This is a genomic window from Erythrobacter sp. NE805 (assembly GCF_046452355.1).
Classification (GTDB): Bacteria; Pseudomonadota; Alphaproteobacteria; order Sphingomonadales; family Sphingomonadaceae; genus Erythrobacter.
In genome coordinates this window covers 220,801-328,906 of record NZ_JBKFDI010000004.1, presented here as the reverse complement: position 1 = coordinate 328,906, position 108,106 = coordinate 220,801, and the positions used below count along the sequence as shown (strand labels likewise).

General features: G+C 69.5%; 114 protein-coding genes and 1 other RNA gene (2 of these 115 running past the window's edge). 56 read left to right on the top strand and 59 right to left on the bottom strand.

Features of this window, described 5'->3' with window-relative positions; translation table 11 throughout:
• The 5 genes from ACLBKU_RS15685 to ACLBKU_RS15665 all read right to left on the bottom strand — a co-directional run.
• A protein-coding gene (locus ACLBKU_RS15685; RefSeq protein WP_410180494.1) for an NAD(P)/FAD-dependent oxidoreductase crosses the window boundary here: on the bottom strand, positions 1-7 show its 5' end (the start). Its footprint begins 947 nt before the window's first position; only the first 7 of its 954 coding nucleotides appear in the window; the start codon lies at positions 5-7; the stop codon falls past the left edge of the window.
• A 31-nt stretch (positions 8-38) separates the two neighbouring features.
• Entirely contained in the window at positions 39-1,025 is a 987-nt protein-coding gene (gene egtD, locus ACLBKU_RS15680) for an L-histidine N(alpha)-methyltransferase (protein ID WP_410180493.1), read from the bottom strand.
• 1 nt (position 1,026) lies between these two features.
• Positions 1,027-2,301, bottom strand: coding sequence for an ergothioneine biosynthesis protein EgtB (gene egtB, locus ACLBKU_RS15675; RefSeq protein ID WP_410180492.1), 1,275 nt, complete (start codon positions 2,299-2,301; stop codon positions 1,027-1,029).
• 131 nt (positions 2,302-2,432) lie between these two features.
• Positions 2,433-3,821 (bottom strand): class II 3-deoxy-7-phosphoheptulonate synthase, encoded by a 1,389-nt coding sequence (locus tag ACLBKU_RS15670; protein ID WP_410180491.1) that lies wholly within the window; start codon positions 3,819-3,821, stop codon positions 2,433-2,435.
• Between the two features lie 126 nt (positions 3,822-3,947).
• Positions 3,948-6,977: a M16 family metallopeptidase gene (locus tag ACLBKU_RS15665; RefSeq protein ID WP_410180490.1), complete on the bottom strand. Its 3,030-nt coding sequence runs from the start codon at positions 6,975-6,977 to the stop codon at positions 3,948-3,950.
• 111 nt (positions 6,978-7,088) lie between these two features.
• Between ACLBKU_RS15665 and ACLBKU_RS15660 the strand changes: the two genes are divergently transcribed.
• From ACLBKU_RS15660 to ACLBKU_RS15630, 7 genes are all read left to right on the top strand, one after another.
• Entirely contained in the window at positions 7,089-7,670 is a 582-nt protein-coding gene (locus ACLBKU_RS15660) for a NifU family protein (RefSeq protein WP_410180489.1), read from the top strand.
• A complete protein-coding gene (locus ACLBKU_RS15655; protein ID WP_410180488.1) occupies positions 7,667-8,275 on the top strand; it encodes a malonic semialdehyde reductase in 609 nt (202 codons plus the stop codon). Before ACLBKU_RS15660 ends, ACLBKU_RS15655 begins: the two co-directional genes overlap by 4 nt.
• A 55-nt stretch (positions 8,276-8,330) precedes the next feature.
• The gene (gene tsaB, locus ACLBKU_RS15650; RefSeq protein WP_410180487.1) at positions 8,331-8,948 is read left to right on the top strand and encodes a tRNA (adenosine(37)-N6)-threonylcarbamoyltransferase complex dimerization subunit type 1 TsaB; all 618 of its coding nucleotides are present in this window, start codon (positions 8,331-8,333) and stop codon (positions 8,946-8,948) included.
• A complete protein-coding gene (locus ACLBKU_RS15645; protein ID WP_410180486.1) occupies positions 8,945-9,430 on the top strand; it encodes a GNAT family N-acetyltransferase in 486 nt (161 codons plus the stop codon). Before tsaB ends, ACLBKU_RS15645 begins: the two co-directional genes overlap by 4 nt.
• A 113-nt stretch (positions 9,431-9,543) precedes the next feature.
• Entirely contained in the window at positions 9,544-9,996 is a 453-nt protein-coding gene (locus ACLBKU_RS15640; RefSeq protein ID WP_410180564.1) for a MucR family transcriptional regulator, read from the top strand.
• A gap of 149 nt (positions 9,997-10,145) precedes the next feature.
• Positions 10,146-10,568: a Fur family transcriptional regulator gene (locus tag ACLBKU_RS15635; protein WP_285712989.1), complete on the top strand. Its 423-nt coding sequence runs from the start codon at positions 10,146-10,148 to the stop codon at positions 10,566-10,568.
• Positions 10,569-10,577: 9 nt separating this feature from the next.
• The gene (locus tag ACLBKU_RS15630) at positions 10,578-11,426 is read left to right on the top strand and encodes a lysophospholipid acyltransferase family protein (RefSeq protein WP_410180485.1); all 849 of its coding nucleotides are present in this window, start codon (positions 10,578-10,580) and stop codon (positions 11,424-11,426) included.
• 16 nt (positions 11,427-11,442) lie between these two features.
• Here ACLBKU_RS15630 and ACLBKU_RS15625 read toward each other — a convergent pair whose 3' ends face one another.
• The 5 genes from ACLBKU_RS15625 to ACLBKU_RS15605 form a co-directional block, all read right to left on the bottom strand.
• On the bottom strand, positions 11,443-12,327 hold the full coding sequence (locus ACLBKU_RS15625; RefSeq protein WP_410180484.1) for a LysR substrate-binding domain-containing protein: 885 nt from the start codon (positions 12,325-12,327) through the stop codon (positions 11,443-11,445).
• A 95-nt stretch (positions 12,328-12,422) separates the two neighbouring features.
• On the bottom strand, positions 12,423-13,352 hold the full coding sequence (locus ACLBKU_RS15620) for a hemolysin family protein (RefSeq protein WP_410180483.1): 930 nt from the start codon (positions 13,350-13,352) through the stop codon (positions 12,423-12,425).
• A 26-nt stretch (positions 13,353-13,378) separates the two neighbouring features.
• Positions 13,379-13,861: an rRNA maturation RNase YbeY gene (gene ybeY, locus ACLBKU_RS15615; RefSeq protein WP_410180482.1), complete on the bottom strand. Its 483-nt coding sequence runs from the start codon at positions 13,859-13,861 to the stop codon at positions 13,379-13,381.
• A gap of 42 nt (positions 13,862-13,903) precedes the next feature.
• Positions 13,904-14,926 (bottom strand): hypothetical protein, encoded by a 1,023-nt coding sequence (locus ACLBKU_RS15610; RefSeq protein ID WP_410180481.1) that lies wholly within the window; start codon positions 14,924-14,926, stop codon positions 13,904-13,906.
• Positions 14,927-14,997: 71 nt separating this feature from the next.
• Entirely contained in the window at positions 14,998-16,029 is a 1,032-nt protein-coding gene (locus tag ACLBKU_RS15605) for a PhoH family protein (protein WP_410180480.1), read from the bottom strand.
• A gap of 192 nt (positions 16,030-16,221) precedes the next feature.
• Here ACLBKU_RS15605 and ACLBKU_RS15600 point away from each other — a divergent pair, with 192 nt between their 5' ends.
• Entirely contained in the window at positions 16,222-17,118 is an 897-nt protein-coding gene (locus tag ACLBKU_RS15600) for a hypothetical protein (RefSeq protein ID WP_410180479.1), read from the top strand.
• Here the strand turns inward: ACLBKU_RS15600 and miaB are convergent.
• Positions 17,089-18,426 carry a tRNA (N6-isopentenyl adenosine(37)-C2)-methylthiotransferase MiaB gene (gene miaB / locus ACLBKU_RS15595; RefSeq protein ID WP_410180478.1) on the bottom strand — a complete coding sequence of 446 codons (1,338 nt, stop codon included), beginning with the start codon at positions 18,424-18,426 and terminating at the stop codon, positions 17,089-17,091. The genes ACLBKU_RS15600 and miaB overlap by 30 nt on opposite strands.
• Before the next feature lie 309 nt (positions 18,427-18,735).
• Entirely contained in the window at positions 18,736-19,197 is a 462-nt protein-coding gene (locus ACLBKU_RS15590) for a peptidylprolyl isomerase (protein WP_410180477.1), read from the bottom strand.
• Positions 19,198-19,408: 211 nt separating this feature from the next.
• Between ACLBKU_RS15590 and mgtE the strand changes: the two genes are divergently transcribed.
• Genes mgtE through ACLBKU_RS15565 form a run of 5 tightly spaced genes read left to right on the top strand, consistent with a single transcriptional unit; the run spans position 19,409 to position 23,953 of the window.
• Positions 19,409-20,857, top strand: a complete 1,449-nt coding sequence (gene mgtE / locus ACLBKU_RS15585) for a magnesium transporter (RefSeq protein ID WP_410180476.1) — start codon at positions 19,409-19,411, stop codon at positions 20,855-20,857.
• Between the two features lie 34 nt (positions 20,858-20,891).
• Positions 20,892-21,650 (top strand): glucose 1-dehydrogenase, encoded by a 759-nt coding sequence (locus tag ACLBKU_RS15580; protein WP_410180475.1) that lies wholly within the window; start codon positions 20,892-20,894, stop codon positions 21,648-21,650.
• Positions 21,647-22,159, top strand: a complete 513-nt coding sequence (locus ACLBKU_RS15575; RefSeq protein ID WP_410180474.1) for a nuclear transport factor 2 family protein — start codon at positions 21,647-21,649, stop codon at positions 22,157-22,159. Before ACLBKU_RS15580 ends, ACLBKU_RS15575 begins: the two co-directional genes overlap by 4 nt.
• Positions 22,156-23,529: an aromatic ring-hydroxylating dioxygenase subunit alpha gene (locus tag ACLBKU_RS15570; protein WP_410180473.1), complete on the top strand. Its 1,374-nt coding sequence runs from the start codon at positions 22,156-22,158 to the stop codon at positions 23,527-23,529. The genes ACLBKU_RS15575 and ACLBKU_RS15570 overlap by 4 nt, the downstream gene beginning before the upstream one ends.
• Before the next feature lie 31 nt (positions 23,530-23,560).
• A complete protein-coding gene (locus tag ACLBKU_RS15565) occupies positions 23,561-23,953 on the top strand; it encodes a DUF1489 family protein (RefSeq protein WP_410180472.1) in 393 nt (130 codons plus the stop codon).
• On the opposite strand, the gene ACLBKU_RS15560 is transcribed toward ACLBKU_RS15565, so the two are convergent.
• The 5 genes from ACLBKU_RS15560 to ACLBKU_RS15540 all read right to left on the bottom strand — a co-directional run bounded on the left by ACLBKU_RS15560 (position 23,950) and on the right by ACLBKU_RS15540 (position 28,327).
• Positions 23,950-24,552, bottom strand: a complete 603-nt coding sequence (locus ACLBKU_RS15560) for an HdeD family acid-resistance protein (RefSeq protein ID WP_410180471.1) — start codon at positions 24,550-24,552, stop codon at positions 23,950-23,952. The genes ACLBKU_RS15565 and ACLBKU_RS15560 overlap by 4 nt on opposite strands.
• Before the next feature lie 84 nt (positions 24,553-24,636).
• Positions 24,637-25,158: a hypothetical protein gene (locus tag ACLBKU_RS15555; protein ID WP_410180470.1), complete on the bottom strand. Its 522-nt coding sequence runs from the start codon at positions 25,156-25,158 to the stop codon at positions 24,637-24,639.
• 273 nt (positions 25,159-25,431) lie between these two features.
• Positions 25,432-26,121: a DsbA family oxidoreductase gene (locus tag ACLBKU_RS15550; protein ID WP_410180469.1), complete on the bottom strand. Its 690-nt coding sequence runs from the start codon at positions 26,119-26,121 to the stop codon at positions 25,432-25,434.
• On the bottom strand, positions 26,118-27,008 hold the full coding sequence (gene nudC / locus ACLBKU_RS15545; RefSeq protein ID WP_410180468.1) for an NAD(+) diphosphatase: 891 nt from the start codon (positions 27,006-27,008) through the stop codon (positions 26,118-26,120). Before nudC ends, ACLBKU_RS15550 begins: the two co-directional genes overlap by 4 nt.
• Positions 27,008-28,327 (bottom strand): serine hydrolase domain-containing protein, encoded by a 1,320-nt coding sequence (locus ACLBKU_RS15540; RefSeq protein ID WP_410180467.1) that lies wholly within the window; start codon positions 28,325-28,327, stop codon positions 27,008-27,010. Before ACLBKU_RS15540 ends, nudC begins: the two co-directional genes overlap by 1 nt.
• Before the next feature lie 120 nt (positions 28,328-28,447).
• Here ACLBKU_RS15540 and ACLBKU_RS15535 point away from each other — a divergent pair, with 120 nt between their 5' ends.
• A complete protein-coding gene (locus tag ACLBKU_RS15535; protein WP_410180466.1) occupies positions 28,448-28,669 on the top strand; it encodes a hypothetical protein in 222 nt (73 codons plus the stop codon).
• Here the strand turns inward: ACLBKU_RS15535 and ACLBKU_RS15530 are convergent.
• A complete protein-coding gene (locus ACLBKU_RS15530; RefSeq protein WP_410180465.1) occupies positions 28,666-29,712 on the bottom strand; it encodes an A/G-specific adenine glycosylase in 1,047 nt (348 codons plus the stop codon). The two genes, ACLBKU_RS15535 and ACLBKU_RS15530, sit on opposite strands and share 4 nt — an antisense overlap.
• A 14-nt stretch (positions 29,713-29,726) precedes the next feature.
• On the opposite strand from ACLBKU_RS15530, the gene ACLBKU_RS15525 reads away from it, so the two are divergent.
• From ACLBKU_RS15525 to ACLBKU_RS15500, 6 genes are all read left to right on the top strand, one after another.
• Positions 29,727-30,308 (top strand): DUF721 domain-containing protein, encoded by a 582-nt coding sequence (locus ACLBKU_RS15525; protein WP_410180464.1) that lies wholly within the window; start codon positions 29,727-29,729, stop codon positions 30,306-30,308.
• On the top strand, positions 30,305-31,042 hold the full coding sequence (locus tag ACLBKU_RS15520) for a DsbA family protein (protein ID WP_410180463.1): 738 nt from the start codon (positions 30,305-30,307) through the stop codon (positions 31,040-31,042). Before ACLBKU_RS15525 ends, ACLBKU_RS15520 begins: the two co-directional genes overlap by 4 nt.
• 98 nt (positions 31,043-31,140) lie before the next feature.
• Positions 31,141-31,890: a thioredoxin domain-containing protein gene (locus tag ACLBKU_RS15515; protein ID WP_410180462.1), complete on the top strand. Its 750-nt coding sequence runs from the start codon at positions 31,141-31,143 to the stop codon at positions 31,888-31,890.
• 30 nt (positions 31,891-31,920) lie between these two features.
• Complete coding sequence (gene smc / locus ACLBKU_RS15510) at positions 31,921-35,346, top strand: chromosome segregation protein SMC (protein ID WP_410180461.1); 3,426 nt, start codon at positions 31,921-31,923, stop codon at positions 35,344-35,346.
• Positions 35,347-35,474: 128 nt separating this feature from the next.
• On the top strand, positions 35,475-35,759 hold the full coding sequence (locus tag ACLBKU_RS15505) for a BrnT family toxin (protein WP_410180460.1): 285 nt from the start codon (positions 35,475-35,477) through the stop codon (positions 35,757-35,759).
• Positions 35,719-36,039, top strand: a complete 321-nt coding sequence (locus ACLBKU_RS15500) for a BrnA antitoxin family protein (RefSeq protein ID WP_410180459.1) — start codon at positions 35,719-35,721, stop codon at positions 36,037-36,039. Before ACLBKU_RS15505 ends, ACLBKU_RS15500 begins: the two co-directional genes overlap by 41 nt.
• A 3-nt stretch (positions 36,040-36,042) precedes the next feature.
• Here the strand turns inward: ACLBKU_RS15500 and ACLBKU_RS15495 are convergent, their stop codons facing one another.
• From ACLBKU_RS15495 to rpmF, 5 genes are all read right to left on the bottom strand, one after another.
• A complete protein-coding gene (locus ACLBKU_RS15495; RefSeq protein ID WP_410180458.1) occupies positions 36,043-36,471 on the bottom strand; it encodes a MerR family transcriptional regulator in 429 nt (142 codons plus the stop codon).
• Positions 36,472-36,491: 20 nt separating this feature from the next.
• Positions 36,492-36,791, bottom strand: a complete 300-nt coding sequence (locus ACLBKU_RS15490; RefSeq protein ID WP_410180457.1) for an integration host factor subunit alpha — start codon at positions 36,789-36,791, stop codon at positions 36,492-36,494.
• A gap of 138 nt (positions 36,792-36,929) precedes the next feature.
• Positions 36,930-37,895 (bottom strand): beta-ketoacyl-ACP synthase III, encoded by a 966-nt coding sequence (locus tag ACLBKU_RS15485; RefSeq protein WP_410180456.1) that lies wholly within the window; start codon positions 37,893-37,895, stop codon positions 36,930-36,932.
• The gene (plsX, locus tag ACLBKU_RS15480) at positions 37,892-38,989 is read right to left on the bottom strand and encodes a phosphate acyltransferase PlsX (protein ID WP_410180455.1); all 1,098 of its coding nucleotides are present in this window, start codon (positions 38,987-38,989) and stop codon (positions 37,892-37,894) included. The genes ACLBKU_RS15485 and plsX overlap by 4 nt, the downstream gene beginning before the upstream one ends.
• Before the next feature lie 38 nt (positions 38,990-39,027).
• Positions 39,028-39,204 carry a 50S ribosomal protein L32 gene (rpmF, locus tag ACLBKU_RS15475; RefSeq protein WP_067404794.1) on the bottom strand — a complete coding sequence of 59 codons (177 nt, stop codon included), beginning with the start codon at positions 39,202-39,204 and terminating at the stop codon, positions 39,028-39,030.
• 225 nt (positions 39,205-39,429) lie between these two features.
• On the opposite strand from rpmF, the gene ACLBKU_RS15470 reads away from it, so the two are divergent.
• A complete protein-coding gene (locus ACLBKU_RS15470) occupies positions 39,430-39,825 on the top strand; it encodes an MAPEG family protein (protein ID WP_410180454.1) in 396 nt (131 codons plus the stop codon).
• On the opposite strand, the gene ACLBKU_RS15465 is transcribed toward ACLBKU_RS15470, so the two are convergent.
• The 4 genes from ACLBKU_RS15465 to ACLBKU_RS15450 form a co-directional block, all read right to left on the bottom strand.
• Entirely contained in the window at positions 39,822-40,370 is a 549-nt protein-coding gene (locus tag ACLBKU_RS15465) for an MOSC domain-containing protein (RefSeq protein WP_410180453.1), read from the bottom strand. The two genes, ACLBKU_RS15470 and ACLBKU_RS15465, sit on opposite strands and share 4 nt — an antisense overlap.
• Positions 40,370-41,011 carry an MBL fold metallo-hydrolase gene (locus tag ACLBKU_RS15460; protein WP_410180563.1) on the bottom strand — a complete coding sequence of 214 codons (642 nt, stop codon included), beginning with the start codon at positions 41,009-41,011 and terminating at the stop codon, positions 40,370-40,372. Before ACLBKU_RS15460 ends, ACLBKU_RS15465 begins: the two co-directional genes overlap by 1 nt.
• A gap of 75 nt (positions 41,012-41,086) precedes the next feature.
• Positions 41,087-41,380, bottom strand: a complete 294-nt coding sequence (locus ACLBKU_RS15455; protein ID WP_410180452.1) for a hypothetical protein — start codon at positions 41,378-41,380, stop codon at positions 41,087-41,089.
• Positions 41,381-41,389: 9 nt separating this feature from the next.
• Positions 41,390-42,070: a helix-turn-helix transcriptional regulator gene (locus ACLBKU_RS15450; protein WP_410180451.1), complete on the bottom strand. Its 681-nt coding sequence runs from the start codon at positions 42,068-42,070 to the stop codon at positions 41,390-41,392.
• Between the two features lie 129 nt (positions 42,071-42,199).
• Between ACLBKU_RS15450 and ACLBKU_RS15445 the strand changes: the two genes are divergently transcribed.
• Positions 42,200-42,403: a hypothetical protein gene (locus ACLBKU_RS15445; RefSeq protein ID WP_410180450.1), complete on the top strand. Its 204-nt coding sequence runs from the start codon at positions 42,200-42,202 to the stop codon at positions 42,401-42,403.
• Positions 42,403-42,825 carry a hypothetical protein gene (locus ACLBKU_RS15440; RefSeq protein ID WP_410180449.1) on the top strand — a complete coding sequence of 141 codons (423 nt, stop codon included), beginning with the start codon at positions 42,403-42,405 and terminating at the stop codon, positions 42,823-42,825. The genes ACLBKU_RS15445 and ACLBKU_RS15440 overlap by 1 nt, the downstream gene beginning before the upstream one ends.
• Before the next feature lie 112 nt (positions 42,826-42,937).
• Here ACLBKU_RS15440 and ACLBKU_RS15435 read toward each other — a convergent pair whose 3' ends face one another.
• The 11 genes from ACLBKU_RS15435 to fsa all read right to left on the bottom strand — a co-directional run bounded on the left by ACLBKU_RS15435 (position 42,938) and on the right by fsa (position 54,325).
• A complete protein-coding gene (locus ACLBKU_RS15435) occupies positions 42,938-44,377 on the bottom strand; it encodes an aldehyde dehydrogenase family protein (protein WP_410180448.1) in 1,440 nt (479 codons plus the stop codon).
• Between the two features lie 111 nt (positions 44,378-44,488).
• A complete protein-coding gene (locus ACLBKU_RS15430) occupies positions 44,489-46,171 on the bottom strand; it encodes an acetolactate synthase large subunit (RefSeq protein ID WP_410180447.1) in 1,683 nt (560 codons plus the stop codon).
• Between the two features lie 93 nt (positions 46,172-46,264).
• The gene (locus tag ACLBKU_RS15425; protein ID WP_410180446.1) at positions 46,265-47,203 is read right to left on the bottom strand and encodes a D-2-hydroxyacid dehydrogenase; all 939 of its coding nucleotides are present in this window, start codon (positions 47,201-47,203) and stop codon (positions 46,265-46,267) included.
• Between the two features lie 10 nt (positions 47,204-47,213).
• Positions 47,214-47,570, bottom strand: a complete 357-nt coding sequence (locus tag ACLBKU_RS15420; protein WP_410180445.1) for a hypothetical protein — start codon at positions 47,568-47,570, stop codon at positions 47,214-47,216.
• Positions 47,571-47,730: 160 nt separating this feature from the next.
• A complete protein-coding gene (cysS, locus tag ACLBKU_RS15415; protein WP_410180444.1) occupies positions 47,731-49,215 on the bottom strand; it encodes a cysteine--tRNA ligase in 1,485 nt (494 codons plus the stop codon).
• Positions 49,216-49,259: 44 nt separating this feature from the next.
• Positions 49,260-49,922, bottom strand: coding sequence for a nitroreductase (locus ACLBKU_RS15410; protein WP_410180443.1), 663 nt, complete (start codon positions 49,920-49,922; stop codon positions 49,260-49,262).
• A gap of 148 nt (positions 49,923-50,070) precedes the next feature.
• A complete protein-coding gene (locus ACLBKU_RS15405) occupies positions 50,071-50,568 on the bottom strand; it encodes a hypothetical protein (protein ID WP_410180442.1) in 498 nt (165 codons plus the stop codon).
• Positions 50,565-51,188, bottom strand: coding sequence for a hypothetical protein (locus ACLBKU_RS15400; RefSeq protein WP_410180441.1), 624 nt, complete (start codon positions 51,186-51,188; stop codon positions 50,565-50,567). The genes ACLBKU_RS15405 and ACLBKU_RS15400 overlap by 4 nt, the downstream gene beginning before the upstream one ends.
• A gap of 123 nt (positions 51,189-51,311) precedes the next feature.
• Positions 51,312-51,701, bottom strand: coding sequence for a hypothetical protein (locus ACLBKU_RS15395; protein WP_410180440.1), 390 nt, complete (start codon positions 51,699-51,701; stop codon positions 51,312-51,314).
• Positions 51,702-51,828: 127 nt separating this feature from the next.
• Positions 51,829-53,667, bottom strand: a complete 1,839-nt coding sequence (cobT, locus tag ACLBKU_RS15390) for a cobaltochelatase subunit CobT (RefSeq protein WP_410180439.1) — start codon at positions 53,665-53,667, stop codon at positions 51,829-51,831.
• A gap of 4 nt (positions 53,668-53,671) precedes the next feature.
• Positions 53,672-54,325, bottom strand: coding sequence for a fructose-6-phosphate aldolase (fsa, locus tag ACLBKU_RS15385; RefSeq protein WP_410180438.1), 654 nt, complete (start codon positions 54,323-54,325; stop codon positions 53,672-53,674).
• 59 nt (positions 54,326-54,384) lie between these two features.
• On the opposite strand from fsa, the gene ACLBKU_RS15380 reads away from it, so the two are divergent.
• Positions 54,385-55,041, top strand: coding sequence for a DUF2490 domain-containing protein (locus ACLBKU_RS15380; protein ID WP_410180437.1), 657 nt, complete (start codon positions 54,385-54,387; stop codon positions 55,039-55,041).
• Positions 55,042-55,048: 7 nt separating this feature from the next.
• On the opposite strand, the gene ACLBKU_RS15375 is transcribed toward ACLBKU_RS15380, so the two are convergent.
• Positions 55,049-55,732, bottom strand: a complete 684-nt coding sequence (locus tag ACLBKU_RS15375) for a DUF4197 domain-containing protein (protein WP_410180436.1) — start codon at positions 55,730-55,732, stop codon at positions 55,049-55,051.
• A 55-nt stretch (positions 55,733-55,787) separates the two neighbouring features.
• Here ACLBKU_RS15375 and ACLBKU_RS15370 point away from each other — a divergent pair, with 55 nt between their 5' ends.
• Together ACLBKU_RS15370 and ACLBKU_RS15365 are read left to right on the top strand one after the other, a co-directional pair.
• Entirely contained in the window at positions 55,788-57,956 is a 2,169-nt protein-coding gene (locus ACLBKU_RS15370; RefSeq protein ID WP_410180435.1) for a primosomal protein N', read from the top strand.
• A 34-nt stretch (positions 57,957-57,990) separates the two neighbouring features.
• Entirely contained in the window at positions 57,991-59,553 is a 1,563-nt protein-coding gene (locus ACLBKU_RS15365; protein WP_410180434.1) for a cryptochrome/photolyase family protein, read from the top strand.
• Here ACLBKU_RS15365 and ACLBKU_RS15360 read toward each other — a convergent pair.
• On the bottom strand, positions 59,541-60,437 hold the full coding sequence (locus tag ACLBKU_RS15360) for a CPBP family intramembrane glutamic endopeptidase (protein WP_410180433.1): 897 nt from the start codon (positions 60,435-60,437) through the stop codon (positions 59,541-59,543). The two genes, ACLBKU_RS15365 and ACLBKU_RS15360, sit on opposite strands and share 13 nt — an antisense overlap.
• Before the next feature lie 103 nt (positions 60,438-60,540).
• Between ACLBKU_RS15360 and ACLBKU_RS15355 the strand changes: the two genes are divergently transcribed.
• Positions 60,541-61,176 (top strand): glutathione S-transferase family protein, encoded by a 636-nt coding sequence (locus ACLBKU_RS15355; RefSeq protein ID WP_410180432.1) that lies wholly within the window; start codon positions 60,541-60,543, stop codon positions 61,174-61,176.
• Positions 61,177-61,350: 174 nt separating this feature from the next.
• Here ACLBKU_RS15355 and ACLBKU_RS15350 read toward each other — a convergent pair whose 3' ends face one another.
• The 3 genes from ACLBKU_RS15350 to ACLBKU_RS15340 all read right to left on the bottom strand — a co-directional run bounded on the left by ACLBKU_RS15350 (position 61,351) and on the right by ACLBKU_RS15340 (position 63,439).
• Complete coding sequence (locus tag ACLBKU_RS15350) at positions 61,351-61,764, bottom strand: hypothetical protein (protein ID WP_410180431.1); 414 nt, start codon at positions 61,762-61,764, stop codon at positions 61,351-61,353.
• Between the two features lie 147 nt (positions 61,765-61,911).
• Positions 61,912-62,943: a bifunctional DNA-binding transcriptional regulator/O6-methylguanine-DNA methyltransferase Ada gene (ada, locus tag ACLBKU_RS15345; protein WP_410180562.1), complete on the bottom strand. Its 1,032-nt coding sequence runs from the start codon at positions 62,941-62,943 to the stop codon at positions 61,912-61,914.
• 4 nt (positions 62,944-62,947) lie between these two features.
• Positions 62,948-63,439, bottom strand: a complete 492-nt coding sequence (locus ACLBKU_RS15340; RefSeq protein ID WP_410180430.1) for a DUF1203 domain-containing protein — start codon at positions 63,437-63,439, stop codon at positions 62,948-62,950.
• 120 nt (positions 63,440-63,559) lie between these two features.
• Between ACLBKU_RS15340 and ACLBKU_RS15335 the strand changes: the two genes are divergently transcribed.
• The 10 genes from ACLBKU_RS15335 (at position 63,560) to ACLBKU_RS15290 (ending at position 76,385) form a co-directional block, all read left to right on the top strand.
• Positions 63,560-65,113: a serine protease gene (locus ACLBKU_RS15335; protein WP_410180429.1), complete on the top strand. Its 1,554-nt coding sequence runs from the start codon at positions 63,560-63,562 to the stop codon at positions 65,111-65,113.
• 183 nt (positions 65,114-65,296) lie between these two features.
• Positions 65,297-65,851 carry a F0F1 ATP synthase subunit delta gene (locus ACLBKU_RS15330; protein WP_410180428.1) on the top strand — a complete coding sequence of 185 codons (555 nt, stop codon included), beginning with the start codon at positions 65,297-65,299 and terminating at the stop codon, positions 65,849-65,851.
• A gap of 12 nt (positions 65,852-65,863) precedes the next feature.
• On the top strand, positions 65,864-67,393 hold the full coding sequence (gene atpA, locus ACLBKU_RS15325) for a F0F1 ATP synthase subunit alpha (RefSeq protein ID WP_410180427.1): 1,530 nt from the start codon (positions 65,864-65,866) through the stop codon (positions 67,391-67,393).
• A gap of 12 nt (positions 67,394-67,405) precedes the next feature.
• Positions 67,406-68,275, top strand: a complete 870-nt coding sequence (locus ACLBKU_RS15320; RefSeq protein WP_410180426.1) for a F0F1 ATP synthase subunit gamma — start codon at positions 67,406-67,408, stop codon at positions 68,273-68,275.
• A gap of 367 nt (positions 68,276-68,642) precedes the next feature.
• Positions 68,643-70,100: a F0F1 ATP synthase subunit beta gene (atpD, locus tag ACLBKU_RS15315; RefSeq protein WP_410180425.1), complete on the top strand. Its 1,458-nt coding sequence runs from the start codon at positions 68,643-68,645 to the stop codon at positions 70,098-70,100.
• Positions 70,101-70,235: 135 nt separating this feature from the next.
• Positions 70,236-70,493 (top strand): ATP synthase F1 subunit epsilon, encoded by a 258-nt coding sequence (locus tag ACLBKU_RS15310; RefSeq protein WP_410180424.1) that lies wholly within the window; start codon positions 70,236-70,238, stop codon positions 70,491-70,493.
• Between the two features lie 105 nt (positions 70,494-70,598).
• Complete coding sequence (locus ACLBKU_RS15305) at positions 70,599-72,095, top strand: ArnT family glycosyltransferase (RefSeq protein WP_410180423.1); 1,497 nt, start codon at positions 70,599-70,601, stop codon at positions 72,093-72,095.
• Between the two features lie 73 nt (positions 72,096-72,168).
• Complete coding sequence (locus ACLBKU_RS15300) at positions 72,169-73,662, top strand: ArnT family glycosyltransferase (RefSeq protein WP_410180422.1); 1,494 nt, start codon at positions 72,169-72,171, stop codon at positions 73,660-73,662.
• Between the two features lie 134 nt (positions 73,663-73,796).
• A complete protein-coding gene (locus ACLBKU_RS15295) occupies positions 73,797-75,893 on the top strand; it encodes a prolyl oligopeptidase family serine peptidase (RefSeq protein WP_410180421.1) in 2,097 nt (698 codons plus the stop codon).
• 246 nt (positions 75,894-76,139) lie between these two features.
• Positions 76,140-76,385 (top strand): DUF1153 domain-containing protein, encoded by a 246-nt coding sequence (locus ACLBKU_RS15290; protein ID WP_410180420.1) that lies wholly within the window; start codon positions 76,140-76,142, stop codon positions 76,383-76,385.
• A gap of 10 nt (positions 76,386-76,395) precedes the next feature.
• On the opposite strand, the gene ACLBKU_RS15285 is transcribed toward ACLBKU_RS15290, so the two are convergent.
• The 3 genes from ACLBKU_RS15285 to glmU are packed head-to-tail and all read right to left on the bottom strand — an operon-like array spanning position 76,396 to position 78,283.
• Complete coding sequence (locus tag ACLBKU_RS15285; protein WP_410180419.1) at positions 76,396-76,671, bottom strand: HNH endonuclease; 276 nt, start codon at positions 76,669-76,671, stop codon at positions 76,396-76,398.
• On the bottom strand, positions 76,668-76,913 hold the full coding sequence (locus ACLBKU_RS15280; RefSeq protein WP_410180418.1) for a hypothetical protein: 246 nt from the start codon (positions 76,911-76,913) through the stop codon (positions 76,668-76,670). Before ACLBKU_RS15280 ends, ACLBKU_RS15285 begins: the two co-directional genes overlap by 4 nt.
• Positions 76,910-78,283, bottom strand: coding sequence for a bifunctional UDP-N-acetylglucosamine diphosphorylase/glucosamine-1-phosphate N-acetyltransferase GlmU (gene glmU / locus ACLBKU_RS15275; protein ID WP_410180417.1), 1,374 nt, complete (start codon positions 78,281-78,283; stop codon positions 76,910-76,912). The genes ACLBKU_RS15280 and glmU overlap by 4 nt, the downstream gene beginning before the upstream one ends.
• A gap of 60 nt (positions 78,284-78,343) precedes the next feature.
• Between glmU and ACLBKU_RS15270 the strand changes: the two genes are divergently transcribed.
• From ACLBKU_RS15270 to ACLBKU_RS15260, 3 genes are all read left to right on the top strand, one after another.
• Positions 78,344-79,039 carry an HAD hydrolase-like protein gene (locus ACLBKU_RS15270; protein ID WP_410180416.1) on the top strand — a complete coding sequence of 232 codons (696 nt, stop codon included), beginning with the start codon at positions 78,344-78,346 and terminating at the stop codon, positions 79,037-79,039.
• Positions 79,040-79,165: 126 nt separating this feature from the next.
• Positions 79,166-80,095 carry an SDR family NAD(P)-dependent oxidoreductase gene (locus ACLBKU_RS15265; RefSeq protein WP_410180415.1) on the top strand — a complete coding sequence of 310 codons (930 nt, stop codon included), beginning with the start codon at positions 79,166-79,168 and terminating at the stop codon, positions 80,093-80,095.
• A gap of 344 nt (positions 80,096-80,439) precedes the next feature.
• Positions 80,440-80,748, top strand: a complete 309-nt coding sequence (locus tag ACLBKU_RS15260) for a hypothetical protein (RefSeq protein WP_410180414.1) — start codon at positions 80,440-80,442, stop codon at positions 80,746-80,748.
• A gap of 451 nt (positions 80,749-81,199) precedes the next feature.
• Here ACLBKU_RS15260 and ACLBKU_RS15255 read toward each other — a convergent pair whose 3' ends face one another.
• From ACLBKU_RS15255 to ACLBKU_RS15240, 4 genes are read right to left on the bottom strand one after another with little or no spacing between them, the layout of a single operon-like run.
• Positions 81,200-81,565, bottom strand: a complete 366-nt coding sequence (locus ACLBKU_RS15255; protein ID WP_410180413.1) for a DUF2794 domain-containing protein — start codon at positions 81,563-81,565, stop codon at positions 81,200-81,202.
• 8 nt (positions 81,566-81,573) lie between these two features.
• Positions 81,574-82,353, bottom strand: a complete 780-nt coding sequence (gene epsC, locus ACLBKU_RS15250; protein ID WP_410180412.1) for a serine O-acetyltransferase EpsC — start codon at positions 82,351-82,353, stop codon at positions 81,574-81,576.
• Positions 82,354-82,399: 46 nt separating this feature from the next.
• On the bottom strand, positions 82,400-83,047 hold the full coding sequence (locus tag ACLBKU_RS15245; RefSeq protein ID WP_410180411.1) for an HdaA/DnaA family protein: 648 nt from the start codon (positions 83,045-83,047) through the stop codon (positions 82,400-82,402).
• A gap of 17 nt (positions 83,048-83,064) precedes the next feature.
• The gene (locus tag ACLBKU_RS15240; RefSeq protein WP_410180410.1) at positions 83,065-84,360 is read right to left on the bottom strand and encodes a heavy-metal-associated domain-containing protein; all 1,296 of its coding nucleotides are present in this window, start codon (positions 84,358-84,360) and stop codon (positions 83,065-83,067) included.
• A gap of 70 nt (positions 84,361-84,430) precedes the next feature.
• Here ACLBKU_RS15240 and purM point away from each other — a divergent pair, with 70 nt between their 5' ends.
• The 3 genes from purM to ACLBKU_RS15225 all read left to right on the top strand — a co-directional run bounded on the left by purM (position 84,431) and on the right by ACLBKU_RS15225 (position 87,833).
• On the top strand, positions 84,431-85,552 hold the full coding sequence (purM, locus tag ACLBKU_RS15235) for a phosphoribosylformylglycinamidine cyclo-ligase (RefSeq protein WP_410180409.1): 1,122 nt from the start codon (positions 84,431-84,433) through the stop codon (positions 85,550-85,552).
• A 110-nt stretch (positions 85,553-85,662) separates the two neighbouring features.
• The gene (gene purN / locus ACLBKU_RS15230) at positions 85,663-86,628 is read left to right on the top strand and encodes a phosphoribosylglycinamide formyltransferase (protein WP_410180408.1); all 966 of its coding nucleotides are present in this window, start codon (positions 85,663-85,665) and stop codon (positions 86,626-86,628) included.
• Positions 86,628-87,833 carry a sulfotransferase gene (locus ACLBKU_RS15225; protein ID WP_410180407.1) on the top strand — a complete coding sequence of 402 codons (1,206 nt, stop codon included), beginning with the start codon at positions 86,628-86,630 and terminating at the stop codon, positions 87,831-87,833. Before purN ends, ACLBKU_RS15225 begins: the two co-directional genes overlap by 1 nt.
• A 178-nt stretch (positions 87,834-88,011) precedes the next feature.
• On the opposite strand, the gene ndk is transcribed toward ACLBKU_RS15225, so the two are convergent.
• Positions 88,012-88,434, bottom strand: coding sequence for a nucleoside-diphosphate kinase (gene ndk, locus ACLBKU_RS15220; RefSeq protein ID WP_410180406.1), 423 nt, complete (start codon positions 88,432-88,434; stop codon positions 88,012-88,014).
• Positions 88,435-88,592: 158 nt separating this feature from the next.
• On the opposite strand from ndk, the gene ACLBKU_RS15215 reads away from it, so the two are divergent.
• Positions 88,593-89,237 (top strand): hypothetical protein, encoded by a 645-nt coding sequence (locus ACLBKU_RS15215; RefSeq protein WP_410180405.1) that lies wholly within the window; start codon positions 88,593-88,595, stop codon positions 89,235-89,237.
• 7 nt (positions 89,238-89,244) lie between these two features.
• Here the strand turns inward: ACLBKU_RS15215 and ACLBKU_RS15210 are convergent, their stop codons facing one another.
• The 4 genes from ACLBKU_RS15210 to ACLBKU_RS15195 form a co-directional block, all read right to left on the bottom strand.
• On the bottom strand, positions 89,245-89,718 hold the full coding sequence (locus ACLBKU_RS15210) for a hypothetical protein (RefSeq protein WP_410180404.1): 474 nt from the start codon (positions 89,716-89,718) through the stop codon (positions 89,245-89,247).
• Between the two features lie 65 nt (positions 89,719-89,783).
• Positions 89,784-90,218: a DNA polymerase III subunit chi gene (locus tag ACLBKU_RS15205; RefSeq protein WP_410180403.1), complete on the bottom strand. Its 435-nt coding sequence runs from the start codon at positions 90,216-90,218 to the stop codon at positions 89,784-89,786.
• Entirely contained in the window at positions 90,215-90,367 is a 153-nt protein-coding gene (locus ACLBKU_RS15200) for a DUF2256 domain-containing protein (RefSeq protein WP_410180402.1), read from the bottom strand. Before ACLBKU_RS15200 ends, ACLBKU_RS15205 begins: the two co-directional genes overlap by 4 nt.
• A 41-nt stretch (positions 90,368-90,408) precedes the next feature.
• The gene (locus ACLBKU_RS15195) at positions 90,409-91,875 is read right to left on the bottom strand and encodes a leucyl aminopeptidase (protein ID WP_410180401.1); all 1,467 of its coding nucleotides are present in this window, start codon (positions 91,873-91,875) and stop codon (positions 90,409-90,411) included.
• A gap of 139 nt (positions 91,876-92,014) precedes the next feature.
• On the opposite strand from ACLBKU_RS15195, the gene ACLBKU_RS15190 reads away from it, so the two are divergent.
• From ACLBKU_RS15190 to ACLBKU_RS15170, 5 genes are all read left to right on the top strand, one after another.
• Positions 92,015-94,324 (top strand): LPS-assembly protein LptD, encoded by a 2,310-nt coding sequence (locus tag ACLBKU_RS15190; protein ID WP_410180400.1) that lies wholly within the window; start codon positions 92,015-92,017, stop codon positions 94,322-94,324.
• A 194-nt stretch (positions 94,325-94,518) separates the two neighbouring features.
• Positions 94,519-95,886, top strand: a complete 1,368-nt coding sequence (locus tag ACLBKU_RS15185; protein WP_410180399.1) for a peptidylprolyl isomerase — start codon at positions 94,519-94,521, stop codon at positions 95,884-95,886.
• Positions 95,883-96,902, top strand: coding sequence for a 4-hydroxythreonine-4-phosphate dehydrogenase PdxA (gene pdxA, locus ACLBKU_RS15180; protein WP_410180398.1), 1,020 nt, complete (start codon positions 95,883-95,885; stop codon positions 96,900-96,902). Before ACLBKU_RS15185 ends, pdxA begins: the two co-directional genes overlap by 4 nt.
• Before the next feature lie 86 nt (positions 96,903-96,988).
• On the top strand, positions 96,989-97,810 hold the full coding sequence (gene rsmA, locus ACLBKU_RS15175; protein WP_410180397.1) for a 16S rRNA (adenine(1518)-N(6)/adenine(1519)-N(6))-dimethyltransferase RsmA: 822 nt from the start codon (positions 96,989-96,991) through the stop codon (positions 97,808-97,810).
• 2 nt (positions 97,811-97,812) lie between these two features.
• The gene (locus ACLBKU_RS15170) at positions 97,813-98,310 is read left to right on the top strand and encodes a YdeI/OmpD-associated family protein (protein WP_410180396.1); all 498 of its coding nucleotides are present in this window, start codon (positions 97,813-97,815) and stop codon (positions 98,308-98,310) included.
• Here the strand turns inward: ACLBKU_RS15170 and ACLBKU_RS15165 are convergent.
• Entirely contained in the window at positions 98,307-100,406 is a 2,100-nt protein-coding gene (locus tag ACLBKU_RS15165) for a malate synthase G (protein WP_410180395.1), read from the bottom strand. The two genes, ACLBKU_RS15170 and ACLBKU_RS15165, sit on opposite strands and share 4 nt — an antisense overlap.
• 116 nt (positions 100,407-100,522) lie before the next feature.
• Between ACLBKU_RS15165 and ACLBKU_RS15160 the strand changes: the two genes are divergently transcribed.
• The 4 genes from ACLBKU_RS15160 to ACLBKU_RS15145 all read left to right on the top strand — a co-directional run bounded on the left by ACLBKU_RS15160 (position 100,523) and on the right by ACLBKU_RS15145 (position 104,449).
• Entirely contained in the window at positions 100,523-101,719 is a 1,197-nt protein-coding gene (locus tag ACLBKU_RS15160) for a hydrolase (protein WP_410180394.1), read from the top strand.
• A complete protein-coding gene (locus ACLBKU_RS15155) occupies positions 101,716-102,732 on the top strand; it encodes an arginine N-succinyltransferase (protein ID WP_410180393.1) in 1,017 nt (338 codons plus the stop codon). Before ACLBKU_RS15160 ends, ACLBKU_RS15155 begins: the two co-directional genes overlap by 4 nt.
• Positions 102,733-102,861: 129 nt before the next feature.
• Positions 102,862-104,109: an N-succinylarginine dihydrolase gene (locus ACLBKU_RS15150; RefSeq protein WP_410180392.1), complete on the top strand. Its 1,248-nt coding sequence runs from the start codon at positions 102,862-102,864 to the stop codon at positions 104,107-104,109.
• Between the two features lie 91 nt (positions 104,110-104,200).
• Entirely contained in the window at positions 104,201-104,449 is a 249-nt protein-coding gene (locus ACLBKU_RS15145) for a hypothetical protein (RefSeq protein ID WP_410180391.1), read from the top strand.
• Positions 104,450-104,455: 6 nt separating this feature from the next.
• Here ACLBKU_RS15145 and ACLBKU_RS15140 read toward each other — a convergent pair whose 3' ends face one another.
• The 3 genes from ACLBKU_RS15140 to mscL form a co-directional block, all read right to left on the bottom strand.
• Positions 104,456-104,920, bottom strand: a complete 465-nt coding sequence (locus ACLBKU_RS15140; protein ID WP_410180390.1) for a GNAT family N-acetyltransferase — start codon at positions 104,918-104,920, stop codon at positions 104,456-104,458.
• Between the two features lie 98 nt (positions 104,921-105,018).
• Positions 105,019-105,399: a transfer-messenger RNA gene (gene ssrA, locus ACLBKU_RS15135) on the bottom strand.
• A gap of 153 nt (positions 105,400-105,552) precedes the next feature.
• Complete coding sequence (gene mscL, locus ACLBKU_RS15130; protein WP_410180389.1) at positions 105,553-105,978, bottom strand: large conductance mechanosensitive channel protein MscL; 426 nt, start codon at positions 105,976-105,978, stop codon at positions 105,553-105,555.
• A gap of 176 nt (positions 105,979-106,154) precedes the next feature.
• Between mscL and ACLBKU_RS15125 the strand changes: the two genes are divergently transcribed.
• The 3 genes in view from ACLBKU_RS15125 to ACLBKU_RS15115 are tightly spaced (at most 4 nt apart) and all read left to right on the top strand, a layout consistent with a single transcriptional unit that may run on beyond the window.
• Positions 106,155-106,757 carry a LemA family protein gene (locus tag ACLBKU_RS15125; protein ID WP_410180388.1) on the top strand — a complete coding sequence of 201 codons (603 nt, stop codon included), beginning with the start codon at positions 106,155-106,157 and terminating at the stop codon, positions 106,755-106,757.
• Positions 106,758-106,761: 4 nt separating this feature from the next.
• A complete protein-coding gene (locus tag ACLBKU_RS15120; protein ID WP_410180387.1) occupies positions 106,762-107,313 on the top strand; it encodes a hypothetical protein in 552 nt (183 codons plus the stop codon).
• Positions 107,310-108,106 carry the 5' portion of a TPM domain-containing protein gene (locus ACLBKU_RS15115; protein ID WP_410180386.1) on the top strand. Its footprint extends 58 nt past the window's final position, so the window shows 797 of its 855 coding nt (coding positions 1-797); the start codon lies at positions 107,310-107,312; its stop codon lies off the right edge, out of view. The genes ACLBKU_RS15120 and ACLBKU_RS15115 overlap by 4 nt, the downstream gene beginning before the upstream one ends.

The window sequence follows — 108,106 nt, the reverse complement described above, 5'->3', positions numbered from 1 at the left end:
GGTCCATCCCGCGCCAATGCGCAGGTGGAGCGATGGTTTCAAGGCGCCGAACGCGGGCGCGCGGCCTCGGCAAGCACCAGCGAGAACTGTCGGCCCAAGTCGGTCCAGCGCGCGCGCGGCTCCCACCCGCCGGCGGCGAGGAGGAGCTGGGCCGAGCGCTTGGTGAACTTGTGGCTGTTCTCGGTGTGGATGCTCTCGCCTGCGCGCATCGCGAAGGACCTGCCGCTGACGGTGAAGGCGAAGTCCTCGGCGGCGACGAGGTGCATCTCGATGCGCGCGAAGGTGTCGTTCCAGCGCGCCTCGTGGCGCAGCTTGTCGACCGGGATGTCGCCGCCGAGCTCGCGGTTGACCCGCTCGGCAAGGTTGAGGTTGAAGCGCGCGGTCACGCCTTGCTCATCGTCATAGGCCGCCAGCAACACATCCTCTTCCTTGACGAGGTCCATCCCGATCAGGAGCAGCGCCCCCTCGCCGAGCGTCGCGCGCATCGAGCGCAGGAGGTCGGTGGCGGTGCGGGCAATCATGTTCCCGATCGTCGAGCCCGGAAAGAAGCCGAGCTTGGGAAGGTCCGCGACCTCGGCGGGAAGCTCGACGCGGCGCATGAAATCGGCCTCGACGGGCCAGACCGGGAGCCCTGGGAACTTCTCGGCGAGCGCGGCGGCCGAGGCCCGCAGGAAATCGCCCGCGATGTCGAGCGGGACATAGGCCGAAGGGCGGATCGCCGAGAGCAGCAGCGGGGTCTTGACCGAGGAGCCGGAACCGAACTCGACCACCGCCCGCCCCTCGCCGATCAGCGCGGCGATCTCGCCGGGCCGGTCGGCCAGGATCTCGGTCTCGGCGCGGGTGGGGTAATACTCCGGAAGCCGTGTGATGTCCTCGAACAGCGCCGAGCCGATATCGTCGTAGAACCACCGCGCGGGGATCGCCTTCTGCGGCTCGGCAAGCCCCGCGAGCACGTCTGCGCGGAAGGCGAGGTCGACCCCGCTCGCATCGCGCTCGACCAGCCTCAGGCTCCGGGTCACGGCCATCTCAACAATCCTTGGCAAGCCGCAGGCCGGTGAACTGCCAGCGCTGATGGGGGTAGAAGAAGTTGCGGTAGGAGGGCCGCGAATGGCCGCGCACCGTCGCGCAGCTCGCGCCGCGCAGCACCACCTGGCCGCTCATGAACTTGCCGTTGTACTCGCCGACCGCGCCCGCCGCCGGGCGGAAGCCGGGAAAAGGCAGGTAGGCCGAGCGGGTGAACTGCCAGCAATCCCCGAACAGCCCGGGCGAGCCGACCGGGAGCACCGGCCCGGCGCAATAGAGCTGGTTGCCCGCCGCGGGATCATGCGCAGGGGCCGGCGAGGCGCCGTCCTGCCCGCGCGCGATCGCCTCCCACTCGAACTCGGTCGGCAGGCGCGCGCCCGCCCAGGTGGCGAAGGCATCGGCCTCGTAGAAGGAGATGTGCGTCACCGGCGCGTGAGGGTCCCGCGCCTGCCAGCCCTGATGGGTGAAGTGGGTGCCCTCCGCGCCCCGGTAGAGCGGCGCCGTCACGCCCTCGCGCTGCACCCAGGCCCAGCCGTCGGAGAGCCACAGGCGCGCGTCGCGATAGCCGCCCCCGGCGATGAAGGCGTCCCACTCGGCATTGGTCACCAGCCGGTCGGCGAGCGCGAAGGGCTCGAGCAGCACGCGGTGCGCGGGGCCCTCGTTGTCGAAGGCGAACCCGTCCGACTGGTGCCCGACGCGGGCGATCCCGCCGGGGTGCGCGTGCCAGCCGAGCGGACCCGCAGGCGCGGCCGCCGCCGGCGCCCCGCCCTGCCACATCGCCGGGCCGAGGGGGTTCTGGAAGAAGGCGTGCTTGATGTCGGTGAGCAGCAATTCGGCGTGCTGCTCCTCGTGCGCGACGCCGAGCGCGATCAGGTCCGCGAGCGCGGGGTCGCCGAGCAGCGGCTCCATCGCCGCGGTGACGATGGCACGCCATTCGAGCACCTCGGCAAGCGTCGGGCGCGACAGCAGGCCGCGCGCGGCGCGCGAGATGCGCGCGCCCTCGGCCTCGTAATAGGAGTTGAACAGGAACGGCCAGTCCGCGCGGTGCAGCCGGTAGCCCGGCGCAGACCCACGCAGCAGGAAGGTCTCCCAGAACCACGTCGTGTGCGAGAGGTGCCACTTGGCGGGGCTCGCGTCCTCCATCGACTGGAGGCTCGCATCGGCATCGCTGAGCGGTCCGACCAGCGCCTCGGTCAGCGCGCGGATTGCCCGGAACCGCACGGCGAGCGCGCCTTGCGCGCTGCCGCTCCCGGGATCGATCTGCTCGCTGCGATGCACCCACGCCCTCCGCTTGCGCCCCGGCGGCCATTCGCACGAACGCCGCCTGCCGTTACACAGGAAAGACGCTCGATAGCCGCGAAGCTATCGGAAAATCATCACACCCATCAAGTTTGCCCGCCGAGGACGCCTCAGGCCGCGTGAGCGTGGCCCTCGGCCTCGCGCGCGCCGCCCGCCGCCTCGTTGAGCATCTCGGCGACGAGGAAGGCAAGTTCGAGCGACTGCTCCGCGTTGAGGCGCGGGTCGCAGTGGGTGTGATAGCGGTCGCCGAGGCGCTCCTCGGTGATCGCGACCGCCCCGCCGACGCATTCGGTGACGTCCTGCCCGGTCATCTCGATATGGATGCCGCCCGGGTGCGAGCCCTCGGCGCGGTGGACCGCGAAGAAGCCCTTCACCTCGCGAAGGATGCGGTCGAAGGGCCGGGTCTTGAAGCCGCTGTCGGACTTGACGACGTTGCCGTGCATCGGGTCGCAGGACCACACCACCGGGTGCCCCTCGCGCAGCACCGCGCGCACGAGCTTGGGAAGCCCCTCCTCGACCTTGTCGTGGCCGTAGCGGCTGATGAGCGTGATGCGCCCCGCCTCGCGGCCCGGATTGAGATCGTCGAGCAGGCGCAGCAGCGCGTCGGGCTCGAGGCTCGGCCCGCACTTCATGCCCAGGGGATTGCCGATCCCGCGCGCGAACTCGACATGGGCCGAGCCGGGGAAGCGGGTGCGGTCGCCGATCCACAGCATATGCGCGCTCGTCGCATACCAGTCGCCGGTCAGCGAATCGCGCCGGGTCATGGCCTGCTCGTAGGGGAGCAGCAGCGCCTCGTGGCTGGTGTAGAAGCTCGTGCCCTTCAATTGCGGCACGGTGCCGGGATCGACACCGCAGGCCTCCATGAAATCGAGCGCCTCGCCGATCCGGTCGGCCATCTGGGCGAATTTCTCGGTCCACGGGGTGCGGCCCATGAAGTCGAGCGTCCACTGGTGGACCTGCCGGAGGTTGGCATAGCCCCCGCCCGCGAAGGCGCGCAGCAGGTTGAGGGTGGCGGCGGCCTGCGAATAGGCGCGCACCATCCGGGCCGGATCGTTGCGGCGGCTGACGGGGTCGAACTCGATCCCGTTGATGTTGTCGCCGAGGTAGCTCGGCAGGGTCACGCCGTCGATGGTCTCGGTCGGTGAGGAGCGCGGCTTGGCGAACTGGCCGGCCATCCGCCCGACCTTCACCACCGGGCGCTTGCTGGCGAAGGTCATCACCACCGCCATCTGGAGCAGCACGCGGAAGGTGTCGCGGATGTTGTTGGGGTGGAACTCGGCGAAGCTCTCGGCACAGTCGCCGCCCTGCAACAGGAAGCCGTGGCCGTTCGCGACCTGCGCGAGGTCGGCCTTCAGCGCCCGCGCCTCGCCCGCAAAGACCAGCGGGGGGTAGGAGGAGAGCGTCTTCTCGGCCTCGGCGAGCTCGGCCGCATCCTCGTAATGCGGCAGGTGGCGCGCTTCGTGCGTCTTCCAGCTCTCGGGGGTCCAGGTCTCGGGCACGTCACTCACTCTTTCTGGCTACTCGCGCGGGGGGCGCAGCGGGCTAGGCACCGCGGCACGAATTGTAAAGGCGCAATGCCGCGCGGCACAACATTATTTCCCGGCCACTGTCAGCGGCCGGGCCGATCACCGGCCCGACGGCAGCGCCCGCGCGGGGATGCCGGCGGCCCCGCCCACCGGCGCCTCGGCGAGCGTCTGCCCCTCGGGGATGATCGCCAGCCGGAACTCGGCCGCCGAGAGGTAGCGCTGCGCGAGGATCTGCATCGCCTGCGGGGTGGTGCGCGAATAGTCGTCGAGCAGGGTGCGCAGCAGCGCGGTGCGCTGCGGGTCCTGCGTCGCGCCCTCGAGGTTGTAGAGCCAGAACTGGTTGCCGGTCGAGGCGCGGCTGATCCGCTCGCGCAGCGGCCCGGTCACCCGCGCCAGCTCGTCGACGGTCGGCGGGGTGGTGGCGAGGTCCTTGGCGATCCGGTCGGCCTCGGCGAAGAACACCGGCACCATGCGGGGCTCGAGCTGGGCGAGCGCGGCGATGCGCCCGCCGCTGGCGATGTCGGTCGGCCAGGTCGAGAAGGCCTGCGGCGAATAGCTCGCCCCGGCGCGCTCGCGCAGCGCGTCGAGCAGGCGGTTGCTGAACAGCTGGGTGAGGATCTCGAGCTGGCGGCTCTCCCGCAGCGCGGCCGTGCCGCCGCCGCTCGGCCAGGTGACGACCGCCGCGGCCTGGTTGGCATCGCCGCGGTGGGTGACGACCGTCGGCTTCTCCGAGGGCGCGGCAAAGCCCGGCACCCGCGCGGCGACCTCGGCCGGGATCGGCTCGCGCGGCGCGAGCGCGCCGAAGGTGAGGCGCAGCTGCTCGATCACCTTGGCCTCGTCGTACTGGCCGAACACCAGCACCTCGACCGGTCCCTGCTTCAGCAGCGGCTCCCACACCTGTCGGAAGCCTTCGGGCGTGGCGGCCTTGAGCATCGCGGGATCGGGGGTCTTGAAGCGCGGGTCCTTGCCGGTGACGAGATATTCGTAGTCGCGGCCGAACACGCCGTCGGGGCTCGTCGCATAGGTGCTGTAGGCGAGCTCGGCGGCGGCCTTGGCGCGCAGCACCGGGTCCTTGTCCCAGCGCGGCATCCCGATCTTGGCGGCGAACAGGTAGAGCTGGTCGTTGACGTCCTCGGCGCGGGTCTGCGCGGTGAGGGTGAAGACCGCATCGTCGATGTCGAAGTCGAAGCCGAGCTTGCGGCCGGTCGCGAGCCGGTCGATCTCGTTCTGGCCGAGCTCGCCCAGACCCGAGCCGACCAGCGCCTGCTGGCCGAGCGCGGCGTAGACCGCGCTGTCCTTGTCGAAGGCGCGCCAGCCCGCGCCGAAGCGCACGCGAACGGTGACGCGGCCCGGCTCGGCATCGTTGGCCCAGAGCAGCGCCTTCACGCCGTTGGCGAAGTCGACCTGCTTGATCTCGAGCACCCCGAGCGGGCGCTCGGCGGCGATCATGCCGGGCGCGCCGACGGGGGGGAGGTCGGCGAAGGAAATGGTCTGCGCCGCGAGCCGCGCGGTGGTGTCGACCTTGGCCTCGGCGGCGAGCCCGGCGCGGAAGGCGGCGACGTCGGCCTCGCCCCTGGTCGGCGTGACGTAGACCCCGCGCGTCACCGTGCCCTCGAAGAGCTGCTGGGTGTGCTTCAGCACCCGCTCGGGCGTGAGGCGCGGTTTCATGCCACGGAACACGCTCAGCACCACCTTGGGCGCGGCGACGGTCTCGCGGATGTCGACGGCGTTGACGAGGTTGTCGGCGAGGCTCGAGCCCGACTTGACGCTCTCCTGCTCGACGTCGTTGGCGAAGACCACGTCGAACTGCGCGACCTCGCGGTCGATCTCCTCCTGGGTCGGCGGGTTGACGAGCGCGTCGGCGATCACCGCGCGCACGTCGGCGAGTGCGGCCTGCCAGTCGGCGCTGAGCGGCGCGAAGGTGACGAAGGTCGCGTCCGACGAGCGCGAGACGTCGTCCTGCTGGACCTGCGCGTAGAGGAAGCTGCCGCCGCCGCGCGCACGGCTTTCGAGCCGGCGGTTGATGATCGCCTGGGCGACCGCGTCGGTGAGCAGGCCCTCGTTGTAGACGATGGTGTCGGTCACCTGCCGCCACGGGCGCATGATCGCGTAGGTGAGGCTGCGCGGCAGGTCGGGCTCGACCCCGATGGCGAGCTCGCCGATCGGGGTGGCGGGCCCGGCCGGGTCCTTCGCGGCCGCCGGGGCGACGGGATCGCCGAAAGCGGGCGCGACGCCCGGCTTGCCGGTGCCCTTCCAGTCGCCGAACCACTGCTCGACGAGCCCGGCGAGCAGCATCGGATCGGCATCGCCCGCGACGACGATCGTGGTGTTCTCGGGCCGGTACCAGCGGTCGTAGAAGGCCTTCACCGCCTTGCCGGTCGCGCCGTTGAGCGTCGCGTCGGTGCCGATCGGGTTGCGCACCGCGAGGCGCTGCCCGGCGAAGAAGGTCTGGCGGGTGAGGTCCGCCATGCGCAGCCCCGCTCCGCCCCGCTCGCGCTTCTCGGCGAGCACGATCGGCCGCTCGGCAGCGACGTTGGCGTCGTTCAGCACCGGCTCGCGGATCATCCCCGAGAGCAGCTTGAAGCTTTCCGAGAGCTTGGCCTGGTCGATGTTCGGGATGTCGAGCTTGTAGGCGGTGTGGGTCGGCGTCGTCTCGGCATTGGCGTCGCTGCCGAAGGTCGCCCCGAGGCGCTGCCAGGCGGAGATCGCCTCGGCCTGACCCAGATACTTGCTCTCGCGGAACAGCAGGTGCTCGAGGAGGTGCGCGAAGCCCTGCTCGCTGTCGCCCTCGTAGAGCGAGCCCGCATCGATGCGCACCCGGATCGACATCTGGCGCGGCGGCACCCCGTTGCGGCGCACCGCGTAGCGCAGGCCGTTGGGCATCTGGCCGAACACCCACTGCGTATCGGGCGGAATGTCCGAGCCCTTGTAGAGCCACGCCTGCCCCTCGGACTGCACGTAGCGCGGTGCGGGAACCGCGGGCGCGGCGGTCGGCGCGGTCTGCGCGTGGACGGGGCCGTGGGACTGCGCGGGCTTCGGCTGCGCCTGCTCGGCGAGCAGGGGCTGGAAGGCCACGAGAGGAGCAAGCAGGAGGGCGAGAGCGCGGGCCGCGCGGGAAGACGACGTCATGGGCGAGGCTTATAGGGCGACGAAGTGTGAAGCGATAGTGAATGCTTGGGCTTCCCGTGCCTTGCACGCCCGCACCTTGTCGCGCGGCCCTGCGAGGCCTAGATGGGGCCCATGTTCATCGAGACCGAAACCACCCCCAACCCCGCGGCGCTCAAGTTCCTCCCCGGCCAGCCGGTGATGGCGAGCGGCAGCCGCGAATTCGCCACCCCCGAAGCCGCCGAGGCGAGCCCGCTCGCGCAGGCGATCTTCGACACCGGCGAGGTGGTGAACGTCTTCTTCGGCGCCGACTTCGTCTCGGTCACTGCCGCCCCCGGCGCCGACTGGGGCGCGCTCAAGCCGCAGGTGATCGCGATCCTGCTCGACCACTTCGTCTCCGAGGCCCCGCTCTTCGCAGCCCAAAGCGCGAGCGGCATCGCCGTCCCCCCGCCCGAGGAGGAGATGGCGGTCGAGGAACGTCCCGAGGATGCCGAGGTGATCGCCGCGATCAACGAGCTGCTCGAGACCCGCGTGCGCCCCGCCGTCGCGGGTGACGGCGGCGACATCGCCTATCGCGGTTTCCGCGACGGGGTGGTCTACCTCACGCTCCAGGGCTCGTGCTCGGGCTGCCCGTCGAGCACCGCGACGCTCAAGCACGGCATCGAGGGGCTGCTCAGGCACTACGTCCCCGAAGTCACCGAGGTGCGCGCGGCATGACCGTCCAGTTCCACGACCGGGCCCTGTCGGCCGAGGCGCTCGCCCAGCTCTTCACCGAGGCGAGGAGCTACAACGGCTGGCTCGACAGGCCGGTCAGCGACGCGCAGCTCCACGCGATCTGGGACCTTGTCAAGATGGCGCCGACCTCGGCCAATATGCAGCCCGCGCGGATCGTGTGGGTCAAGTCGCCGGACGCCAAGGCGAAGCTCGCGGCCTGCGTGATGGAGGGCAACAAGGCCAAGGTCCTCACCGCCCCCGTCACCGCGGTGATCGGCTACGACATCGACTTCCACGAGGAGCTCCCCTGGCTCTTCCCCCACACCGACGCGAAGAGCTGGTTCGAGGGCAACGAGGGGGCCCGCGAGGAAGGCGCCTTCCGGAACTCCTCGCTGCAAGGGGCCTACCTGATGCTCGCCGCGCGCGCGCTGGGGCTCGATTGCGGGCCGATGTCGGGCTTCGATCCGGCCGCCGTCAACGCCGCCTTCTTCGCCGATGAACCCCGCCACCGGGTGAACTTCATCTGCTCGGTCGGCTACGGCGACCCTGCCAGCATCTTCGGCCGCAGCCCCCGCCCTGATTTCGCGCGCTTCAACACCATCGTCTGAGCCTCGCACTTTGCCCGCTTGCGCCCCGGCACGCACTGGGGCATCGGCGGGCGCAATGCGGACGCTCGCCATCGAAACCGCCTCCGAGGCGTGCTCGATCGCCCTTTTCGAGGGCGAGGCGGCGATCGCCCGCGACCACCGCGTGATGGGGCGCGGTCATGCCGAGGCGCTGGTGCCGATGATCGGCGCGCTGCCGGACAAGGGGCGTGCCGGGCGCATTCTCGTCGGCCTCGGACCGGGCAGCTTCACCGGGGTGCGGATCGGCCTCGCCACCGCCCGCGCGCTCGGCTTCGCCTGGGAGGCCGAAGTGCTCGGCTACCCGACCCTCGCGCTGGTCGCTGCGGAGGCGGGGACTGACGCGCCGCTCACCGTGTGCATGAACGGCGGGCACGGCGAGTTGTTCGTGCAGGATTTCGCCGCGGGCCTGCCGATGGGGGAGTTGCGTTCGCTGAGCCCCGCCGCAGCCGCCGAGCGGGGTGCGCAGGGGCGCGTCACCGGCAACCGGGCGCGCGAACTCGCCGCTCTGCTGGATGGCGAGCGGGAGGTGATCGAGCGCCTGCCCGATGCGGGTGCGGTGCCGCTGCTGCCGCCTGCCCTGCTCACCGCCGCGCTCGCCCCGATCTACGGGCGCGGGCCCGATGCGACCCCGATGGCCGGGCGCGTGACCGCATGACGAGCCCCGCCACCGCCGACCCGGCGCTCGTCGATCGGATCATGGCGGTGATGGAGGCCGCCTTCGATCCGGCCTATGGCGAGGCCTGGAACCGCCGCCAGGTCGCCGAGGCGCTGGCGCTCGCCAACACCCACGCGCTGGTGGTCGATGCCGAGGGCGCGCCGATCGCCGGGGCCTCGCCCGCGCTGCCCGCCGGCTTCGTGCTCACCCGCCACGTCCTCGACGAGGAGGAGCTGCTGCTCATCGCGGTCGTGCCCGAGGCGCGGCGGCGCGGGGTCGGCACCGCGCTGATCGAGCGGCTCTTCGCCACCGCCCGCACCCGGGGCACGGCACGCATCTTCCTTGAAATGCGGCGCGGCAATCCCGCGATCGCGCTCTACCGCAAGCTCGGATTCGCGCCGATCGGCGAACGCAAAAACTATTACCGCATGGCTAATGGCGAACGCGTCGATGCAATTACTTTCGCAAGGTCAATCGAATAGAATTCGGTTCGTCGCAAAGCGGAGAATACGCAAAGCAACCCGGTTGCCAAGATTGCACGGACAAGGCATGGCGCAGTAACCGACGCAAGTCGAACGCCGTGCGCGAGGAACTCATGCAAGACCTGGAAATCGATATGAAGGAAACGCTTATCACGCTGACCAGCGACATCGTCGCCGCGCATGTCAGCAACAATGACGTGGCGGTGGCCGATCTGCCCTCGCTCATCACCAACGTGTACTCCGCGCTCGCCAATCTTGGCGAGACGCCGGTGGTCGAAGAAGCCAAGCCTCAGCCGGCCGTCGCGGTGCGCAATTCGGTCAAGCCCGAATACATCGTGTGCCTCGAAGACGGCAAGAAGCTGAAGATGCTCAAGCGCTATCTTCGCACCAATTACAACATGAGCCCGGAAGAATACCGCGCGCGCTGGGGCCTGCCGGCCGACTATCCGATGGTCGCGCCGATGTATGCCGAAAAGCGCCGCGATCTCGCCAAGAAGATCGGCCTCGGCCGCAAGCCCGGCACGCCCGCGCCCAAGGCCCGCCGGCCCAAGAAGACCGCCGCCTGACGCGCGGTCGTCGCAGGCCGCCACCGCCTTGTTGAGAGGGCGGCCGGCCCCGCTTGAGCAAGCAGCCCCGTCCCTGTAGGGATGGGGCTGCTGTGCTTTTGGGCACCGCCGTCCGGCAGGGATCGGCGCGCCCGGCGATGGAGCTTTCCTTGACCCACAAGATCGATCTCGAACAATTGTGCGCCGAAAAGGGCCTGCGCATCACCGAACAGCGCCGGGTGATCGCGCGGGTGCTGTCGGAGAGCGACGATCACCCCGATGTCGAGCTGCTCCACAGCCGTGCCGCCGCGATCGATCCGCGCATCTCGATCGCCACGGTCTACCGCACCGTGCGCCTGTTCGAGGAGGCGGGGATCCTCGACCGCCACGATTTCGGCGACGGCCGCTCGCGCTACGAGCCGGTGCCCGAGGCGCATCACGATCACCTCATCGACGTCGAGACCGGCAAGGTCGTCGAATTCGTCGATCCCGAGGTCGAGGCGCTCCAGCGCCAGATCGCCGAGCGGCTCGGCTACCGGCTCGTCGATCACCGCATGGAGCTCTACGGCGTGCGGCTTTCCCGCAATGACTGACCGCGCGCAATGACTGAGGCCGAACTCCGGGCGGCCGCGGCGCGCGGCGAGGCGACGCCGGTGAGCCTCGCAGGCTGGCTGCGCATCGCCGCACGCGCCGCGGGGCTGATCGGGCTGCTGCTGGTGTTCGTGCCGCTCCACTACCTGTTCCGCCTGTTCGCCTATGGCTCGCCCTTCCCGATGCTGTTCCTGCGCTACGCCGCGCGGGTCTGCGGGGCGCGGGTCGAGGTGCGCGGCACCCACCTCAAGCGCGACGTGTTCTTCGTTGCGAACCACGTCTCCTGGCTCGACATCCTCGCGATGGCGGGCGCGAGCGGCACGGCTTTCGTGGCCAAGGCGGAATTGGGCGAGGTGCCGGTGATCGGCTGGCTTTGCAGGCTCAACCGCACGGTCTTCGTCAAGCGCGAGAACCGCCTGGGCGTCGCCGAACAGATCAACGCGCTGAAAGATGCGCTCGTCGACAACTGGTCGGTGACGGTCTTCCCCGAGGGCACCACCACCGACGGGCAGTCGCTCCTCCCCTTCAAGACCTCGATGCTCTCCGTCCTCGAGCCGCCCCCGCCCGGCGTGCTCGTCCAGCCGGTGATCGTCGACTATGGTCCGGTCGCCGAGTGGATCGGCTGGATCGGCGAGGAAGGCGGGCTCAACAACGCCAAGCGGGTGCTGTCGCGCAAGGGCAGCTTCACGGTGCGGCTGCACTACCTCGAGCCGTTCAGCCCTGAGGACTTCAAGGGGAGGAAGGCGATCGGCCAGGAATCCCGCCGCCGCATCGAGGAGGCGCTGATCGAGATCCTCGGGCGCCCCTTGCGCCCCTTCGCCCACGTGGTCGCGCCCGTGCGCTACGAGCCCACTGTTTGAAGGGGCAGACCGCCCGTCACAACCCCGCCCTCACCAGCCAGTCGTGGAAGATCCGCACCGGGCGGCTTTCCAGCGCCACAGGCTTGCAGACGAACCAGTAGGAATAGGGGCTCTCGACCGGCTTGCCGGGCAAGTTGGTCAGCCGGTTGTCGTTGGCGCGGCGCAGGTGGTCGTCGTGCATGATCGCGATGCCGAGGCCCTGCGCGGCCGCCTCGAGCATCAGCGCGCCCGAATCGTAGTGGTCGATCGCGGCGGGGTCCATCTGCTCGAGCCCGTTCGCCTTCTTCCACGCCTGGAAGCTCTCGGGCAGCTCGTTGTGGATGAGGAAGGTCTGCCTGGCCATCGCCTCGGGGGTGATGTCGGGGCCGATGCTGCGCGCGGTGTCCTTCGAGCAAATCGCGTGAACGAGGTTGTGGTCGAGCCGCACCGCGTGCAGGCCCGACGCCGGCCCGCGCGAGAGGATGATCGCGGCATCGAGCGTGTCGCCGACGCGGTCCTCGAGATGCGGCGCGGTGTCGATGTCGATGTGGAGCAGGGGGTGGCGCTTGCGCAGCTCGCCAAGGCGCGGGAACAGGCGCTGGCTGCCGAACATCGGCAGCACGCCGAGGCGCAGGCGCAGCAGCGCGATGTTGTCCGACTGGCTCTCCACGGCGCGAGCGAGCGCCTCCATGTGCGGGTTCACCGCCTCGTAGAAGGCCTGGCCCTCGTCGGTGAGCTGCATCGACTGGCGCGCCCGGGTGAAGAGCTTCTTGCCGACGAATTCCTCGAGATTGCTGATCCGCCGCGACAGCGCCGAGGGGCTGAGGCCGATCTCCTCCGCCGCCGCGCGCGCCGAGCCGAGGCGCACGGTGCGCATGAACGCCTCGAGGGCGCGCAGGGGGGGCAGGCGGCGTGCGGGCATCGGCTCTCTCTCCTTGTTGGAGCAGTTACGCCGCCCATGGCCGCTGGGATGCAAAAAATCGAAGGAAAAATGCGTTTGCGCGCGAAAAGTTGCGCCTACTGCACCTCTTCCTCGGGGACCGGCGGGTGCAGCCGCAGCCGCGTGACGTGGGTCTCATCGCCCGCCGTCACCTCAATGCGCCAGCCGCTCGGATGTTCCAGCACCGTGCCGACCGGCGGCACGGCCTCGGCGAGCACGAAGGCGAGGCCGCCGATCGTGTCGACCGCCTCCTCCACCTCGGCAAGGCGCGGGTCGATTGTCTCGGCGATGTCGTCGAGCTCGGCGCGCGCGTCGATGTCCCACATCCCCTCGCCGATCGGGGTGATCAGCTCCTGTGGGGTCTCGTCGTGCTCGTCCTCGATTTCGCCTACGATTTCCTCGACCAGATCCTCGATGGTGATGAGCCCGTCGGTGCCTGAAAATTCGTCGAGCACGATCGCGAGATGCACCCGGTGCTGGCGCATGTCGGCGAGCACGTCGAGCGCGCCGCGCGCCTGGGGCACGTAGAGCGGCTGGCGCATCAGCGTCGTCCAGTCGGCCGGCGGCGGCGTCCCATTGGCGAGGAACGGGAAGACATCCTTGATGTGGATCATCCCGATGACCTGATCCAATGTCTCGCGGTAGACCGGCATCCGCGAATGGCCGTGCTCGGAGAAGGCGGCGACCAGCTCGTCCCAGCTGATCGCGGCATCGACCGCGATGATCTCGCCGCGCGGCACGGCAACGTCGTCGGCATCGTGCTCGGAGAAGTGCAGCAGGTTGCGCAGCATCTGCCGCTCGACCCGCGACAGGTCCCCCCCGGAGTGCGCGCTGCGGTCGGAGCCGGTCGAGCCGTCCTCGTCCTCGTGCTCGTCGATCGCCTCCTCGAGCTGTTCGCGCAGCGAGCGCGCGCCTTCGAGCCCGAGCATCTTGCGCAAGGCAGGCCACAGCCCGCTGCTACTGTCCGCCTCTCCCGATTGGGACGCGGGCGAATGGGAATCGGCCATGGCCTTGAGAACTGCTCCCGTTGGTGTCAGTCGCCATATGGGTCAGCGATGCCCAGTTTGGCAAGTATGCGGGTCTCAAGCGCCTCCATCGCCTCGGCCTGTTCGTCGCTCTCGACATGGTCGTGGCCGGCGAGATGGAGGAGGCCGTGGACGATCAGGTGGGTGGCGTGCGCCGCGAGGGTGACGCCCTTCTCCGCCGCCTCGCGCGCGCAGGTTTCGTGAGCGAGCGCGATGTCGCCGAGCATCACCGGCGGGCCCTCGCCCGGCGCGAGGTCTTCGAGTTCGTCGCGTTCGAGCATCGGGAAAGAGAGGACATTGGTCGGCTTGTCGCGCTGTCGCCATTCACGGTTGAGCGCGTGGACCTCGGCGTCGGAGGTGAACAGCAGGCTGACCGCGAGGCGCGGGTGGGCGAGCAGCGGCTCGCCCTCGCCCGCCGCCGCAGCGGCGCGTTCGGCGAGCGCCTGCCAGTCGCCCGGGGGCCAGTCTTCGATGTCGATGTCGAGTTCCATCGCCAGCGCCTTAGCGCGTCCAGCGCGGATCGGAAACGCCCGTCAGCCCGCCGCGAGGGTCTCGTGCTCCAGGGCAAGGTCGAGCGTCTGCGCCACCGGCACAGTCAGCCCCGATGCCTCCGCGAGCGCCGCGATCCACGCCTCGACCTCGGCGATCTCCTCGGCGATCACCGGCACCTCGGCGCGCGCCGCCTGCCGGGCGCGCAGCGCGGCATAGTCCTCGCCGGTCTTGGCATCGCGGGCGAACACCGGCCCGGCGAGGATCGCGTCGATCTCGCGGCGGGGAAGCGTCAGCCCGAGATGCGCCGCCGCCCCCGCCAGCGCCGCGGGGCCGCGGGTGGTCAGGCTCTCGCCGTGCAGCACCGCGAGCCGCGGGGCGACGGCGGGGACGTGCACCCGGTCGAACCAGTTCTGCATCAAGAGCCAGCCGAGCGCCGCCACCTGCAAGTCGGTGAACCCGGCGAGCTGGCCGCGCAGGCGCGTGATGTCGCCCGCATAGGTTGCCGCGGTAAGCAGCGCCTGCCGCCCCCACTGCCGCCCGAGCAGCCCCTTGCGCGCCACCGCCTGGAGGAACTCCGCAAGCCCGTTGGTGACGATCACCGCGCGCGCCTCGGGCAGCAGGCGCATGATGAGCGGGATCAGCCGGTTCGGGAAATTGCTCGGCTTGACGATCACCCCGTCGGTCCCCGCGTGCGGGCGCAGCAGCAGCGCGAGGATCGCGGCGACCAGCTCCTCGTCGGGCTCTCCCTCGCGGGCGAGGCTGTTGAGGATCTCGGGCTCGTTCAGCCCCAGCGCCCGCCCCGAGCCGCACAGCGCCTGGAGCAGCAGGGTCGAGCGGCAGAAGCCCGAATGGAAGATGAAGCGCGCTGGGCCCGCCGCCGGGCGCATCGTGCTGACCTCGGCGAAAGGCACCCACGCCTCGGCCTGCCCCTTGAGGTTCGCGAGGAAGTCGCGGTCCTCGAGCTCGGCGCGGGTGAAGCGCACGAACTGCACGCAGCGCCGGCGCGCGTCGATCCGGTTCGGGAGCCATTCGGGACTGGCCGCAATCTGCTCGGACGACGCCATGCTCCGGCGTGTCGGCAGCTTGCCGGGCATAAACAATGACTTGGATTAGGATTTGGCGCGCTGTCCGGCGCTCAGGCGCCCTCGCCCTCGTAAGCCTCGACGATCCGCCCGACGATCGGATGGCGCACCACGTCGGCGGCGGTGAAGCGCACCGTGCCGAAGCCCTCGACGCCCTCGAGCCGCGTCACCGCGTCGTTGAGGCCGCTCATGTTCGGCCCCCCGGGAATGTCGACCTGCCGCGGGTCGCCGCAGATCACCATGCGGCTGTTCTGGCCAAAGCGAGTGAGGAACATCTTCATCTGCTCGCGGGTGGTGTTCTGCGCCTCGTCGAGGATGATGAAGCTGTCGGCGAGCGTGCGCCCGCGCATGAAGGCGATCGGCGCGATTTCGATCTCGCCGTTGGCGAGCCGCCGCTCGACCTGTTCGGGGGGCATGCAGTCGTTGAGCGCGTCGTAGAGCGGGCGCAGGTAGGGATCGACCTTCTCCTTCATGTCGCCCGGGAGGAAGCCGAGCTTCTCCCCCGCCTCGACCGCCGGGCGCGAGAGGATCAGGCGCTGGACCGAGCCGGTGATGAGCTGGCTCACCGCCTGCGCGACGGCGATATAGGTCTTGCCCGTCCCTGCCGGGCCGAGCGCGAAGATGATGTCGTCCTTCGCAAGGCTGCGCATGTACTCGATCTGCGTCGCCGAGCGGGGAACGATGGTCTTCTTCCGGGTGCGGATCATGATCGGCGGGGCGCCCTGGTCGCCCGCGATGATCCCCTCGAGCGTCGGCTCGGCGGACATGGCGATCAGCGATTCGATCGCGCCGCTATCGAGCGCCTCGCCGCGCGCGAGACGGTCGTACATGGTCTTCAGGGTCTCGCGCGCCCGGGCGACGTCGTCCTCCGGCCCCTCGATCACCACCTGGTGCCCGCGGGCGTGGATGAACACCCCGAGCCGGTTCTCGACCTGCACGAGGTTGGCATCGAACTGCCCGAACAGCGGCCCGAGCAGCGCCTGGTTCTCGAAGGTCAGGTCGACGCGGGCGCGCCGCTGGGCCGGGATGCCGCGGGGATCGGGCGAGAGCGCCGGATGCCCGGCACGGGAGGGTCGTCGGCCCATAGGTTCCTTTGCTTGCGGCAGAAGGACGATCCCTCGGCCCTTGAGTCGCGAGGGTAAGCCGCGCGCGCGTCTTGGCAAGCCGGGTGCGGCGAGATGGTGGGGGAAAGTCACGGATGCTTCACAGAGGCGGCCGGCCTGTGCTACTCTTGCCGGATCAAGTTCCTGAAAGGCTACGAGAAAAGGCTGCAAGACATGCGCAGGATTGCAGGTCTCGTCCTGGCTCTGTCGCTCGCCGCGCCTGTGGCCGCACAGGAGGTGCCGCTGCGCACCACGCCCGAGATCATCGTGCGCCCGCCCCCGACCGAGGCCGAGCGGCACCGGGAACTGCGCGAATTCACCCGCACCGTGATCCGCCCGCCGCGGCTGCATCAGCCGGTCGCCAAATTCGCCTTTCCGGTGTGCGTCACCGTGCTCGGCCTTGCACCGCAGGATGCCGCCGTCATCGCCGAGCGCATCCGTGCGAATGCCGAGGCGCTGGGCGTCGGGGCCGACCGCTCGCCGACCTGCGTGCCGACGGTGAGGGTGGCCTTCATGGCCCCGGCGGCGGGCCCGCCGGAAAGCTGGCTGTCCTCGGAATCGCCCCAACTCGCCCACCTCGCCGGCTATCAGAAGGAACGCGTGCTGGGCGAGGCGGGGCCAGTCCGGGCGTGGAACAGGATCGCGGTGCGCGACGCGCTGGGCAATGCCTTCCGGCCGCAGCTTGGCGACCAGCAGAGGTTCCCGACCTACACCGAAATCCAGCCGCTCAGCGCATCGGACCCGATCGTCACCACCGAGATCACCGGCGCCGCGGTGCTGATTTCGCGCGAGGCGGCGCAAGGCTTCACGCTTGGCCAGCTGGCGGACTACGCGACGTTGCGCGTGCTGCTCGGCACAGGAGCGGTGGAGGGCGACGCCCCCGCCCCGACCATGCTCACGCTCTTCACCGCTCCCGCCCCGCCCGCCGAACTGACCGATTTCGACAAGGCGATGGTGCGCGAGCTCTACGATGCCTCGTTCGCTGCGAGCGCGCGCCGGGTCTACAACGACATCGCCCGCGCGGCCGTGGCGTCGGAGCGGTCAGGCGCGGGCGGCAAGCAGGCCCCGTAGCGAGTTCGGACCCGCCTCGGCCAGCGTCACCTCGACGAGATCGCCGATGGCGTGCTCGCCTTCGAAGTGCACGCTCTGGAGCCACGGCGACTTGCCGAGCCATTGGCCGGGATGCCGCCCGGTGCGTTCGACGAGGACCAGGCACCGCGTGCCGACGCTCGCCCGGTTGAAGGCGAGCTGGTGGTGGCCGATGCGCTGCTGGAGACGTTGGAGACGCTCGTCCATGACCTCGGGCGCGATCTGGTTCTCCAACGCCGCCGCCGGTGTGCCGGGCCGCGGGGAATACTTGAAGCTGAAGCACGCAGCGTAGCGGACTTCGTCGACGATGCTGAGCGTGTCCTCGAACTCGGCCTCGGTCTCGCCGGGGAAGCCGACGATGAAATCGCCCGAGAGCGCGATGTCGGGGCGGGCGGCGCGGAAGCGCTCGATGAGCCTCAGGTAGCCCTCCGCCGTGTGCTGGCGGTTCATCGCCTTCAAGATGCGATCATTTCCAGCTTGCACCGGCAAGTGCAGGTAAGGCATCAGTTTTTCGACCTCGCCATGCGCGGCGATGAGGTCGTCGTCCATGTCGTTCGGGTGGCTGGTGGTGTAGCGGATGCGGGCGAGGCCGTCGATCTGCGCGAGCCGCCGGATCAGCCCGCCGAGGCCGATGCGGCGGCCCTTCTCGTCCTCGCCCGCCCAGGCGTTGACGTTCTGGCCGAGGAGCGTGATCTCCCTCGCCCCGGCCTCGACCAGTTTCTCCGCTTCGGCGACGAGGTGACTGAAAGGCCGCGAGATTTCCGCGCCGCGGGTGTAGGGCACCACGCAATAGGTGCAGAACTTGTCGCAGCCCTCCTGCACTGTGAGGAAGGCGCTCGGCCCGCGCTTGTTGCGCGCCGGGAGCGCGTCGAACTTGGCGATCGCGGGCATGTCGGTATCGGTCGCGCGTTCGCCTTTGGTCGCCTTTTCAAGCATTTGAGGCAGGCGGTGATAGGCCTGCGGGCCGACCACGATGCTCACCGCCGGGGCGCGGGCCATGATCTCCTCGCCCTCGGCCTGCGCGACGCAGCCGGCGACCGCGATCAGCGGCTGCTTGCCCGCCTCGCGCCCGGCGGCGACCAGCCGGCCGATGTCGGAATAGACCTTTTCCTGAGCCTTTTCGCGGATGTGGCAGGTGTTGAGGATGACGAGATCGGCCTCCTCCCCCTCGGGCGCGGGGGTGATCCCCTGCTCGGCCAAGAGCTCGCCCATGCGCTCGCCGTCATAGACATTCATCTGGCAGCCGAAGCTCTTGACCCGGTAGGTCTGGGGGGGCGTTTGCGGTTTCATGAAGGTCGCGCCCATAGCGCCATGCCGCCTCGCGTTCAACGCCTGCGGACCTGCTCCATTCGATGCGAAACCGCGTTACGGGAGGGGTGTTGAGCACCGATGGGAGGGTGTGGAGGGGGTGTGGAGGGGGTGTGAAAGGGGTATGGCGGCGGCTGGCGACCGGCTGGCCCGGGTGCCAGATCGCTCGCCAGTTCGCCGCAACAGCCCCCCGACCCTTCGGTCCGGCTTATGGAATGCGCGCCATACATCGAGCGAACAGATGTATGGCGCAACAATCGATCCTACGCCCCGAAAGTTGGACGCGACGGATTATCCTACCGTGGCCTTCACGATCTTCCCCGGGCTGCGCGGCGGCTCGCCCTTGGGGATGGCGTGGACGTGCTCCATGCCGCTCACCACCTGGCCCCACACGGTGTACTGCTTGTCGAGGAAGCGTGCATCGTCGAGGCAGATGAAGAACTGCGAATTGGCGCTGTTGGGGTTCTGCGCGCGGGCCATCGAGCACACGCCCTCGACATGGGGCTCGGCGTTGAACTCGGCCGCAAGGTCGGGCTTGTCGCTGCCGCCCATGCCGGTGCCGGTCGGGTCGCCGCCCTGCGCCATGAAGCCGGCGATCACGCGGTGGAAGATCACCCCGTCGTAGAAGCCTTCCTGCGCGAGCTCGGTGATGCGCGCGACGTGGCCGGGCGCGAGGTCGGGGCGCAGCTTGATGACGACGTCGCCATGCTCGCCCGTGCCGTTGTCGAGGGTGAAGGTGAGGGTTTCGGCCATTTCTGATTCTCCTGACTTCCAACCCGTTCGTGCTGAGCTTGTCGAAGCACTGTCCTTCTTGGGCTCGGGCGCCGAACTGAAGAAAGTGCAGCCCTTCGACAAGCTCAGGGCGAGCGGGTTTGGGGTTACTCGCGAGGGGCCATACGCACCCATTGCAAGCCTGTCACCCTCCCGGCTTGCTTTTGCGCCCTCCCCACGTAAACGCCTTGGCATGGCCGAGGACCGCATCATCGAGAACGACCTCTTCGTCGCCGTTGAGGGCGAGGTGGAAGTGCGTCCCGACGACCGCGTCGATGACGAGCGCCACGACCAGGAGAACCGCCTCAAGGCCGATTACGTCGGCGCGGTCCGCGATGCTCTGGAAGCGGGCGACAAGGGCGCGGTCTACGATCTCGTCGAGCCGCTCCACGCCGCCGACATCGCCGACCTGATCGAACTGCTCGACCGGTCCGAGCGCGCCCAGCTCGCCCGCGCGATCACCGACCTGATGACCAGCGACGTCATCGCCGAGCTCAACGACTATGTCCGCGAGGACCTGATGGAGGCCCTGCCCGCGCAGGCGGTCGCCACCATCGCCGAGCAGCTCGACACCGACGACGCGGTGCAGCTGATCGAGGACCTCGACGAGGACGACCAGCGCGCGGTCATCGCCGAACTCGAGCCCGAGACCCGCGAGGCGGTCGCTAGCGCGCTCGCCTATCCCGAGGAGACCGCCGGCCGGCTGATGAGCCGGCACTTCGTCGCGGTGCCCGAGCACATGAGTGTCGGCAACCTCATCGACTACCTGCGCGACGAGGGCGATCTCGAGCACGATTTCTTCGAGGTCTTCGTGATCGACGAGCGCCACCACCCGGTCGGCACCTGCGCGCTCTCGTGGATCCTGACGACGCCGCGCAATGTCCGCCTCACCGACGTGATGAAGCGCGACCAGACCCTGATCCCGGTGACGATGGACCAGGAAGAGGTCGCGCTGATGTTCCAGAAATACGCGCTGATCTCGGCTGCGGTGGTGGACGAGAGCGGGCGTCTGGTGGGGCAGATGACGGTCGACGACATCGTCCACATCATCTCCGAGGAAGCGGGCGAGGACGCGCTGCTGCTGAGCGGCGCGGGCGACGGGGACATCAACGAGCCGATCGTCGACAGCTACAAGGCGCGGGTGCGCTGGCTGCTGGCGAACCTGCTGACCGCCTCGGTCGCCTCGACGGTGATCGCCCAGTTCGAGGACGTGATCGCGACGATGGTCGCGCTCGCGGTGCTGATGCCGATTGTCGCAGGGATCGGCGGCAATGCGGGCACGCAGACCCTCGCGGTGACGGTGCGCGCGATTGCCACCAACCAGCTCACCGACGCCAACACCGCGCGCGCGATCCGGCGCGAATTGTCGATCGCGGCGCTGAACGGCGCGAGCGTCGCCCTGGTGCTCGGGACCATCGTGGCGCTGCTGTTCGGCCATCCGATGCTCGGCGCGGTGATCGGGGCGGCGATCCTGTGCAACATCATGATCGCCGGGATCGCGGGGGTGTGCGTGCCGCTGCTGCTCCAGAAGCTCAAGGCCGACCCGGCGATCTCCTCCTCGGTGTTCGTCACGATGACGACCGATTCGATGGGCTTCCTCGTCTTCCTCAGTTTGGCAGTGGTCAGCGGCCTGACGCGTTGATAGCCCTCTGCCCGAACACGCAAGGGAGAGAGCGATGGCGGGACGGGTGAGCGGCAAGGTGGTGCTGCTGACGGGCGGCGCGATGGGTCTGGGGCGCGCGGCGGCGAAGCAGCTGCTGGCCGAGGGGGCGAAGGTCACCATCACCGACATCGACGAGGCGGCGGGCCGCGCTACGGCAGCGGAACTCGGCTGCGACTTCATCCATCAGGACGTCACCGACTGGGCGCGCTGGCAGGAGGTGATCGCCGAAGTGGAAGCCAGCCACGGGCGGCTCGACGTGCTGGTGAACAATGCCGCGATTACCGTCTTCGGCTCGATCGCCGACATCTCGCCGGAGGATTTCCGGCGCTGCTACACCGTCGATGTCGATTCGATCTTCATGGGCTGCAAGGCGGCGATCCCGCTGATGGCGCGGGGTGGCGGCGGGTCGATCGTCAACTTCTCCTCCGCGGCGGGCAACAAGCCCTCGCCGGACCTTGCCGCCTACAACTCGGCCAAGGCGGCGGTGGTGACGCTGACCAAGTCGATCGCGCTCTACTGCGCGCGCGAGAAGAACGGGGTGCGGGTCAATTCGGTGCAGCCGGGCACGATTCTCACCCCCAATGTCGAGAGCGTGATCGCCGGGACGCCCGACCCCGAGGCGACCCGTGCGGCCTTCTCGGTGGCGCAACCCATCGGCCGGATGGGCGAGGTCGAGGACATCGCGCACCTCGTCGTCTACCTCGCCAGCGACGAGAGCAAGTTCGCCACCGGCGCGCCGTTCATCGTCGATGGGGGGCTCAGCATCGCATGAGGGGCAGCGCCGAGGACCGCTTCGCGATCGTCGACCTCGCCGCGCTCTACATGCGCGGGCTCGACCGGCTCGACGGCGCGCTGCTCGAGGCGCAGTTCTGGCCCGGGGCGCGGTGCGAATACGGGGTGTTCTCGGGCGGCCCGGCGGAGTTCGCCGGCTTCTGCATGGCGATGCTCAAGGAGCACCGGCGCAACCACCACTTCATCGGCCAGCACCTCGTCGACTTCACCGGCCCGAACGAGGCTTACGGCGAGGTCTATTACCAGGCCTATCACCGGGTCTTCGATGAGAGCGGCGCGGCGCGCGACCTGTTCATCGCGGGGCGCTACGTCGACCGCTACGAGAAGCGGCAGGGGGTCTGGAAGATCGCCTACCGTTCCGAGCTGGTCGATTGGGTGCGCGACGATCCGGCCTCGGACGCGATGGTCGAGACCGCGCCCTTCATCATGGGGCAAAGGAAGCCCGACGATCCGCTCTACGACCGCGCGGCGATGGGGGCGCGGGCGTGAGCCGGCCGGAGCTCACCGCGCCCTCCGATCCGTCGCTCGCACCGGGGGAGGCGCGCTGCCCCGGCCCCTCGATGCAGGACATCCTCGATGCCGACGGGGACGATCCGCCGCCCGCGATGCGCGCGCAGAGCTACAGCTTCCTCGGGGACGAAGACCTGCCCTTCGCCCGCTACACCGACCCCGCCTTCCACGACCTCGAGATGGAGCGCCTCTGGCCGAACGTCTGGCAATGGGCCTGCCGCGAGGAGCACATTCCGGCACCCGGCGACCGCTATGTCTACGATGTCGGCCGCCACTCGGTGCTGGTGGTGCGCGGCGCCGACATGGTCATCCGCGCCTTCGTCAATTCCTGCCCGCACCGGGGGATGAAGTTCGCTGCCGAGGGCTCGCGCGGGGTGCGGCGCGCGAACATCCGCTGCCCCTTCCACGGGATGAGCTGGAACCTCGACGGGACCTTGCGCGAAATCCCCTGCCGCTGGGACTTCCCCCACGTGACCGACGAGACCTTCGCCCTCGACCAAGTCGCCTGCGAGACCTGGGGCGGATTCGTCTTCGTCCACATGGGCGCGGACCCTCCCCCGCTCGCGAGCCAGCTCGAGGTCATCCCCGAGCACTTCGAGCTCTGGCCGATGGACGACCGCTACGTCGCGCTCCACACCGAGAAGGTGCTGCCTGCCAACTGGAAGATGGCGATGGAGGCCTTCCTCGAGGCCTTCCACGTGCTCGAGACCCATGCGCAGGCGGTCACCACCGCCGCCGAAGCGAACGCGCAGTACGACATCTTCGGGCGGCACGTGTCGCGCTTCATCCATGCGGTCGGCGTGCCATCGCCCCACCTTCGGCAGGAGGTGAGCGAGGCGACCTTGTTCGCCAAGCTCGGGCGCGATCCGGCCACGCTGCCAGAGGGCGCGAAGGCCCGCGCGGAGCACGCCCGCCGCTTGCGCGAGGAACTGGGTGCCGCCTTCGGCACCAACCTCAGCGGCGTCTCGACCAGCGAGATGCTCGACTCGATCGAATACTTCCTCTTCCCCAACGCCTTCTTCTTCCCCGGCATCGGCATCCGCCTGTGCTACCGCTTCCGCCCCTTGGGGCCGGACGAATGCCTTCACGAGATCCTCGTCCTCCAGCCCCTCCCCGCCTCCGGAGAGCGCCCGGCGCCCGCCACCCCGATCCGGCTCGGGGTCGAGGACAGCTACACCACCGTCCCCGGCTTCGCGCTGGCGGAGATTCTCGATCAGGATACCGAGAACCTGAAGCTCCAGCGCGACGGGGCCAAGGCATCGCGGAAAGGCGCGCAGACGCTCGGCAATTATCAGGAGGCGCGCATCCGGCGGCTCCACCTGACGCTCGACGAATACCTCTCCGGTTGACTTGCGCAGGCGGGTGCCGGAAAGCCGCACCATGCCGCTTCACCTGACCAAGATCGCCTTCGGGGCGAAGAGCTACGCGCAGCTCGAAAGCTGGTACGAGGGACGCGAGGCCATCGCCCTCACCACCCGCAACCGCCCGACCCGGCACGAGGAATGCATCGGCGGGTCGCTCTACTGGATCGTCAACCACGCGATCGTCGCGCGCTCGCCGATCCTCGGCTTCGCAAAGACGCAGGACGGCCGCTGGGACATCGTGCTCGAACCGCGGCTGATCCGCGTCCATCAGCAGGCGAAACGCGCGCACCAGGGCTGGCGCTACCTCACCGACGACAAGGCTCCCAGGGACGTCGCCGAGGGCGAGGACATCGGCGATGCGCTGCCCGGCAGGCTCGCGATGAAGCTCGAGCGGCTCGGCCTCGTCTAGCGGCGCGGCGATGAGCGGCGCGGCACGGGGGGTGCCTTGCGCGCGGGCAGCGTGCCGGTGCAGGTCAGGAAGGCGATCCCGGTGAGGATCATGTTCACGCCCACCACCAGCCCGAGGAACGCCACCGACCAGCCGCTCGCGAGGCCGAGCAGCACGGCGATCCCGAGGATGAAGGACAAGAGCCCCGAAACGAGGAACAGCCCCCAGCCCGTCAGCGGGCGGATCTGCGCCGCGAGCAGCACCCGCGCGACGCCGTCGGCGGCGAAGAAGGCGCCGAGGCTGATGATCAGCGCGATCAGCCCCGCGAAGGGGTTGGCGATGAAGATCAGCCCTGCGCCCACGTAGAGCAGCCCGAGCAGCACCTGCACCGCGAAGCCCTGCCAGCGCCGCACCCGGAAGGCGTGCACCAGCGTCATGATCCCGCCGGTCAGGAGGGTGATCCCGGCGAGCAGGTTCAGCGAGAAGGCCGCGATCAACGGGAAGGCGAGCGCGACCGCGCCCACCACCACCAGCAGCGCGCCGAGGATCACGAACTCGGTGCGCCGGATCGGCTTGCTGGCGCGGGTCACGTTGTACTGGGCCTTGGGGTAGGCGGCCATGAAATCAGGTCTCCGTCGTCTTGAGACACAAAGCCGGGCGGAACGCGTCCCGTCCCGCCCGGCACCGTGTGGGGGATGCGCGGGTCAGAAATTGACCGCGCGCGCGTTGCCCGCATTGTGCCCGCCATTGCGGTAGAGCACCTCGCGCAGGCGGTCCTCGTCGATGCCGATGTCCTCGACCGTCACCACCACGCCGCCGTTCCTGATGCGGTCGTTGTAATAGGTCGCATCCTCCTCGCTGACGCCGTGCTTGGTGAGGGTCTCGTTGAGCGTCCCGCCGATCGCGCCGATCACCGCGCCGACGCCGACCGCTTCAGGGACGGCCGAGGCGGCGATCGCGCCAGCCGCGGCGAGCGGGCCGACGCCCGGGATCGCCAGCGCCGCAACGCCGAGGCCCGCACCCAGCGCGCCGCCGCCGAGGATGCCGCGCAGCACGTTGCGGTGATCCTCGTCGGTCACTTCGCCGTCGCCGGTGGTGGCGGTGGTGGTGCCCTTGTGATGCGCAATCACCGAGATGTCGTTGTCGGTGAGGCCGAGCGACCTCAGGTCGGCGACCGCCCGGTTCGCTTCCTCGTGGCTGTCGAAGATCGCGGATACCTTGGACATTGCTGTTCTCCTGCTGGAATGAGGCGTCCGGCTCGTGGGGCCGGATCGCTTGTCGCTTCCTCGCAGGTTGTGGCAGTGGGCGGCGCTGACATGGGTGGCTGCCGGGTCGGCATCCGGCGCGGTTTCGGGGCGGGTGGTCGTGTGGACCGTCTCAGGCCCAAATCGTCATGCCGAACTTGTTTCAGCATCCATTTCGCTGCCCGCTCCGCCAGTGCTCGGGGAGCGATGGACCCTGAAACAGGTTCAGGGTGACGGACCTGCGCGAAGGGTGATTCAGACCGACGCCCGCGTCTTTTCCGCCACGCGCCTGAGCGCATTGACATAGACCTCGGGGGCCTGCGCGCCGGGGATCAGGAACTTGCCCTCGACGATCATCGCGGGCACGCCCGAGATGTTGAGGTCCCAGGCCTGTTGCTCCTCGGCGATGACGCGCGCCTCGAGATCGGGATCGGCGAGCGCGGCCTTGGCGGCTTCGCGGTGGAGGCCGACCGCAGCGGCAATGTCGAGCAGCAGCTCGGCGTCGGAGAGGTTGCGGCGCTGGTTGAAGTGGGCGCGGAACAGCGCGAGCTTGAGCGCGGTCTGCACCTCGGGCCCCGCCTGTTCGAGCGCGAAGGCGAGGAGCTTGTGGCAGTCGCGGGTGTTCCACATCATCGCCGCCGGGGCCTTGCTCTCCCCTGCGTAGCTGAGCGACACCCCCGCCTCCTCGGCGATCGCCTTCATCCGCCCGCGCACCGCCGCGCCCTCGGCGGCGGAGCGGCCATATTTGCGCCGGAGGTGCGCCTCCTGCTCCTCGCCTTGCGGAGGCATGTCGGGATTGAGCTCGAAGGGCCGCCAGCGGATTTCCGCCGCGATCTCGCCTTCGAGTTCCTGCAAAGCCTTGGTCAGCTGGCCGTAGCCGATCAGGCACCACGGGCACATGACATCCGAATAGATGTCGACGGTGAGGGTCTGGGGAGCGTTCATCGGTCGAGCCACCATGTGACGAGGTGATGGGCAATGGCGAAGGGGCGCGGGAAGTAGAGGAGGTCGGTCCCCGCCTCCCCCGCCGCGCGCGCCGCCTCGAGTTCGGCGCGGGTGAACCAGCGCGCGTCCTCGAGCTCGGTGGTGTCGATGTTGAGGGTGGGATCGTCCGCGACAGAGGTGCAGCCGATCATCAGCTGGCTCGGGAAGGGCCATGGCTGGCTGGCGATGTAGCGGACATCGCGCACCCGCACGCCCGCCTCCTCGCGGATTTCCCGCGCGACGGCCTCCTCGATCGTCTCGCCCGGTTCGACGAAGCCCGCGAGCGCGGAATACATCCTGGGCGGAAAGCGCGGCTGGCGGCCGAGCAGCAGCTTGTCCTCATGCTCGACCAGCATGATCGTGACGGGATCGGTGCGCGGGAAGTGGTCCGCGCCGCAAGTGTCGCAGTGCCGCTGCCAGCCGCCCTTGACGAGCTTCGTCGGCGAACCGCAGCGCGCGCAGAAGCGGTGGCGGGCGTGCCAGTCGGCCAGGCTCCTCGCCCCGCCGTAGATCGCGAGGTCCGGGGGCGAGAGCTGGGTCATCAGCTGCCACGCCCGCGGCATGGCGTAAGCGGGGCCGTCCGCGCCCTCGGTCGGCACGGGGGCGAAGTGCGCCTTGCCGTCCATCATCCCAAGGAACACCAGCTCGGCGGTCTCGGGAACGTCGGCGAGGCTGCCCCACACGAGGCCGCCCTGCTCGTCGACCCCCGGCAGCAGCCCGTCCATCAGCAGCACCCGCGCGCGCCAGTTCATGAGGCCCGCGAGCGCCGCCTCGTCGACGCGGATGTGGTCGGCCCGGTCGAGCGGCGATCCGGCGAAGGCCATGCCGGGCGCGGCGGGCGCGTGCATCACGCCGCCTTCTTCTTCGCGCGCATCGCGGCAAGGTCGCTCTCGAGCGCGGCGAGGAACTCGTCGCGGATCGGATAGGCTTCGGCCGGCATGTATTGGGTCCACAGCCCGGTGCGCAAGCCGAGGTCGAAATCGACGCTCGCCAGCGTGCCGGCAAAGCCGCCCCAGCCGAAGGTCTGCCCGACCACCCGGCCCCCGGCGCCGTGGCCCTGCCCTTCCATCCAGCTGCCCGTGAGGTCGACCGTGGCCGGGATCAGGTTCGACGTGCCGGTCCGCACCGCCTGCTCGCTCATCACGAACCTGCCGTCGATGGTGCCGTAGCCGAGCAGCATCCTGAGGAAGCGGTCGTAATCCTTCGGGCTCGACACGAGATCGCCGCCGCCCGCGGGCATGACCGGCGCCTCGCGGAACACCGAACTGGCGGCTGGATCGAGCGGCAGGATCATCCCGTTGAGGACCCCGTAATTGTCGGTCAGGCGATCGGCATCGGCGTCCGACACGCTGAACCCGGTGCTGGTCATGCCGCAGGGCTCGAAGATGCGCTTCCTGAGGAAAGCCTCGAAAGGCATCCCGCTCGCCACCTCGATCACCCGGCCGAGCAGGTCGAAGCTCGCCGAATAGCTCCACCTGGTCGCCGGCTGGTAGAGCAGCGGAAGCTCGGCGAGCCGGTCGGCGAAGGCGGCGAGGCCCGGTGCCGGGGTCACGTTCGGCACGCCCGGGATCCTGGCGCGGGTCGCCCTGCCGCCGACCAGCCCGGCATCGACATAGGCTTGGAGGATCGGCCCCTTGTTGATGATCTGGTAGCCGAGCCCCGCGGTGTGGGTGAGCAGCTCGCGGATGGTGATCGGCTTGTTCGCCGGCACGGTCTCGTCGAGGGGGCCTTGGGGGTTCACCAGCACGCGCATGTTGCGGAAGGCGGGGAGAATCTCCGCGACCGGCTGGTCGAGGCCGAGCTTGCCCTCGTCGATCAGAATCATCGTCGCCATCCCGGTGATCGGCTTCGACATCGAATAGATGCGGTAGAGCGAATTCTCGTCCACGGCTGCGGGCTTGCCGAGCGCGAGGGTCCCGCCGCCGACGGTGTGGGCGTGGTCCTCCTGCCCCCAGCCGAAGGTCAGGAACAGGTTGGCGAGCTTCTTCGATGCGACATACCTGTCCGACATCGCCGCGACCGCCGGCCAGTCCTCGCTCACGTCATGGGCGAAGGCGATGCGGCCGAAGGGCAGCCCGCCGAGCGCGGCGCCCCCGGCGAGCAGCGCGCTGCCGCGCAGCAGCGCGCGGCGCGAGAGGTCGGGCGAGGCAAAGGTCTGGAAAGGCATGAGCGCAGAATCTCCGGGTCGGTGTGGGGCCTGTCTGCGGCAGGGCGCTGCGCGGGTCAATCGGCGGCTTTTGCCAGGCCCGGCCTTGCATCGCCGAGGTGCCTTAGCCATATAAGACACATGCTCAACGCCCTCGCCTATCTCGTCGGCCTCGTCAGCCTCGTGATCGTCATCCCGGCGCAGATCCCGCTGCTCGGCTGGGCCAACTGGCTCGCCCTGCCGCTGATCGTGGTGGGGGTGATCCTCGGCGCGCTGTCGTCGCGGGACGGCGGGCGCAATTTCTGCCTCGTGGTGCTGCTGATCGCGGCGGTGCGGCTGAGCCTCGGCGGCGGGTTCTTCTAGCCCGCCGCGGCGAGCGCCACGCGCGCCGCCTTCGCGAAGAGGGTCGCAAGCCCCGCCTCCCCGAGCCGCGCGACCGGCCACCACGTCCCCTCCCCCGGCGGCGCGCGCAGCGTCTCGAGCGCGCGCACCTCGAGCGTCAGGTGCGCATGGGTGAAGCCGTGCCGCACCGCCCCGCAGCTGCGCCACGCCCCCGCGAGCGGCGGCGTCCCCGAGCCGTCCGCGCGCGCGCTCCAGCCGTCGTCGGGGAGCGCGCGCATCCCGCCGAGCATCCCCGCGCCGGGGCGGGTGACGAGCCACACCTCGCGGCCCTGCTTGCGGGTGATCCAGAAGGCGGTGCCGACACGCTCGGGCACCGGCTTCTTCGCGGGCTTGACCGGCAGGCGCTCGGGCGCGCCCTGCCGCCTGCCCTCGCAGACCCCCGCGAGCGGGCACAGCAGGCAGCGGGGAGCGCGGGTGGTGCAGACGTGGCTGCCCAGGTCCATCATTCCCTGCGCGAAGTCCCCGGCACGCTCGTCCGGGGTGATCGTGCCCGCCGCCGCGCGGATCGCCTTGCGCGCCCCCGGCAGCGGCTCGGCAATAGCGAAGAGCCGCGCCACCACCCGCTCGACATTGGCATCGACCACCACTGCACGCCGCCCGAAGGCGATCGCGGCGATCGCGGCGGCGGTGTAGTCGCCGAGGCCGGGGAGCTTCCTGAGCTCCGCTTCGGTGTCGGGAAAGCCGCCGCGCTCCGCCACCGCCCGCGCGCATTTCACGAGGTTGCGGGCGCGCGAGTAGTAGCCGAGCCCCGCCCACGCCGCCATGACGTCGTCCTCCGGTGCAGCGGCGAGGTCGTGGACGCTCGGCCACAGGTCCAGGAACTTGGCGAAATAGGGCTTCACCGCCGCCACCGTGGTCTGCTGGAGCATCACCTCGGAAAGCCACACGCGGTAGGGCCACTCCGGGTCCTCCGGGATCGGCGCGCCCGGGGCGACGCGCCACGGCAGGTCGCGGGCGTTGCGGTCGTACCAGTCGAGAAGCAGGTCCGGAATGCTGGCGGTCACGCGCGGCCTATGGCATGGCCTTCGCGATCATGGGAAGCGACAAGACACCCCCGGCCTCAAGTAGCACAGCGGTAGGCCGCAAAGGCGCACCAAAGCCCTATGCCCGCCCGAGGGGGCAGGGCGCCAAGGCGATCGGCGATCTCATGCCCGAGATCGGGCGCACCGCCTTCCGCCGCTTCGGCTTCGTGCAGACCTCGGTGGTCACCCGCTGGCCCGAGATCGTCGGTGCCAGCCACGCCCGCGTGTGCAGCCCCGAGGCGATCCGCTTTCCCCCCGGCGAGAAGGCGGAAGGGATCCTCCAGCTCGTCGTCGTCCCCGCCCACGCTCCGCTGATCGAGCAGGTGATCCCGGAAATCATCGAGCGCGTGAACCGCTTCTTCGGCTACCGCGCGGTCGCCCGGGTGAAGCTGCGCCAGGGCGCGGTCACGCCGCCCGCCGCCGACAAGCCCGTGAGCCCCCCGCCCTCGCTGAAGCCGATCCCGCTCGAACTCGGCGATTCCCTGCGCGACATTGGCGATCCCGAACTGCGCACCGTGCTCGAGAGCCTCGCGCGCAGCCTCTCGGCGAGCGAGACGCCGCCGGACGAGGGGCGGTGAGGCTCCTTCTGCTCGCGGCCCTGATGCTCGCCGCGGGGGCGGCGACCGCGCAGCATCAGCCCAAGCCCGACCTCGCCCGCCCCGGCAGCAGCTTCTCGGCTGACGGCAAGCCCGGCAAGTGGGCGACCACCATCGCCCGCACCCCGCAGGGCCACCTGATCGGCAACCCCGAGGCCGAGGCGCGGCTCGCCATGTTCCTCAGCTACACCTGCCCCGACTGCGCCGACTTCGTGACCCGCGGCGAGCCCGCACTCGATCTGGTGCTGATCGCGCCCGGCACGATGAGCCTCGAGCTGCGCCCGCAGGTCCGGGGCGGGCTCGACCTCGCGGTGAGCCTCCTCGCCCAGTGCGGCGATGCGGCGGGGTTCAGGGCCCGCCACCGGGCGCTGATGCGCGCCCAGCCGCGTTGGCTTGCGAAGGCCAGGGCCGCGCCCGCGAGCCAGCAGGCGATCTGGGAGCGCGGCGACCGGCCAGCGCGCCTCAACGCCGCGAGCGCGCTCGGCCTCACCGACCTCCTCGCGCGGCGCGGCCAGTCGAGGAGCGCGCTCGATGCCTGCCTCTCAGACGATGCGGCGGCGAAGCGCCTCCGCGCCGGCACCGCCGCCGACCGCGCCGCCCTCGCGATCGGGACTGTCCCGGCCTTCGCGCTCGACGGCAAGCTGCTCACGGGGGTGAACGGGTGGGACACGCTCTACCCGGTGCTCTCCGCCCGCTTCGCACCGCCCCCGGAGTGATGCCCCGACTTTTTCACAGCCCCTCGCGCGCGCGCTTGCCGCAGGCGCGCCCGAGCGGCTATCCTTCGCCCCTCCAAACCCCCGAGGAACCCCGCCCGATGACCGTGACCCGCCTGCTCTCGCTTCCCCTGCTCGCGCTCGCCCCGCTGCTGCTGTCGGCCTGCGGCGACGAGGCCACGCCCGAAGGCGGCGTTCCCAAGGGCGAGGCGCTCCCCGCGATCGCCGCCCCCGCCGGGCAGAGCTGGACCGAAACGGTCACGATCACCCCCGAAGGCGGCTACCTGGTCGGCAACCCCGACGCGCCCCTGAAGCTTGTCGAATATGCCTCGCACACCTGCTCGCACTGCGCCGAGTTCGCGCGCACCGGCAAGGAGCCGCTCAAGAGCAAGTATGTCGCGAGCGGCGTCGTCAGCTTCGAGCAGCGCGAGGTGTTCCTCAACCCCTACGACGTGGTGATCGCCGGGCTCGCCCAGTGCGGCACGAAGGAGCAGTTCCAGCCGCTCTCCGACCAGGTGTGGGGCAATCTCGAGAGCGTCTTCGCCGGGCTCCAGGGCAATCCGCAGGCGGTCGAGGCCGCGGGCCAGCTGCCGATCAACCAGCGCTTCGCCGCGATCGCCGAGGTCACCGGCCTCCTCGAGTTCTTCGCCGCGCGGGGGATCAGCGCCGACCAGGGCCGCACCTGCCTCACCGATCAGGCCAAGATCGAGGCGCTGGTCAAGACCGAGGAAGCCAACCGCCAGAAAGACAAGATCGAGGGCACCCCGACCTTCTTCCTCAACGGCCAGCGGATCGATGGCACCACCTGGGACAGGCTCGAGCCCCAGCTCCAGCGCGCCGGCGCGCGCTGAGACTGACGGCGGGGGCGCCAGGTCAGTCGGATGCAGATCCACCGGCTCAAGCTCAGCGGCTTCAAGAGCTTCGTCGAGCCGGCGGAACTGCGCATCGAGCCCGGGCTGACCGGGGTTGTCGGCCCCAATGGCTGCGGCAAGTCGAACCTCCTCGAGGCGATCCGCTGGGTGATGGGGGAGACCTCGGCCAAGTCGATGCGATCGGGCGGGATGGAGGACGTGATCTTCGCGGGCACCTCCAGTCGCCCGCCGCGCGACTTCGCCGAAGTGGTGCTCCACGCCGAGGATGACGCCGGCGAGGAGCTGGTCGTCACCCGCCGGATCGAGCGCGGGGCGGGCAGCGCCTACCGCGTCAACGGCCGCGACGTGCGCGCCAAGGACGTCGCCCTGACCTTCGCCGACGCCGCGACAGGCGCGCACTCCCCGGCGCTCGTCAGCCAGGGCAAGATCGCGCAGGTGATCGCCGCCAAGCCCGCCGAGCGGCGCGCGATGCTCGAGGAGGCGGCGGGGATCGCCGGCTTGCACGTCCGCCGCCGCGATGCCGAGGGCAAGCTGCGCGCCGCCGAGGCCAACCTCGCGCGGCTCGAGGACCTGATGGCGGGGCTCGACGCGCAGATCGCCTCGCTCAAGCGCCAGGCCAAGCAGGCCGAGCGCTACACCGAGCTCACCACGAAGATCCAGGCCGCCGAGGCGCGGCTGCTGTTCGCGCGCTGGCGCGAGGCGGCGGCGGCCGCGAAGGTCGCGCGCGCGGCGGCCGAGGGTGCCGAAGCGCGGGTCGCCGAGGCGCAGGGGACGGTCGAGGCCGCGCAGCAGGAACAGGCCGCCGCCGCCCACGCGCTCGCCGAGGCGCGCGACGAACTCGCCGACCGCCGCGACGATGCCTCGGCGCACGGCCACCGCATGGCCGCGCTCGCCGAGAAGCTCGATGCGGCCGAGACGCGGCTCGCCGACCTCGCCCGGCAGAGGAGGCGCCTCGAGGAGGACCGCTCCGACGCCGACCGGCTGACCGGCGCGGCGGTCGAGGCGCTGGCGCGGCTCACCGAGGAGGTCGCCGCGAGCCGCGCAGCGGCGAGCGCCCTCGAAGCCGCACGCCCGGGCCTCGCCGAGAAGGCCGAGGACCGCGAACGCGCCAGCCGCGCCGCCGAACTCGCGCTCGCCAAGGCCACCGCCGACCAGGCCGGGGTCGAGGCCGAATGGCGGGTCGCCGAGGCGGCGATCGAACAGGCCGAGGCGCGGCTCGCCCGGATCGAGGCCGAGGCCGCGCGGATCGCGCGCACCCGCGCCGAACTGGCGGCAAGCGGCGATCCCGAGGCCGACGTGATCGCCGCGCGCGAAGCCGCCGAGGAGGCCGCCGGGGAACTCGCCGCCCTGCGCGCCAAGCTCGCCGAAGACCAGACGCGCAAGGCCGACCTGCAAGCCGCGAGAGACGACGTCGCGAGCCAGCTTGCCGCCGCGCGCGCCGAACTCGCCGCGGTCGAGCGCGAGCACGCCGCCCTCGCCCGCGACCGCGAGGCCCGCCAGAAGCGCGAGGCCGGGCGGTTGGGCTTAACGACCCCGCTCGACCGGGTGACCGTCGCGCCGGGCTACGAACGCGCGCTCGCCGCGGTGCTGGGGCGCGACGGCAAGTCGCCGCTCGGCGCTCCCGCGGCGGCGCAGGAGGGTCGCTTCTGGACCGGGTCCGCCGCCGCGCAGACCCCCGTGACCGACAGCCTGCTCGCCCGGCTTTCGGCCTGCCCCCCGGAACTCGCCGCGCGGCTTGCCCTGGTCCATTGCGTCGAGGCCGACGACGGGCGCGCGCTCGCGCCGGGCGAATGGCTGGTAACCCGCGCGGGGCACCTGCGGCGCTGGGACGGCTTCGTCGCGCGCGGCGAAGGGGCCGCCGAAGCCGCGCAGCTCGAAGCCGCCAACCGGCTCGCCGAACTCGAAGCGGCCCTGCCCCCCTTGCGCGAAGCCGCCACGCGGGCCGAGGCCGAGGACACGGCGGTGCGCGAGGAACTCGGCCAGCTCCAGACCGCGCTCGTCGCGCAGGAACGCGCCATCGCCGGGGCGATCGAGGCCGAGCGCCAGGCGCTGCGCAAGCTCGACCAGGCCGAGGCGGCGAAGGAGCGCCTCGCCGCGCGGCTCGCCGAACTCGCCGCCAGCGCGGGCGATGTCGCGGCCCAGATCGCGGCGGCCGAGGCCGAGGTCGGGAGCGCCCGCGAGGCGACGACCCGCCTTCCCGCGAAGGACGCCGGGCGCGCCGCTCTGGAGGCGGCGCAGGCGAAGAACGCCGCCGCCCGCGCCGCGGTGCAGGCCGCGCTCGCCGAGCTTGCCGCGCAGGACCAGGCGCTCGCCGTCGCCCGCGAGCGGCTCGCCGCGCAGGCCGCCGACCACGCCGGCTGGCAGGCCCGCGCCAGCGACGCCGAGCGGCGCATGGCCGAGACCACCCGGCGGCTTGCGGAAATCGCCGAGGAGCAGGCCGTCCACGCCGCCAAGCCCGCCGCCCTGCGCGCCGAAATCGAGGCGGGCGAGGCGACCCGCGACCGCCTCGCCGCCGAACTCGCCGAGGCCGACGCCGCGATGCGCGAGGCCGACAGCCGCCAGCGCATCGCCGACACGCGGCTCGCGCAGGTCACCGAGGTGCTCGCCCAGGCCCGCGAGAGCCGCGCCAGCCTCACCGCCCGCGCCGAGAACGAGGAGCTGCGCCGCGCCGAGATGGCGCGCATCTCGGGCGAGCGCTTCCAGTGCCCGCCCCCGCTGCTCGCCGACCGCTTCGGCTTCACCGAGGACAGCCTCGCCCCGGCCGCGCAGGAATCCGAGGAGCTCGACAAGCTCACCGCCGCGCGCGAGCGGATCGGCCCGGTCAACCTCGTCGCCGCCGACGAACTCGCCCGGATCGAGGCCGAGCACGGCTCCAGCGCCGAGGAGCAGGCCGAACTGGTCGAGGCGATCGCGCGCCTCAGGGGCTCGATCGGCAGCCTCAACCGCGAGGGCCGCGAGCGGCTGCGCGCCGCCTTCGAGGCGGTCGACGGGCATTTCCGCGTGCTGTTCACCCGCCTGTTCGAGGGCGGGAGCGCGCACCTCGCGCTGGTCGATTCCGACGATCCGCTCGAGGCCGGGCTCGAGATCTATGCCCAGCCGCCGGGCAAGCGCCTGCAATCGCTGTCGCTCCTTTCGGGCGGCGAACAGGCGCTGACCGCGACCGCGCTGATCTTCGCGCTGTTCCTCACCAACCCCGCGCCGATCTGCGTGCTCGACGAGGTCGACGCGCCTCTGGATGACGCCAATGTCGAGCGGTTCTGCGACCTGCTGGAGTCGATGGTCGCCACCACCACCACGCGCTACCTGATCGTCACCCACAACGCGGTGACGATGAGCCGGATGCACCGGCTGTTCGGGGTGACGATGGCCGAAAAGGGCGTCTCGCGCCTCGTCAGCGTCGACCTCGGCGAAGCGGCGCTGCTCGCGGCGGAGTAGGGCTTGACTTCGGGATTTTTGTAGTCACATTAATCGACGTGAGAGCCACGCTCTCGAACGGTGCCCGCCGATTCCGGGCTTTTGTGGAGATGCATGTGATGATTTAAGGGTCTTCGCCGGAGGCTACGTTGAAGAAATTCCAGATCGAGTATGACGAAGCCAAACGTTTAAAGATCCTTGCAGAACGCGGCCTTGACCTGCGCGATGACCCACAAGAGGTCTTCGCGGGTAAACACATCGAATCCGAAGATACTCGGCAGGATTATGGCGAGGCACGATATCGGGTTTGGGGCTTTCTCCGCGGACGCAGAGTTAGTCTAGTCTGGACTCCGCGTGGCGAAACCCGACGGATCATCACGATGAGATATGCCCATGAACAGGAACACCAAGCCTTCTTCGGCATCTTGGACTGATCCCGACGATGACGATGTCATCTTGACCGAAGAGATCGTCCGCCAAGCCGCAATCTATCGCGGCGGCGTTTTGGTCCGTCCCGCTACTGGCAAGCTCGGGCCGAACGGGATAATTCCGCTCGCGCCCGGGGACAGGGGCGCGGGACGACCACCTTCCCCCAACCCCAAACGGCAGGTGACCCTGCGCCTCGATCCCGATGTGCTGGAGAAGTTCCGTGCGACCGGCAAGGGCTGGCAGTCGCGGATCAATGCCGAATTGCGCAAAGCACTCGGGATCTGAGGCTCACGCCTCCAATGCGGCCGCGAGCCTCGCGCGCACGGACTTGAGCCCGGCGATGATCTCGGCGAGGTCGGGCGTTTCGGGGACCACCAGCCGCACGCCCGGCTCGGCGGGTTCGGCATCGACGCGGCGCTCCCCGGCGCGGCGTTCGGCGCCGCGGCGGTCGAGCGGGGACCTCGCGGCGGCGCGCAGCACCGCCTCGGCGCCCTTGAGGGTGTAGCCCTCGCGGTTCACGAGGCGGTCGATGGTGCGCACCAGCTCGATGTCGGCCGGGCGGTAGTAGCGCCGCCCGCCGCTGCGTTTGAGCGGCTTCAGCAGCGGGAACTGCGCCTCCCAGTAGCGCAGCACGTGAGGCCGGATGCCCAGCGCCTCGCTGACTTCGCCGATGGTGCGCAGCGCGCCCTCGTCCTTGCCGTCACCGAATGCGCTCATCGTGCCTCACCCATGCTGTCTCAACCCTTGGCGATCCGTTCCTTGAGCAGCTGGCTCGCGCGGAAGGTCATCACCCGGCGGGGCGTGATCGGCACCTCGATCCCGGTCTTGGGATTGCGGCCGATGCGCTCGTTCTTGTCGCGCAGCACGAAGCTGCCGAAGCCGGAAATCTTGACGTTCTCGCCGCGGGCGAGCGCGTCGCTCATCTTGCCGAGGATCGCCTCGACCATGTCGAGCGATTCCGCCCGGCTGAAGCCCATCTTGCGGTTGATGGTCTCCGCCAGGTCGGCGCGCGTCAAAGTGCCAACCGAACGCATCATGCGTAATCTCCTTCGCGGCGCGACCCGAAAAGTGGGCGACAGTTTACGATTTTGCACCGGTTTTGCAAAGCGATGCCGCAGGTCCGGCGAAGTTTTCAGCAATTGTGTTAGGGATCGGGACTGACCGGCCCCTGCCGATTACATCCGGATCAGGCTCGCGCCCCAGGTGAAGCCGCCGCCCATCGCCTCGAGCATGACCAGATCGCCCGGCTTGATCCGCCCATCCTTGCGCGCGACGTCGAGCGCGAGCGGCACCGAGGCGGCCGAGGTGTTGGCGTGGCGGTCGACGGTGACGATCACCTTCTCGGGCGCGATGCCGAGCTTCTTCGCGGTCGCATCGAGGATCCGGGCATTGGCCTGGTGCGGCACGACCCAGTCGAGGTCTCCAGGAGAAAGCCCCGTATCCTCAAGCACTTCCTTGAGCACGTCGGAAAGGTTCACGACCGCGTGGCGGAACACCTCCTGTCCGCGCATACGGACATGGCCCACCGTCTGCGTGCTCGACGGGCCGCCGTCGACATAGAGGAGATCGTGGTGGTCGCCGTCCGAATGGAGCTTCGTGCCGAGGATGCCCGCGCCGCTTCCATCGCCCGAGGGCGCCTCGAGCACCACGGCGCCGGCGCCGTCGCCGAACAGCACGCAGGTGGTGCGGTCCTCCCAGTCGAGGATGCGACTGAAGGTCTCCGCGCCGATCACCAGCGCGCGCCGCGCCATGCCGGTGCGCAGCAGCGAATCGGCGGTGGCGAGCGCGTAGAGGAAGCCCGAGCACACCGCCGCGACATCGAAGGCGATCCCGCCCTGGCAGCCCAACGCGGCCTGGACCTTGGTCGCGGTCGCCGGGAAGGTGTTGTCGGGGGTGGCGGTGGCGAGGACGATGAGGCCAATGCTCGCAGCCTCGACCCCGGCATCGGCAAGCGCCGCGCGGGCGGCGGCGATGGCGAGGGTCGCGGTGGTCTCGTCCTCGCCGGCGATATGCCGCTGGCGGATGCCGGTGCGCGCGGTGATCCACTCGTCCGAGGTGTCGACCCGCTCCGCCAGCTCGGCATTGGTCACGATCCTGCGGGGAAGCGCCGATCCTGTCCCGAGCAGCCGCGATCCGCTCACGCAGTCGCCTCGCTGTCGGGCTCGGGCGTGACGGCTGCGGCGGTGCGGCCATTGCGGCGCAACGTCTCCTCGCCGAGCTGCGAGAGGTCCTGTGCGATCCGCTCGGTGAGCTTGTTCTCGAGCAGCCGTGCGGTCACCGCGACGGCGTGGGCGACGCCCTTGGCGGTCGCGCTGCCGTGGCTCTTCACCACGACGCCGTTGAGGCCGAGGAAAACCGCGCCGTTGTGGTTGTTGGGATCGAGGTGGTGGCGCAGCAGCTCGGTCGCGGGGCGCGAGACGAGAAAGCCGATCTTCGAGCGCAGCGAGGAGGTGAAGGCCTGGCGCAAGAGGTCGGTCACGAAGCGCGCCGAACCCTCGATCGCCTTCAGCGCGATATTGCCCGAGAAGCCGTCGGTGACGACCACGTGGGTTTCGCCGCGGTTGATCTTGTCGCTCTCGACGAAGCCGTCGAACTGGAGCGCGAGCCCGCCGTCGGCCGAGGCGGCGGCGAGGGTCGCGGCGGCCTCCCGCAGCTCCTCGGTGCCCTTGATCTCCTCGGTGCCGATGTTGAGGAGGCGCACGACCGGGCGCTCGAAACCGTTGACGATGCGCGAATAGGCCGCGCCCATGACGGCATATTGCACGAGGTTCCTGGCATCGGCCTCGGTGTTGGCGCCGAGGTCGAGCATCACCACGTCGTGCGATTGCAGGGTCGGCATGATCGCGGCGAGCGCCGGGCGGTCGATCCCGGGCATGGTGCGCAGCGCGAGCTTGCTCATCGCCATCAGCGCGCCGGTGTTGCCGGCACTGACCGCGGCGCCGGCCTCGCCAGTCTTCACCGCGTTGACGGCGAGGCCCATCGAGGTGGTCTTGGCGCGGCGGATCGCCTTGCTGGGCAGCTCGTCGCCGCCAACCACATCGTCGCAATGGAGGACTTCGGAGGCCGCGCGCAGGTTCGGGTGGTTTTGGAGCGCGGCCTCAATCCGCTTGCCGTCGCCGACCAGCAGGAACTTGAACTTGTCGTGCTGACGCCGCGCGAGCGCCGCCCCCTCGACCATGACGCGCACGCCCTCGTCGCCGCCCATCGCATCGACCGCGATACGGGGCAGGTTCATCGTGCTACTCTCCGGTCCGGGATAAAGGCCAGCGGCACTCAGCCGACGGCGACGACCTGGCGCCCGTTGTAGTGGCCGCAGTGGCCGCAGATGTTGTGCGGGCGCTTCAGCTCGCCGCAGTTGCTGCATTCACCGAAGGCTTCGACCTTCAGCGAATCGTGCGAACGACGCATGCCGCGGCGGGAGGGCGATACTTTTCTCTTGGGGACAGCCATGGCGGCACCAATTCCTCGAATAACTGACGTAGGGCGCCTGCCAGCGCCGTGATTCTCGACGGCCGCCCTTACGGCAAGGAGGGTGCGCGCACAAGCGGTGAGCGGGTGCACGCGTTCCTTGGCCAGCAGCGGCGGGAAGGCGCGCGCTATAGCGGAAAAATCGCGCGTTGCAAGCAGCCCCGCAGGCCCCTAGCACAGGGGCCTGTCAACGAGGGGATCTCATTCATGACCGTGCTTCCTGTCACGCTCGCCGCGGCCGCGGCGGCCGCCGTACTCAACATCTGGCTGGGACTGCGCATCGGCGCGCTGCGCAACGCGCTCCAGATCAGCATCGGCGACGGCGGCAGCGAGGCGCTGCAACGCCGGATGCGCGCGCAATTGAACTATGTCGAGAACACCGCCTTCGTGCTGATTCTGGTGGCGGCGATCGAGCTCGCCGGGACCGGCGGCCAGTGGCTCGCCTATGTCGCGGCGGCCTACTTCCTCGCCCGCATCGCGCACGGCTTCGGGATGGACGGCGGCAAGGCGCAGGTCGGGCGGATGGTGGGGACGATCGTTACCCTCCTCACCCAGCTCGGCCTCGCGGTGGCCGCCGCGCTGACCGCGGCGGGGGTGCTCTAGACCCGTTCGAGCGGAAGGAAGGGCGGTGGCGGGAGCTCTGCACGGATCGGGTCACCGGCCTGCACCGTGCCGCCCGCGCGCACGATGCTCATGATCCCGGCCTTGCGGATCAGCGTGCCGTCCGGGCCCCTGTCGAGCACCGCCTTGAGCAGGCCGGGCCGGAACGCGTCGATCTGCGCGCAGGGGTTTCTGAGGCCGGTCACCTCCAGCCGCACCTCCTCGCCGATCGCCAGCACCGTGCCGCGCGGTAGGGAGAGCAGGTCGATCCCGGCAGTGGTGATGTTCTCGCCGAGATCGCCGGGGCGAACCGCGTGCCCCTGCGCGGCGACCTCATCGAACAGCTCGGCATGAATGAGGTGCACCTGCCTGAGGTTCGGCTGGGTCGGATCGACCTTCACCCGCGAGCGGTGCTTCACCGTCACGCCTGCATGGGCGTCGCCCTCGACCCCGAGGCTCCCGACGATGGTGATCGCCTCGACGACCTCCTTGGAGAAGCGGTGCGCCCCATCCCGAGCCACGGCGATGACGCGGCCCGCTTGCGGCATCAGCTCAGCATGTAATCCGAGACGAAGGCGTTGGTCTTGCGCTCGCGGCCGAAGGTGCTGGTGGGGCCGTGGCCAGGGATGAACATCACGTCCTCGCCGAGCGGCCAGAGGCGCTGGGTGATGCTATCGATCAGGTCCTGGTGATTGCCGCGCGGGAAGTCGGTGCGGCCGATCGAGCCCTGGAACAGCACATCGCCGACGATCGCGAAGCGGCTGGGTTCGTGGAAGAACACCACGTGGCCCGGCGTGTGGCCGGGGCAGTGGATCACGTCGAGGGTGAGTTCGCCCACCGTCACCGTGTCGCTGTGCTTCAGCCACCGGGTGGGCGTGAAGCTCTTCGCCACCATCCCCCAGCGCGGGCCATCATCGTCCAACTGGTCGATCCAGAAGCGGTCATCCTCATGCGGGCCTTCGATGGGGAGGCCCAGCTCCTCGGCCAGCATTCCGGCTTGCCCGCAATGATCGAGGTGCCCGTGGGTGACGAGCAGCTTCTCGAGGCTAACCCCCGCCTTGGCGACGCCCTCCTTGAGCTTGTCCAGATCCCCGCCCGGATCGACCAGCGCGCCCTTCATGGTCTTCGTGCACCAGATCAGCGAGCAGTTCTGCTGGAGCGGCGTCACGGGGATGATCGCGGCGCGCATGGGGGGGAGCGGCTTGGGGGTATCGGTCATGTCGGGGGACTGCGCATTTTGTCAGCGATACGCAACCGCGTTTTTTCAGGATTGGCGTAGTATCGGCTCATCCCACGGACCAACGTCCAGTTCGATGGCCAGCGGCTCTGTGGGAACGAGGTCAGCCTTTGACTTCAGCTTTGCCTGCAACCCTGCGACGGCATCGTCCCGACGCGAATAGATGCCTGATGGCGGATAGTCGTTCATCCAATAGCCGCCGCATTCCTCGTCGGGCTCGTTGTAGGTCTCGGTGGCGAACTGGAACAGACCGTCCGGGCGCACCAAAAGGCGCCCCCTTCGGCTGCCTGCCATCAATAATTCGGTTGCGGTGACAATCATCTAGCGAGCCTACACCCGCCCCCCCTTCCACACAACCCGCCCGATGATCTCCACCTCCTCCGCCGCCACCTCCACCGGCGGGTAGGCGAAATTCTGCGAGAGGAGCGCCACCCGCCCTGCCCCCGCGCTCGCCACGCGCTTGACCATCAGCGTGTCGCCGAGGCGCACCACGTGGATGCCGTCCCTGAACGTACGCGGGGCGCGGTCGACGAGGATTTCGTCGCCGTCGTTGAGCAAGGGCTCCATCGAATCCCCCTCGACCCGGATCGCGGAAAGCTGCGCGCGAGCGAGGCCCTGTTCCTCGAGCCAGCGGCGCGAGAAGCGGAAGGTGTCGAAGGCGGCTTCCCCGCCCGGCACCCGCCCCGGCCCCGCCGAGGCGCCGAGGTCGAGGCGCGGCACCTCAACCCAATTGCCCGACTCGCGGCCGCTCGGGGGTTCCACGTAGGAATTATCCCGCGCCTCGCGCAGCTCCTCCTCGCCCACGCCGAGGAAGCGGGCGAGCGTTGCCCGATCCTGCTCCTCCAGCTTACGCGGCGAACCTTTCCGGATGAATTGCTGGAGATAGGTCGGATTACGCCCGACCAACTCGGATAACGCGGCGAGGCTGACGCCGCGTTCCTGCGACAATTCGAGCAGCCGCGCGCGCGGTCCGGAGAGAGGCTCACGGGGGGAAAGTGAGGGATTTGCCATAGGCGCATCCTACGCGAAGGATTTTTCCTAGACAAGTAGGAAATGTAGTGAAACAAAAAGTGAACATCGGGCCGAGTCGCCCGGTCGAAACAACAACCTGGATCAGCATTTCAACAGGGACGCAAAACCATGCTGCTACGGACGATCGAGACCTTCCTGCGGACGCATGCCATGCCCGCCACCAAGTTCGGGCGCCTCGCCGCCCACGACCCGCGCTTCGTGCTCGACCTGCGGATGGGCCGCACCCCGCGCCGCGACACCGAGTTGCGCACCCGCGCCTGGATGCAGGGCTACACCGACGGCGTCGCCGCAGATGCGCGGGAGATGGCCTGATGCTCACCGAAAGCCTTCGCGATCCCTTCGCGCTCGTCCTCGCCGACCTCGACCCGATCGAGGTCAAGTCCGGCCCCCTTCCCTATGCCGTCGCCGCGCTCCGGCCGCGCCGCAACCTCGCCGACCGGGTGCGCTCGGCGCTGCTCGGGATCACCGCCGGACACGGCACCCTTCTGGGCCACGCCGAGACCGCCTGGGCTTCGATCACCTTCGCGGGCACCCGCCACGAGGTGGTGCTCGAGTTCTGCGGCGCCGAGGCCGTCGCGTACGGCGAGGAGCTGATCGAGCGCCTGCCCGATCACGAGTTTACCCTCCCCGGCCAGCTCGTCGCCGACGCCACCGTCACCAAGGTCGACCACCGCTTCGGCGCGATGGAGCGGCTCGAGGTGACCGCGGTGCTGCTGCTGCTCGAGGAGGGGTGAGGCCCGCCTTTCCCCCTCCCTCGAGGGAGGGGTTAGGGGTGGGTGTTCTGCGTGCGATGGAACGTGGTACCCCCACCCCCAGCCCCTCCCCGGGGGGAGGGGAGCAAGACAGTCAGGTCCGCCGCACCACCAGGTTGCGGATCTCGGTCATGTCCTCCATCGCGAAGCGGATGCCCTCGCGGCCAAGGCCTGAATCCTTGACCCCGCCGTAGGGCATGTTGTCGACCCGGTAGGAGGGCACGTCGTTGATGACCACGCCGCCGACTTCGAGCCGATCCCAGGCGTCGAACATCTTGAACAGGTCGCGGGTGAAGATCCCCGCCTGGAGGCCGAACTTCGAATTGTTGACCTCCTCGAGCGCTTCGTCGAAGTGGTCGAACTTCTGAAGGATCGCGAGCGGCCCGAAGGCTTCCTCGTTCTTCGCCTTGGCATCTTCCGGCACGCCTTCGAGCAGCGTCGCCTCGAGCATGTTGCCCCGGCTGAGTCCCCCGCCGCACAACAGGGTCGCGCCGGCCCCGACCGCCTCGTCGATCCAGCCCTTGAGGCGCCTGGCCTCGCCTTCCGAGATCATCGGGCCGATGAAGGTCGCGCGGTCCTTGGGATCCCCCGCGACGAGGGTCTTCGTGCGCTCGACCAGCATTGCCTTGAAGCGGTCGTAAACCTCGGCGTGGATGAGGATGCGCTGCACCCCGATGCAGGACTGGCCCGACTGATAGAAGGCGCCGAAGATCACCCGTTCGAGCGCGTCGGCAAGGTCGGCGTCGCGGTCGATGATCACCGCAGCATTGCCGCCCAGTTCGAGCACCACCTTCTTCTTGCCCGCCTTGGCCTTGAGGTCCCAGCCCACGCCCGGCGAGCCGGTGAAGGAGAGCAGCTTCAGCCGCTCGTCCACGGTGAACATGTCCGCCCCTTCGCGGTGGGCGGGGAGGATCGAGAAGGCGCCCTCGGGGAGGATGTCGCATTCGGCGAGCACCTCCCCCATGATGATCGCGCCGAGCGGCGTCTTCGATGCGGGCTTCATCACGAAGGGGCAGCCGACCGCGATCGCCGGCGCGATCTTGTGCGCGGCGAGGTTGAGGGGGAAGTTGAAGGGCGAGATGAAGCTGCACGGCCCGATCGGCACGCGCTTCCACATCCCCATGTAGCCCTTGGCACGCGCCGATATGTCGAGCGGCTGGACCTCGCCGTAGTTGCGCACCGCTTCCTCGGCGGCGATGCGGAAGGTGTCGATCAGGCGGCTGACCTCGCCCTCGCTATCCTTGATCGGCTTGCCCGCCTCGACGCACAGCGCATAGGCGAGCTCGTCGAAGCGCTCGCGGAAGCGGCGGACGCAGTGCATCAGCACGTCCTGCTTCTCGAAGCTCGCCAGCCGCGCCATCGGCTCCGCCGCCCGCACCGCACCGGCGATCCCCTCCTCGATGATATCGGGCGTCGCCATCGCGGTGCGGAAGGCGACCGCGCCGGTGAACTTGTCGGTGACCTCGAGGTCGGTGTTGGGCTGCACCGCCTTGTTGTTGAGGTAGAGGGGGTAGGTGGATTTGAGTTGGGGCATGGTGTTTGCGTCTTCCTCGTCTTCCCGGACTTGATCCGGGATCCCGCTACTTCTTGGGCCGCTGCGGGAAGGAAGCGGGGCCCCGGGTCAAGCCCGGGGAGACGACATGGCCTAAAGCTGCGCGCTCAGCCGCTTGATGTCGCGGTTCAGGATCTGGTCGTTTTCGGTATAGTCAACCGGGCAGTCGATGAGGTGCACTCCCGGCGTGGCGAGGCAATGCGCCAGCAGGTCGGTGAGGTGCTCGCTCGAGGTCACCCGGTGCCCGGTCGCCCCGTAGCTCTCCGCGTATTGCACGAAATCGGGGTTGCCATAGGTGAGGCCGAAGTCGGCAAAGCCCATGTTGGCCTGCTTCCAGCGGATCATGCCATAAGCATCGTCGCGCAGGATCAGCACGGTGAGGTTGAGGCCGAGGCGCACCGCGGTCTCCATCTCCTGCGAGTTCATCATGAACCCGCCGTCGCCGCAGATCGCCATGACCTTGCGGTCGGGATAGAGCATCGCGCTCATCATCGCCGACGGGAGCCCCGCGCCCATCGTGGCGAGCGCATTGTCGAGCAGCACGGTGTTGGGGAGATAGGCCGTATATCCCCGCGCAAACCAGATCTTGTAGACCCCGTTGTCGAGGCAGATGATCCCGTCCTCGGGGATCGCGCCGCGCACCTGCTTGACGAGGTGGGGCGGGAAGATCGGGAAGCGGGTGTCGGCGGCGAGGCTCTCGGTATGGGCGAGCTCGGCCGCGCGGTATCCGAGCATCCGGCGGAAGTCCCACCGGCCCTGCGGCACGATGTCCTCCTTGATCTGGTAGATCGCGTTGGCGATGTCGCCGATCACTTCGATATGCGGGAAGTAGACGGGGTCGACCTCGGCGGTCTTGGTCGAGACGTGGATGACCTTGGGCGGGCTGTCCGATCCAACCGCGCCCTCGCCGTCGTTCTTCATGAAGAAGGGCGGCTTTTCGATCACGTCGTGGCCGATGTTGACGATGCAGTCGGCGTCCTGGATCGCGCGGTGGACGAAATCGCCCGCCGAAAGTGCCGCGCAGCCGAGGAACAGCGGGTGGCGCTCGTCGATCACGCCCTTGCCCATCTGCGTCGTCAGGAAGGGGATGCCGGTCTTGTCGACGAACTGGCGCAGCATCCGGCCGGTCATCTTGCGGTTCGCGCCTGCGCCGATGACGAGGATCGGGGCCTTGGCGCTCTCGATCGCGAGCACCGCCTGGCGCACGGCCTTCTCCTCGGCGGAAGGCCGGCGGGCGAGGCTGGGTGCGAGCGGCCGGCTGGTGGTGCGCTCCTCGGCGATGTCCTCGGGGAATTCCAGGTGCACCGCGCCCGGCTTCTCCTCCTCGGCGAGCCTTATCGCCTCGCGCACCCGGCTAGGGATGTTGTCGGCGCTCGCGAGCTGGTGGGCGTATTTGGTGATCGGGCTCATCATCGCCACGACGTCGAGGATCTGGAAGCGGCCCTGCTTCGATTTCTTGATCGGCTTCTGCCCGGTGATCGCGAGCGTCGGCATCCCGCCCAATTGCGAATAGGCGACCGCGGTCACCATGTTGGTCGCGCCGGGGCCGAGCGTCGCGAGGAACACCCCGGTCTTGCCGGTATGCCGGCCATAGGTCGCCGCCATGAACCCTGCGCCCTGTTCGTGGCGGGTGAGGATCAGCTTGATCTTCGTCGAGTGGGAGAGGCTCTCGAGGAAGTCGAGGTTCTCCTCGCCCGGCACGCCGAAGATGTATTCGACGCCCTCGGCCTCGAGGCACTCGATGAACAGGTCCGATGCCTTCTTGGTGTCGCTCATGCCGGCTGATTCCCCCCGTGCGGGTGACCGCCCGATGATCGGCGGTCACGCGCGGAGAGTATTGCAGAAAAGCGCGGCGGCGCAACCGACCCGTCAGTAGCCGAGGCGCGGATCGAAGACCGGGGCGATGGGCTCGCCCTTGAGCCAGGCGTCGAGGTTGGCCAAGAAGCGGTCGGCGCTGCGAACGAACATCTTGTCCTGCGCGCGGCCCGACAGGTGCATCGAGATGTGGGCGTTGTCGAGCGCCCAGAGCGGGTCGTCGGCGGGGAGCGGCTCGGGAGTGGTGACGTCGAGGAAGGCGCCGCCGATCCGCTTGGTCTGGAGCGCCTCGACCAGCGCCGGCTGGTCGATCACCGAGCCGCGCGCGAAGTTGAGGATCACCGCGTCGGCCTTCATCGCCGCCAGCTCCGCCGCCCCGATCATCCCCTCGGTTTCGGGCGTGGCAGGGACCGCTAGGATCACCCAATCGAAGTCGCCGAGCCGCGCGCGCCATTCGTCGGGGCCGAGCGTGTTCGCGCCGGGCGAGCGGCGCACCACCGTCACGTCCACCTCGAAAGCCGCGAGGCGCGGGGCGACCGCCTTGCCGATCGCGCCATAGCCGAGCAGCAGCGCCTTCGAGCCCGCCAGCTCGCGCTTGCCGGGGCTGTCGAACAGCCACTCGCGCCGCTCGGCCGCGCGCATCACCTCGCGGTAGCCCTTGGCGATGTTGAGCATCCCCATCACGATGTATTCGGCGATGGTGACGGCGTTGATCCCGGCTCCGTTGGTGACAGTGATCCCGCGCTCGATCAGCACGTCCATCGGCAGGAAATCGAGGCCCGCATAGATCGAATTCAGCCACTTCAGCTTCTTCGCCGCCACCAGCGTCTCGGCCATCGCCGCCTTGTCGTTCATGTCGAACCAGCCGATCTCGGCATCGGCGACGGCCGCGAGCGCCTCCTCGTGGGTCATGAACCAGCGCACATCGAGGCCTTGCGGCAGGCGCGGTTCGAGCATGGGGCGGATGAGGCCGGAGATCGCGAGAATGGTCATGGCGCGAGGGTTACTGCCGGAAAGCGAGCCACGCCACCCCTGCCAAAGCTGGCAGGCCGGCAAGGTCCACAAGTGCGATGCGCTTCAGCGCCGGGGGCGATCCGGCCTGCCACCAGAGGAACAGGAAACTCACCATGCTGATGCCCACGACCAGCACCGCGAGCCGCCGCCCCTCGGGCACGAACGCCGCCCAGAGGCAGGCGACGAAGACGGCGAGGAACAGCCCGGCTCGGTGCTGCATCAGCAGGAACAGCGGGCTGTCCGGCGGGATGCGGTAGAGCGCGGTCAGCGTCGCGGGCCGAACAAAGGCGAGCGCGGGGGTGGCGTGGATCGCGGCGAGGATCAGCCAAAGGATAGGTTGCAGCATGCAACCGGTCTAGCGGCGACCTCTGCCCGTGTCCACCTTTCCGCCCATCCTCGTCATTGCGAGGAGCCGAAGGCGACGTGGCAACCCATGGACCCGACACCAGCCGGAAGGTCGGACCATGGATTTCTTCGCCTTCGGCTCGCAATGACGAGATCAAGGTTTAGGAGAGCTTCCACTCCCAGCCGAGCGGATCGCCGTCCATCACCTCGACGCCCTGGCCTGCGAGCTCGTCGCGGATCGCATCCGAGGCGGCGAAGTCCTTGGCGGCGCGCGCCTCCTTGCGCCGGGCGAGCGCGGCTTCGATCTCGACCTCGGTGATGGTCGCGGCCTTGGGGCGGAGGCGCAGGTCGGCGCGGGTGAGGTCCGCCAAGCCCAATCCAAGCACGCTATCGAAAGCGGTCGCCCAAGCGACGATTGCCGAACTGTCCACCTTCTTGAGCGAGAGGACCTGCTCCAGCACGACGAGCGCCTCGGGCGTGTTCAGGTCTTCGGCAATCGCGGCATCGAAGGCAATTCGAAGCTTTTCCAGTTGCTCCGGTAGTGCCCGAGCAATCCAGACACCTTCGGCCTTCGCCTTAGCGTTTTGGTAGGCCATCACCATCCGCTTCAACCGCGTCAGCGCGGCCCCCAGCCCCTCCCAGCTGAACTCGAGCTCGGAGCGGTAATGCGCCTGCAGGCACATCATCCGGTAGGCAAGCGGGTGATAGCCCCGGTCGACCAGCAATTGCAGCCGCAGGAACTCGCCCGAGGACTTGCTCATCTTCCCCGAGCGTTCGACGAGGAAGTTGTTGTGCATCCAGATCTTGGCGCCCGAGTTCCTCGGGTCGTCCAGCCCGTTGGTGCAGCAATAGGCCTGGTTTTGCGCGATCTCGTTGGGGTGGTGGATCTCGCGGTGATCGATCCCGCCGGTGTGGATGTCGAAGGGAAAGCCCAAGAGCGCCTCGCCCATTACCGAGCATTCGAGGTGCCACCCCGGCGCGCCCCGACCCCACGGCGAATCCCATTCCATCTGGCGGGTCTCGCCCGGCGGGGTCCTGCGCCAGATCGCGAAGTCGGCGGCGTTGCGCTTGCCCTCGACATCGCCGATGCGGCTCTCGCCATCATCGGTCTGGGCGCGCGCCAGTCGGCCATAATCGGCGACGGTGGAGACGTCGAAGTAGAGCCCGCTGTCGAGCTCGTAGCAGTGCTTGTCGGCGATCGACTTGCCCCAGTCGATCATCGCCGCGACATACTCGGTCGCGCGCGGGTGCTGTTTCGGCTGGACATTGAGGCGCGCAAGGTCGGCCTCGAAATCGGCCTGGTAGTAGCGCGCGATGTCCCACGCGCTCTTGCCCTCGCGCGCGGCCATCTTCTCCATCTTGTCCTCGCCCTCGTCCGCGTCCGAGGTGAGGTGGCCGACATCGGTGATGTTGACCACGTGGGTGAGCCTGTAGCCCTTCCACTGGAGAGCGCGCCCCAGCGTATCGGCGAACACATAGGCGCGCATGTTGCCGATATGCTGGTAGTTGTAGACCGTCGGCCCGCACGTGTAGACGCGCGCCTCCGGGGGGCTCGCCGGGTCACCGGGAACGCCCGGGTGGACGGGCTCGAACACCTCGAGCGAGCGGGTGAGCGAGTTGAACAGCTTCAAAGGCGCGTCGGTCATGGGCGGGGCCTTTGCCCCATTCCCTCACCCTCGCGCAAGCGGGCTCATTCGAAGCCGATGAAGCGCACGTGCTCCGCGAGCGGCACGCGCTCGCGTTCGAAATTGTTCACCGGCGCCTGCGGGTCGCGGTAGCCGATCGCCATGCCGCAGAAGAACATATAGCGTTCGTGATCGAGCCCGAGGAAGTCGCGGATCACGTTGGCATAGAGCGCCATGTATTCCTGGAAGCAGGAATCGAGCCCCTCTTCGCGCAGCAGCAGCGCGACCGTCGCGAGCCACATGCCGGTGTCCGACCACTGCGGCTCCTTCATGAGGCGCGGAAAATAGACGAACATCACCGCGGGCGCATCGAAGCTGGTGGCGTTCTTCATCATCGCCGCCATGCGGCCCGCCCCGTCCTCGCGGGCGATGCCCATCGCGCCGAACATCCCTGCCGAGACGCCGTGGAGCCGCGCGGTGTAGGCGGGCTCCTGCCCGGGCGCGGTCCAGTCGTATTCGGCCTGCTGCGGCGGGGTGGTGGTGATCCTGGCCTGGAGGTCCTTCAATGCCTGCCCGGTGACGATGCTCGCCTCCCACGGCTGGTAGTTGCACCCCGAGGCCGCCCAGCGCGCCTTGTCCATCACGCGGGTGAGCGTGGCAAGATCGACCGGCTTGTCGAGAAAGGCGCGGATCGAGCGGCGGGTGGTGACGGCTTCGGTGACGTTCATTGTCGGAGTTCCCCAATGCGTGGACCCGATCCATGCGCCAACCCAGTTGCGAAATGCAACCCCTGAACATCGCCCTCGCGAAACTGGCAGCCCGGCGAGCGTCGCCCGGGCACCGCCGTGGCGGCACCCGGGCGCGCCGATGTCGGACTTACTTGCCCGGGTAGTTGGTCGCGCGCACGGCGTCGGACATGTCCTCGGCGTCGACGAGCTTGGGGTTCTTGTGCTTCTCGCGGAACTCCTTCTCGGTGCTCGGCGCGATGTCGGCGCGGCCCGACATGAAGCCGGCCTTGATCTTGCAGCGCACGAACTGGGTCTCGTCGGGCTCGATCTCGAGCGTGAGCGCGTCCTTGGTCTCGAGCGACTTGACGGTGAAGCTGCGCGGGCCCGGTTCGGACACGAGGATGAAGTACTTGCCCGCACCCAGCGAGCTCAGCTTGTCGGCCGCGCCCACGTCGAACACCGCGCAGCCGAGCGCCGCGCCGCTGAGGCCGCCGGTGCGGTAGAACAGGACCTGCCCCTTGCCCGGCGGCGGCGGCGGGATCTTGAGCTCGGCGTCGGCCTGCTGCGCGAGCGCCGCGGGGGCGGCGGCGGTCAGCGCGAACGGAGCCGCCACGGCGAGCGCGATGGCGGCGAAATACTTGTTCATTCGGGTCCCTCCTGTTGTGAAGCCTGATCCCCGGACGGTGCATCCGCCGCGGGCGCGGAGCGCGCGAAGCGCTCGTCGTCGCGAGTCTTGGCGCCGGCGACGGTGCCGGGCGGGACATTGGTGTTGCCGCCGCCGATGAAAATGGCCAGCGGGCTCACGATCGCCATCGTCGCGTTGACCGCACCGACGTTGTCGACGCCCTTGCTGAGCGACAGTTCCCCTTCCGCGAGGAAGCGGAAGCTGCGCAGCGGAATGCGGCGTCCGTCATGCTCGAGCCAGCGCGCGGCGAGCACCAGCTCGCCGGCAGCCCCCCCGATGCCCGCCTTCTTGGCGTGGACGACCTGCCCCTCGCCCCTGATCCCGGCGGGCAGCACCTCGATCCCGTCCACCACCACCGGCTGGACGAGGCGGATCGGGAAGGTCTCCCCCGCCACGCTGATCTTGGAGCCCAGCGCCTGGTCGATCGCGATCACGATCGGCGTGGCCTTGGGGAGGAGCAGCGCATCGTCCGCGGGTGCGGGGGCCTCGGGAGGAACCTCGCTCGCAGGGGCGGCGACCGCTTCCGGCGCAGGCTCTGCGGACGCGGGCTCGGCGGCCGCGACGGGCTGCATAAGCAGCACGAATAGCGAAGAAAACAAGCGTTGCGCCCCTGCCTGATTGGCTTGCGGGGCCAGACATCGATCAAGCGCGCGTTCGGGTCAACGGCAAAGTGCAACCAATCGTCGCAGGCGGTTGCGGGGCGGTCATTTCTTCGCCGGGCGCGAGCCGCGGCGCCTGGGAGCGGCGGCGGCTTCGGTGTCCTCGGGCTCGTCGACATCCTCGTCGCCCGCCTCGGTGAGGGCCTCGCCGAGCTGCTTGAGCTTGTCCTGGTTCTTCTCGGCGCGCTCGGAAATCCTGACCGTCGCCTCGCCGAGGCGGTGGAGCAGCGCCGCGATGCGCTCGCCGTCGGGCTGGTCCTTCTCGAGCTGCTTTCTGAGCGAGGCGAGATCGCGGGCGATGCCCTTGGACCCCGGCACGTCGGTCTCGGCGAGGGCGGTCTCCCAATCCTCGATCATCGTCGCCCCGCGCTGGGGTTTGACGTCGTCGAGGCCCTTGTTGATGGCGTTCATGGTGGCGGCGAACTTGATGGCCATATGATGCTCCTGGTCGGCCCCGCGGCAGTGCGGGCGGGTGACTAGAGCAGGGATACAGGGGCGCTGTTCCGGGCCATCCGGCGAGTGCTGGCGGAATCGCGACAAGGACCGGAGCGCCCGGGCTGACCTAGCGCCGCGCCTTGCCGCCCTTCTCGTCCTCGAACAGTTCCGCGAGCTGTTCCATGATCGTGCCGCCCAATTGCTCGACGTCCATGATCGTCACCGCGCGGCGGTAATAGCGGGTGACGTCGTGGCCGATGCCGATGGCGACGAGCTGGACCGGGGAGACCTTCTCGATCCACTCGATCACGGAGCGCAGATGCGCCTCGAGATAGCCCGCGCTGTTCACGCTGAGGGTCGAATCGTCGACCGGCGCGCCGTCGGAGATCACCATCAGGATGCGGCGTTCCTCGGGGCGGTAGAGCAGCCGCGAGTGCGCCCAGATCAGCGCCTCGCCGTCGATGTTCTCCTTCAGCAGCCCCTCGCGCATCATCAGCCCGAGATTGCGGCGCGCGCGGCGCCAGGGCTCGTCGGCCTGCTTGTAGACGATGTGGCGCAGGTCGTTGAGGCGCCCGGGGTTGGGAGGCTTGCCGTCGGCGAGCCACGCCTCCCGCGACTGTCCGCCCTTCCACGCGCGGGTGGTGAAGCCCAAAATCTCGGTCTTGACCCCGCAGCGCTCGAGCGTCCTTGCCAGAATGTCGGCGCTGATCGCGGCGATGGAGATCGGACGGCCCCTCATCGAGCCCGAATTGTCGATCAGCAGCGTGACGATCGTGTCCTTGAACTCGACGTCGCGCTCGACCTTGTAGGAGAGCGCCGTGCCCGGCGAGACGATCACGCGGCTGAGGCGCGCGGCGTCCAGGACGCCTTCCTCCTGGTCGAAGTCCCAGCTGCGGTTCTGCTGCGCCATCAGGCGGCGCTGCAGGCGGTTGGCGAGGCGCGTCACCACGCCCTGAAGGCCGGTCAGCTGGCTGTCGAGATAGGCGCGCAGCCTGTCCAATTCCTCGGCGTCGCACAGGTCGGGGGCGGCGACCTCCTCGTCGAAGCGGGTGGTGAAGGCCTTGTATTCGACGCTCGGCGGGATCTCGGCCTGCGGGCGGTTGGGGCGGACGGGGGCGTTCGAGGCGTCGCCCTCGTCGCCCGGATCGCCCTCCGACATCTCGCTGTCGGTCTCGGTCTCGGAGGACTGATCGCCCTCGCCCTCGCCCTCGGCCATGTCGCCGGCCATTTCGGCGGATTGCGGGTCGCCCTCGCCCTGGTTGTCGTCCTCGCCCTCGCTGTCGTCGGGGCCGTCCTCCTCGTCGGGCTCGTCGCTGTCGGTCTCGTCGGGGGCGTCGGTCGGACGGGTGAGATCGAGCTCGCGCAGCATGTCGAGCGCGAGCTTCTGGAAGGCCTCCTGGTCGGCGATCTGCTCGGCGAGGCCGGCGAAGTCGCCGCCGACCTTCTCCTCGAGGAAGTCGCGCACCAGCTCGATCCCGCCGCGCGCGCGCTCGGGCACCGGCTCGCCGGTCAGCGCCTCGCGCACCAGCAGCGCGAGCGCGGTCTGCAAGGGGACCTCGGCCGAGTTCTGCGCGCGCACGATCTTGTCGCCCGCGGTGCGCATCTCGGTCGCGGCGTCGAGATTGGCCTTGATCCCGCCGAAGCGGTTGGCGCCGAGTGCCTCGTAGCGGACCTGCTCGATCGCATCGTAGCAGGCCCGCGCGACCGGCTCGGGCGGCGCGGACCTGGCGTGGAGCGCGGCGTCGTGATGGCGCAGCTTCAAGGCGAAGCTGTCGGCAAAGCCGCGCGCCTCGGTGACCTGATCGGCCGGCAGATCGCGCCCGGGCAGCGGCACGCGGAAGCGGTTGCCCGCAGAGCCGGGCACATCGGCGCTCCACGCGACCTCGACCTCGGCATCGCGCGCGATTGCCCGCGATGCGCCGGTGAGCGCCTGCTTGAACAGATCGAGCGGGGACTGGTCGGCCATGGCTTTACAGGATCGACTGGCCCGTCTTCGCCCAGTCGGCCATGAAGCCCTCGATCCCCTTGTCGGTGAGCACGTGCTTGAACAGCGCGTGGATCACCGCCGGCGGCGCGGTCATGACGTCGGCGCCGATCTTGGCGGCCTGGAGCACATGGGTGGTATGCCGCACGCTCGCCACGAGGATTTCGGTCGCGAAGTCGTAATTGTCGTAGATGAGGCGGATGTCCTCGATCAGCTCCATCCCGTCGAAGCCGTTGTCGTCGTGTCGCCCGACGAAGGGCGAGACGAAGGTCGCCCCGGCCTTAGCCGCGAGCAGCGCCTGGTTCGCCGAGAAGCACAGCGTGACGTTGACCATCGTGCCCTCGGAGGAGAGCGCCTTGCAGGTCTTGAGCCCGTCGGGAGTGAGCGGCACCTTGATGCACACGTTGTCGGCGATCTTCCGCAGCACCTCGGCCTCGCGCATCATGGTGGCGTGATCGAGCGCGACCACCTCGGCGCTGACCGGGCCGTCGACGAGCTTGCAGATCTCGGCGGTCACCTCCTTGAAGTCGCGCCCCGACTTGGCGATCAGCGAGGGGTTGGTCGTCACCCCGTCGAGCAGACCGGTCGCGGCGAGGTCGCGGATCGCGTCGATCTCGGCGGTGTCGACGAAGAATTTCATGGGTTCACTCCAGACTTTGCGGGTAGCCAGAGCGTAGCTGCAGAGCCTAGGAGGCGGGCATGACGCTCGGGCCGATCAGATGTGCGATGCTGCTTGCCGCCCTCGCTGCGGCTTGGCAACCATCCAAAGCATCGGCGACGGAAGAAGACACGCAATTCTGGCTCAACACCTTCGTCACGGGGCCGATCGGCAAGACGACGACACTGACGGTCGATGCCACGCAGCGCTGGCGCAGCGACCGGGTCGGGCCGGACCAGCAGACGATCCGCGTCCTCATCGACGAGCAGGTCGCCAGGCGCGCGCGGATCGGCGGCGCGGTCATGCTGTTCGACACCGACGGGCTCACCGAGGTGCGGCTTCACCAGCAGGCGGTGTTTTCGCTGGGCCGGATCGACGCACGCACCCGGGTCGAGGAGCGCTTCTTCGACGGCGCCGACCGCATGGAGGTGCGACTGCGCCAGCGCTTCACCTACAACCAGCCGATCGCGGAGAAATGGCGCGCGACTGCGGGCGTCGAGTGGCTCGGCATCATGCGATCGCGCAATCGCGGCGAAGGCGCCTCGACCGAACAGTGGCGGTTCCAGACAAGCGTCGTGCACAGCCTCGACAAGCGGTTCGATGTCGCCGCGCTCTACTGGATGGTAGCCTTCCCGCGCGGCGACCGGCCGGCGCGGGTGAGCCATATCCCCCAGGTTGCCTTCACCGTCCGCTTCTGAGCGCACCTCACAGCGCGCGGGCGGCGCCGAAGACGGCGATGATCGCCGGGTCGCGCGTCGCCTGCGGGTTGGCGCGGATCGCGGCCTCTTCGCGCGCGATTTCGCCCCACACGGCATTGTCGACCTCGCGCCCGATCCGCTCGGCGACCGCCGCGACGTCCACCCCCGCGAGCGCATTGAGCGCCTCGCCGAGCAGCGGATCGCGGCTCACCCGGATCGCACGGCCCAGTTCGGGCACGACCGCGTCGATCAGCGCCGAGCCGACCTCGGCCCTGAGGTAGGCGCTCGCTGCCGAGGGCCCGCCGCGCACGAGGTCGATGGCGTTCCTGATCCCGATCACCCGCACCGCGTCGGTCACCACCGGGGCGGCGCGGTAGCTCGCGTCGATCGCGAAGCTCGCAAAGCGCTCCTCGAGCCGCTCCTTGAACAGCGCCGAGGTGAGGATGCGCGAGAGAACGTCGCCGCGCGCGCCCATCATCGCGCCGAGGCCGATGCGCGCGACCTGCTCGTCCCAGTAGCCGCCCGGCGCGGTGAGGCGCGCGAAGGCGTTCTCGCAGGCGAGCACCGCCTCCTCGAGGCTGAAGACCGGGCCGGTGCTGGCGCAGCCGGGGAGCAGCAGCGCCGCGCCGAGGCCCGTCGCCCCCGCGAGCAAGCGGCGGCGGGTGGCCGGACGGGTGACAATTGCGGTCATAGTCGATGCCTCCAATCTTGCCCTTCCACCATGGGGCTCTCCATATATCCATGCGATGAACCGGGTGCGCCTCCTTGTCCTTAACGCAGCTTTGGGTGCGCTCGACTACCGGCTGCCCGAAGGGGTCGAGGCGCCGCCGGGGAGCGTCGTCGTCGCGCCGCTCGGCCCGCGCCGGGTGATGGGGATCGTCTGGGACGCGGGAGCGCTGCCGGGCGACGAGATCGCCTTCGAGCGCCTGCGCCCGATCCTCGAGGTGGTGCCCGTCCCGCCGCTCCCCGAGCCCTTGCGGCGCCTCGTCGAGTGGACCGCCGACTACTACTGCGCCCCGCTCGCGAGCGTCGCGCGTATGGCGCTCGCGAGCGGCGGGGCGCTCGGGGGCCCGGCGACGACGACCGAATACCGCCTCACCGGCGCCGAGGCGGGCGGGCGGCTGACCGCGCAGCGCCGGACGGCGCTCGAGAAGCTCGCGGGCGAGCAGGGCACGATGCGCGAGCTCGCGGCCATCGCGGGCGTCTCGGAGGGCGTGCTGCGCGGGATGGCGGGCGCGGGGTTGATCGGGCCCGTCACGGTGAACATCGACCGCCCCTACCCGAGCGCCGATCCCGACTTCCACCAGCCCCGCCTGTCCGAGGCGCAGGCACGCGTCGCCGCACGGCTGGTCGGCGCGGTCGAGGCGGGGTCATTCGCGCCCTTCCTCCTCGACGGGGTTACGGGATCGGGCAAGACCGAGACCTATTTCGAACCCGTCGCCGCAGCAATACGGGCAGGGCGGCAGGTGCTCGTGCTGCTCCCCGAGATCGCGCTCACCGAGAACTTCCTCGCCCGTTTCGCCGCCCGCTTCGGCGCGGCGCCTGTGCTGTGGCACTCTTCCCTCAAGTCCACCGAGCGGCGGCGGGCGTGGCGGGCGATCGCCGACGGCTCCGCGCAGGTGGTGGTCGGCGCGCGCTCGGCGCTGTTCCTGCCCTATGCCGAGCTCGGGTTGATCGTCGTCGACGAAGCGCACGAGATCAGCTTCAAGCAGGACGACGGAGTGCGCTACAATGCCCGCGACGTGGCGGTGATGCGCGCGCGGTTCGAGGGCGTGCCGGTGATCCTTGCGAGCGCCACCCCGGCGCTCGAGAGCCTGCACATGGCGGCGCAAGGCATCTACGAGAAGCTCGACCTGCCGAGCCGATACGGCGGCGCGAGCCTGCCCTCTGTCAGGCTCGTCAACCTCACCGAGGAGAAGCCGGGCAGCCAGCGCTGGCTCGCGGGGCCGCTGGTTGAGGCGCTGCGTGACCGGCTGGACAGGGGCGAGCAATCGCTCCTGTTCCTGAACCGCCGCGGCTATGCGCCGCTGACCTTGTGCCGCAATTGCGGGCACCGCTTCAAATGCCCCTCGTGCAGCGCCTGGCTGGTCGAGCACCGCCTCTCCGCCCGCCTCGCCTGCCACCATTGCGGCTTCGAGACGCGGGTGCCCGAGGCCTGCCCCGAATGCGGCGAGACCGACTGCCTCGTCGCCTGCGGGCCGGGGGTCGAGCGGATCGCCGCCGAGGTCGCCGACCTCTTCCCCGAGGCGCGGGTGGCGGTCGCCACGTCCGACACCCTCAACACCCCCGAGCGCGCCGCGGAGTTCATCGCGATGGCCGAGGGCCGCGCGATCGACATCATCATCGGCACGCAGCTCGTCACCAAGGGCTTCCACTTCCCCGAGCTGACGCTGGTGGGCGTGGTCGATGCCGACCTCGGCCTCGAGGGCGGGGACCTGCGCGCGGGCGAGCGCACCTTCTCGCAGATCGCGCAGGTCGCCGGGCGCGCGGGCCGCGGCGCCAAGCCGGGCGAGGTGCTGATCCAGACCCGCCACCCCGATGCCCCCGTCATCGCCGCGCTCGCCAACGGCGACCGCGACGCCTTCTACGCGGCCGAGACGCAAGGCCGGCGCGACGCGGGCGCTCCGCCCTTCGGACGCTGGGCCGCGATCATCCTTTCCTCCGAGGACGAGCGCGAGGCGCGCGAGGCGGCAGTGCGCCTCGGCGACGCGCGACCTCGGCTCGCCGACGTCCAGATCCTCGGCCCCGCCCCCGCCCCGCTGGCAATGCTCAGGGGCCGCTACCGCTACCGCTTCCTCGTCAACGCCCGCCGCAGCGCGAACGTCCAAGCCGTGCTGCGCGACTGGATCGGCGGCGTGCAATTCGCCCCCGGCGTGCGGGTCGGCGTGGATATCGATCCTTACAGCTTCGTCTGACGCAACCATTCGGGGGGCCCTGCGTATCCCCCCCATGACCCGTCCGATCCTCGTCCCCATTCTCGGCGACCAGCTCTCGCGCAATCTCTCGAGCCTCGCAGGCCTCACCCCCGACGAGGCCGTGATCCTGATGATGGAGGTGTGGGACGAGGCGACATACGTGAAGCACCACAAGCAGAAGATCGTGCTGATCTTCTCGGCGATGCGCCATTTCGCCGCGGAGCTTCGGGCCGAGGGTTGGCGGGTCGACTACGTCACGCTCGACGACCCCGCCAACACCGGCAGCTTCACCGGCGAGGTCGCCCGCGCGGTCGAGCGTCACGGCCCGGGCGAGATCCGGGTCACCGAAAGCGGCGAGTGGCGCGTCCAGGCCGCCATAGCCGAGTGGGAGGACCGCTTCCCCTGCCCGGTCTCGATCCTCCCCGACACGCGCTTCATCGCCAGCCACGCCGACTTCCGGGCCTTCGCCGAGGGGCGCCAGCACCTGACGATGGAGTTCTTCTACCGCGAGATGCGCAAGAAGACCGGGCTCCTGATGGACGCAGGCAAGCCCGCGGGCGGGATCTGGAACCTCGATGCCGAGAACCGCCAGCCGCCCAGGCAGGGGTTGCAATCGCCCCCCGCCCCCAAGTTCCCGCCCGATGCGATCACCGAGGAGGTCATCGCCCTCGTCGCGGCGCGCTTCCCGGGGCATTTCGGCGACCTCGAGCCTTTCGGCTGGCCTGTCACCCGCGCCCAGGCGCTCGAGGCCGCGGAAGCCTTCTTCGCGCGGCGCCTCAGCCTCTTCGGCCCCTACCAGGACGCGATGGTGGCGGGGGAGGACGACCTCTACCACTCGATGCTCTCGACCAGCATGAACTGCGGGCTGCTGGGTCCGATGGAGCTGTGCCTGCGCGCCGAGGCCGAATACCGCGCCGGACGCGCACCCTTGAACTCGGTCGAGGGCTTCATCCGCCAGATCATCGGCTGGCGCGAATATGTCCGCGGCTTCTACTGGTACACCATGCCGGGCCTCGCCGAGGCGAACGCGCTCAACGCCACCCGCCCGCTCCCCGAGTTCTTCTGGACCGGCGCGACCGACATGCGCTGCATCGCCGACTGCGTGCGCACCACCAGCGAGGACGCCCACGCGCACCACATCCAGCGGCTGATGGTGCTCGGCAATTTCTGCCTGATCGCCGCGATCGACCCCAAAGAGGTCGCCGACTGGTATCTCGCCGTCTATGCCGACGCCTACGAGTGGGTCGAGTTGCCCAATGTGGCGGGCATGATCCTCTATGCCGACGGCGGGCGGCTCGCGACCAAGCCCTATGCGGCCTCGGGCAACTACATCAACAAGATGTCGAACTACTGCGGCCAGTGCCGCTACAAGGTCGCCGAGAAGACCGGGCCCGACGCCTGCCCCTTCAACCCGCTCTACTGGGACTTCATGGTGAAGAACCGCGCGCGGCTCGAGAGCAACCACCGCATCGGACGCATCTACGCGACCTGGGACAAGATGGGCGAGGCGAAACAGGCCGAGTATCTCGACAGCGCGCGCAAGGTGCTCGAAAGCCTCGTCCCCGCGAGCCGCGGCTGGGCGCGCTACGCCGACTGAGCGGCCGCCCGGCGGCGCACCCACCGGGGGGCCATCACCTCGCCCGCCTGCGCCGCGCGCCACACCAGCCACACACCGAAGGCGCCCGCGATCACCAGCGCGATCACCGAAGCCTCGAGCCCGAACGACCCGCCGGTGACGAGCGGATCGCCGACCCGCTGCGCGTCGACCAGCCCGTCGACCTCGTTGCCCGAGACCGGCACGTCCCACACCAGCCCCTGCGTCACGTTCCAGCCGAAGTGGATGCCGATCGGCAGCCACAGGCTGCGCGTCAGCATATAGGCCCCGCCGAGCATCAGCCCCGCTTCGACGGCGATCGCGAAGGAGGAGAACAGGCTTGCGCCGGGATTGGCGATGTGGACGAGCCCGAACAGCGCCGAGGTCAGCCCAAGCGCCGCCCAGCTTCCCGCGAACTCCTCGATCCAGCGGAAGAGGATGCCGCGGAAGATGAACTCCTCGACGAAGCCCGCCCCGACCCCGGCGGCGAAGAGCAGGAAGACCCAGCTTGTCATCCCGCCCCAGCCCGCGATCCGGTAGGCGCCGAGCAGCGCGGCGACCGCGACGATCAGCCCGAACAGCACGAAGGCCGCAATCGTGCCGGTCGCCAGCCCGCGCGCCGCTCCGGCAAGCGGCAGGTCGTCGTGCTTGCGCTCGCCGAGGCGGCGCATCACCGTCTTCTGCATGACGACGAGCAGCGCGATCAGCACCGCGACGCCGATCGGCTGTGCGAGGCCGGGGCCGAGCAGCCGGGTCATCTGCGGCCCGGGCAGCGAGGTCACCAGCACGATGGCGATGGTGAGGCCGAGCGCGATCGCAAGCGCGGCGAGCGGGAAATCCGCGATGCGCTTCCACAGCGGCAGCGGCACGGGCGTTGCGGTGTCCATGCTTGATCGATCCCCCTAAGTCGGCCGAGAGCGCAAGGGATGGCGCAAGCGCGCAGGCTTGGCTAGGTCTCGGTGCACACAAATCGACGAAAGAGCCTACACCATGCTGACCATCCACCACCTGCGCCTGTCGCAATCCGAGCGCATCGTCTGGCTCGCCGAGGAGCTGGGGCTCGAATACGACCTCAAGCTCTACAACCGCCGCGCGGACAACCGCCTCGCGCCCGACGAATACAAGGCGCTCCACCCGATGGGCATCGCGCCGGTCATCACCGACGGCGACTTCGTGCTCGGCGAGAGCGGGGCGATCATCGACTACATCGTCGCCAGGTATGCGCCCGGCACTCCGCTGGTCCCCGGCCCAGATCACCCCGACTTCGCCGACCACCTGTTCTACTACCACTGGGCCAACGCGACCTTCATGACCAACGGCATGATGGCGCTCGTCGCGCAGTTCATGGGCGCGAGCGAGCTGCCCTTCTTCGTCGCCGACCGCGTGGCGAAGGGCTGGGCCATCGTCGAGAAGCGGCTCGGCGAGGCGGACTATTTCGGCGGCAGCCAGCTCACCACGGCGGACATCATGATGGGCTTCCAGCTGACGACGAGCCGCGCGATGAGCGGGATGGGCATCGACCACCTGCCCAACCTCAAGGCCTACCTCCAGAGGATCGGCGAGCGCGAAGCCTACCAGCGCGCGATGGCGAGGTGCGAACCCGGGATGCCGCCGAAGCTCGATTGACCCCAATCGTCATTGCGAGGAGCCGGAGGCGACGCGGCAATCCATGGTCGAACGGTGCCGCTTGCGGGAACGTCAGCGCATGGATTGCTTCGCCTTCGGCTCGCAATGACGCGGTAGAGGGTACGTCCCTCACGTCGCACCGAGCCTGGGTCCAGCCGCCAGTCCGGCCCCGGCTCACTCCCCCTCCAGCGCCGCCCAGCGCCTCTGCCAGCGGGTGCGGGCCGACCAAGCCGCGCCGCCCATCGTGACGAGCCCCATCGCACCCATGATCCCGCCGACGAGCAGGGATCGGTCCATCATCATGACCGCCAGCACGATCACGAGCAGCCCCAGGGCGGCCGCGATGATCGCAGGGAAGAAGTATTCGAGCTTCTCGCCCGCGCCCATCCGGTTCCAGGGCAGCCACGGTCCCACCGGGACCTCGGCGGCAGGGTTCAGTCGCCGGTCGAGGTCGATGATCGCCATGCCGTAGAGAATGCAGAGCCATCCCTCGACGCGGTCGAGCGGTTCCAGCACGCGGAGCAGGACCCAACCGAGCATCAGCCCGATCAGCAGGACGTTCGACTTGAGCAGATTGAGGAATTTCACCCTGCGAGGCTACCGCCGATCGCCCCGGCGAGCAACCGCGATCGGCAGCTCCGCTGCTCCACTGCTCCGCCGCTCCGCCTCTGACCGCCCCCTCCGGCGTGCGCTGTCCGCTCCCGGCAGGGTTCCACGAGGTGGGCGATCAGCCCCTCACCGCCCCTCGCGCCTGAGCAGCTCGCGCTTGATCTCGAGCCCATAGGCATAGCCGCCCAGCGTCCCATCGCTCGCGATCACGCGGTGGCAGGGGATCAGCACCGCGACGTGGTTCGCGCCGTTCGCGCCGCCCACCGCGCGGCTCGCCCCCGGCTGGCCGAGTGCCGCCGCCAGTTCGCCGTAGCTGCGCGTTTCGCCCTGGGGGATGCGGCGCAGTTCCTCCCAGACGCGCTGCTGGAAGGCGGTGCCGGCGACGTCGAGCGGGATTGCCGCGCTTCCCGGGCCGGGCCGCTCGACCGCGGCGAGGACCTGCGCAAAGAGTTCGCGGAAAGCCTCGCCCGCGGGCACCAGTTCGGCGCGCGGGAAGCGGCGCGCGAGCTCGGCCTCGCCCTCTCCGAAGGCGAGGCAGCACACCCCCTTGTCGGTCGCCGCGACCAGCATTTGCCCAAGCGTCGTGTCCATCACGCTCCAGTGGATCACGCGGCCCGCGCCGCCCTTCGTCCATTCGCTCGGTTTCATTCCCAGCCTGCCCTTCGTTGCCGCGTAGAACGCCTCAGACCCCCCGTAGCCCGCCTCTAGCCAGGCGGAAGTCACGCTCACACCCTCCCCAAGGGCCTCTCGCACCCGGTTTTCGCGCAACGCGCGGGCATAGGCGGCGGGGGAGAGGCCGACGGTCCGCTTGAAGAGCCGCTGGAAGTGCGTGGGAGCGTAGCCGGTGAGGTCGGCGAGCGCCTCGAGGCTCAATCCGCCCTCGCCAACCGCGACGCTGGCGCGGATCGCGGCGATGGCGGCGAGCACGCAGGCCTCCTCGGCGCTTTGCGTTGCGGGCGAGCACCGCTTGCATGGCCTTAAGCCAGCCTTTTCAGCGTCTTGCGGGCTCGCATAGAAGCGCACGTTCTTGCGCAGGGGAGCGCGTGCAGGGCAGCTCGGGCGGCAATAGATGCCGGTCGAATGGACGCCGGTGACGAAAGCCCCGTCGAAGCGCCGGTCCTTGGCGAGCGCCGCCTGCCAGCGCGCGTCGTCGGTCATGTTCTCAAAATGTTTCACGTGAAACATTCTCCATCCGCCGCGTCCGCGCCGCAAAGCAGCCCCGCACCGCATTGTGCACATCGACCTCGACGATCCGCGGCTCGGCGAAGAGCCGCCGCAGCCCCGCGTCCGCTTCGCCCGGCTGGGCAAGCAGCGCGTTCACCATCATGCCGTCGGCGTCGAAGCCGCGCAAGGACAGCACGCGCGGGGCGAAGACCGGCGGGACGGCGTCGACATAGCTCGCAGGCGCCGCGGCTCCCTCGCCGACGAAGATCGCGTGGGCAGCGCGGTAGGGCCCCTGCGCCGGACGGCTCACGTGATTGAGCAGCAGCATGCGGGTGCCGGGAGCCGCGTCCTCCAACGACACGCGGCAGGGGTAGCCCGGCCGCGCGTCAGCGACCATCCGCACGGCGCCGCGCGCGGCAAGCTCGGCGTCGCCGAGTTCGAAAAGCGGCAGGTAGGGGGCGGGGTCGAGCCCCTCGATCACGTAGGTCATCTTCGTTCTCCGGTCGGTCGGCCCGGTTTAGCCTCCGCCCTCCCGCAAGGCACCCGGCCGGCTTGCGCTCAATGTCGCGGCCCATCTCGCGCGGCCCGAAAAAGCGGCTATAGAGCGGGCATGACCCGGCTCCTCGGCGCGCTCGCGCTGCTCCTCGCCCTGCTCGCCTCGGCCGCCCTCGCCGACCCCGGCGACGTCGACGCCGCCGCGCGCGGCGTGGTGCGGGTGGTGATCATCGGCACCGAGAACGGCCAGCCCGAGCCGATCTCGCACGGCACCGGATTCGCGGTCTCGCCGACCCGGATCGTCACCAATGCCCACGTGGTGAGCGAGGCGAGCCAGGACGACACGCTGCGCATCGGCATCGTCCCCGCCGAAGGCGAAGGCGGCGCCTTCGCCCGCGTCGTCGCCGTCTCCCCGCGCAACGATCTCGCGCTGCTCGAGATCGCCAAGGGCTCGCTGCGGCTGCCCCCGCTGGCGCTGGCGGGCGGGTCGGTCGCGAACCTCGGCGAGGTGGCGGCGGTCGGCTATCCGATGAACGTCGACCTCGCGCAGGGGCTCGGCATGGAGGACATCTTCCGCGCCCAGCCGCCGGTCAAGTCGCGCGGCTTCCTCTCCGGGGTGCGCCCGAGCCGCCAGTTCGACACGATCCTCCACACCGCGCCGATCGCCCGCGGCAACTCCGGGGGGCCGCTGCTCGACCCCTGCGGGCGGGTGATCGGGGTCAACTCCTTCAGCACCGATTCCACCAGCGGGGATGCCGAGTTCTACTTCGCCGTTTCCCTGCGCGAGCTGCTCCCCTTCCTCGCCAGCAACGGCGTCGAGCCGGTCGTCAACACCCTCCCCTGCCGCTCGATCGACGAATTGAACGCCGAGGAGCGCCAGCGGCTCGAGGCCGAGCAGTCCGCGGCGCGCGCGCGGCTCGCCGAACGCGCCGAGGCCCTGCGCGAGGTGCGGGAAAAGGCGCGGCTGAGCGCGCAGATGGAGGTGCTCGAGGCGCGCGAGAACCGCATGGCGCTGGCCCTGATCGCGCTGATCGCGGCGATCGGGGCGGGCTATGCCGCGCTGGTGTGGCGCGGCGACGAGAGCCGCCGCACCCACTGGCGCGTCGCCGCCGGCGTGGCGGGCACGGCGCTGGTGGCGGCGGTGCTGCTGTGGGTCACCCGCCCCGGCCTCGCCGAGATCGAGGACCGCGTCGCCGCCGCGATCGCCAAGGCGGAAGGGCGCGAACCCCCCGCCGCCCCCGGCGCGGCCCCCTCCGCCGAGGGCGCGCTGATCTGCACCCTCGTCCCCGAGCGCAGCCGCGTCACCTCGGCGCGCACCGACGATGTCGCCTTCGAGTGGAGCGCCGACGGCTGCGTCAACCGCCGCACGCAATACGGGCTCGGCCAGGGCGGCGAGTGGCAACGCGTCTTCGCCGCCGAGGACGATGCGGCGGTGGCGGTCAACACCTACGACCCCGAGACCCGCACCCTGCGCACCGACCGCTACCTGTTGGGACAGGAGGCGCTTGCCGCCGCGCGCGCCGCCCGCGCGTCCTACACGCCCCCCGCCTGCGGCGTGACCGACGCCGCGCGCACGCTCGGCGAACAGCAGTCCGCACTTATCTCCGCCCTGCCCGATCGTCCCAACGAGCGGCTGGTCTATTCCTGCACGGCGAAGGGCGCGAAGTAGCGCACGAGGCGCGGCCTCGCGGCCCCGCCGCTTCGCACCTGCACAATTCCGCCGCCTCGCGGCTTGCGCGGGCGGGAATCAATTGCTAGGCGCGCGCCAGCCTTGCGGGCAGCCCCTGCGCTCGCCCTCATCCAAGGCTCAAGCAAGACCCCTGTTGAGCTTTTCCGAGAGGATTGGAAGCGCGTGGATATTTCCGCCGGTATCAAGGCTAGCCTGGCTGGACGCTATGCCTCGGCCCTGTTCGACCTCGCCGCCGAGAACGGCAAGGTGACCGCGGTCGAGAAGGACCTCGCGACGCTGGGCGCCGCGCTCGGCGATTCGGGCGACCTCGCCGCGCTGACCACCAATCCGGAGCTCTCGCGCGAGGTGCAGGGCAAGGCGATGGCCGCGGTCGCCAAGAAGCTCAAGATCTCAGGGCTGACCACCAATTTCCTCGGCGTGCTCGCCGCCAACCGCCGCCTCGCGAAGCTGCCCGCGATCATCGCCGCCTTCAAGGCGATCGCCGCCGCGCAGCGCGGCGAGGTGACCGCCACCGTCACCAGCGCGCACCCGCTCAGCGACGACCAGATCGCCGCATTGAAGACCAAGCTGACCGCGCGCGAGGGCCGCACCGTCATGCTCTCCGCCAAGGTCGACCCCGACCTCCTCGGCGGCCTCGTCGTCACCATCGGATCGCAGCGCATCGATGCCTCGATCCGCACCCGTCTCAACTCGCTCGCCAAGGCCATGCAGGCCTAAAGGATAAGAACCATGGAAATCCGCGCCGCAGAAATCTCGAAGGTCATCAAGGACCAGATCGCCAATTTCGGCACCGAGGCCGAAGTCAGCGAGACCGGCACCGTGCTGAGCGTGGGTGACGGGATCGCCCGCATCCACGGCCTCGACCAGGTCCAGGCCGGCGAGATGGTCGAATTCGCCAACGGCGTGCAGGGCATGGCGCTCAACCTCGAGGCCGACAATGTCGGCGTCGTGATCTTCGGCTCGGACGCCGAGATCAAGGAAGGAGACGTCGTCAAGCGCACCGGCACCATCGTCGACGTGCCGGTCGGCAAGGGCCTGCTCGGCCGCGTGGTCGATGCGCTCGGCAACCCGATCGACGGCAAGGGCCCGATCGTCGCCGCCGAACGCCGCCGCGTCGAAGTCAAGGCGCCGGGCATCATCCCGCGTGAATCCGTCTCGGAGCCCGTCCAGACCGGCCTCAAGGCGATCGACGCGCTCGTCCCCGTCGGCCGCGGGCAGCGCGAGCTGATCATCGGCGACCGCCAGACCGGCAAGACCGCCGTCGCGATCGACACCTTCATCAACCAGAAGGAAGCCAACCAGGGCGACGACGAGAAGAAGAAGCTCTACTGCGTCTACGTCGCGGTCGGCCAGAAGCGTTCGACGGTTGCGCAGATCGTCAAGCAGCTCGAAGAAAACGGCGCGATGGAATACTCCATCGTCGTCGCCGCGACCGCTTCGGAGCCCGCCCCGCTCCAGTACCTCGCGCCCTACACCGGCTGCGCGATGGGCGAGTTCTTCCGCGACAACGGCATGCACGCCGTGATCGTCTATGACGACCTTTCGAAGCAGGCCGTCGCCTACCGCCAGATGTCGCTGCTGCTGCGTCGTCCTCCGGGCCGCGAAGCCTATCCGGGCGACGTGTTCTACCTCCACAGCCGCCTGCTCGAGCGCGCGGCGAAGATGAACGAGGAAAACGGCCACGGCTCGCTGACCGCGCTGCCGATCATCGAGACCCAGGCGGGCGACGTGTCGGCCTACATCCCGACCAACGTGATCTCGATCACCGACGGCCAGATCTTCCTCGAGACCGGCCTGTTCTATCAGGGCATCCGCCCGGCGATCAACGTCGGCCTCTCGGTGAGCCGCGTCGGCGGCGCCGCGCAGACCAAGGCGATGAAGAAGGTCTCGGGCTCGATGAAGCTCGACCTCGCGCAGTACCGCGAAATGGCGGCCTTCGCGCAGTTCGGCTCGGACCTCGATGCCGCAACCCAGAAGCTGCTGAACCGCGGCGCGCGCCTGACCGAGCTCCTCAAGCAGAAGCAGTTCAGCCCGATGCCCTTCGAGGAGCAGACCGTGTCGATCTACGCCGGCACCAACGGCTTCCTCGACGCGATCCCGGTCAACCGCGTCAACGAATACGAAGCGCAGATGCTCGATTTCATGCGCCGCGAACACGGCGCCGTGCTGGCCGAGATCCGCACCTCGAAGAAGTTCGAGGGCGAGGTTGCCGACAAGACAAAGGCCGCGCTCGAAGCCTTCGCCAAGCAGTTCGCGTAAGGACGCCCTGACGTGCCCTCACTCAAGGAACTCAAGGGCCGGATCAACTCGGTCAAGTCGACCCAGAAGATCACCAAGGCCAAGCAGATGGTCGCGGCGGCCAAGCTGCGCCGTGCCCAGGCCGCGGCCGAGGCCGGGCGCCCCTATGCCACGCGGCTCGGTGCGGTGATGGCGTCGCTGGCGAGCAAGGTCGCGGGCGACAGCGCCCCGCGCCTGCTGGCTGGCACGGGCTCGGACCGGCGCAACCTCCTCGTCGTGGTCAACACCGACAAGGGGCTGTGCGGTGGCCTCAACTCGAACCTCGTCAAGGCCGCCAAGGCCAAGGCGCGCGAGCTCGAGGCGCAGGGCAAGAGCGTCGAGTTCTACCTCGTCGGCAAGAAGGGCCGCGCGCCCTTGAAGCGCGACTACGCTAGCCAGATCACCGGCGGCTTCGACACCAGCACCGTGCGCACCCCCGGCTTCGACGAGGCCGAGAGCATCGCGAACGAGCTGATCGGCCTGTTCGAGGCGGGCAAGTTCGACGTCGCACACCTCGTCTACCCGACCTTCAAGTCGGCGCTGGCGCAGGAGCCGACCGTCACCCAGCTGATCCCCGTCCCCGCGCCTTCGGAAGCCATCGCCGCGGAAGCGGTGGTCGAGTACGAGCCGGGCGAGGAGGAGATCCTCGAAGAATTGCTGCCGCGCTACGTGCGCACCCAGCTGTTCGGCGCGCTGCTCGAGCGCGAGGCGAGCGAACAGGGCGCCTCGATGACCGCGATGGACAACGCCACGCGCAACGCGGGCGAGCTGATCAGCAAGCTCACCATCCAGTACAACCGCAGCCGCCAGGCCGCGATCACCACCGAACTGATCGAGATTATCGCAGGCGCGGAGGCGCTTTGAGAAGGATCGCTCTAGCCCTCTTCACCGCAGCGGCTACCGCCTGTGCGCCGACGCTCGGGACTGAACCAAGCTTGGGTCAATTGCGCTTCGCCATCGACCAGAGTGAAGGGTTCAAGACGCTGGAGACTGTAAATTGCGAAGGCCGCGCGGAATGTTACAGCGCAGCCTTTGGGAATGTGGAGGTCCGCAATGCCCAATGCGCCGCGCGAGGCGCTGGCAGAGCGGAGTGTGATTACGAGTTCCGTGCGAACTCGGAAGATGAATGGGAACGAGGCCGAGCCATGCTCAGGATCGGCACCGAACCCGACGGGAAGCAACGTTGGCTCATCGAGCCGAATGACGAGATTTGAAGGCAAGGAAACCTAAAATGGCCACCGCACCCGCCCTTAATCAGACGACCAACGGCACCATCAGCCAGGTCATCGGCGCCGTCGTCGACGTGCAGTTCGAAGGCGAGCTGCCGCCGATCCTCACCGCGCTCGAAACCAAGAATGGCGACAAGACGCTGGTGCTCGAAGTCGCTCAGCACCTCGGCGAGAACACCGTGCGCACCATCGCGATGGACGCGACCGAGGGCCTCGTGCGCGGCGCGGAAGTGGTGAACACCGGCGCGCAGATCTCTGTTCCGGTCGGCCCCAAGGTGCTTGGCCGCATCATGAACGTCGTCGGCGAGGCGATCGACGAGCGTGGGCCCATCGGTGCCGAGCAGACCGCCCCGATCCACGCCGAGGCCCCGGCCTTCGTCGACCAGTCGACCGAAGCGGCGATCCTCGTCACCGGCATCAAGGTGATCGACCTCCTCGCGCCCTATGCCAAGGGCGGCAAGATCGGCCTGTTCGGCGGCGCGGGCGTCGGCAAGACCGTGCTGATCCAGGAGCTCATCAACAACATCGCCAAGGGCCACGGCGGCGTGTCGGTGTTCGCCGGCGTGGGTGAGCGCACCCGCGAGGGCAACGACCTCTACCACGAATTCCTCGACGCGGGCGTCATCGCCAAGGACGCCGAGGGCAACGCCGTCTCGGAAGGCTCCAAGGTGGCGCTCGTGTTCGGCCAGATGAACGAGCCCCCGGGCGCCCGCGCGCGCGTCGCGCTCTCGGGCCTGACCATGGCGGAATATTTCCGCGACGTCGAAGGCCAGGACGTGCTGTTCTTCGTCGACAACATCTTCCGCTTCACCCAGGCAGGTTCCGAAGTGTCGGCGCTGCTCGGCCGTATTCCCTCGGCGGTGGGCTACCAACCGACCCTCGCGACCGACATGGGCAAGCTGCAGGAGCGCATCACCTCGACCACCAAGGGCTCGATCACCTCGGTGCAGGCGATCTACGTTCCGGCGGACGACTTGACCGACCCGGCCCCCGCGACCTCCTTCGCGCACCTTGACGCGACCACCACCCTGTCGCGCGCGATCTCGGAACTCGGCATCTACCCGGCGGTCGACCCGCTGGACTCGACCAGCCGCGTGCTCGAACCCCGCGTCGTCGGCGCGGAGCACTACGAGACCGCCCGCCGCGTCCAGGAAATCCTGCAGAAGTACAAGAGCCTGCAGGACATCATTGCGATCCTCGGGATGGACGAGCTTTCCGAAGAGGACAAGCTCACCGTCGCCCGCGCGCGCAAGATCCAGAAGTTCCTGTCGCAGCCCTTCCACGTCGCGGAAGTCTTCACCGGCATCCCGGGCGTGTTCGTGCAGATCGAGGACACCGTGAAGAGCTTCAAGGCAGTCGTGGACGGCGAATACGACCACCTGCCCGAGCAGGCCTTCTACATGGTCGGCGGGATCGATCAGGCGGTCGCAAAGGCCAAGAAGATGGCCGAAGAGGCGTAAGTCGTTCCCCCTCCCGCTTGCGGGAGGGGAGCGAGACTTGCCAGCTTGCTGGCTAGTCGCAGCGGGGTGGGCCTCCGCCGGCCCATTCCCACCCCCAGCCCCTCCCGCAGACGGGAGGGGGGTTAGGAAGAGACAATGCCCCTCCACTTCGAACTCGTCACCCCCGCCAAGCTCGTCCGCTCGCAGGAGGTCCACATGGTGGTCGTCCCCGGCACCGAGGGCGAATTCGGCGTGCTCGAGGGCCATGCGCCCTTCATGTCGACGATCCGCGACGGCGCGCTCCAGGTCTATGCCACCGCAGGCGCGGCACCCGAAGTGATCCAGGTTCGCGGCGGCTTTGCCGAAGTCGGCGAGAAGGGCCTCACGGTCCTCGCCGAGCACGTCGAGGGCTGAGCGCCCCCCGGCAGCACGAACACCTGAAGGGGCGGGCCGCAAGGTCCGCCCTTTTCGCGTCGACCCGAGCCAAAAATTAACCATGTCCGTGGCAAAGGCGGGGCCATGTTCGCCCCGCCCCCCACCGGCGTCAAGCCGCGCCTCGCCCTCAAGCCGCGCCTCGCCGCCGCCGACCTCGGAGCCGTGCTGGTCCTCGCGCTGCTGACGCTCCTCGTGCGCGGCGCGTGGATCGGCGATCCAGTCGCCGATTTCGACGAGCAGCTCTACTCGGTGATCGGCAGCGGGATGCTCGAAGGCAAGGTGCCCTTCACCGACCTGTGGGACCGCAAGCCCTGGGGCCTCTTCGCGATCTATGCCTTCGCCCATGCGATCGGCGGACCCGGGCCGGCGGCCTATCAGGGTCTCGCCGCGGTCTTCACCGTCGCCGGGGCGGCGATGCTCTATCACATGGCGCGCGACCTCACCGATCGGGTGACGGCGCTCGGAGCCGGGATGCTCTACATCCTGATGCTCTCGATCTACGGGGCCTATTCGGCCAATTCCGAGGCCTTCTTCCTGCCGATGGTGATCGCTATGGCGCTGCTGGTGCGCGATCCGCAGCACCCCCGCGCGCTCGCCCGCGGGCTGGCCGCGATGCTGCTCGGGGGCATCGCCCTGCAGGTCAAGTACACGGTGATCCCGCTCTGCCTGTTCCTCGGTCTGTGGGTGCTGTGGGGGCAGTTCCGGCAGGGGATGCGACTGCCGCAGCTCGCCGCGCTCGCGGTAGCCTTCGGCGTGCTCGGGGTGCTGCCGACCGCGGCCGTCGCCGCGGGCTATGCCGTGACCGGGCGCTGGGACGATTTCGTCTTCGCCAACTTCGTATCCTTCTTCGCGCGCGCGCCGGGGCCCTGGGGCCGCTGGCCGCAGCCCTATTTCCTCGGCGTGATCCTGCTCATCGTCGCGCTGGTGCTGCTCGGCCTCAATGCGGCCCGGCGCAAGTGGGGCCGGGCGTGGCCGCGGGCCTATGTCTTCGCGGTGCTGTGGTTCGCGGCATCGGCGGCGACGACCTTCCTCCCCGCGACGCTCTACCTCTACTACATCGCGGCGATGGCCCCGGCGGCGGTGCTGGTGAGCCTGCCGCTGTTCGAGCGCGAGGGAGGCAAGGGCGTCAACTTCGCGGTGCTGGTGCCCCCGCTCTTCTACCTCGCGCTGATGCCGCACCTCTACAAGGTCTCGCGGGAGGATCGCGCGAGCGCGCAGAGCCTCGCGAGCGCGATCGCTCCGCTGGTCGATGCCGAGGCGGGGCGGTGCCTGTTCGTCTTCGACGGTCCGACCGCGCTCTACCGGATGACGGGCAGCTGCCTGCCGACCCGCTTCATATATCCCGACCACCTCAACAACGCGCTCGAGCGCGGGGCGCTCGGCATCCGGCAGGAGGACGAGGTCGCGCGCATCCTTGCCACCCGCCCGCCGGTGATCGTCACCGCCGAGGAGCCGCTGACCCCGCAGAACCCGGTCGCGATCGCACTCGTCGAACAGGCGATCGCGCGCGACTACCGCCCGCTCGGCCGCGTCGAGCTCCACCAGCGGATGATCCGCAGCTGGGCGCTGCGCAGGCCCTGATCCGCGCATGGCGGAGGCCGCTTTTCGCCGGCCCCGGTCGAAAAATTAACCATGCTCGTGCCAGGGGGGTGCCATGTCAGCGACCCTCGCCAGCCCCGCCATCCACCCTGTGAACCGCACCCGCGCGCCGAGCCGCGCCGATGTCGGGATCGTGCTGCTGCTGGCGGTCTTCACTCTCCTCGTGCGGGGCGCATGGATCGGCGATCCCAACGCCGATGTCGACGAGCAGCTCTATTCGCTGATCGGCAATGCCATGCTTCACGGCGCGGTGCCCTTCGTCGACCTGTGGGACCGCAAGCCCTGGGGGCTGTTCGCGCTGTTCGCGGCCTTCCACGCCGTCGGCGGACCGGGCGCTGCGGCCTACCAGGTCGCGGGCGCGCTGTTCACCCTCGGCGGGGCGGTGCTGACCTTCGTGCTCGCCCGCGCGCAGACCGACCGGGGGACCGCGGCCGCGGGGGGGGCGCTCTACGTCGTGCTCGCCGCGATCAACGATGCGCATTCGGGCAATTCGGAGGTGTTCTTCATCCCGATGCTGATCGCGATGGCGGTGCTGGTGCGCGATCCCGCCCACCCCCGCGCCGTCGTCCGGGCGCTCGCGGCGATGCTGATCGGGGGGCTCGCGCTCCAAATCAAGTACACCGCGCTGCCGCAATGCCTGTTCTTCGGCCTGTGGGCGCTGTGGGGGCAGGCGCGCCGCGGGATGGGGCTGGGCCGGCTCGCCGCGCTCGCGCTGGGTTTCGGCGTGCTCGGCTTGCTGCCGACCGCCGCGGTGAGCGCCGGCTACGCGCTCACGGGGCATTGGGACGAATATGTCTTCGCCAACTTCGTCTCCTTCTTCGACCGCCTTCCCGCGGCGACGGGGCGCACGCACCCGGTGATGATGGCTTTCCTGTTCGTCCAGCTCGCCCTCGCCGCGCTCGGGATCAGGGCCGCGCAGCGCAGCTGGCCGGAGGGCTTCCCGCAGCACTATGTCTTCGCGGTGCTGTGGATGGCGGCGGCGCTGGCGAGCGCGTATCTGCCCGCGACCGTCTATCGCCACTACCTCGCCGCGCTGATCCCGCCCTGCGTGCTGCTGACCCTGCCGCTGTTCCACCGCCCGCCAAGCGGCCGGGCGAACTGGCCCGCCCTCATCCCGGCGCTGGTCTACCTGCTGATCGTGCCCTACCAGTACTGGGTCAGCCACCAGAACCGCAGCGCCATCCAGCACCTCGCCGACGCGATCGCGCCGCACCTCGATGCGCGCGAGGGGCGGTGCCTGCTCGTCTTCGACGGGCCGACCTCGCTCTACCAGCTCACCGGAAGCTGCCTCCCGACCCGGCTGATCTACCCCGATCACCTCAACAACGCGCTCGAGAGCGAGGCGCTGATGGTCCGGCAGGAGGACGAGGTGGCGCGCATCCTCGCAGGGCACCCGCCGGTGATCGTCACCGCCGCAAAACCGCTCACCCCCCAGAACTTCGCGGCCAAGGACCGCATCGATGCCGCGATCGCCCGCGACTACCGGCCGCTCGCGAGCGAGGAGCTGCACCACCGCCGCATCCACGCCTGGGTGCTTCGCGCGGATTAACTCCCTGCGCGGCCTTGCAATCCGCGCCGCCTCCCGTCACCAAGGCGCATCCGCGAAAGCAACACGGCTTTCGCGCAAGGTCACATGGAGAGACGCACTTGAAACTCGCATCGGCCCTGGCCATTGCCCTTGCCATGACCACCTCCACCATCGCGCTCGCCGACGACGGCATTCCCGGCCCCGAGCAGGACCCCTACATCTGGCTCGAGCAGGCCCGCAGCCCCGAGGCGCTCGACTGGGTCGCCAAGGAGAACGCGCGCACCCTCGCCGCCTTCGAGGCCGACCCGCGCTATGCGCAATTGAAGGCCGAGGCGCTGGCGATCTTCGACAGCGAGGACCGCATCCCCTTCGTCTCGATCCGCCCCGACGGGCTCTACAATTTCTGGCAGGACAAGACGAACCCCAAGGGCCTGCTGCGCCGCACGAGCCTCGAAAGCTACCGCAGCGACAAGCCGGTGTGGGAGACGGTGCTCGACGTCGACGCGCTCGCCAAGGCGGAAGGCAGGGAGTGGGTCTACCAGGGCTCGACCTGCCTGCCGCCCGCGCTCGAGAAGTGCATGATCGCGCTCTCCGACGGGGGCGAGGACGCGACCGTGATGCGCGAATTCGACATGAAGACCAAGCGCTTCGTCGAAGGCGGCTTCGTGCTCGACCAGAAGAGCCAGGGCGGCATCCAGTGGATCGACGCCGACACGCTGCTGGTCGGCCGCGGCTTCGGCGAAGGCACGCTCACCGAGAGCGGCTACCCCTTCACCACCCGCGTCTGGAAGCGCGGCACGAAGATCGAGGACGCGCAGGAGATTTTCCGCGGCGAGCCGACCGACGTGTGGGCGGGCGCGACCCTGCTGCGCGACAACAAGGGCACGATCCACGCTCGCACCGCCTTCCGCGGGATCAGCTTCCACGAGAGCCTCTACTACGTCGAGAAGGACGGGAAGTGGCTCCAGCTCGAGCTGCCCAAGAAAGCCGCGCCCTACGGGATCGTCGACGGGCACCTCCTCATCTCGACCGACGAGGACTGGACCACCGGTGGTCAGACCTTCCCCGCCGACAGCCTGATCGCGGTGAACCTCGAGGAGTGGAAGAAGGACCCCAACGGCGCCAAAAAGACCCTAGTCTGGGCACCCGGCCCGAGGCAGACCAAGCAGGGCGGCGCGATCACCGGCTCCTCGCTGTTCGTGACCCTGCTCGACAATGTCGTCGGCAAGGTGCTCCAGTTCAATTTCGAGGGCGGCAAGTGGGTCAGCAAGCCCGTCCCCCTGCCCGACAACGCGACGCTCGGCATCGCCGCCTCCTCGGACGAGACCGACCAGATCATGTACACCGTGACCGGTTTCCTCGAGCCGACCACGCTCTACTACACCGACGGCAGCGCCGCTCCGACCGTTCTCAAGACCTCGCCCGCCTATTTCGCGCCCGAGGGCATGGAGGTCGAGCAGCACGAGGCGATCAGCAAGGACGGGACGAAGATCCCCTACTTCATCGTCAAGCCCAAGGGGATGAAGGCCGACGGCTCGACCGCGACGCTGCTCACCGGCTACGGCGGCTTCCAGATCCCGCGCCTTCCGGGCTACCTCGGCTCGACCGGCAAGCTGTGGGTCGAGAAGGGCGGCGCCTATGTGCTCGCCAACCTGCGCGGCGGGGGCGAGTTCGGGCCGCAATGGCACCAGACCGCGATCCGCGAGAACAAGCAGCGCACCTGGGACGACTTCATCGCCGTGGGCGAGGACCTCGTGAAGCGCGGCTTCACCTCGCCGCAGCACCTCGGCATCCAGGGCGGCTCGCAGGGCGGGCTCTTGGTCGGCACGGCCTTCACCCAGAAGCCGGAGCTGTTCGGCGCGGCGATCGTGCAGATCCCGCTGTTCGACATGCTGCGCTACCACCTGATCGGCCGCGGCGCCTCGTGGATCGGCGAATATGGCGATCCGCGCATCCCCGAACAGCGCGCCTGGATCGAGGGCTATTCGCCCTACCAGAAGATCGTTGCGGGCGTGGACTACCCCGCGCCCTTCCTGTGGGCCTCGACCGCCGATGACCGCACGCATCCCGCCCATGCCCGCAAGGCGGCGGCGAAGCTCAAGGCATTGGGCCAGCCCTACTACTATTTCGAGGACACCACCGGGGGCCACTCGGGCGGGGTCGACAACGACCAGCGCGCCAAGCTCCAGGCGCTGCAATTCATCTACTTGATGCAGCGACTGATGGACCCGGCTCCCGCGCCGGCCAAGTAGAAACCCGAGGGCACGGTGCAACCAGGAGGGGCGGCTTCCCACGCGGAAGCCGCCTTTTCTCGCGTTAGTGCCGCAAGGTAACGCGACTGCCCGTAAACCGAGCCGACACAAGCACTTCCATTCGTCGCAAGCCAGGCACGTCGCAAATCGTCAACGCGATCTTAAGATTTCGCGGTAGGATTTCGTTAACCGGCTCCGTCAACATTCGGGTCATCGCGGGCAATTCTTGCGACGAGGAGCACCACCGTGGCCTACCCGAGAAACGTGTCGATCGCCGATGCGATCAAGAGCTACTACCAGCTGCCCCGGACCCACCGCGTCCACTGGTCCAAGGCCCGCAAGGACCAGGTGGTGCGCGCGGTGCGCGAGAAGGCGATGAGCTTTCACGAGGCGCGCGAGCGCTACCTCCTGAGCCGCGACGAGTTCGAGCAGTGGGAAGCCGACTACCTCGCCAGCGGCGGCGAGAGCACGGAGCGGATGCAGGACGCCTGAGCCCCTGCGCCTAGCGCGTCGGCGCGTCGAAATCCGGGGGCTTGTTGCCGACCCAGGCGACGAATTTCGCGATCGCCGGGTTGGCGCGGATCGTCTCCGCGTTCTCGCCGATGCGGGCGAGCTCGTTGTTGGTGAAACTGGCGTGGATGGTCTTGTGGCAGATCGGGTGGACCGGGACCTTGACCTTGCCTTTCTTCGACTTCGGCACCGGGTGATGCCACTGGACGATGTCGCCCAGCGGGCGCTCGCAGAGCCAGCAGGTGAGGGTTTCGGAGTCGTCACTCATAACAGGTTGTAACTCTCGGTCAGCGCCCAGGCGAAAGCCCCGAATGCTGCCGCCTCCGGTAGCGCGATCCACCAGCTGTCCCGCCAGCGCAGCACCCGGCTTGCAGCGAACAGCGCGATAGCCACGCCCTGCTTGGCGCCGAACCGGTGCACGAAGCCTTCATGAGAGGGGATGTAGGGCATGACAAGGAACAGGGCGAGGAACAGCGCACCCACCTCCAGCAACCCGCGCAGCACCCTCACCCCTTCTTCTCCGCCGCCTTCTTCTTCTTCATCGTGTCGTGGAAACGGTCCGCCCAGCCGTCCTTCACGAGCTGCTCGGCGCGGACCATCCGGAGCTCGCCCGGAGCGACGTCGCGGCTGACGGTCGATCCCGCCGCGACGATCGCGTCGGCGCCGATGCTGACCGGGGCGACCAGCGCCGAGTTCGAGCCGATGAAGGCGCGCTCGCCGATCACGGTGCGATACTTGAAGTAGCCGTCGTAGTTGCAGGTTATCGTCCCCGCGCCGATGTTGGCGCCTGCGCCGATGGTGGCGTCGCCGAGATAGGTGAGGTGGCTGGCCTTGGCGCCCTGATGCATCACCGCGTTCTTCACCTCGACGAAATTGCCGACGAAGCTGTCCTCCTCCATCACCGTGCCCGGGCGGAGCCGTGCGAAGGGGCCGACCTTGACGCCGCTCGCGAGGCTGGCGCCCTCGATGTGGCTATTGGCGCGGATCAGCACCTTGTCGGCGACGCGCACCCCGGGGCCGAAGAAGACATTCGGCTCGATGGTGACGTCGCGCCCCAACACGGTGTCGTGGCTGAAGAACACCGTCTCGGGCGCGATCAGGGTCGCGCCCTCGTCCATCGCCTGAAGGCGCCGCGCGGCCTGCCAGCGCGCCTCGGCGGCGGCGAGTTCGGCGCGGCTGTTGATCCCGGCGACTTCGTCGGCGCTCTCCGCCACGATCACCGCGCAGGTCCTTCCGTCGGCGATCGCGATGTTGACGATGTCGGGGAGGTAGTATTCGCCTTGTGCATTGTCGTTGCCGACCCGCGCCAGCAGCGCGAAGAGGTCTCCGGCGCGCGCCGCGAGCAGGCCGGAGTTGCACAGGCGGCACGCCCGCTCGCCCTCATCGGCGTCCTTGAACTCGACCATCCTGAGGATGCGCCCCGCATCGTCGGCGATCACCCGGCCATAGGCGAGCGGGTCGTCGGGCTCGAAGCCGAGCACCACCGCGGCGGGGTCGTCCGCGCCGTGGAGCCGTTCGAGCATCGCGCGCATCGTCGCCGCCTTCACGAAGGGCACGTCGCCGTAGAGCACCAGCACGTCGCCCTCGAAGCCCGTGAGCGCGCTTTCGGCCTGCTGCACCGCATGGCCGGTGCCGAGCTGCGGCTCCTGGAGGCAGGTCGCCGCGCGCGCGCCCACCGCCTTCTCGATCTGCTCGCGCCCCGCGCCGACCACCACCGCGGTGCGCTCCGGGCCGAGTTCGGCGACGCTCGCCATCAGGTGATCGAGCATCGCCCGCCCGGCGATCGGGTGCAGCACCTTGTGGAGGTCGCTCTTCATGCGGGTGCCCTTGCCGGCGGCAAGGATGATGGCGGCGAAGGGGTGGCTTGTCGCGGTGGTCATGGGCCGAACCCTTACAGCAATTGCTTGCGGTTTGAAGTCGCATCGGCCACCGCGCGGGCCATGACGACCATCCCCTTCGACGCGATCGGCTTCGACCTCGACGGCACCCTGCTCGACACCTTCGGCGACCTCGGCAGCGCGGTGAACCACGCGCTGGTGATGGGCGGCTTCGAAGCCGTGCCGCTCGAGAGCTCGAAGGGCCTGATCGGCGGCGGGGCGAAGATGATGCTCGCCCGCGCTCTCGAGGCGCAGGGCGGGGTGCCCCCCGAGGAGTTCCGGCGGCTCTACAAGGCGATGCTCGCCTATTACGAGGGCCACAACGCGGTCCACACCGTCCCCTACCCCGGGGTCCGCGAGACGCTGGCCGGGCTCGCCGCCATGGGCGTGCGGATGGTCGTGGTGACCAACAAGTTCGAGGCCTTCGCCAAGAACGTCCTCACTCACCTTGAGCTGATCGACGCCTTCGCGGCGGTGATCGGCGGCGACTCGCTGGGCAAGGGCGAGGACGGCCAGTACCTCGCCAAGCCCCACCCCGCCCCGGTCCTCGAGGCCCGCGCCATCACCGGCGGGGGGAGCTTCGTCTTCGTCGGCGACTCCAGCTTCGACGGGCGCGCGGCCCGGGCCGCCGGGGTGCCCTTCGTCGCGGCCGCTTACGGCTACTGCGACGCGCCCCCGCACGCGCTCGGCGCGGATGCGGTGATCGATTCGTTCGGGGAGCTCATCCCCACCCTCGCCGCCCTCGCACCCGCCGCCTGACCCTACGGCATCGCGCGCTGTCAGTTCGGCAGTTGCAAGGGCCGCGCGAAAGTGCCACGCAGCGCGCCGCAGATTGGTTTACGCGGGCGTAAAGCGCGCCCCGGCGGACAACAGGAGAGAACACCCATGAGCATCAGCTTCAAGGACAAGGTCGCGATCGTCACCGGCGCCGGCGGCGGGCTCGGCAAGGCCTATGCGCTCGAACTCGCCCGGCGCGGCGCGAAGGTCGTGGTCAACGACCTCGGCGGCTCGCGCGACGGCACCGGCACCTCGGACGCGGCGGCGCAGGTCGTCGCCGAGATCGAGGCGGCAGGCGGCGAGGCGATCGCCAACGGTGCCTCGGTCACCGAATACGAGCAGATGGAAAAGATGATCGCCGACGCCAAGCAGAAGTGGGGCGGCGTCCACGTGCTCATCAACAACGCGGGCGTGCTGCGCGACAAGACCTTCGCCAAGATGGAGCCCGCCGACTTCGAATTCGTCGTCAAGGTGCACCTCACCGGCTCGGCCTTCGCCACCAAGGCCGCGTGGGAGACGATGCGCGAGCAGGGCTATGGCCGCATCCTGATGACCGCCTCGTCGACCGGCCTCTTCGGCAATTTCGGCCAGGCGAACTACGGCGCCGCGAAGCTCGGCCTTGCCGGCCTCACCAAGACGCTCGCGCTCGAGGGCGCGAAGTACAACGTGCGCGTCAACACCCTCTCGCCGGTCGCGGGCACCCGCATGACCGAGGACCTCTTCCCCGAGGAGGCCTTCAAGCTCTTCGCGCCCGAGAACGTGGTCCCGGCCGCACTGTTCCTCGTCTCCGAGGACGCGCCGACCAACGCCATCGTCGGCGCGGGCGCGGGCGGCTTCCACTCCTCGTGGACGGTGATGAACGACGCCGTGTGGCTCCCGGAAGGCGAGCGCACCGTCGAGGGCTTCGCGGCGCACTGGGAGGAGATCAGCTCCTTCACCAACCTGATCGCCCCGCAATCGGGCAGCGAGCAGTCGGGCAACATCCTGCGCGCGATGCAAAAGGTGACGGGGACCGGGCCCACCAGCGCGCGCGGCTGATCCGGCTTTTTCGCAACGGACAAGAGGAGGCCCGTTCCCGCGGAGGGGACGGGCCTTTCGCTGTGAAGCGGACAAAGCGGACACCCTGTCCGCTTTCTGCGCCCGCTCTTTTGTGTTTTTCTTCAGGTATTTACCCCCACTCGCGTGACGCGGACGGACAAGGGGGGCGTGGCGCGAGATCACGCGCCGGATTTGCAAAGGCCTCGTAGGCCGGGCAGAACGATGGGAAAGAACGCAGCGGATCGTAGCGGCTGGCGGGGCTGTAGGAAATGTCGGCAAGCCGCTTGCGACGCGCGGGAAGCTACCGTTGCGGACATGGAAGTTTTCATCGATGAAGGTGGCTCATGGACCTGAAGCCCTATTCTGCATCGAAGGTTCCGTCCAAGGCTCCTGAGCACTTCGTGCTTTTCTGGATCGGATTGCTGGCAGCTCTCTCGCTGGTGGTCGATTATGTGATCTTTCGTCACGAAGGTATCGAAAGCGCTGTTGGTGCGGCCGCGGAGCTCAGCCTGCTTTTCCTGCCCTTCTTGCTGATTTGGGTATTCCTGAGGTACCGGCGATTGAAAGCGGAGAAACGCAAGGTCGCGTTCTTCGAGCGACTGCGCGCCGGCTTGGAGGACGAAGACTCCTGTGCCAGCACTCATGGCAGCTAACCACCCACAAGCGGCCATGAGCAAAGGCAAAGCTCTTACCTGAAACCTGCCTCCGCCTTCGCTGGTGACTTGCCACGAGCCGTCAATGAGCCAGCGTCCTCTCATGGACATCACAACCCGTCGTCGCCCCGGACCTGATCCGGGGCTCGGCTTCTTCTGCCCCCGGGCCGGAAGAAGCCGAGCCCCGTGACGAGCACGGGGCGACGCTAGGAAAAGACTGGATCCCGCCGGTTTCGCGCCACCGAAGGAGACGGGCCGAGCCTGCAGAGCTGCCGTCTTCCCGGGCTTGACCCGGAATCCCGCTTCTCTTCGAAGGGAGATCGGACAGAGCCAGCGGGGCCCCGGGTCAAGCCCGGGGAGACGGTGGGAGGGTGGCGCCAACGACCGATGAGCAGCCACCGAAGCAGCGCGTCGAAAGCCGATCGCAGCCCTTGGCCGCACCTCGCCGAGCCTACTCCTCGACCGCCTTCACCAGCCGCCGTTCCATCGGCGCCAGCACGTTCGCGAGGTCATGCCCGCGCTTCAGCACCTGGCCGTGTTCGCCGAACAGGGTCCACATGCCCTGCTTGGCACGCAGGGCGGGGCGTTTCTCGATGCGCGCCTGGGGGCGCTCGGCGGTGCGACGGAAGGCGGCGAAGGTGGCGGCCTGGCGGGTGAAGTCCATCGCGTAGTCGCGCCACTCGCCCGCCGCGACCATACGGCCGTAGAGGTCGAGGATGCGCATCAGCTCGGCGCGCTCGAAGCCGACCTGATCGGCACCGCGCGCAGGAAAGGGGACCACCTGTCCCGGAAACCCCGGGGTCTGGGGTGCGGCCATCCGGGCGGTCAGTCCTTGGTCGCGCGCTTGCGCAGCCGCACCGCGGGCTCGACGTTGGGGCCGAGCGGATGGGTCGCGGGATCATGCGCCTCGGCCGCGACCGCCTCGCGCTCGGCGAGCAGCGCCTTCATCGCCGCCATCTCCTCGCGCATCGCGGCGACCTCGCCCTCGAGCTTCTCGATGCAGTCGCGGCGCGGGCGGCCCTGCTCGTCGCAGGGCGGATCGTCGCAGGGGGTGCCGTAGGGCACGAATTCGCGCATCCATTCCTCGGCCGGGACGAGCGTCGAGCGGGCCTTGATCCCGACCATCGTCGCCCCCGCGGGCACGTCGTCGGTGACGACCGCATTGGCCCCGACGCGGGCGCGCTCGCCCACGGTGATCGGCCCGATGATCTGCGCGCCCGAGCCGATGATGACATTGTCCTCAAGCGTCGGGTGGCGCTTGCCGCCCTTGCCGTTGGCGGGGTTGGTGCCGCCCAGGGTCACGCATTGGTAGATCGTGACGTTGTCGCCGATCTCCGCGGTCTCGCCGATCACGGTGAAGCCGTGGTCGATGAAGAAGTTCTTGCCGATGGTCGCGCCCGGATGGATGTCGATCGCGGTCAGCAGCCGCGAGAGGTGGTTGACCGCGCGGGCGAGGAAATAGAGCTGCGCCTCGAACAGCCAGTGCGCGATGCGGTGGAAACCCAATGCCCAGACGCCGGGGTAGAGCAGGATCTCCCAGCGCGAGCGCGGCGCGGGGTCGCGGGCGCGGACCGAGTCCAGATAGCTGACCAGTTGCTCGAACATCGCCCCTCCATCTTTCCCACCAAAGCGCAAGGATTGCAATCGCCTGCTACAGCAGACGCTGCTGCTCCGGACCGTGCAGGGCCTCGAGCGCCGCGCGCCATATAGACATGGTGGCCGGTTGCTGGCGTTCAAGGGAGATGCGGTCGATCGTCGCGACGAGTGTCTCGATCGCGGCGAAGCTGCGGGTGGTGCGCGGGACGAGATAGTCCGCCGCGCCCTCGGGCAGCGAGAGGCCGCGCGCCTCGGCGTGAGCGAGGATCAGCTCGGCCGCCATCGCGTCGTCGGGCGGCTGGATCGCGAGTTGCAGCGAGCCGCCGATGCGTGAGGCGAGGTCGGGGAGCGCGATGCGCCAGCCTCCCGCCTCCGCGTCGGCATTGGCGATCAGCAGAAGCGCCCCGCCCTCCTTGAGGCCGCCCTGCTGGACGGCGTTCCAGCGGTGGAACAGCGCGGTCTCCTCGAGGCTCTCGGCATTGTCGATCACCTCGAGGCTCTCGTCGCGCCCCCGCGCCCAGCGACCGAGCAGCGACTTGCCCGAACGCCGCGGCCCGGTGAGGACGGCGACGTGGAAGGGCCAGCGCGCGGGGTGCTGGAGCGCCTCGATCACCGCGGCGTTGGCATTGCCGATGACGATCCGTTGCGCCCCCGCCGGGGCGCGCGCCGCCAATGGCAGGGCAATCTGGGAGGGCTCGCTCATCGCCGCCGCCCGCCCGCTCAGCGGCTGATGGCGAGCGCGTTCGCCCCTCGCCGCACGCTGAACCCGCGCGCCTCGAGCGCCGCGGCGAGCTCCTCGAGCGAGCCCGCATAGCTCACCGCCATCACCGAGGTGCCGCCGATCGCGGTGCTGGTGACGCCCACGCCGCGCACCCCGCCGGTGCCGCGCACCGCGCCGAGCGCGCTGTCGAAGGCGCCCGCATCGGGGGTCGCGAACTGCACCGTGATGAGCCGCACCTGCACCGTCTCGCCGGGCTCGATCCCGGTCACCGGCTGCGCCTCGATGCGCGGCACGAGCCCGCCCGCCGCCGCCGCGGTCTCGGCGGCGCGGCGGGCCTGGGCGGCGCGGCCGATTTCGATGAGCTGCTGGATCGCCGGGTCGATCTGCCCGCCCCCGCCAAGGCGCAGCGTGGGATCGGGGCGCAGCTTGCCGGCGTTGAGCGCGGCGGTGAAGATGCCGTCGAAGCGCTCGACCGCCTGCGAGAGCATCGCCGGCAGCGCGTCGGGGTTGTCGGCGGTAAGCGTGAAGCTCTCGAGCGGCCGGCTGTCGGGGCCGTAGCGCGCGGTGAAGGTGCCCTTGACCGGCCCGCCCGGGAACTGGTGCTCGAGCCGTGCGAAGGCCATCAGCACGTCGGTCGCGCCATACTGGTCGAGCGTCGTGCGCCACCATGCGCGGCTGCGGCGGGTCGCCTGGCCGAAGTTCACCAGCAGCGAATCCCCCCCGCCGCCGTTGAGGCGCACATAGTCGATGCGGCTCGCGCCCGGGTTGAACTCGGCCCAGGCGCGCTGCCAGGGGTTGCGCTGCTCGAAGGTGATGTAGGCCCCGGCGCTCTCCTCGACCGGGATGAGCAGCAGCGGGGCCGAGCGGCTCGCCTGCTGCTGCCCGCCGAGATAGCCGCTGGCGCGCTGGCGGTCGAACACCACGCCGAGCGTCGCGATGTAGCGGCGCGGCCCCAATTGCTCGCGCTGGATGACGATCGCCAAGACCAGCCCCTCGAGCTGGCCTTCGGAGAGCTGCGGCCCGCCGAGCTTCGCCCAGGCCTGCTTCTGCGCCTCGCGCCAGCCGTTCGCCCGCGCGTCCTCGGCGCTCTTGCCCGGCACGTCGACGGTGATGTTCCTGACCTCGATATCCGAGCTCGCCGCGGTCGGCGCGATGCCCCGATCGCCCGCGACCTGCGCGAGCAGCGCGAAGCCGCCGCCGAGCAGCGCGAGCGCCATCGCCGCGCCGCCGAGCCAGCGGCGCGTCGCTCGCGAGGGGGCAGCCGCAGGGCCGGAAGGGGAAAGCGTGGCGCTCATCGGGAAAAATCGCCTGTCCTTTGCCCAATGGCGAGTGGAATTCCAAGCGCGAAAGGCTATGGGCACGTGCATGACTTCGGGGACAAACGACGAGAGCGCGCCGCAAGGCCCAGGCTACACCTATGCCGATGCCGGCGTGTCGATCGCGGCGGGCAATGCGCTGGTCAAGGCGATCGCCCCCTTGGCGAAGGCCACCGCGCGGCCCGGCGCGACCAGCGAGCTGGGCGGCTTCGGCGGGTTCTTCGATCCCAGGGCGGCGGGTTACACCGATCCGCTGCTGGTCGCGGCGAATGATGGCGTGGGCACCAAGCTCAAGCTCGCGATCGAGCATGACCGGCACGATACCGTCGGCATCGACCTCGTCGCGATGTGCGTCAACGACCTCATCGTCCAGGGCGCGGAGCCACTGTTCTTCCTCGACTATTTCGCTTGCGCGCAGCTCGAGAACGGGGTCGCCGAGCGGGTCATCGCGGGCATCGCCGAGGGTTGCAAGATGGCCGGCTGCGCGCTGATCGGCGGCGAGACGGCGGAGATGCCGGGGATGTATGCGCCGGGCGACTACGACCTCGCCGGCTTCTGCGTCGGCGCGGTCGAGCGCGGCGAGCAGCTGACCGGCGAGAAGGTTGCGCCGGGTGACGTGCTGCTGGGGCTCGCGTCGAGCGGCGTCCACTCGAACGGCTATTCGCTGGTGCGCAGGCTCGCGGCGGACAAGGGCTGGAAGCTGAACCGACCCGCCCTGTTCGACCAGGACGTGCTGCTGATCGAGGCCTTGATCGCGCCGACCCGCATCTATGTCGCGAGCCTCCTGCCGCTGATCCGCGCAGGGCTGGTCAACGCCCTCGCCCACATCACCGGAGGCGGGCTCCTCGAGAACATCCCGCGGATCCTGCCCGAGGGCGCCCACGCCCATGTCGATGCCGACCTGTGGCCCCAGCCGCGGCTGATGGCCTTCCTCCAGGCGCAGGGCAACATCGAGCCCGAGGAAATGGCGCGCACCTTCAACTGCGGCGTCGGCATGGTGCTCGCGGTGTCCGAGGACAGGGTCCCCGAGGTCACACAGCGGCTCGAGGCGGCGGGCGAGACCGTGTTCCCGGTCGGCCGCATCGAGGCGGGGGAGAAGGGCTGCACCGTGCGCGGCTCGGTCGAGACCTGGGCGGGCAAGAGCGACTGGAGCGCGACGCATCTGGGATAACAATTTCCGTTCGCCCGGAGCTTGTCGAAGGGCCGTCTGTCCTTTCTACCTCGCAAAAGAAGAACAGTGCTTCGACAAGCTCAGCACGAACGGGAGGAGAGTGCAGCGCGATGACGGATAAGACGAAGATCGCCGTCCTCATCTCGGGCGCGGGGACCAACATGGCGGCGCTCGTCTATGCGAGCCGCATCGCCGACGCGCCTTACGAGGTCGTGCTGGTCGCCTCGAACGACCCCGCCGCCCCCGGGCTTGCTCTGGCGCAGGCCGAGGGGATCGCGACCTTCGCTCTGCCGCACCGCGGCATGACCCGCGAAGCCCACGACGCGGCGATGGAGGCGGCGGTGCTTCAAGCGGGCGCGGACCACATCGTGCTCGCGGGCTACATGCGCATCCTCTCGGACGGCTTCGTGGAGCGCTGGGCCGGCCGGATGCTCAACATCCACCCCTCGCTGCTGCCGCTCTACAGAGGCCTCGACACCCATGCGCGCGCGATCGCTGCGGGGGACAGCCACGGCGGGACTTCCGTCCACCTCGTCACCCCCGAGCTCGACGCGGGCGAGGTCCTCGCGCAGCTCAGGGTGCCGATCGTTCCCGGCGACACGCCCGACACTCTCGCCGAACGGGTCAAGCTCGCCGAGCACCAGCTCTACCCGCGCGCGGTGGCCGATTACGTCAGCCGCTGGCGCGATCCGGTCCGGCTACTGGACAGGGTGCGCGCCCTCGCCCTCGCTCTCCCCGAAACCGACGAGCGCGAGAGCCACGGCAGCCCCGGCTTCCGGGTCGGCGGCGAGAAGGGGGGCAAGTTCTTCGCCTACTTCTCCGACCAGCACCACGGCGTCGCCCACATCGCCTGCCTCGTGCGCACCGGATCGATGGACGAGCTGCTCGCCCTCGTCGAGGACCAGCCGGAGATCTACTTCAAGCCCGCCTATTACGGCGCGAGCGGGTGGGTGGGGATCATCCTCAACCGGCCGGGCGTCGACTGGGACGAGGTCGCCGAATGGCTCGCCCGCAGCTGGCGCAGCGTCGCGCCCAGGCGCCTCACCCGGCTGATCGACGCCGCGGACGCCTTCTGATGGCGCGGCGGCGCGAACACCTGCTCGCGCGCGGGCCGCTGGCGGAGAAGGCCAACGATTTCCTCGGCAAGGCGTGGGAGCGCGGCTGGCTGCCGCCGCCGGTCCTCGAGGCGGACGCGCTGTGGGCACTCGCCGCGCGGCCCCACGGCGCGAAGGCGGAGCGCGTGGAGCAGGGCGGGCGCTCCCCCGAGGACGTCGCCGATTTCCGCGAGCGGCTCGCCCGGCTGATCGCCGCGCTGGAGGCTGAAGCCGATCTCAACCCGCTGGGCCGGGCGATGGCCTGGGGGCAACTGGCGCGGGTGGTGAAGAACCGCCTTGCCTTCGGGGCATTGTGGCTGGAGCGGCCCGAGCTGCTCGCAACACCCCTCGCCCCGCCGATCATCGTCATCGGCCATATGAGAAGCGGCACCACGCGCATCCACACGCTGCTCGCCGCCGATCCCGCGCACTCGCACACCCGCTATTGCGATGCCTATCACCCCGTCCCGGCGCGCTTCGGGATGAAGCGGGTGAAGGCGACCATGGAGCTGGCGATGCTCGGCCTGCTCAATCCGTGGATGCAGTCGATCCACCCGATGGCGCCGGCCGCGGTCGAGGAGGAGCTGGCGTGGATTTCCGCCGCGCTTCACCACTCGATCTACGAGAGCCAGTGGCACATCCCGAGCTATTCCGCGTGGAGCGAGGCGCGCGGGTCCTTGCCGATCTACCGCGAGTTCCGGCGCATCCTCCAGACCGACGCGGCGCACCGGGGGATCGCGGGCAAGCCCCGCGTGCTGAAAGTCCCCGCCTTCGCCGAGGACCTCGCGACGATCCTCGCGCTGTTCCCCGACGCGCGCCTCGTGATCGCCGAGCGCGAGCACGAGGCGGTGCTCAAGAGCGCGGTCAGCCTCGCGGCGAACCAGATGGCGATGCAGTCGGACACCTGCTGCCTCGACGCGATCGAGGCGCGCTGGCGGCACAAGATCGCCCTGCGCGATGGCCGGATGGCCGAGGCGCTCGCGGGCTGGCACGGCCCGGTCGCGCGCGCGGGCTTCGACGACCTCAACGCCGATTGGGAGGCGGCGATCGCGCGGGTCTATGCCGAGCTCGGCCTCGCGCTCACGCCCGCGGCGCTGGCGGCGATGCGCAAGGTGATGGCGGCGAGCGAGGGCGGTCACCACCACGCGCATGCCGAGCAGTTGGCGCGGTTTGCCGAGAAGGCGTGAACCTCCGATCCGTTCGTCCTGAGCTTGTCGAAGGACAGTCTTTCACTTCCGAGTTTCGCACGTGTCTCGGAAGGAAGTGCAGCCCTTCGGCAAGCTCAGGGCGAACGGTTCTTGAGAAATGCGAAGGGCCGCCTCCCTTGCGGAAGACGGCCCTTCGCGTTTCGCCAGCCGGTGAAACTTACCCGACGATTTCTTCCGGCTTGAAGAAGAAGGCGATTTCGATCGCGGCGTTCTCCTCGCTGTCCGAACCGTGGACGGTGTTCTCGCCGATCGACAGGGCGAGTTCCTTGCGGATCGTGCCCGGGGCGGCGTCGGCCGGGTTGGTCGCGCCCATCACTTCGCGGTTCTTCGCGACGGCGTCCTCGCCCTCGAGCACCTGCACCACCACCGGCTCGCTCATCATGAATTCGACGAGCTCGCCGAAGAAGGGGCGCTCCTTGTGGACCGCGTAGAAGCCCTCGGCCTGCTCGCGGGTCATGTGGATGCGCTTGGAGGCGACGACGCGCAGGCCGGCTTCCTCGAGCATCTTGGTGACCGCACCGGTGAGGTTGCGGCGGGTGGCATCGGGCTTGATGATCGAGAAGGTGCGGGTGACCGCCATGATATGCTCCTGTGAACGTCTTTTATGGGGAGGGGGTTGTTGGCCGCGCCCCCTAGTTGCTGCGGTGCAAAAGCGCAAGGCCGTCTCCGCGCGCGGGCATTTGCCGGGGAGCGGCGACGTGGTATGCCGCTCGCCGAATTCATCAGGGGGGGACGATCATGCAGGACGATCACAAGCTGTCACGCCGCCATTTCGCCGGGGTCGCGCTCGGCGCGGGCGCGCTCATCGCCGGGGGCGGCATCGCGCGGGCGGCGGCCCCGGCGCTCACCGCCGGAGGCCCGCTCGGGCCGTTCTACCCCATCCAGCGACCCGGCGACGACGACTTCGACATGACGATGATCAAGGGCCGCAAGGGACGCGCGCTCGGGCGGGTGATCGAGGTGACGGGCCGGGTGCTCGACGCCAAGGGCAACCCCGTCCGCGGCGCGGCGCTCGAGCTGTGGCAGTGCAACGCCGCGGGGCGCTACGCCCATCCGGGGGACGTCGCCAAGGCACCGCTCGACCCCAATTTCCAGGGCTTCGCCAAGCTCGTCACCGGGCCGAGCGGCGAGTGGCGGGTGCGGACCATCAAGCCCTCGGGCTACGACAGCCCGATCGGCTGGCGCACCCCGCACATCCACTTCGACATCAAGGGCCGGCAGGCGCGGCTCGTCACCCAGATGTATTTCGCCGAGGATCACGCGACCAATGCGAAGGATGCGCTCTACAATGAATTGGGCGAGGACGCGGTGACGGCGATGGCGCAGCAGCAGGCGGCGGACGCCGACAAGTATCGCTGGGACATCGTCCTGTTCGAGAACTGACCGCCGATCAGCCCGAGACGAGGATCTGCCCGCTGGTGGGCGGGCCGCTCGTCGCGGTCACCGACAGCTTCGCCCCGTCGCGCGCGCGCTCGCCGAGCAGCAGGTGCGAGGTCGCCAGCGCCCGGTCGAGGGTGATGGCGAAGCCGGCCGCCTCGGCCTGGTCGCGGAAGTGTGTGATGACCGCGGCGGCGGGCGCTAGGGTCTCGAAAGTGACGAGCGCGCCGCTGCCGCCGGCCTGCTCGAAGCGCGAATTGGCCGTGACCGTCGCGCCCTCGGGGAGCGTCAGCCCGTCGGGCAGGCGCACCGGCAGTGTCGGACCCGAGCGCAGGGTCGCGGGGCCGTCCTCATGGGGGATCACCATGTGGAGCTCGCCCGTCGCCGGATCGACCGAGTGGACCGCCTCGGGCGCGGGCTCGGCATCGCCCGCCGCGTCGCAGCCGGCGAGCATCAGCCCTGCAATCCCCGCAATCCCCCAGCGCATCGGCGACCTGCCCCCGGTGTGACGACGCGGGCATCATCCCGCATCCTCGCCGGGGCCGCAAGCGGTCAGCCTTTCCTGACCCAGCGCCCCGCTTCCTTTTCGTAATAGGCCCGCTCGACGCCGTCGCGCCCGTCCTGCGCGCGCCACGCTTTGCGGGCGGCGGGGGCGAGATCGGGGGGGAACAGCAGGAACACCCGGGCGAAGCCCTCGGCCTCGCGCCAGGTGCCGTCGGCGAGGATCAGGTGGCTCGCACCGTTAGCGGCCTGCGGCTCGGGGGCGAGGAGAATCGGCTGGCGCTCGGCCCCCGGCGCGCCGGCCTCGCCGTTAGCGAGGAAGCTCTCCGGCCCGGCCTCCCACAGCGCGCGCGCGATGGCGGTGCGGCGCTCGGGCTCGGCGGCGACCACCAGCACCCGCTCGCCCTGCCCGAGCGCGCGCTTCGCGATCAGCGCGACGACCTTCTCGAGCGGATCGTCGGTGACCTGCCAGAAATCGAGCTTCACGCGGCGCCCCCCTTCCCCCTGCGGCAGCGGTCGGAACAATACTTCACGTTGTCCCAGTCCCGCTCCCACTTCTTGCGCCACGCGAAGGGCAGCCCGCAGGCAAGGCAGGTCTTGGTCGGCAGGTCGGATTTGCGACGCATCTTTGGCATTTCCGGCCTACCGCTTCGCTACTTGAGGCCGGAAATGCGGATCAACCCTCGACCACATCCCGTACGAACTGATCGAGGAGGCGCACGCCGTAACCCGTCGCGCCCTTGTCCCAGGTCGCGCCGGGCTTGTTCGACCAGACCATCCCCGCGATGTCGAGGTGCGCCCAGGGGGTGCCTTCCCTGACGAAGCGCTGGAGGAACTGCGCCGCGGTAATCGAGCCGGCCTCGCGCGGGCCGATGTTCTTCATGTCGGCGATCGGCGAATCGATGAGCTTGTCGTACTCGGTGCCGAGCGGCATGCGCCACAGCTTGTCGCCGCTGGCCTTGCCCGCAGCGGTCAGCTGCTCGGCGAGGGCGTCGTCATTGGCGAACATCCCGCCGTGCTCGTTGCCGAGCGAGATGATCATCGCGCCGGTCAGCGTCGCGAGGTCGACGATCCGCGCCGGGGCATACTGTTCCTGCGCCCAGTGGAGCGCGTCGCACAGCACGAGGCGGCCTTCGGCGTCGGTGTTGAGCACCTCGACGGTCTGCCCGCTCATGGTGGTGACGATGTCGCCGGGGCGCTGCGCCTTGCCGTCGGGCATGTTCTCGACCAGGCCCATGACGCCGACGATGTTGGCCTTGGCTTTGCGGGTGACGAGCGCCAGCATCGCCCCCGCAACGGCGCCCGCCCCGCCCATGTCCCACTTCATGTCCTCCATCCCCGGCCCGGGCTTCAGGGAGATGCCGCCGGTGTCGAAGGTCACGCCCTTGCCGACGAAGACGGTCGGCTTCTCGCCCGACGCGCCGCCGTTCCAGCGGATCGCAAGCAGCTTCGATTCCCGCTCCGAGCCCTGCCCGACGCCGAGCAGCGCGCCCATGCCGAGCTCGGCCATTTCCGCCTCGCCGAGCACGGTGATCTCCGCGCCGGTGCCCGCGAAGGCCTCCTCGCAGGCGGCGACGAAAGTCGCGGGGTAGAGGAGGTTGGCGGGCTCGGCGACGAGGGTGCGGGTGAACTCGACCCCCCGGGCGACCGCCGCCTCGCGCTGCCACGCGGCCTCGGTGCCTTCGGGCGCCCCGGCGACGTGGACCGTGGTCAGCGAGGGCTTCTTGTCGGCGGCGAGGCGCGTGCGATACTTGTCGTGCCGCCACCCGCGCAGGCGCAGGCCGAGCAGCACCGCGGCGGCCTCGTCGGCCGAGAGCGCGGCGTCGCTGAGGTCGAGCACCAGCGCGGTCTCCCCCGAGACGAGGTATTTCGCGGTGAGCGCCGCGCCCGCACGCTCGAGGTTCGCCCGGCGCTCGGCCGCAGTGCGGTCCCCCGCGCCGACGAAAGCATTCCGCCGAAGCGTGGCGTCGGTGTGCGTGAAGCCTTCGAACAACTGCCCGACGCGGCCGGCAAACTGCGAAGCGGCCGCGCCTTCCGCCAGGACGCTGACTGCGTCGAGGTTGCCCAGCCCTGCGCCCTGATTGACCACCCGCGCGTGAAGTCGAACGTCGGCGGGGGCGGCGGCGGTGAAGTGGATCTGCATGGGGACTCCGGACGAGGCAAAGGGGTCGGGGGGCTGCCGACACGCCGCTGACGGGGCGCTGTGCACCTGCGACAAGCCGCGCGCGCCGGCGGCGCAATGGCGATTGCGATTAGGCGCGAGCGGTGCAATAGGCAAGGCCATGTCGGGAGGCTCGCCAGTGGACACGCGCAAGGCCGCGGACCAGCACCTGCGCCTGCCCGCGCCGGGCGGCATATCGCTTGTCGCCCTTGCGTTCGCCCTCACGACCGGCGCCGCGCCGCTCGCCGCGCAGGAGCGCCCGCCGGTGGCGATCACCGCGATCGCCGATGCCCCCGCGCCCGCCCCCGCGGCGGACAGCAGCGCCGGACGCAAGATCGACTTCGAGGCGAGCCAGCTCAGCTACGACAACGAGGCCGAGACCGTCACCGCCACCGGCGACGTGATCCTGCGCTCGGAAGACCGCTCGGTGCGCGCCGATGCCGTCACCTGGGATCGCAAGACCGGCAAGATCCTCGCCACCGGCAATATCCGCATGGTCGACGAAGCGGGCAACCAGCTCTTCACCGACCGGGTCGAGCTCACCGAGGAGTTCGACACCGGCGCGATGGGTGAGCTGCTGATCGCCCTGCGCGCCGGGGGCCGCCTCGCCGCGCGCTCGGCGATCCGCAATGCCGACGGCAGCGCGGCGCTCACCGATGCGGCCTATTCGGCCTGCCCGGTGGTCGACAGCCAGGGCTGCCCGCGCGAGCCGAGCTGGCGCGTCACCGCGCGCCGGGTGATCTACGACCAGACCACCTCGCGGGTGCGCTTCGAGGGCGCGACGCTCGAGCTGTTCGGGGCGCGCATCCTGCCGCTGCCCGGCCTCGCGATCCGCACCGACGGGGGCTCGGAAAGCGGCTTCCTCGTTCCCGACGTCCGGATCACGCAGGTCAACGGGTTAGAGGTCTCGGGCGAGTATTTCTGGCGCCTCGCCGACAACATGGACCTGACGCTCGGGGCCTTCGTCTTTTCCAACGCCGCGCCGATGGCGAGCGCCAAGTGGCGCCACCTGACCGAGAAGGGCGCCTACCAGGTCGGCGGCTACGTCACCTTTTCCGACCGCGCCACCGACTTCACCGGCGGCCAGACCTTGAGGAGCGACCCGCGCGGCTATTTCGACGCCAACGGCCGCTTCCAGTTCTCGCCCGACTGGAGCCTCACCGGCTCAGTCCGCCTCGCCAGCGACCGCACCTTCCTGAGGCGCTACGACATCAGCCGCGACGACCGGCTGCGCTCGACGATCAACCTCGAGCGGATCACCGACCGCTCCTACCTCTCGATCGCCGGCTGGGCGACGCAGACGCTGCGTCTGAACGCCGAGCAGGGGCAGGTGCCGCTGGCACTCCCCGCAATCGACTACCGCCAGAAGATCGGCGACAAGATCCTGGGCGGCGACCTGATGCTGCAGGCGAACTCCCTCGCCCTGCTGCGCAACGACGGGCAGGACACCCGCCGCGCCTTCGCGGGAGCGCAGTGGGACCTCAAACGCCTCACCCCGCTCGGGCAGGTCGTGACCCTCACCGGCCTCGTGCGCGGCGACGTCTACAACACCGACAACATCCTCGCGACCGGCACCCCGAGCTATCGCGGCACCGAGGGCTGGAGCGCGCGGGGGATCGCCACAGCCGCGCTCGACATCGAGTGGCCCTTCGCCGGCAAGGCTTTCGGGGGCACGCAGGTGTTCAAGCCGCGGCTGCAATTCGTCGCCTCCCCCCGCATCCGCAACCTGGACGTCCCCAACGAGGACGCGCGCGCGATCGACCTCGAGGATTCGAACCTCTTCGCCCTCAACCGCTTCCCCGGCTATGACCGGGTCGAGGACGGCAGCCGCGTCACCTGGGGCGTCGACTGGCAGATCCAGCGCCCCGGCTGGCGGATCAAGACCACCATCGGCCAGTCCTTCCGCCTCGAGCGCCCCCGCCCCGGCCTCTTCCCCGAAGGCACCGGGCTCACCGACAAGGTCACCGATTTCGTCGGCCGCACCGAGATCCGCTACCGCAACCTCGTCAGCTTCACCCACCGCTTCCGGCTCGACAAGGACAGCCTCGCGATCCGCCGCAACGAGATCGACGCGACGCTCGGCTCGCGCCAGACCTATCTCGAGGTCGGCTACCTGCGCCTCAACCGCGACATCGCCACGGTCGAGGACCTGCGCGACCGCGAGGAGGTGCGCGCCGCCGCGCGCGTCGCGATCGGGCCGCGCTGGTCGGTGTTCGGCTCGGGGGTGTTCAACCTTACCGACGAGGAGGAGGACCCGGTGTTCCAGCCCGACGGCTTCCAGCCGATCCGCACCCGCCTCGGCGTCGCCTATGCCGACGACTGCATCGAGTTCGGCGCGACCTGGCGGCGCGACTTCATCGATGCGGGCGACGCGCGGCGCGGGAATGCCTTTCAGGTGTTCTTCGCCCTCAGGAACCTTGGCTTCCGCTAATCCCCGCCCGCCCGCGCCGTTTGATTGGCAGGGCGCGCAAATGGCGTTAAAGGGCACGCCGGACAGGAAGCGGGCGCTCACGCGGGATCGGGGGACTCAGCTTCCATTCAGCCGGTGCGCGGCATCGGCGACTACGCGGGCGCAGTCATGGCGCCGCGCAGCAGGCTAGAGAAGGCGGGACACAAAGAGTGAATGTGAAGCTGACCACCAGGGCGCTCTTCGCCAGGACCGGAACCGCGCTGGCCGCGGCCGGGATCGCCTCCCTCGTACTCGCGCCGGTCGCCGCGAGCGCGCAGACCGTCGCGGTGCCGACGGCGGAGAACCCCTTCGGCCTTCCCAACGATGTCAACTTCTTCGCCAAGGCCGACCCCGACAAGCGCTCGGCCAAGGCGATCGTCAACGGTTACGTCATCACCGACACCGAGATCGACCAGCGCGTCGCGCTCGTCACCGCGGCCTCGGAGAACAAGCTCTCCGACGAGGAGATCCTGCGCCTGCGCGTCCAGGTGCTGCGCAACCTCATCGACGAGACGCTCAAGATCCAGAAGGCCGAGGCCGACAAGCTCGAGGTCAAGCGCGAGGAGGTCGAGCAGACTTACCAGCAGCTCGCCGCGCAGAACTTCGGCGGCGATTCCAGGAAGATGGACGCCTACCTCACCTCGATCGGCTCCTCGCCGGCGTCGTTGAAGCGCCAGATCGAGGGCGAGGTCGCGTGGGAGAACATCCTGCGCCGCAACATCACGCCCTTCGTCAACGTCTCGGCCGAAGAGGTCAACGACGTCTTGAAGCGCATGAACGAGGCCAAGGGCACCGACGAATACCGCTTGGGCGAGATCTTCCTCTCGGCCACCACCGAGAACCGCGAGACGGTGCTCGCCAATGCGCAGAAGATTATGGAGCAGTTGCAGCAGGGCGGCAGCTTCGTCGCCTATGCGCGGCAATATTCCGAGGCCTCGACCGCGGTGGTCGGCGGCGATCTCGGCTGGGTGCGCCTCAGCCAGCTGCCGGTGCAGCTCGCCACCGCGGCGCGCTCGATGCAGACCGGGATGCTCCAGGGCCCGATCGAGATCCCCGGCGGCTTCTCGATCCTCTACCTCATCAACAAGCGCCAGGTGCTGATGGCCGATCCCAACGAGGCGGTGCTCAGCCTTAAGCAGATCTCGATCAACTTCGCCCCCGGCATCACCCAGTCCCAGGCCGAGGCGCGGGTCGCCGAGTTCGGCCAGTTCATCGAGGGCCTCAAGGGCTGCGGCGATGTCGATGCGGGTGCGGCGAAGATCGGGGCGGAGGTGGTCTCGAACGACCAGATCAAGGCCGGGAACCTCCCCGAGCAGCTGCGCGCGATCATCCTCGGCCTCCAGATCGGCCAAGCGACCCCGCCCTTCGGCGGCATCCAGGAAGGTGTGCGCGTGCTGATGCTGTGCGGCCGCGACGATCCGCCCGACGCGGGCGCACCGACCTTCGCGGCGGTGATGGACCAGATCGAGCAGGAGCGCGTCAACAAGCGCGCCCAGCGCCTGCTGCGCGACCTGCGCAACGACGCCTATATCGAGTACAATTGACGGCACTCGCCCGTCCCCTCGCGATCACGCTCGGCGATCCGGCGGGGATCGGCCCGGAGGTGATCCTCGGCGCCTGGACAAGGCTGCGCGCGGCGGGCGAAGCACCCCCGGCTTTCGTGGTCGGCGGCCCGGCGCTGCTGCGCGCCTGCGCCGAGGCCTTGGGCATCGACTGCCCGATCGTCCCGATCGCCGACCCCGCCGAGGCGCTGTTCGCTTGCGGAGCGGGGCTTCCGGTAATGGCCGGCCTCGACGGCGCGCTCACCCCCGGCAGGCCCTCGCCCGAGGGTGCCCGGCTCGCGCTCGCCTCGCTCCAGTGGGGGATGAAGTTCGCGCTCTCCGGGGTCGCGGCGGGGGTGGTGACCGCGCCCGTCTCCAAGGCCGAGCTCGCGGCGGTCGGCTGGGACTATCCCGGCCAGACCGAGTTCCTCGCCGAGGCCTGCGCGCGGCCCTATCGCGACGCGGTGATGATGCTCGCGGGGCCTTCCTTGCGCACCGTGCCGCTGACGGTCCACGTCGCGCTCGCCGAGGTGCCGGGGCTGATCTCGCAAGGCTTGATCCTCCACAAGGCGCGGATCGTCGCCGAAGGGCTGCGACGCGACTTCGGCATCCCGGCGCCCCGCCTCGCGGTCGCGGCGCTCAACCCCCACGCGGGCGAGGGCGGCAAGTTCGGCGAGGAGGACGCAGCGGTGATCGCCCCGGCGGTCGAGGCGCTGCGGGCCGAGGGGATCGACGCGGTCGGCCCGGTCCCCGGCGACGCGCTGTTCACCCCGCGCGCGCGGGCGACCTACGACGCGGCGCTGTGCATGTATCACGACCAGGCGCTCATTCCCCTCAAGGCATTGGAGTTCGACGAGGGGGTCAACGTGACCCTCGGCCTGCCGCTGATCCGCACCTCGCCCGACCACGGCACCGCCTTCGACATCGCAGGGCAAGGCAAGGCCGACCCGGGCGCGATGGCGGCGGCGATCCGGATGGCGGCGGCGATGGCGGCGGCGCGGGGCAAGGCCGGTGCCTGATCGCGTGCCCACCCCCAACCCCTCCCGCCAGCGGGAGGGGAGCGAGACTTGGCGGCTTTGCCGCCTAGTCGCAGCGGGGTGGGCCCGTGCCTGACCTCCCCCCCATCCGCGAGGTGATCGCCCGGCACGGCCTCGCCGCCTCCAAGGCGCTGGGGCAGAATTTCCTGCTCGACGAACAGCTGCTGGGCCGCATCGCCGCGCTGCCGGGCTCGCTGGCGGGCGAGCGGGTGCTCGAGGTTGGCCCCGGCCCCGGGGGGCTGACGCGGGCGCTGCTCAGGGCCGGGGCGCGGGTCACCGCGATCGAGATGGACCGCCGCTGCCTCCCCGCGCTGGCCGAACTGGGCGAGAGCTTCCCCGGCCAGCTCACCGTGATCGAGGGCGACGCGCTCAAGCTCGACCATGCCGAGCTCATGCAAGGCGAGCCCTTCCATGTGCTCTCGAACCTCCCCTACAACGTCGGCACCGCGCTGTTCGTGCGCTGGCTCGGCGGGGAGGCGTGGCCCCCGCTGTGGCGCTCGCTCACGCTGATGTTCCAGCGCGAGGTCGCCGACCGGATCGTCGCCACCGCCGGGGATGACGCCTATGGCCGCCTCGCCGTACTCGCCCAGTGGCGCAGCGACGCGCGGCTCGCGATGAAGGTCCACCGCAGCGCCTTCACCCCGCCGCCCAAGGTGATGAGCGCGATCGTCCACGTCACCCCCGCACGCATGCCGGAAGGTGTCAGCGCGCGCACCCTCGAACGCCTCACCGAGGCCGCCTTCGGCCAGCGCCGCAAGATGCTGCGCCAGAGCCTGAAGGGCGTGCCCGGCGCGCTCGAAGCCCTTGCCAGCCTCGGGATCGACGAGACCCGCCGCGCCGAGACCGTCAGCGTCGCCGAGTTCGTCGCGGTGGCGAAGGCGCTCTCCTGACCATGTATTTCCCCCACAGCTTCACCGCCGAGGTGGTCCATCACGACGTCGGCTCGGAGCGCTACCGCTACACCGTGATCTTCGTGCCGCACGAGGTGAAGGCCGACCTGCCCCTCGACCAGTATCCCAAGCTGCGCATCACCGGCGAGGTCGACGACCACCCCATCGAGGCGGCGCTGACCCCGGTGCGCGGCGAGCACTACATCCTGCTCTCGAAGAAGCTCCTCGCCGCGATTGGCAAGCGGCTCGGCGACGCAGTCGAATTGCGCTTCCGGATCGCCGATCAGGATGCGGTCGAGGTCCCCGAGCGCCTCGCCGAGGCCCTCGCCCGCGATCCCGGAATGCGCGCGCTGTGGGAGGCCGCCACCCCCGGCAAGCAGCGCGCGCTTGCCTACATGGTCGCCTCGGCCAAGCGCGCGGAGACGCGGGACGAGCGGATCGCCAAGGTGGCTGCCGTCCTGCGCGGGGAGATCGACCTCAACGGGAGGCCGCTGACCTAGCCCGCCTTCTTCCTGAGGCGCCAGGCGTGGAGCAGCGGCTCGGTGTAGCCCGAGGGCTGCTCCACCCCCTTGAAGATCAGGTCCTTCGCCGCGCTGAAGGCCGCGCCGTCCTCGTTGCCGGTGAGCGGCTCGTAGAGCGGGTCGCCCGCGTTCTGGGCATCGACCTTGGCCGCCATGCGCGCGAGCGAATCCATGACCTGCGCCTCGGTGATCACCCCGTGGAGCAGCCAATTGGCGATGTGCTGCGAGGAGATGCGCAGCGTCGCGCGGTCCTCCATCAGGCCCACGTCGTTGATGTCGGGCACCTTCGAGCAGCCGACGCCCTGATCGATCCAGCGCACCACATAGCCCAGCAGGCCCTGGCAATTGTTGTCGAGCTCCTCGCGGATCTCCGCCTCGGACCAGTTCGCGCCGTCCGCCAGCGGGATCGCCAGCAGGTCGTCGAGCCCGGCGGGTGCGGGCAGGTGCTTCTGCACGTCGAACACGTCGACCTGGTGGTAGTGGAGCGCATGGAGCGTCGCGGCGGTCGGCGAGGGCACCCATGCGGTGTTCGCGCCCGCCTTGAGGTGGCCGATCTTCTCGACCATCATCTGCCCCATCAGGTCGGGCGCGGCCCACATGCCCTTGCCGATCTGCGCCTTGCCCGAGAGGCCGTGGCGGAGGCCAATCGCGACGTTGCGCGCCTCATAGGCCTTGAGCCACGCCGAGCCCTTCATCGCGCCCTTCCGCAGCATCGGCCCGGCGCGCATCGAAGTGTGGATCTCGTCCCCGGTGCGGTCGAGGAAGCCGGTGTTGATGAAGACGATCCGGTCGCGCACGGCGTGGATGCAGGCGGCGAGGTTGGCGCTGGTGCGGCGCTCCTCGTCCATCACCCCGACCTTGATCGTGTGGCGCGGGAGGCCGAGCAGGTCCTCGACGGCATCGAACAGGTCGTTGGTGAAGGCGCATTCCTCGGGCCCGTGCATCTTGGGCTTGACGATGTAGATCGAGCCGGTGCGCGAGTTGCCGAAGCGGCCCTTGCCCTCGACGTTCAAGGTGCTGATCGCCGAGGTGAAGACCGCGTCCATGATGCCTTCCGGGATCTCGCTGCCGTCGGGCAGGCGGATCGCCGGGTTGGTCATCAGGTGGCCGACATTGCGCACGAACATCAGGCTGCGACCCTTGAGCGTGTGCTGCGAGCCGTCGGGCGCGGTGTAGCTCTTGTCCTCCGCCAGCTTGCGAGTGAGCGTCTTGCCGCCCTTCGCGAAACTCTCCTGGAGGTCGCCGCGGATGATGCCGAGCCAGTTGGTGTAGGCGAGGAGCTTGTCCGCGGCGTCGACCGCCGCGACCGAATCCTCGCAGTCGGCGATGGTGGTGAGCGCGGATTCGATCACCACGTCGGCGATCCCGGCTTTGTCGGTTGCGCCCACCGGGGTGCTCGGATCGAAGACGACTTCGATGTGCAAGCCATTGTTCTTAAACAGCAAACCCTTTGCGGTCGTTCCAACAAGCTGCCCCGGATCGGCAAGTTGGATTTCCTCGCGCGCGGCAAGTTGATGCCAGCTCGCACCGCCCGCCAACGGGAGTGTTTCATCAAGAAAACCCCGCACCCGGGCGATCACCGCGGCGCCCCGCGCCGCGTCATAGCCGCCCGGCGTAGGAGCCGGCGCATCGAGCGCGTCGGTGCCGTAGAAGGCATCGTAGAGGCTCCCCCAGCGCGCGTTGGCGGCGTTGAGCAGGAACCGCGCGTTGAGGATCGGGACGACCAGCTGCGGCCCGGCCATCGTCGCGATCTCGGGATCGACGTTCCGGGTGCCGATGGTGAATGCGCCCGGCTCGGGGACGAGGTAGCCGATCTCCTGAAGGAACGCCTTGTAGGCCGCCGGATCGTGGGGCTTGCCGGCGCGCTCGCCATGCCAGGCATCGATCTGCGCCTGCAACGCCTCGCGCTTTTCCAGCAGCGCGCGGTTGCGCGGCGCGAAGTCGGCGAGGAGCGCGGCGAAGCCCTGCCAGAAGGCCCCTGCGTCGCGGCCCAGGGGGCTGAGCACCTCAGTCTCGAGGAAGGTCGCGAGGGCGGTATCGACGGTCAGGCCGGCGCGGGTGGTCGTGTCAGTCATGCGGGGTCCTCTTGGCGGCGTGAACCTGGGGAGGAGAGGACGGCTGGCGCTATGGCGCAGGGGGGGCATGATTGCAACGGGTTGGACTGGCGCGAATGGGCGGCTAGAGGGGGCGGATGCGACAGGAGGCGACAGGGGCGAGGATCGACGCGGGCGCGATGCTGGCGCAGGTGCAGGCGTGGAGCGCGGTCAACACTGGCACCGCGAACCTCGCCGGGCTCGCAAGCCAAGCCGAGATGCTCGCCGAGGCCTTCGGCGCGCTCCCCGGACGGGTCGAGCTGGTCGAGCCTGCCCCGGTCACCGCGATCGCCGCCGATGGTTCCGAGTATGCGAAGCCCCATGGCAGGCACCTCGTCCTCAAGGTGCGGCCCGAGGCGAACCGGCGCATCCTCCTGACCGGCCACATGGACACGGTCTTCCCCGCCGACCACCCCTTCCAGCGCCAGACCTGGATCGACGGCGAGACGCTGAACGGCCCCGGCGTGGCCGACATGAAGGGCGGGATTGCGGTGATGCTCCACGCGCTGCTCGCCTTCGAGGAGAGCGCGGGGGCGAGCGCGCTGGGCTACGACGTGCTCATCAATTCGGACGAGGAAACGGGCTCGCTCGCCAGCGCCGCGCTGATCGCCGCGCTCGCACAGGGCAAGCTCGCCGCGCTCACCTACGAGCCCGCCGCGCTCCCCGACGGGACGCTGGCGCACGAGCGCGGGGGGACCGGGAACTACTCCGTCACCTTCACCGGCAAGAGCGCCCACGCCGGGCGAAACCCCGAGGAGGGGCGCAACGCGGTGGTCGCCGCGGCCGACCTTATCCTCAGGCTGAAGGCGCTCGAGACGGGGGAGATCACCATCAACCCGGCGAAGCTCGACGGGGGCTCGGCGAACAATGTCGTCCCCGACCACGCGGTGCTGCGCTTCAACATCCGGCCCCGCACGACCGAGGCCGGGGCGGGTTTCGAACAGGCCCTCGCCCGCGCCCTCGCTGCGATCGCAGCCGAGCACGATGTCGCCATCCACCGCCACGGCGGCATCACCCGGCCGCCCAAGCCGGTCGACGCGCAGGCGCAGCGCCTCTTCGACCTCGTGCGCCAGTGCGGCGCCGAGCTCGGGCAGGACATCCGCTGGCAGCGCTCCGGGGGGGTGTGCGACGGCAACAACATCGCCGCCTGCGGCGTCCCCGTCGTCGACACCATGGGGGTGCGCGGCGGGGCGATCCACTCGCCCGACGAGTATCTCATCGTCCCCAGCCTCGCCGAGCGCGCCGCGCTTTCCGCCCGCGTCATCACCCGCCTCGCCTCAGGAGCCCTCGATTGACCTTCCGCCTGCGCGCCGCGCGCCCCGCCGATCTCGAGGCGCTCTACGAGATGGCCAAGCTCACCGGGGGCGGCTTCACCAATCTGCCCCCCGACCGCGCCGCGCTGCGCACCAAGCTCGAGCGCGCCGAGGCCGCCTTCGCGCGCGACGCGGACAGCCTTGCCGACGAGCTCTTCGTGCTGGTGCTCGAGAACGCCCGCAGCGGCGCCGTGCGCGGCACCTGCCAGCTGATGAGCCAGGTCGGCCAGCGCTGGCCCTTCTACTCCTATCGCCTCAACACCCTCACCCAGTATTCGCAGGAACTTGACCGGACGGTCAGGGCCGAGCTCCTCAGCCTCGTCACCGATCTCGAGGGATCGAGCGAGGTCGGCGGGCTGTTCCTCCACCCCAATGAGCGCGCCGGGGGCCTCGGCCTGCTGCTCGCCCGCTCGCGCTACCTGTTCGTCGCGATGCACCGGCCCCGCTTCGCCGAGCGCATCCTCGCCGAGCTGCGCGGTATCATCGACGAGCGCGGCGGATCGCCCTTCTGGGAGGGCGTCGCGGGGCGGTTCTTCGGGATGAGCTTCCAGGACGCGGACTATTTCAACGCGATCCACGGCAACCAGTTCATCGCCGACCTCATGCCCAAGCACCCGGTCTATGTCGCGATGCTGAGCGAGGACGCGCGCAGCGTGATCGGCGTCCCCCACCCGACGGGCCGCGCCGCGATGCGGATGCTCGAGGACGAGGGCTTCCGCTACGAGAACTACGTCGACATCTTCGACGGCGGCCCGACCATGATCGCCCGCACCGACAATGTCGCGACCGTCCGGAACGCCTGCGAGGCCCGCATCACGACGCTCGACGTCGCCGAGGGCGAGCGCGCGATCCTCGCCACCGGGCGGCTCGGCACCTTCCGCGCCTGCTTCGGCGCGCGGGTGCTGGGCGCAGACGGCGGCATCGCCATCGACAGCGCCAGCGCCGACCTCCTCGACGTCTGCGAGGGCGACCTGGTGTGGAGTGTGGGGCGGTAAGGCAACACCTCGTCATCGCGAGGAGCGCAGCGACGCGGCGATCCATGGCCCGCACGCTTGCCGAACAGTTCGACCATGGATTGCCGCGCGACCTTCGGTCGCTCGCAATGACGAAGAGGACCTGAGAGCGTGCTCACCGAAATCAACTTCGACGGGATCGTCGGCCCCTCGCACAATTACGCCGGGCTCAGCCTCGGCAACATCGCAAGCGCGAGCCACGGGGGCGACACCTCCTACCCGCGCGCGGCGGCGCTTCAGGGGGTGGAGAAGATGCGCGGCAATCTCGCCCGGCTTGGCGTGCAGGGCTTCCTCCTGCCGCTCCCCCGCCCCAACCGCGCGCTGCTGGAGGCGCTCGCACTCGACGGCACCGAGCCGCCGCAGCTGCGCGCGGCGGCGTGGTCGGCTTCCGCGATGTGGACCGCCAATGCCGCGACCGTCTCGCCCGCGCCCGACACCGCCGACGGGCGATGCCACCTCACCGCGGCGAACCTCGTGACGATGCTCCACCGCGCACAGGAATGGCCCGACACCAAGCGCCAGCTCGACATCGCCTTCGCCGACACACGCCACTTCGCGGTCCACGACGCGGTCCCGCCGACCTTCGGCGACGAGGGCGCGGCGAACCACATGCGCCTCGCGACGAGCCACGATGCCCCCGGAGTCGAGGTGTTCGTCTACGGCAAGCCGGGCGGCCGCTTCCCCGCGCGCCAGCACGAGCAGGCAAGCCGCCTCGTCGCGCGCCGCCACGGGCTCGCGCCCGAACGCACGCTGTTCATCGAGCAGAACCCCGAGGCGATCGCCGCAGGGGCCTTCCACAATGACGTCGTCGCGGTCGCCAACGGCCGGGTGCTGTTCACCCACGACAGGGCCTTCGCCGACCAGCAGGGCGCCTACGAGGCGATCCGGGCGGCCTTCCCCGCGCTCGAGGTGGTCGAGGTGCCCTCCTCCGCCGTGACGCTGGAAGAGGCGATCCGCACCTACCTCTTCAACGCCCAGCTTCTGACCCTCCCCGACGGCAGCATGGCGCTGATCGTCCCCGAGGAATGCCGCGAGAGCGCAAGCGTGTGGGCGTGGGCCCAAGCGATGCTCGCCGGCAACGGCCCGATCCGTCAGGTGATCCCGGTCGACGTGCGGCAGTCGATGGCGAACGGCGGCGGCCCGGCCTGCCTGCGGCTGCGCGTCGTGTGCGATCCCGCGACGGTCGATCCGCGCTTCCTGCTCGACGCGGCGAAGGCCGACCTTCTCGAGCGTGTCATTGCGGCACATTGGCCCGAGCAGATCGACCCCATTGATTTGGCTTCCGAAAATCTCGCTCGGGACGTCATCGCCGCGCGGGCCGCGCTGCTCGACGCGCTTGATCTCGGCGAGCTTGGTTAACGCGTTTGGCGACTCCCGGGGGACGGGCGTAAGGTTACCTCAACCTTAAGGCGACTCAGGGGCGGAGTCGCGGGAAGCGCGAAGGAAGGCGATGCTGCGCAGGCTCGGAAGGCTGTTCGTGATCAAGACGCGCATCGAGGCGTTCATGATCATCTATGCCCTCGCGCTGGGCTCGACGATGCGGGGCATCATCTACCTTCACGACTACCCCGGCTTCGGCGGCAAGCTGCTGTTCCTCGCCACCACCGGCGCGGTGTTTCTGGCGGGGGCGAAGATCCTCGACTGCCTCAGGCTCGAGAAGGAAGTGGCGGCGCTGCGCGAGGGCGTGCGGGGCGAATAGCCCGGCTCAGGCGAGCGCCTTCCTGAAGATCACCTTGTCGTCGCCCGCAGCGTAGTAGTCGCGGATCCGCGCCTCGCGCGCGTAGCCGAGCATGTCGTAGAAGCCGCGGGTGCGCGCGAAGCCCTCCGTGCCCGAGGTCTCGACCAGCAGCACGCGCGCGCCCTCGCCGGCGAGCTCGGCCTCGATGTGGCGCATCAGCGCGGCGCCGATCCCCTGTCCGTGGGCGGCGGGGTCGACGCAGATCATCAGCACGTTCCAGGTCCCCTCGGTGAGCGGCTCGGGGACGTAGTAGGCGGCGCCCACCGCCTCCTCGCCCGCGGCGACGATCCAGCGCTGGCCCTCGTCGCCTGCAAAATGCGCGGCGGTCATGCCTGCGAGCATCTCGGGCGGAAACATCCCGGTCGCCTCGACGAGAAAGGCGACGCGCGCGAGGTCGCCGCGTTCGAGCGGACGGATGGTGGTGTCGATCATGGGAGGGGAGTTCGGGTGGCTGCGGCGGAAGGTTACCGCGCCGCGAGGTGCCGGGCGGCGAGGTGGGGGATTCTGTTGCTACGCTCCCCCGGGCGCCCGGTCTCCGATTCTGTTACCCGGTTCGGTCCGAACCGTGCTCGTGGCGTTGTAAATTCAGGCCGTCAGGCCGTCACATTACGCGGCGAGAGCAAGTGCTTCGTTGTCGTTGGCACTTATGGTTTTGAGCCTTTAACGGGTTACTCAGCCCGGGCGAAAACACTGCCTTTCAACACACGTCGATCCTGGTTCGGCCCCATCAGCTGAGCCGCTCGGTCGGCACGCGGTCCACGCGTGCTGACCGGGTTGCTCGGCCCAGGTGGTGGAGCCGCCGGGTACTGCCCCCGGGTCCGTTGTGCCTATTGCACAGCATCGTTTATCGCCATAGCCGGCCGAGACCGGCGAGAGGCGATATAGGCGCGAGTGCCGCGAATGTGAAGAGGCGCGGGGGCTGTGCCGAGGGGAGCCTGCGGCAGGGTGGGTCGACACCGCCTCGAGCGGGCGCCAGCCCCCCTCCAGACCCCTTCCAGACCCCCTTCAGGCCGGTCTTGCCCGGCCTTCGCAGCGATGTTTCACGTGAGACATCGCGTGCCCGGTCACTTCTTCAGCGCGTCGCGGATTTCGGTGAGCAGTTCGATCTCGGTCGGCCCGGCAGGCTCCGCCGCGGCCTCCTCCTGCTTGGAGAGCCGGGCGGTGAGGCGGTTCACGTAGCGCACCATCAGGAAGATGATGAAGGACAGGATCAGGAAGTTGATGACCACCGAGACGAAGGCCCCGATGCCGAGCACGTTGGCACCCCCCTGGCGCGCGGCCTCGAGCGGGGCGCCGTCGACGACCATGCCCGAGAGGACGATGTAACGGTCTGAAAAGTCTATATCTCCGAAGACGGCGCCGACGAGCGGCATGATGATCTCGTCGGTCAGCGACTTGACGATCGCCCCGAAGGCGGCGCCGATGATGACGCCGACCGCAAGGTCCATGACATTGCCGCGCGCGATGAAGGCCCGGAATTCCGAGAGCATGACGATCCCCTTGGTTCTTGCCGTTTGGCTCCGTTCTGACACCGGCCCGCCGCTCTGCCAAGACCCCGCGATCGGCATCGTCCACCGCTTGAAAGGGGACCTTGGTGTGCTATATTGGCAATACAGAACGTCCGCCGCCCGATGCGCGTCATCCGCGGCTACAGGAGGGGTTTCCTATGCGCTTTTCCAACCTGCTGCGCGGCGCCTTCGCCGCCCTCGCCGCGCTGAGCCTCGCCGCCTGCGGGATCAATTCGGTGCCCGCGGCCCAGGAGGAAGCGAAGGCCAAGTGGGCCGATGTCGAGGCGCAGTTCCAGCGCCGCGCCAATCTCATCCCCAACCTCGCCGAGGTGGTGAAGGGCGCCGGGGAGAACGAGCGCGCGATCCTCACCCAGGTGACCGAGGCCCGCGCCCGCGCGACCAGCGTCAACATCACCGCCGATGATCTCGACGATCCGGCCAAGGTCGAGCAATATGCCGCCGCGCAGAGCCAGCTCGGCGCCGGGATCGGCCGCCTGCTCGCCAGCGTCGAGGCCTATCCGCAGGTCCAGTCGAACCAGAACTACCTCGCCCTGCAGAGCCAGCTCGAAGGCACCGAGAACCGCATCGCCGTCGCGATCCGCGACTACAACGAGGCAGTGCGCAAGTACAACACGACGATCCGCACCTTCCCGGATTCGGTCGGCGCAAACGTCATCCACGGCGCCGAGCCGATGGTGCCCTACAAGGCCGTCACCGAGGGGGCCGAGGCGGCGCCCAAGCTCGACATGACCGCGAACTAGCCGCGTGCTGCGCGTCGCGATGCTTGCCTGCGCCCTGCTGGGAGTCCCGGCAGGAGCGCAGCCACAGGATTTCCGGTCGCCAGACCTACAGCTGCGCGATCAGGCGGAGGTGCTCGGCGATGCCGCCGAGACCGAGTTGCGGGAGCGGCTCGCGAAGGTCCGCCGCGACAGCGGTCTCGACTTCGTGATCGCGACGACCGGGGACCTAGGCGGAAAGGCAGCCGATGCTTTCGCCTGGGCAATCGAGGCCGAGCGCATGCAGGTTCTTCCGAAGATCCCGCGCGTCGTCCTTGTGCTGTCGCTCGACCCGGCAGAGCGCACTCTCGCGGTGGTCACGACCCGACCGCCCCGGAGCGGCGAGATCCCGGGCGATCCAGGCGTGCTGGAGACCGGATCGCGCGAGCTGAAGGCGTTGTCCGAAGCCCTCAACAACGAGGTCACCCCCCATCTCATCATTCGCGATTTCGAAGGCGCCATGAAGCGGGCGGTGGATACCGTCGACACGACCGTCGCTGCGCAAGTCGCGAAGGCTCGGCCAGAGGGGAGCGGATCGTGACCCGGTTCCTGCCCGCACTCCTCGCCGCCCTGCTCGCGCTGATCGCCGCGCCGCTCGCGGCCGAGCCGCAGTTCCCGCCGCTCAGCGGCCGTGTGGTCGATGCGGCCGATATCCTGCCTCCCGAAGCCGAGGCACAGCTCTCCGCCAAGCTCGAGGCGCTGGAGACCCAGTCGCAGCGGCAGCTGGTGGTCGCCACCGTGCCTGACCTCCAAGGCTACGACATCGCCGACTACGGCTACCAGCTCGGCCGCGCCTGGGGCCTCGGCGACAAGGAGCGCAACGACGGCGCGATCCTGCTGGTCGCGCCCAACGACCGCAAGGTGCGGATCGAGGTCGGCTACGGGCTCGAGGGCTATCTCACCGACGCGCTGTCCTCGCTGATCGTCCAGAACCAGATCCTGCCCGCCTTCCGCGACGGCGACTTTCCCGGAGGCATCGCTGCGGGGACCGATGCGATCATCGCGCAGCTGCAACTTCCGCCCGAGGAGGCGGCGAAGGTCGCATCTGAGGCGGGCGAGGCCCGCAAGCGTGACGGCGGCTTCCCGGTCGGCGCGCTGATCTGGATCGCCTTCCTGTTTTTCTTCTTCATCCTGCCGATCATGGCCGGGCGCGGGCGGCGGCGGAAGTACCGCTCGAGCGGCAAGGGTCCGTGGGGCAGCCGCGACCTCGGCGACACGGCGCGCGACGTGATCCTGTGGGAGGTCGGCAGCGCCGTCGCGCGCGGGCTCATCAACAGCGGCCGAGGCGGCGACGGCGGCGGATGGGGTGGCGGCGGCGGGTTCGGCGGAGGCGG

What these genes read in the sequence shown, in the direction of transcription:
- ACLBKU_RS15200 (WP_410180402.1), bottom strand. Translation starts at nt 90,367, where the DNA reads ATGCCAAAGATGCGTCGCAAATCCGACCTGCCGACCAAGACCTGCCTT.
- ACLBKU_RS15125 (WP_410180388.1), top strand. Translation starts at nt 106,155, where the DNA reads ATGCGCTTTTCCAACCTGCTGCGCGGCGCCTTCGCCGCCCTCGCCGCG.
- ACLBKU_RS15455 (WP_410180452.1), bottom strand. Translation starts at nt 41,380, where the DNA reads ATGATTGTCACCGCAACCGAATTATTGATGGCAGGCAGCCGAAGGGGG.
- ACLBKU_RS15600 (WP_410180479.1), top strand. Translation starts at nt 16,222, where the DNA reads ATGCGCAGGATTGCAGGTCTCGTCCTGGCTCTGTCGCTCGCCGCGCCT.
- tsaB (WP_410180487.1), top strand. Translation starts at nt 8,331, where the DNA reads ATGCGGACGCTCGCCATCGAAACCGCCTCCGAGGCGTGCTCGATCGCC.
- ACLBKU_RS15470 (WP_410180454.1), top strand. Translation starts at nt 39,430, where the DNA reads ATGACCGTGCTTCCTGTCACGCTCGCCGCGGCCGCGGCGGCCGCCGTA.
- ACLBKU_RS15195 (WP_410180401.1), bottom strand. Translation starts at nt 91,875, where the DNA reads ATGCAGATCCACTTCACCGCCGCCGCCCCCGCCGACGTTCGACTTCAC.
- ACLBKU_RS15535 (WP_410180466.1), top strand. Translation starts at nt 28,448, where the DNA reads ATGCTCAACGCCCTCGCCTATCTCGTCGGCCTCGTCAGCCTCGTGATC.
- miaB (WP_410180478.1), bottom strand. Translation starts at nt 18,426, where the DNA reads ATGAAACCGCAAACGCCCCCCCAGACCTACCGGGTCAAGAGCTTCGGC.
- ACLBKU_RS15435 (WP_410180448.1), bottom strand. Translation starts at nt 44,377, where the DNA reads ATGCCCCAACTCAAATCCACCTACCCCCTCTACCTCAACAACAAGGCG.
- ACLBKU_RS15370 (WP_410180435.1), top strand. Translation starts at nt 55,788, where the DNA reads ATGAACCGGGTGCGCCTCCTTGTCCTTAACGCAGCTTTGGGTGCGCTC.
- ACLBKU_RS15365 (WP_410180434.1), top strand. Translation starts at nt 57,991, where the DNA reads ATGACCCGTCCGATCCTCGTCCCCATTCTCGGCGACCAGCTCTCGCGC.
- ACLBKU_RS15660 (WP_410180489.1), top strand. Translation starts at nt 7,089, where the DNA reads ATGTTCATCGAGACCGAAACCACCCCCAACCCCGCGGCGCTCAAGTTC.
- ACLBKU_RS15335 (WP_410180429.1), top strand. Translation starts at nt 63,560, where the DNA reads ATGACCCGGCTCCTCGGCGCGCTCGCGCTGCTCCTCGCCCTGCTCGCC.
- ACLBKU_RS15515 (WP_410180462.1), top strand. Translation starts at nt 31,141, where the DNA reads ATGACCGTGACCCGCCTGCTCTCGCTTCCCCTGCTCGCGCTCGCCCCG.
- ACLBKU_RS15215 (WP_410180405.1), top strand. Translation starts at nt 88,593, where the DNA reads ATGCAGGACGATCACAAGCTGTCACGCCGCCATTTCGCCGGGGTCGCG.
- atpD (WP_410180425.1), top strand. Translation starts at nt 68,643, where the DNA reads ATGGCCACCGCACCCGCCCTTAATCAGACGACCAACGGCACCATCAGC.
- ACLBKU_RS15395 (WP_410180440.1), bottom strand. Translation starts at nt 51,701, where the DNA reads ATGGCCATCAAGTTCGCCGCCACCATGAACGCCATCAACAAGGGCCTC.
- ACLBKU_RS15160 (WP_410180394.1), top strand. Translation starts at nt 100,523, where the DNA reads ATGCGACAGGAGGCGACAGGGGCGAGGATCGACGCGGGCGCGATGCTG.
- glmU (WP_410180417.1), bottom strand. Translation starts at nt 78,283, where the DNA reads ATGACCACCGCGACAAGCCACCCCTTCGCCGCCATCATCCTTGCCGCC.
- ACLBKU_RS15420 (WP_410180445.1), bottom strand. Translation starts at nt 47,570, where the DNA reads ATGCTGCAACCTATCCTTTGGCTGATCCTCGCCGCGATCCACGCCACC.
- ACLBKU_RS15440 (WP_410180449.1), top strand. Translation starts at nt 42,403, where the DNA reads ATGCTCACCGAAAGCCTTCGCGATCCCTTCGCGCTCGTCCTCGCCGAC.
- plsX (WP_410180455.1), bottom strand. Translation starts at nt 38,989, where the DNA reads ATGAACCTGCCCCGTATCGCGGTCGATGCGATGGGCGGCGACGAGGGC.
- ACLBKU_RS15170 (WP_410180396.1), top strand. Translation starts at nt 97,813, where the DNA reads ATGTATTTCCCCCACAGCTTCACCGCCGAGGTGGTCCATCACGACGTC.
- ACLBKU_RS15620 (WP_410180483.1), bottom strand. Translation starts at nt 13,352, where the DNA reads ATGGCCGATTCCCATTCGCCCGCGTCCCAATCGGGAGAGGCGGACAGT.
- mscL (WP_410180389.1), bottom strand. Translation starts at nt 105,978, where the DNA reads ATGCTCTCGGAATTCCGGGCCTTCATCGCGCGCGGCAATGTCATGGAC.
- mgtE (WP_410180476.1), top strand. Translation starts at nt 19,409, where the DNA reads ATGGCCGAGGACCGCATCATCGAGAACGACCTCTTCGTCGCCGTTGAG.
- ACLBKU_RS15460 (WP_410180563.1), bottom strand. Translation starts at nt 41,011, where the DNA reads ATGCGCGCCGCGATCATCCCCGTGACGCCGCTCCAGCAGAACTGCTCG.
- ACLBKU_RS15495 (WP_410180458.1), bottom strand. Translation starts at nt 36,471, where the DNA reads ATGAGCGCATTCGGTGACGGCAAGGACGAGGGCGCGCTGCGCACCATC.
- ACLBKU_RS15445 (WP_410180450.1), top strand. Translation starts at nt 42,200, where the DNA reads ATGCTGCTACGGACGATCGAGACCTTCCTGCGGACGCATGCCATGCCC.
- ACLBKU_RS15210 (WP_410180404.1), bottom strand. Translation starts at nt 89,718, where the DNA reads ATGCGCTGGGGGATTGCGGGGATTGCAGGGCTGATGCTCGCCGGCTGC.
- ACLBKU_RS15380 (WP_410180437.1), top strand. Translation starts at nt 54,385, where the DNA reads ATGACGCTCGGGCCGATCAGATGTGCGATGCTGCTTGCCGCCCTCGCT.
- purN (WP_410180408.1), top strand. Translation starts at nt 85,663, where the DNA reads ATGACGGATAAGACGAAGATCGCCGTCCTCATCTCGGGCGCGGGGACC.
- ACLBKU_RS15245 (WP_410180411.1), bottom strand. Translation starts at nt 83,047, where the DNA reads ATGAGCGAGCCCTCCCAGATTGCCCTGCCATTGGCGGCGCGCGCCCCG.
- ACLBKU_RS15270 (WP_410180416.1), top strand. Translation starts at nt 78,344, where the DNA reads ATGACGACCATCCCCTTCGACGCGATCGGCTTCGACCTCGACGGCACC.
- ACLBKU_RS15655 (WP_410180488.1), top strand. Translation starts at nt 7,667, where the DNA reads ATGACCGTCCAGTTCCACGACCGGGCCCTGTCGGCCGAGGCGCTCGCC.
- ACLBKU_RS15540 (WP_410180467.1), bottom strand. Translation starts at nt 28,327, where the DNA reads ATGCCTTTCCAGACCTTTGCCTCGCCCGACCTCTCGCGCCGCGCGCTG.
- ACLBKU_RS15405 (WP_410180442.1), bottom strand. Translation starts at nt 50,568, where the DNA reads ATGAACAAGTATTTCGCCGCCATCGCGCTCGCCGTGGCGGCTCCGTTC.
- ACLBKU_RS15465 (WP_410180453.1), bottom strand. Translation starts at nt 40,370, where the DNA reads ATGCCGCAAGCGGGCCGCGTCATCGCCGTGGCTCGGGATGGGGCGCAC.
- ACLBKU_RS15285 (WP_410180419.1), bottom strand. Translation starts at nt 76,671, where the DNA reads ATGAGTGACGACTCCGAAACCCTCACCTGCTGGCTCTGCGAGCGCCCG.
- ACLBKU_RS15425 (WP_410180446.1), bottom strand. Translation starts at nt 47,203, where the DNA reads ATGACCATTCTCGCGATCTCCGGCCTCATCCGCCCCATGCTCGAACCG.
- atpA (WP_410180427.1), top strand. Translation starts at nt 65,864, where the DNA reads ATGGAAATCCGCGCCGCAGAAATCTCGAAGGTCATCAAGGACCAGATC.
- purM (WP_410180409.1), top strand. Translation starts at nt 84,431, where the DNA reads ATGACTTCGGGGACAAACGACGAGAGCGCGCCGCAAGGCCCAGGCTAC.
- ACLBKU_RS15630 (WP_410180485.1), top strand. Translation starts at nt 10,578, where the DNA reads ATGACTGAGGCCGAACTCCGGGCGGCCGCGGCGCGCGGCGAGGCGACG.
- ybeY (WP_410180482.1), bottom strand. Translation starts at nt 13,861, where the DNA reads ATGGAACTCGACATCGACATCGAAGACTGGCCCCCGGGCGACTGGCAG.
- ACLBKU_RS15430 (WP_410180447.1), bottom strand. Translation starts at nt 46,171, where the DNA reads ATGAGCGACACCAAGAAGGCATCGGACCTGTTCATCGAGTGCCTCGAG.
- ACLBKU_RS15605 (WP_410180480.1), bottom strand. Translation starts at nt 16,029, where the DNA reads ATGGGCCGACGACCCTCCCGTGCCGGGCATCCGGCGCTCTCGCCCGAT.
- ACLBKU_RS15165 (WP_410180395.1), bottom strand. Translation starts at nt 100,406, where the DNA reads ATGACTGACACGACCACCCGCGCCGGCCTGACCGTCGATACCGCCCTC.
- ACLBKU_RS15500 (WP_410180459.1), top strand. Translation starts at nt 35,719, where the DNA reads ATGAACAGGAACACCAAGCCTTCTTCGGCATCTTGGACTGATCCCGAC.
- fsa (WP_410180438.1), bottom strand. Translation starts at nt 54,325, where the DNA reads ATGAAATTCTTCGTCGACACCGCCGAGATCGACGCGATCCGCGACCTC.
- egtD (WP_410180493.1), bottom strand. Translation starts at nt 1,025, where the DNA reads ATGGCCGTGACCCGGAGCCTGAGGCTGGTCGAGCGCGATGCGAGCGGG.
- epsC (WP_410180412.1), bottom strand. Translation starts at nt 82,353, where the DNA reads ATGTTCGAGCAACTGGTCAGCTATCTGGACTCGGTCCGCGCCCGCGAC.
- ACLBKU_RS15265 (WP_410180415.1), top strand. Translation starts at nt 79,166, where the DNA reads ATGAGCATCAGCTTCAAGGACAAGGTCGCGATCGTCACCGGCGCCGGC.
- ACLBKU_RS15645 (WP_410180486.1), top strand. Translation starts at nt 8,945, where the DNA reads ATGACGAGCCCCGCCACCGCCGACCCGGCGCTCGTCGATCGGATCATG.
- ACLBKU_RS15555 (WP_410180470.1), bottom strand. Translation starts at nt 25,158, where the DNA reads ATGTCCAAGGTATCCGCGATCTTCGACAGCCACGAGGAAGCGAACCGG.
- ACLBKU_RS15375 (WP_410180436.1), bottom strand. Translation starts at nt 55,732, where the DNA reads ATGACCGCAATTGTCACCCGTCCGGCCACCCGCCGCCGCTTGCTCGCG.
- ACLBKU_RS15575 (WP_410180474.1), top strand. Translation starts at nt 21,647, where the DNA reads ATGAGGGGCAGCGCCGAGGACCGCTTCGCGATCGTCGACCTCGCCGCG.
- ndk (WP_410180406.1), bottom strand. Translation starts at nt 88,434, where the DNA reads ATGGCGGTCACCCGCACCTTCTCGATCATCAAGCCCGATGCCACCCGC.
- ACLBKU_RS15310 (WP_410180424.1), top strand. Translation starts at nt 70,236, where the DNA reads ATGCCCCTCCACTTCGAACTCGTCACCCCCGCCAAGCTCGTCCGCTCG.
- ACLBKU_RS15560 (WP_410180471.1), bottom strand. Translation starts at nt 24,552, where the DNA reads ATGGCCGCCTACCCCAAGGCCCAGTACAACGTGACCCGCGCCAGCAAG.
- ACLBKU_RS15590 (WP_410180477.1), bottom strand. Translation starts at nt 19,197, where the DNA reads ATGGCCGAAACCCTCACCTTCACCCTCGACAACGGCACGGGCGAGCAT.
- ACLBKU_RS15610 (WP_410180481.1), bottom strand. Translation starts at nt 14,926, where the DNA reads ATGGCGTCGTCCGAGCAGATTGCGGCCAGTCCCGAATGGCTCCCGAAC.
- ACLBKU_RS15260 (WP_410180414.1), top strand. Translation starts at nt 80,440, where the DNA reads ATGGACCTGAAGCCCTATTCTGCATCGAAGGTTCCGTCCAAGGCTCCT.
- ACLBKU_RS15640 (WP_410180564.1), top strand. Translation starts at nt 9,544, where the DNA reads ATGCAAGACCTGGAAATCGATATGAAGGAAACGCTTATCACGCTGACC.
- cobT (WP_410180439.1), bottom strand. Translation starts at nt 53,667, where the DNA reads ATGGCCGACCAGTCCCCGCTCGATCTGTTCAAGCAGGCGCTCACCGGC.
- ACLBKU_RS15665 (WP_410180490.1), bottom strand. Translation starts at nt 6,977, where the DNA reads ATGACGTCGTCTTCCCGCGCGGCCCGCGCTCTCGCCCTCCTGCTTGCT.
- smc (WP_410180461.1), top strand. Translation starts at nt 31,921, where the DNA reads ATGCAGATCCACCGGCTCAAGCTCAGCGGCTTCAAGAGCTTCGTCGAG.
- ACLBKU_RS15525 (WP_410180464.1), top strand. Translation starts at nt 29,727, where the DNA reads ATGGCCTTCGCGATCATGGGAAGCGACAAGACACCCCCGGCCTCAAGT.
- ACLBKU_RS15450 (WP_410180451.1), bottom strand. Translation starts at nt 42,070, where the DNA reads ATGGCAAATCCCTCACTTTCCCCCCGTGAGCCTCTCTCCGGACCGCGC.
- ACLBKU_RS15300 (WP_410180422.1), top strand. Translation starts at nt 72,169, where the DNA reads ATGTCAGCGACCCTCGCCAGCCCCGCCATCCACCCTGTGAACCGCACC.
- ACLBKU_RS15360 (WP_410180433.1), bottom strand. Translation starts at nt 60,437, where the DNA reads ATGGACACCGCAACGCCCGTGCCGCTGCCGCTGTGGAAGCGCATCGCG.
- ACLBKU_RS15145 (WP_410180391.1), top strand. Translation starts at nt 104,201, where the DNA reads ATGCTGCGCAGGCTCGGAAGGCTGTTCGTGATCAAGACGCGCATCGAG.
- ACLBKU_RS15255 (WP_410180413.1), bottom strand. Translation starts at nt 81,565, where the DNA reads ATGGCCGCACCCCAGACCCCGGGGTTTCCGGGACAGGTGGTCCCCTTT.
- ACLBKU_RS15565 (WP_410180472.1), top strand. Translation starts at nt 23,561, where the DNA reads ATGCCGCTTCACCTGACCAAGATCGCCTTCGGGGCGAAGAGCTACGCG.
- nudC (WP_410180468.1), bottom strand. Translation starts at nt 27,008, where the DNA reads ATGCACGCGCCCGCCGCGCCCGGCATGGCCTTCGCCGGATCGCCGCTC.
- ACLBKU_RS15580 (WP_410180475.1), top strand. Translation starts at nt 20,892, where the DNA reads ATGGCGGGACGGGTGAGCGGCAAGGTGGTGCTGCTGACGGGCGGCGCG.
- ACLBKU_RS15410 (WP_410180443.1), bottom strand. Translation starts at nt 49,922, where the DNA reads ATGAACGTCACCGAAGCCGTCACCACCCGCCGCTCGATCCGCGCCTTT.
- rpmF (WP_067404794.1), bottom strand. Translation starts at nt 39,204, where the DNA reads ATGGCTGTCCCCAAGAGAAAAGTATCGCCCTCCCGCCGCGGCATGCGT.
- ACLBKU_RS15625 (WP_410180484.1), bottom strand. Translation starts at nt 12,327, where the DNA reads ATGCCCGCACGCCGCCTGCCCCCCCTGCGCGCCCTCGAGGCGTTCATG.
- ACLBKU_RS15140 (WP_410180390.1), bottom strand. Translation starts at nt 104,920, where the DNA reads ATGATCGACACCACCATCCGTCCGCTCGAACGCGGCGACCTCGCGCGC.
- ada (WP_410180562.1), bottom strand. Translation starts at nt 62,943, where the DNA reads ATGACCGACGACGCGCGCTGGCAGGCGGCGCTCGCCAAGGACCGGCGC.
- ACLBKU_RS15490 (WP_410180457.1), bottom strand. Translation starts at nt 36,791, where the DNA reads ATGATGCGTTCGGTTGGCACTTTGACGCGCGCCGACCTGGCGGAGACC.
- ACLBKU_RS15355 (WP_410180432.1), top strand. Translation starts at nt 60,541, where the DNA reads ATGCTGACCATCCACCACCTGCGCCTGTCGCAATCCGAGCGCATCGTC.
- ACLBKU_RS15340 (WP_410180430.1), bottom strand. Translation starts at nt 63,439, where the DNA reads ATGACCTACGTGATCGAGGGGCTCGACCCCGCCCCCTACCTGCCGCTT.
- ACLBKU_RS15225 (WP_410180407.1), top strand. Translation starts at nt 86,628, where the DNA reads ATGGCGCGGCGGCGCGAACACCTGCTCGCGCGCGGGCCGCTGGCGGAG.
- ACLBKU_RS15305 (WP_410180423.1), top strand. Translation starts at nt 70,599, where the DNA reads ATGTTCGCCCCGCCCCCCACCGGCGTCAAGCCGCGCCTCGCCCTCAAG.
- ACLBKU_RS15550 (WP_410180469.1), bottom strand. Translation starts at nt 26,121, where the DNA reads ATGAACGCTCCCCAGACCCTCACCGTCGACATCTATTCGGATGTCATG.
- ACLBKU_RS15295 (WP_410180421.1), top strand. Translation starts at nt 73,797, where the DNA reads ATGACCACCTCCACCATCGCGCTCGCCGACGACGGCATTCCCGGCCCC.
- ACLBKU_RS15240 (WP_410180410.1), bottom strand. Translation starts at nt 84,360, where the DNA reads ATGAGCGCCACGCTTTCCCCTTCCGGCCCTGCGGCTGCCCCCTCGCGA.
- ACLBKU_RS15190 (WP_410180400.1), top strand. Translation starts at nt 92,015, where the DNA reads ATGTCGGGAGGCTCGCCAGTGGACACGCGCAAGGCCGCGGACCAGCAC.
- cysS (WP_410180444.1), bottom strand. Translation starts at nt 49,215, where the DNA reads ATGACCGACGCGCCTTTGAAGCTGTTCAACTCGCTCACCCGCTCGCTC.